The sequence below is a fragment of the Caballeronia sp. LP006 genome, from assembly GCF_031450995.1.
In the GTDB taxonomy this organism is placed as follows: Bacteria; Pseudomonadota; Gammaproteobacteria; order Burkholderiales; family Burkholderiaceae; genus Caballeronia.
In genome coordinates, this window is the sequence record NZ_JARTVW010000005.1 from 2171985 (window position 1) to 2286112 (window position 114128).

Annotated in this window: 104 protein-coding genes, 8 tRNA genes, 3 rRNA genes and 1 pseudogene (2 of these 116 cut by a window edge); 34 read left to right on the top strand and 82 right to left on the bottom strand. The window is 61.3% G+C overall.

The features are described 5' to 3' along the window. The 4 genes from rluB to P9250_RS26705 all read right to left on the bottom strand — a co-directional run. Positions 1-1412 carry the 5' portion of a 23S rRNA pseudouridine(2605) synthase RluB gene (gene rluB / locus P9250_RS26690; RefSeq protein WP_310396071.1) on the bottom strand. Its footprint begins 490 nt before the window's first position, so only the first 1412 of its 1902 coding nucleotides appear in the window; its start codon is at positions 1410-1412; its stop codon lies beyond the left edge, outside the window. Between the two features lie 129 nt (positions 1413-1541). Then, on the bottom strand, positions 1542-2525 hold the full coding sequence (gene scpB, locus P9250_RS26695; protein WP_250465046.1) for an SMC-Scp complex subunit ScpB: 984 nt from the start codon (positions 2523-2525) through the stop codon (positions 1542-1544). A gap of 372 nt (positions 2526-2897) precedes the next feature. Continuing rightward, positions 2898-4136, bottom strand: coding sequence for a pyridoxal phosphate-dependent aminotransferase (locus P9250_RS26700; RefSeq protein ID WP_310396074.1), 1239 nt, complete (start codon positions 4134-4136; stop codon positions 2898-2900). A 66-nt stretch (positions 4137-4202) separates the two neighbouring features. Further along, complete coding sequence (locus P9250_RS26705) at positions 4203-5105, bottom strand: LysR family transcriptional regulator (RefSeq protein ID WP_310396893.1); 903 nt, start codon at positions 5103-5105, stop codon at positions 4203-4205. A 423-nt stretch (positions 5106-5528) separates the two neighbouring features. On the opposite strand from P9250_RS26705, the gene P9250_RS26710 reads away from it, so the two are divergent. Beyond that, entirely contained in the window at positions 5529-5930 is a 402-nt protein-coding gene (locus P9250_RS26710; protein ID WP_050454634.1) for a transposase, read from the top strand. A gap of 308 nt (positions 5931-6238) precedes the next feature. Beyond that, positions 6239-6493: a hypothetical protein gene (locus P9250_RS26715; RefSeq protein WP_250465050.1), complete on the top strand. Its 255-nt coding sequence runs from the start codon at positions 6239-6241 to the stop codon at positions 6491-6493. 183 nt (positions 6494-6676) lie between these two features. On the opposite strand, the gene P9250_RS26720 is transcribed toward P9250_RS26715, so the two are convergent. Further along, positions 6677-6988, bottom strand: a complete 312-nt coding sequence (locus tag P9250_RS26720; protein WP_244825411.1) for a hypothetical protein — start codon at positions 6986-6988, stop codon at positions 6677-6679. A gap of 408 nt (positions 6989-7396) precedes the next feature. Here P9250_RS26720 and P9250_RS26725 point away from each other — a divergent pair, with 408 nt between their 5' ends. Together P9250_RS26725 and P9250_RS26730 are read left to right on the top strand one after the other, a co-directional pair. Continuing rightward, positions 7397-7984 (top strand): YdcF family protein, encoded by a 588-nt coding sequence (locus P9250_RS26725; protein WP_310396077.1) that lies wholly within the window; start codon positions 7397-7399, stop codon positions 7982-7984. A gap of 296 nt (positions 7985-8280) precedes the next feature. Continuing rightward, on the top strand, positions 8281-8529 hold the full coding sequence (locus P9250_RS26730) for a hypothetical protein (protein ID WP_250492492.1): 249 nt from the start codon (positions 8281-8283) through the stop codon (positions 8527-8529). A gap of 72 nt (positions 8530-8601) precedes the next feature. On the opposite strand, the gene P9250_RS26735 is transcribed toward P9250_RS26730, so the two are convergent. Continuing rightward, positions 8602-9006: a gamma-glutamylcyclotransferase gene (locus tag P9250_RS26735; protein ID WP_244825414.1), complete on the bottom strand. Its 405-nt coding sequence runs from the start codon at positions 9004-9006 to the stop codon at positions 8602-8604. Between the two features lie 103 nt (positions 9007-9109). On the opposite strand from P9250_RS26735, the gene P9250_RS26740 reads away from it, so the two are divergent. Continuing rightward, positions 9110-9952, top strand: a complete 843-nt coding sequence (locus P9250_RS26740) for a helix-turn-helix transcriptional regulator (RefSeq protein WP_309843358.1) — start codon at positions 9110-9112, stop codon at positions 9950-9952. Here the strand turns inward: P9250_RS26740 and P9250_RS26745 are convergent. The 7 genes from P9250_RS26745 to gltX all read right to left on the bottom strand — a co-directional run bounded on the left by P9250_RS26745 (position 9949) and on the right by gltX (position 12875). Next, positions 9949-10431, bottom strand: a complete 483-nt coding sequence (locus P9250_RS26745; protein ID WP_244825416.1) for a GNAT family N-acetyltransferase — start codon at positions 10429-10431, stop codon at positions 9949-9951. The genes P9250_RS26740 and P9250_RS26745 overlap by 4 nt on opposite strands. 148 nt (positions 10432-10579) lie before the next feature. Beyond that, a tRNA-Asp gene (locus P9250_RS26750) sits at positions 10580-10656 on the bottom strand. Between the two features lie 46 nt (positions 10657-10702). Beyond that, a tRNA-Glu gene (locus P9250_RS26755) sits at positions 10703-10778 on the bottom strand. A gap of 86 nt (positions 10779-10864) precedes the next feature. Continuing rightward, positions 10865-10941, bottom strand: a tRNA-Asp gene (locus P9250_RS26760). 47 nt (positions 10942-10988) lie between these two features. Beyond that, positions 10989-11064 (bottom strand) — tRNA-Glu (locus tag P9250_RS26765). Between the two features lie 177 nt (positions 11065-11241). Beyond that, positions 11242-11317, bottom strand: a tRNA-Ala gene (locus P9250_RS26770). A gap of 148 nt (positions 11318-11465) precedes the next feature. Further along, the gene (gltX, locus tag P9250_RS26775) at positions 11466-12875 is read right to left on the bottom strand and encodes a glutamate--tRNA ligase (protein WP_250492495.1); all 1410 of its coding nucleotides are present in this window, start codon (positions 12873-12875) and stop codon (positions 11466-11468) included. A 271-nt stretch (positions 12876-13146) separates the two neighbouring features. Here gltX and P9250_RS26780 point away from each other — a divergent pair, with 271 nt between their 5' ends. Next, positions 13147-14097, top strand: a complete 951-nt coding sequence (locus P9250_RS26780; protein WP_250492496.1) for a patatin-like phospholipase family protein — start codon at positions 13147-13149, stop codon at positions 14095-14097. 247 nt (positions 14098-14344) lie between these two features. Here P9250_RS26780 and P9250_RS26785 read toward each other — a convergent pair whose 3' ends face one another. The 14 genes from P9250_RS26785 to P9250_RS26850 form a co-directional block, all read right to left on the bottom strand. Further along, on the bottom strand, positions 14345-15601 hold the full coding sequence (locus P9250_RS26785) for a cytochrome c (RefSeq protein ID WP_310396082.1): 1257 nt from the start codon (positions 15599-15601) through the stop codon (positions 14345-14347). Next, positions 15598-16218, bottom strand: coding sequence for a (2Fe-2S)-binding protein (locus P9250_RS26790; RefSeq protein ID WP_409014979.1), 621 nt, complete (start codon positions 16216-16218; stop codon positions 15598-15600). The genes P9250_RS26785 and P9250_RS26790 overlap by 4 nt, the downstream gene beginning before the upstream one ends. Next, positions 16167-18998, bottom strand: coding sequence for a molybdopterin cofactor-binding domain-containing protein (locus tag P9250_RS26795; RefSeq protein ID WP_310396088.1), 2832 nt, complete (start codon positions 18996-18998; stop codon positions 16167-16169). Before P9250_RS26795 ends, P9250_RS26790 begins: the two co-directional genes overlap by 52 nt. 316 nt (positions 18999-19314) lie before the next feature. After that, on the bottom strand, positions 19315-19512 hold the full coding sequence (iscX, locus tag P9250_RS26800; protein WP_244825420.1) for a Fe-S cluster assembly protein IscX: 198 nt from the start codon (positions 19510-19512) through the stop codon (positions 19315-19317). 13 nt (positions 19513-19525) lie between these two features. Beyond that, entirely contained in the window at positions 19526-19867 is a 342-nt protein-coding gene (gene fdx / locus P9250_RS26805) for an ISC system 2Fe-2S type ferredoxin (RefSeq protein WP_244825421.1), read from the bottom strand. Positions 19868-19899: 32 nt separating this feature from the next. After that, positions 19900-21765 (bottom strand): Fe-S protein assembly chaperone HscA, encoded by a 1866-nt coding sequence (gene hscA / locus P9250_RS26810; protein ID WP_310396090.1) that lies wholly within the window; start codon positions 21763-21765, stop codon positions 19900-19902. Positions 21766-21810: 45 nt separating this feature from the next. Further along, the gene (gene hscB, locus P9250_RS26815) at positions 21811-22341 is read right to left on the bottom strand and encodes a Fe-S protein assembly co-chaperone HscB (protein ID WP_310396091.1); all 531 of its coding nucleotides are present in this window, start codon (positions 22339-22341) and stop codon (positions 21811-21813) included. A gap of 114 nt (positions 22342-22455) precedes the next feature. Further along, complete coding sequence (iscA, locus tag P9250_RS26820) at positions 22456-22779, bottom strand: iron-sulfur cluster assembly protein IscA (RefSeq protein WP_244825424.1); 324 nt, start codon at positions 22777-22779, stop codon at positions 22456-22458. Between the two features lie 106 nt (positions 22780-22885). Further along, positions 22886-23314 (bottom strand): Fe-S cluster assembly scaffold IscU, encoded by a 429-nt coding sequence (gene iscU, locus P9250_RS26825; RefSeq protein ID WP_244825425.1) that lies wholly within the window; start codon positions 23312-23314, stop codon positions 22886-22888. Between the two features lie 93 nt (positions 23315-23407). Continuing rightward, on the bottom strand, positions 23408-24631 hold the full coding sequence (locus P9250_RS26830) for an IscS subfamily cysteine desulfurase (RefSeq protein WP_244825426.1): 1224 nt from the start codon (positions 24629-24631) through the stop codon (positions 23408-23410). A gap of 78 nt (positions 24632-24709) precedes the next feature. Beyond that, a complete protein-coding gene (gene iscR, locus P9250_RS26835) occupies positions 24710-25237 on the bottom strand; it encodes a Fe-S cluster assembly transcriptional regulator IscR (RefSeq protein ID WP_244825427.1) in 528 nt (175 codons plus the stop codon). A 139-nt stretch (positions 25238-25376) separates the two neighbouring features. Continuing rightward, complete coding sequence (locus P9250_RS26840; protein WP_250465085.1) at positions 25377-25859, bottom strand: low molecular weight protein-tyrosine-phosphatase; 483 nt, start codon at positions 25857-25859, stop codon at positions 25377-25379. Positions 25860-25984: 125 nt separating this feature from the next. Then, positions 25985-27190, bottom strand: a complete 1206-nt coding sequence (locus P9250_RS26845) for a patatin-like phospholipase family protein (protein WP_310396095.1) — start codon at positions 27188-27190, stop codon at positions 25985-25987. 37 nt (positions 27191-27227) lie between these two features. Beyond that, on the bottom strand, positions 27228-28022 hold the full coding sequence (locus tag P9250_RS26850) for a 3-hydroxybutyrate dehydrogenase (RefSeq protein WP_310396098.1): 795 nt from the start codon (positions 28020-28022) through the stop codon (positions 27228-27230). Positions 28023-28301: 279 nt separating this feature from the next. Here P9250_RS26850 and P9250_RS26855 point away from each other — a divergent pair, with 279 nt between their 5' ends. After that, positions 28302-29147 (top strand): 23S rRNA (adenine(2030)-N(6))-methyltransferase RlmJ, encoded by an 846-nt coding sequence (locus tag P9250_RS26855; protein ID WP_250509127.1) that lies wholly within the window; start codon positions 28302-28304, stop codon positions 29145-29147. Between the two features lie 11 nt (positions 29148-29158). Here P9250_RS26855 and P9250_RS26860 read toward each other — a convergent pair whose 3' ends face one another. Next, on the bottom strand, positions 29159-29530 hold the full coding sequence (locus P9250_RS26860; RefSeq protein ID WP_250492504.1) for a hypothetical protein: 372 nt from the start codon (positions 29528-29530) through the stop codon (positions 29159-29161). Positions 29531-29630: 100 nt separating this feature from the next. Between P9250_RS26860 and P9250_RS26865 the strand changes: the two genes are divergently transcribed. Then, the gene (locus P9250_RS26865) at positions 29631-30029 is read left to right on the top strand and encodes a DUF305 domain-containing protein (RefSeq protein WP_310396101.1); all 399 of its coding nucleotides are present in this window, start codon (positions 29631-29633) and stop codon (positions 30027-30029) included. Between the two features lie 89 nt (positions 30030-30118). Here the strand turns inward: P9250_RS26865 and P9250_RS26870 are convergent, their stop codons facing one another. Both P9250_RS26870 and cueR read right to left on the bottom strand, forming a co-directional pair. Then, positions 30119-30265, bottom strand: a complete 147-nt coding sequence (locus P9250_RS26870) for a DUF3563 family protein (RefSeq protein ID WP_244825434.1) — start codon at positions 30263-30265, stop codon at positions 30119-30121. Positions 30266-30420: 155 nt separating this feature from the next. Further along, positions 30421-30876 carry a Cu(I)-responsive transcriptional regulator gene (cueR, locus tag P9250_RS26875; RefSeq protein ID WP_310396105.1) on the bottom strand — a complete coding sequence of 152 codons (456 nt, stop codon included), beginning with the start codon at positions 30874-30876 and terminating at the stop codon, positions 30421-30423. Between the two features lie 101 nt (positions 30877-30977). Here cueR and P9250_RS26880 point away from each other — a divergent pair, with 101 nt between their 5' ends. Beyond that, the gene (locus P9250_RS26880; protein WP_250465097.1) at positions 30978-31184 is read left to right on the top strand and encodes a heavy-metal-associated domain-containing protein; all 207 of its coding nucleotides are present in this window, start codon (positions 30978-30980) and stop codon (positions 31182-31184) included. Then, the gene (locus P9250_RS26885) at positions 31181-32116 is read left to right on the top strand and encodes an SDR family oxidoreductase (RefSeq protein WP_310396109.1); all 936 of its coding nucleotides are present in this window, start codon (positions 31181-31183) and stop codon (positions 32114-32116) included. The genes P9250_RS26880 and P9250_RS26885 overlap by 4 nt, the downstream gene beginning before the upstream one ends. On the opposite strand, the gene P9250_RS26890 is transcribed toward P9250_RS26885, so the two are convergent. The 5 genes and pseudogenes from P9250_RS26890 to tnpB all read right to left on the bottom strand — a co-directional run bounded on the left by P9250_RS26890 (position 32110) and on the right by tnpB (position 40203). Then, positions 32110-35583, bottom strand: a complete 3474-nt coding sequence (locus P9250_RS26890) for an error-prone DNA polymerase (RefSeq protein WP_310396111.1) — start codon at positions 35581-35583, stop codon at positions 32110-32112. The two genes, P9250_RS26885 and P9250_RS26890, sit on opposite strands and share 7 nt — an antisense overlap. A gap of 7 nt (positions 35584-35590) precedes the next feature. Beyond that, the gene (locus tag P9250_RS26895) at positions 35591-37243 is read right to left on the bottom strand and encodes a DNA polymerase Y family protein (RefSeq protein WP_310396114.1); all 1653 of its coding nucleotides are present in this window, start codon (positions 37241-37243) and stop codon (positions 35591-35593) included. After that, positions 37128-37991: a translesion DNA synthesis-associated protein ImuA gene (imuA, locus tag P9250_RS26900; protein ID WP_244825443.1), complete on the bottom strand. Its 864-nt coding sequence runs from the start codon at positions 37989-37991 to the stop codon at positions 37128-37130. The genes P9250_RS26895 and imuA overlap by 116 nt, the downstream gene beginning before the upstream one ends. 232 nt (positions 37992-38223) lie before the next feature. Further along, positions 38224-39754, bottom strand: a pseudogene (gene tnpC / locus P9250_RS26905) (IS66 family transposase). A 77-nt stretch (positions 39755-39831) separates the two neighbouring features. Next, entirely contained in the window at positions 39832-40203 is a 372-nt protein-coding gene (gene tnpB / locus P9250_RS26910) for an IS66 family insertion sequence element accessory protein TnpB (protein WP_232078410.1), read from the bottom strand. 180 nt (positions 40204-40383) lie between these two features. On the opposite strand from tnpB, the gene P9250_RS26915 reads away from it, so the two are divergent. Then, positions 40384-41594 (top strand): IS3 family transposase gene (locus tag P9250_RS26915; protein WP_310390710.1). Its coding sequence is split into 2 segments (ribosomal slippage): positions 40384-40702 and positions 40702-41594, totalling 1212 coding nucleotides; the frame shifts between segments, so codons are not numbered across the junction. Here the strand turns inward: P9250_RS26915 and P9250_RS26920 are convergent. From P9250_RS26920 to P9250_RS26945, 6 genes are all read right to left on the bottom strand, one after another. Then, complete coding sequence (locus tag P9250_RS26920) at positions 41580-41948, bottom strand: transposase (protein ID WP_310396118.1); 369 nt, start codon at positions 41946-41948, stop codon at positions 41580-41582. The two genes, P9250_RS26915 and P9250_RS26920, sit on opposite strands and share 15 nt — an antisense overlap. Positions 41949-42114: 166 nt before the next feature. Further along, positions 42115-42228, bottom strand: a 5S ribosomal RNA gene (gene rrf, locus P9250_RS26925). Positions 42229-42345: 117 nt separating this feature from the next. After that, positions 42346-45226, bottom strand: a 23S ribosomal RNA gene (locus tag P9250_RS26930). 305 nt (positions 45227-45531) lie between these two features. Then, positions 45532-45607 (bottom strand) — tRNA-Ala (locus tag P9250_RS26935). A 56-nt stretch (positions 45608-45663) separates the two neighbouring features. Continuing rightward, a tRNA-Ile gene (locus P9250_RS26940) sits at positions 45664-45740 on the bottom strand. Between the two features lie 64 nt (positions 45741-45804). Then, positions 45805-47337 (bottom strand): 16S ribosomal RNA (locus P9250_RS26945). Together the 16S, 23S and 5S rRNA genes with 2 tRNA genes alongside form the textbook arrangement of a ribosomal RNA operon. A gap of 647 nt (positions 47338-47984) precedes the next feature. On the opposite strand from P9250_RS26945, the gene P9250_RS26950 reads away from it, so the two are divergent. The 4 genes from P9250_RS26950 (at position 47985) to P9250_RS26965 (ending at position 51644) form a co-directional block, all read left to right on the top strand. Beyond that, on the top strand, positions 47985-49199 hold the full coding sequence (locus P9250_RS26950) for a DUF2863 family protein (RefSeq protein ID WP_244825444.1): 1215 nt from the start codon (positions 47985-47987) through the stop codon (positions 49197-49199). 194 nt (positions 49200-49393) lie between these two features. Next, positions 49394-50206: a response regulator transcription factor gene (locus tag P9250_RS26955; protein WP_250492514.1), complete on the top strand. Its 813-nt coding sequence runs from the start codon at positions 49394-49396 to the stop codon at positions 50204-50206. A 68-nt stretch (positions 50207-50274) separates the two neighbouring features. After that, positions 50275-50949 carry an energy-coupling factor ABC transporter permease gene (locus tag P9250_RS26960; protein ID WP_244825446.1) on the top strand — a complete coding sequence of 225 codons (675 nt, stop codon included), beginning with the start codon at positions 50275-50277 and terminating at the stop codon, positions 50947-50949. A gap of 116 nt (positions 50950-51065) precedes the next feature. Next, on the top strand, positions 51066-51644 hold the full coding sequence (locus tag P9250_RS26965) for a BspC domain-containing protein (protein ID WP_250465109.1): 579 nt from the start codon (positions 51066-51068) through the stop codon (positions 51642-51644). Positions 51645-51734: 90 nt separating this feature from the next. Here the strand turns inward: P9250_RS26965 and P9250_RS26970 are convergent, their stop codons facing one another. Continuing rightward, on the bottom strand, positions 51735-52895 hold the full coding sequence (locus P9250_RS26970; protein WP_310396123.1) for a M14-type cytosolic carboxypeptidase: 1161 nt from the start codon (positions 52893-52895) through the stop codon (positions 51735-51737). 24 nt (positions 52896-52919) lie between these two features. After that, positions 52920-53699: a peroxide stress protein YaaA gene (yaaA, locus tag P9250_RS26975; protein WP_244825449.1), complete on the bottom strand. Its 780-nt coding sequence runs from the start codon at positions 53697-53699 to the stop codon at positions 52920-52922. 56 nt (positions 53700-53755) lie between these two features. Between yaaA and P9250_RS26980 the strand changes: the two genes are divergently transcribed. Genes P9250_RS26980 through P9250_RS27010 form a run of 7 tightly spaced genes read left to right on the top strand, consistent with a single transcriptional unit; the run spans position 53756 to position 60967 of the window. Beyond that, entirely contained in the window at positions 53756-54286 is a 531-nt protein-coding gene (locus tag P9250_RS26980; RefSeq protein WP_310396127.1) for a putative toxin-antitoxin system toxin component, PIN family, read from the top strand. A 35-nt stretch (positions 54287-54321) separates the two neighbouring features. Continuing rightward, the gene (locus P9250_RS26985) at positions 54322-55503 is read left to right on the top strand and encodes a pyridoxal phosphate-dependent aminotransferase (RefSeq protein WP_244825453.1); all 1182 of its coding nucleotides are present in this window, start codon (positions 54322-54324) and stop codon (positions 55501-55503) included. 44 nt (positions 55504-55547) lie between these two features. After that, positions 55548-57080, top strand: a complete 1533-nt coding sequence (locus tag P9250_RS26990) for a 3-hydroxyacyl-CoA dehydrogenase (protein WP_310396131.1) — start codon at positions 55548-55550, stop codon at positions 57078-57080. Beyond that, positions 57077-57865 (top strand): oxepin-CoA hydrolase, alternative type, encoded by a 789-nt coding sequence (locus tag P9250_RS26995; RefSeq protein WP_244825456.1) that lies wholly within the window; start codon positions 57077-57079, stop codon positions 57863-57865. Before P9250_RS26990 ends, P9250_RS26995 begins: the two co-directional genes overlap by 4 nt. Before the next feature lies 1 nt (position 57866). Next, positions 57867-58592, top strand: coding sequence for a histidine phosphatase family protein (locus tag P9250_RS27000; RefSeq protein WP_310396135.1), 726 nt, complete (start codon positions 57867-57869; stop codon positions 58590-58592). 42 nt (positions 58593-58634) lie between these two features. Then, the gene (locus P9250_RS27005) at positions 58635-59717 is read left to right on the top strand and encodes a phosphotransferase (RefSeq protein ID WP_310396138.1); all 1083 of its coding nucleotides are present in this window, start codon (positions 58635-58637) and stop codon (positions 59715-59717) included. Positions 59718-59740: 23 nt separating this feature from the next. Continuing rightward, positions 59741-60967, top strand: a complete 1227-nt coding sequence (locus P9250_RS27010; protein ID WP_310396143.1) for an acyl-CoA dehydrogenase family protein — start codon at positions 59741-59743, stop codon at positions 60965-60967. Between the two features lie 27 nt (positions 60968-60994). Here the strand turns inward: P9250_RS27010 and P9250_RS27015 are convergent, their stop codons facing one another. The 27 genes from P9250_RS27015 to P9250_RS27145 form a co-directional block, all read right to left on the bottom strand. Further along, positions 60995-61456 carry a MaoC family dehydratase gene (locus tag P9250_RS27015; RefSeq protein WP_244825464.1) on the bottom strand — a complete coding sequence of 154 codons (462 nt, stop codon included), beginning with the start codon at positions 61454-61456 and terminating at the stop codon, positions 60995-60997. Continuing rightward, complete coding sequence (locus P9250_RS27020) at positions 61457-62572, bottom strand: acyl-CoA dehydrogenase (protein WP_310396145.1); 1116 nt, start codon at positions 62570-62572, stop codon at positions 61457-61459. Positions 62573-62581: 9 nt separating this feature from the next. Then, complete coding sequence (locus P9250_RS27025; protein ID WP_309843440.1) at positions 62582-63778, bottom strand: acyl-CoA dehydrogenase family protein; 1197 nt, start codon at positions 63776-63778, stop codon at positions 62582-62584. Between the two features lie 44 nt (positions 63779-63822). Then, complete coding sequence (locus P9250_RS27030; RefSeq protein ID WP_310396147.1) at positions 63823-64263, bottom strand: DUF1178 family protein; 441 nt, start codon at positions 64261-64263, stop codon at positions 63823-63825. 238 nt (positions 64264-64501) lie between these two features. Continuing rightward, positions 64502-65110 (bottom strand): NUDIX hydrolase, encoded by a 609-nt coding sequence (locus P9250_RS27035; RefSeq protein WP_310396151.1) that lies wholly within the window; start codon positions 65108-65110, stop codon positions 64502-64504. Positions 65111-65158: 48 nt separating this feature from the next. Then, positions 65159-65476, bottom strand: coding sequence for a DUF2818 family protein (locus tag P9250_RS27040; protein WP_250465130.1), 318 nt, complete (start codon positions 65474-65476; stop codon positions 65159-65161). Continuing rightward, positions 65476-66948 carry an NADH-quinone oxidoreductase subunit NuoN gene (gene nuoN, locus P9250_RS27045; protein WP_244825471.1) on the bottom strand — a complete coding sequence of 491 codons (1473 nt, stop codon included), beginning with the start codon at positions 66946-66948 and terminating at the stop codon, positions 65476-65478. Before nuoN ends, P9250_RS27040 begins: the two co-directional genes overlap by 1 nt. 25 nt (positions 66949-66973) lie before the next feature. After that, entirely contained in the window at positions 66974-68464 is a 1491-nt protein-coding gene (locus P9250_RS27050; RefSeq protein ID WP_244825472.1) for an NADH-quinone oxidoreductase subunit M, read from the bottom strand. A 13-nt stretch (positions 68465-68477) separates the two neighbouring features. After that, the gene (nuoL, locus tag P9250_RS27055; RefSeq protein ID WP_244825474.1) at positions 68478-70565 is read right to left on the bottom strand and encodes an NADH-quinone oxidoreductase subunit L; all 2088 of its coding nucleotides are present in this window, start codon (positions 70563-70565) and stop codon (positions 68478-68480) included. Positions 70566-70582: 17 nt separating this feature from the next. Further along, positions 70583-70888, bottom strand: a complete 306-nt coding sequence (gene nuoK / locus P9250_RS27060; RefSeq protein WP_031360677.1) for an NADH-quinone oxidoreductase subunit NuoK — start codon at positions 70886-70888, stop codon at positions 70583-70585. 20 nt (positions 70889-70908) lie between these two features. Continuing rightward, the gene (locus P9250_RS27065) at positions 70909-71586 is read right to left on the bottom strand and encodes an NADH-quinone oxidoreductase subunit J (RefSeq protein WP_310396155.1); all 678 of its coding nucleotides are present in this window, start codon (positions 71584-71586) and stop codon (positions 70909-70911) included. A 233-nt stretch (positions 71587-71819) separates the two neighbouring features. Continuing rightward, the gene (nuoI, locus tag P9250_RS27070; RefSeq protein ID WP_244825478.1) at positions 71820-72308 is read right to left on the bottom strand and encodes an NADH-quinone oxidoreductase subunit NuoI; all 489 of its coding nucleotides are present in this window, start codon (positions 72306-72308) and stop codon (positions 71820-71822) included. Positions 72309-72341: 33 nt separating this feature from the next. Then, on the bottom strand, positions 72342-73406 hold the full coding sequence (gene nuoH, locus P9250_RS27075) for an NADH-quinone oxidoreductase subunit NuoH (RefSeq protein WP_244825480.1): 1065 nt from the start codon (positions 73404-73406) through the stop codon (positions 72342-72344). After that, positions 73407-75743 (bottom strand): NADH-quinone oxidoreductase subunit NuoG, encoded by a 2337-nt coding sequence (gene nuoG / locus P9250_RS27080; protein ID WP_310396160.1) that lies wholly within the window; start codon positions 75741-75743, stop codon positions 73407-73409. Between the two features lie 49 nt (positions 75744-75792). Then, positions 75793-77115, bottom strand: a complete 1323-nt coding sequence (gene nuoF, locus P9250_RS27085; RefSeq protein ID WP_310396162.1) for an NADH-quinone oxidoreductase subunit NuoF — start codon at positions 77113-77115, stop codon at positions 75793-75795. Next, positions 77112-77597 carry an NADH-quinone oxidoreductase subunit NuoE gene (gene nuoE / locus P9250_RS27090; protein ID WP_244825485.1) on the bottom strand — a complete coding sequence of 162 codons (486 nt, stop codon included), beginning with the start codon at positions 77595-77597 and terminating at the stop codon, positions 77112-77114. Before nuoE ends, nuoF begins: the two co-directional genes overlap by 4 nt. Before the next feature lie 144 nt (positions 77598-77741). Then, a complete protein-coding gene (locus P9250_RS27095) occupies positions 77742-78995 on the bottom strand; it encodes an NADH-quinone oxidoreductase subunit D (RefSeq protein ID WP_310396165.1) in 1254 nt (417 codons plus the stop codon). Positions 78996-79004: 9 nt separating this feature from the next. Then, on the bottom strand, positions 79005-79604 hold the full coding sequence (locus P9250_RS27100) for an NADH-quinone oxidoreductase subunit C (protein WP_244825489.1): 600 nt from the start codon (positions 79602-79604) through the stop codon (positions 79005-79007). Between the two features lie 20 nt (positions 79605-79624). Then, positions 79625-80104 (bottom strand): NADH-quinone oxidoreductase subunit B family protein, encoded by a 480-nt coding sequence (locus tag P9250_RS27105; protein ID WP_006052903.1) that lies wholly within the window; start codon positions 80102-80104, stop codon positions 79625-79627. Between the two features lie 61 nt (positions 80105-80165). Next, positions 80166-80525, bottom strand: a complete 360-nt coding sequence (locus P9250_RS27110; RefSeq protein WP_244825491.1) for an NADH-quinone oxidoreductase subunit A — start codon at positions 80523-80525, stop codon at positions 80166-80168. Positions 80526-80734: 209 nt separating this feature from the next. Further along, positions 80735-80819, bottom strand: a tRNA-Leu gene (locus P9250_RS27115). 160 nt (positions 80820-80979) lie between these two features. Continuing rightward, entirely contained in the window at positions 80980-81375 is a 396-nt protein-coding gene (gene secG, locus P9250_RS27120; protein WP_244825493.1) for a preprotein translocase subunit SecG, read from the bottom strand. 80 nt (positions 81376-81455) lie between these two features. Further along, positions 81456-82229, bottom strand: a complete 774-nt coding sequence (gene tpiA / locus P9250_RS27125) for a triose-phosphate isomerase (RefSeq protein WP_310396167.1) — start codon at positions 82227-82229, stop codon at positions 81456-81458. 253 nt (positions 82230-82482) lie between these two features. Further along, positions 82483-83499, bottom strand: coding sequence for an NAD(P)H-quinone oxidoreductase (locus tag P9250_RS27130; protein ID WP_244825496.1), 1017 nt, complete (start codon positions 83497-83499; stop codon positions 82483-82485). A 194-nt stretch (positions 83500-83693) separates the two neighbouring features. Next, complete coding sequence (gene pnp / locus P9250_RS27135; RefSeq protein WP_244825498.1) at positions 83694-85832, bottom strand: polyribonucleotide nucleotidyltransferase; 2139 nt, start codon at positions 85830-85832, stop codon at positions 83694-83696. 388 nt (positions 85833-86220) lie between these two features. Next, a complete protein-coding gene (gene rpsO / locus P9250_RS27140; protein ID WP_244825500.1) occupies positions 86221-86490 on the bottom strand; it encodes a 30S ribosomal protein S15 in 270 nt (89 codons plus the stop codon). 174 nt (positions 86491-86664) lie between these two features. Then, entirely contained in the window at positions 86665-87897 is a 1233-nt protein-coding gene (locus P9250_RS27145; protein WP_310396897.1) for a branched-chain amino acid ABC transporter substrate-binding protein, read from the bottom strand. Between the two features lie 328 nt (positions 87898-88225). On the opposite strand from P9250_RS27145, the gene P9250_RS27150 reads away from it, so the two are divergent. Then, entirely contained in the window at positions 88226-88741 is a 516-nt protein-coding gene (locus P9250_RS27150) for a hypothetical protein (RefSeq protein ID WP_244825501.1), read from the top strand. A gap of 67 nt (positions 88742-88808) precedes the next feature. On the opposite strand, the gene P9250_RS27155 is transcribed toward P9250_RS27150, so the two are convergent. From P9250_RS27155 to P9250_RS27180, 6 genes are all read right to left on the bottom strand, one after another. Beyond that, positions 88809-90353: a 2-isopropylmalate synthase gene (locus P9250_RS27155; RefSeq protein WP_244825503.1), complete on the bottom strand. Its 1545-nt coding sequence runs from the start codon at positions 90351-90353 to the stop codon at positions 88809-88811. Positions 90354-90739: 386 nt separating this feature from the next. Beyond that, complete coding sequence (locus P9250_RS27160) at positions 90740-91414, bottom strand: C40 family peptidase (RefSeq protein WP_310396899.1); 675 nt, start codon at positions 91412-91414, stop codon at positions 90740-90742. Between the two features lie 147 nt (positions 91415-91561). Continuing rightward, positions 91562-93160: a dipeptide ABC transporter ATP-binding protein gene (locus P9250_RS27165; protein WP_310396170.1), complete on the bottom strand. Its 1599-nt coding sequence runs from the start codon at positions 93158-93160 to the stop codon at positions 91562-91564. Positions 93161-93168: 8 nt separating this feature from the next. After that, positions 93169-94281 (bottom strand): ABC transporter permease, encoded by a 1113-nt coding sequence (locus tag P9250_RS27170; RefSeq protein ID WP_310396173.1) that lies wholly within the window; start codon positions 94279-94281, stop codon positions 93169-93171. Continuing rightward, positions 94281-95318, bottom strand: a complete 1038-nt coding sequence (locus tag P9250_RS27175; RefSeq protein WP_244825509.1) for a microcin C ABC transporter permease YejB — start codon at positions 95316-95318, stop codon at positions 94281-94283. The genes P9250_RS27170 and P9250_RS27175 overlap by 1 nt, the downstream gene beginning before the upstream one ends. A gap of 14 nt (positions 95319-95332) precedes the next feature. After that, positions 95333-97156 (bottom strand): extracellular solute-binding protein, encoded by a 1824-nt coding sequence (locus P9250_RS27180; RefSeq protein WP_310396902.1) that lies wholly within the window; start codon positions 97154-97156, stop codon positions 95333-95335. Positions 97157-97392: 236 nt separating this feature from the next. Here P9250_RS27180 and fabI point away from each other — a divergent pair, with 236 nt between their 5' ends. Beyond that, positions 97393-98184, top strand: a complete 792-nt coding sequence (fabI, locus tag P9250_RS27185; protein ID WP_244825511.1) for an enoyl-ACP reductase FabI — start codon at positions 97393-97395, stop codon at positions 98182-98184. 243 nt (positions 98185-98427) lie between these two features. Here fabI and P9250_RS27190 read toward each other — a convergent pair whose 3' ends face one another. From P9250_RS27190 to P9250_RS27200, 3 genes are all read right to left on the bottom strand, one after another. Continuing rightward, on the bottom strand, positions 98428-98814 hold the full coding sequence (locus tag P9250_RS27190; RefSeq protein WP_310396175.1) for a hypothetical protein: 387 nt from the start codon (positions 98812-98814) through the stop codon (positions 98428-98430). 200 nt (positions 98815-99014) lie between these two features. Beyond that, positions 99015-99365 (bottom strand): hypothetical protein, encoded by a 351-nt coding sequence (locus tag P9250_RS27195; protein ID WP_370652022.1) that lies wholly within the window; start codon positions 99363-99365, stop codon positions 99015-99017. A 200-nt stretch (positions 99366-99565) separates the two neighbouring features. Beyond that, the gene (locus tag P9250_RS27200) at positions 99566-100882 is read right to left on the bottom strand and encodes an MFS transporter (protein WP_244825515.1); all 1317 of its coding nucleotides are present in this window, start codon (positions 100880-100882) and stop codon (positions 99566-99568) included. Positions 100883-101038: 156 nt separating this feature from the next. Here P9250_RS27200 and P9250_RS27205 point away from each other — a divergent pair, with 156 nt between their 5' ends. The 9 genes from P9250_RS27205 (at position 101039) to P9250_RS27245 (ending at position 109320) form a co-directional block, all read left to right on the top strand. Beyond that, positions 101039-101833 (top strand): GntR family transcriptional regulator, encoded by a 795-nt coding sequence (locus tag P9250_RS27205; protein ID WP_244825517.1) that lies wholly within the window; start codon positions 101039-101041, stop codon positions 101831-101833. Continuing rightward, complete coding sequence (mdcA, locus tag P9250_RS27210) at positions 101830-103524, top strand: malonate decarboxylase subunit alpha (RefSeq protein ID WP_250465146.1); 1695 nt, start codon at positions 101830-101832, stop codon at positions 103522-103524. The genes P9250_RS27205 and mdcA overlap by 4 nt, the downstream gene beginning before the upstream one ends. A 200-nt stretch (positions 103525-103724) precedes the next feature. Next, the gene (locus tag P9250_RS27215; RefSeq protein WP_310396904.1) at positions 103725-104600 is read left to right on the top strand and encodes a triphosphoribosyl-dephospho-CoA synthase; all 876 of its coding nucleotides are present in this window, start codon (positions 103725-103727) and stop codon (positions 104598-104600) included. Positions 104601-104631: 31 nt separating this feature from the next. After that, positions 104632-104931 carry a malonate decarboxylase subunit delta gene (locus P9250_RS27220; protein WP_244828068.1) on the top strand — a complete coding sequence of 100 codons (300 nt, stop codon included), beginning with the start codon at positions 104632-104634 and terminating at the stop codon, positions 104929-104931. Then, positions 104928-105773 carry a biotin-independent malonate decarboxylase subunit beta gene (locus P9250_RS27225; RefSeq protein WP_310396177.1) on the top strand — a complete coding sequence of 282 codons (846 nt, stop codon included), beginning with the start codon at positions 104928-104930 and terminating at the stop codon, positions 105771-105773. Before P9250_RS27220 ends, P9250_RS27225 begins: the two co-directional genes overlap by 4 nt. Beyond that, positions 105770-106591, top strand: a complete 822-nt coding sequence (gene mdcE, locus P9250_RS27230) for a biotin-independent malonate decarboxylase subunit gamma (RefSeq protein WP_310396179.1) — start codon at positions 105770-105772, stop codon at positions 106589-106591. Before P9250_RS27225 ends, mdcE begins: the two co-directional genes overlap by 4 nt. A gap of 221 nt (positions 106592-106812) precedes the next feature. Continuing rightward, the gene (locus P9250_RS27235) at positions 106813-107469 is read left to right on the top strand and encodes a malonate decarboxylase holo-ACP synthase (protein WP_310396181.1); all 657 of its coding nucleotides are present in this window, start codon (positions 106813-106815) and stop codon (positions 107467-107469) included. Further along, a complete protein-coding gene (gene mdcH, locus P9250_RS27240; protein WP_310396183.1) occupies positions 107466-108401 on the top strand; it encodes a malonate decarboxylase subunit epsilon in 936 nt (311 codons plus the stop codon). Before P9250_RS27235 ends, mdcH begins: the two co-directional genes overlap by 4 nt. Positions 108402-108561: 160 nt before the next feature. Further along, a complete protein-coding gene (locus tag P9250_RS27245; protein ID WP_244825525.1) occupies positions 108562-109320 on the top strand; it encodes a M48 family metallopeptidase in 759 nt (252 codons plus the stop codon). 63 nt (positions 109321-109383) lie between these two features. Here the strand turns inward: P9250_RS27245 and P9250_RS27250 are convergent, their stop codons facing one another. Then, complete coding sequence (locus tag P9250_RS27250; protein WP_310396185.1) at positions 109384-109884, bottom strand: porin family protein; 501 nt, start codon at positions 109882-109884, stop codon at positions 109384-109386. Between the two features lie 1008 nt (positions 109885-110892). Here P9250_RS27250 and P9250_RS27255 point away from each other — a divergent pair. Further along, positions 110893-112095 carry a glycosyltransferase family 4 protein gene (locus tag P9250_RS27255; protein ID WP_310396187.1) on the top strand — a complete coding sequence of 401 codons (1203 nt, stop codon included), beginning with the start codon at positions 110893-110895 and terminating at the stop codon, positions 112093-112095. A gap of 6 nt (positions 112096-112101) precedes the next feature. Here the strand turns inward: P9250_RS27255 and P9250_RS27260 are convergent, their stop codons facing one another. Then, positions 112102-113175 carry an EpsG family protein gene (locus P9250_RS27260; RefSeq protein ID WP_310396189.1) on the bottom strand — a complete coding sequence of 358 codons (1074 nt, stop codon included), beginning with the start codon at positions 113173-113175 and terminating at the stop codon, positions 112102-112104. Positions 113176-113253: 78 nt separating this feature from the next. Continuing rightward, positions 113254-114128, bottom strand: the 3' portion of a protein-coding gene (locus tag P9250_RS27265; RefSeq protein WP_310396192.1) for a right-handed parallel beta-helix repeat-containing protein. It continues 157 nt past the right edge of the window; only the last 875 of its 1032 coding nucleotides appear in the window; the start codon falls outside the window, past its right edge — the gene reads right to left on this strand; its stop codon occupies positions 113254-113256.

Consider the following 114128-nt stretch of genomic DNA (forward strand, 5'->3'; position numbering starts at 1 on the left):
CCACCCTTCTCTTCGGTCGGCAGCTTGAGACCCACCGCCGCGAGCAGGCTGCGCACCTGGTTATCTTCGAGCTCTTCCCAGCGGCCACGCTTGAGACCGCGCGGCAACGCGATCGGACCGTGACGCGTGCGGATCAGGCGGCTGACCATCAAGCCCGCGGCTTCGAACATGCGGCGCACTTCGCGATTGCGGCCTTCGGCCAGCGCGACGTGATACCAGTGATTCGTGCCTTCGCCGCCACCATCTTGAATGCGCAGGAAGTTCGCGGGACCGTCGTCGAGTTCGACGCCCTTCAAAAGCTTCTGCTTCATCCCTTCCGACAACTGGCCGACCACGCGCACCGCGTACTCTCGCTCAACGCTATAGCGCGGATGCATGAAGCGGTTCGCCAGATCGCCCGAGGTGGTAAGCAGCAGCAAGCCTTCGGTATTGAAGTCGAGGCGGCCGACTGCGAGCCACTTGGCGGTTTTCATCGACGGCAGCTTGTCGAACACGGACGCGCGGCCTTCCGGGTCGGCGTGACTGACGATTTCGCCTGTCGGCTTGTGATAGAGCAAGACGCGCGGCGGTTTGCTCGCCAGCTTGCGCTTGAGCGGCTTGCCGTTGATACGCACCTGATCGGTCGGCATGATGCGCTGGCCGATATGCGCCGGCTCGCCGTTCACCGATACACGGCCCGCGATGATCAATTCTTCCATGTCGCGCCGCGAACCCATGCCGGCATCTGCAAGAACCTTGTGCAGCTTGGGCGCGTCGTCGTCCGGTTCGAGCACGCGCTTTTGCTGGGGCGCGTTGCGGCCACGGCGGAGCATCGGCGCGCGCACGCCGCTCACGCCGTTGTCGGCGTCGAAGGCGGGGGACGTGACGTAGGCGAAAACGTCGTCGACATTGGCGGCTGCGGCGCGCTCGCCCGTTGCCGGTGCGGCTTCGGCACGCTTGCCGCGCGCTTGCTGCGGATTCTTGCGCCGGCCGCCTTCGCGCGGCGCGGCTTGAGGCGCGGCATCGGCGGCGACGGGCGCCTCGGTTGCATCGACCGGTTCGCTTGCGCCGGCTTCCGCCGATTCACGGCGCGGATTCCTGCGGCCGCCCTTTGCCGCGTTGGCGCGCGGCGCGCGGTTGCCCGCTTCCTTGCGCGGCTTTGCGACCGGTTCCGCGACGACGCCATCCGCCGTTGCCTCGGTCGCGGTGTCGGGTGAACCCGGCGCGCCTTCGGCGCCCTTGGTCTTGGCGACAGCGCGGCGCCGCGCGATCAGACTGCGTGGCCCGCGGCGCAGGCCGCGGCGCGGACGATCGTCGCCTTCGCCATTCTCGTCGCTGCGCGTGCGTTCGCCGGCGTCGGCCGGTTCATGGGCGTCCGCGGCGTGCACGGGGCGCGCGGAATCAGGCGAATCGCTGTCGTGGGAATGTGTCAAAACAACCTCAAATGTCGAATCGCGCGTCTCGTGAGGCGCGTCAAAAATTTCCGCTGATCGGTTCGGCCGGTCGTCTCGAAATGATCATTTTGGCGAGCCGAAGCGGATCAGGGGCCATGCAAAATTGCGTCAGGCGCGGCGCGCCGTAGGTTCTTCGGAGTCGTCGTCATCCGAAGCGAAGTCGTTCAATGCACGCGTGTCCCGTTCATGGCCGTCTTGCGCGCCATCGGGCGGAGCGGGAACGGCTGAATCGTCGACTTCGTGCGCTTGCGTGCCGTCGGGATGCGCGTGCAGTTCAGGCGCGGCTCTCAGTGGCTGCGCGTGAATTGCGGCGTCCGGACCGGCATCGCGGGAGTCACTCGCGTCGGCGCTTTCGGGTGTTGCTTCAGGCTGTGCCGCGGTTACGTCCGCGGGCTGCACCGGCTCGGTGAGCGCGATGACGGACTCGGACACTTCATTCGGGTTGACTGGCGCACTTGCGGGATGTTCCCCGGCGGCAGTCGATTCATCCGCAATGCTGGCTGTGGGCGGTGTATCGCCGGCAACGCGATCCGGAAACTCGATCGAATGCTGCGACAACAACGACGCTTCCAGTTGCGCCGACGGATTATCCAGCGCGGGCAATTCATCGAGCGCGGTCAGCCCGAGGTCATCCAGAAACTGCTTCGTCGTGGCGTAGAGCGCCGGACGTCCGGGCACGTCGCGATGGCCGATCACTTCGATCCAGCTCCGATCCTCAAGCTGCTTTACCACTTGCGTGTTGACGGTCACGCCGCGAATCTCTTCGATATCGCCACGCGTTACTGGCTGCCGGTAAGCAATGATCGCAAGCGTTTCAAGCACGGCGCGCGAATACTTCGGCGGCTTTTCCGGATGCAAGCGGTCGAGATAAGTCCGCATCGCCGGCTTGCTCTGAAAGCGCCAGCCCGTTGCGAGCGCGACCAATTCGACGCCGCGGCCCGACCAGTCGGCCTGAAGGCCTTCGAGCAGCGTGCGAAGGGTGTCCGCCGATACGTCGTCGGCGAACAGCTTGCGCAATTCACTCAGTCGCAGCGGTTCCTGCGCGCAAATCAATGCAGTCTCGAGGACGATCTTCGCCTCTTGAGTATTCATGCAGCTTGGGTCAACCCTAAATGGTCAATGAGTGGTCAATGAACGGCCAATGATTCGATTCAAACCGGACTTGCGCAGGTTCGAACGCCACCGAAACGGTGCGGACGATAAAGCTGGTCGCTGAGTTTCAAGACGCGCTCGCCCGATTTTGGTCGGTCATATTGACTGGGAGCACGCACCGGGGAGAGGCGATATCGGGCGTTCGATCGAGCGAAGCGCCGGGCCATCCAGCCGGACGAGGTGGCGCTTTCCTGGATGAAAGCGCGTGACTGAGCGCCATATTACGCAAAAAGAACCGGTGCGTAAAGATGAATACGGGCGAACACGCAATCGGCGCGCTCCTTACTTCGCGCGCCGCCGAGATCCTCGACCTCAGACGCGCGTCGAAAGAAAGGTGCGCAAACGCTCGACGCCCTTGTCGAGCCGCGCGGGATCGCACGCGTAGCACCAGCGCACGAAGCCTTCGCCCTCTTCACCAAACGCGCTGCCGGGCGCAAGCCCGAGACCGGCGTCGCGCACCAGCGACTTGCAAAGCTCGAGACTGCGCGACGCGCCGGGCAGCGAGAAAAACAGGTACATCGCACCGTCCGGCGCGCGCACGTCGACGCCGTCGATGGTCTGCAGCGCCTTGACCAGATGATCGCGGCTCGCGTGCAGGTCCGCGACGAGCGATTGCGTGAAACGCTCGCCCTCCTCGACTGCGACGATGCCCGCCTGCTGCACGAACGACGGCGCACACGACGTGTTGTATTCCACGAGCTTGCCGAGGTCGTCCATGAGACGCTCGGGCGCGACGATCCAGCCGAGCCGCCAGCCCGTCATGAGCCAGGCCTTCGAAAACGAATTCACGGCGATCACGCGTTCATCGCGCGATGCGAGGTCGAGGAACGACGGCGCAACCTTGCCGTTCCCGCGGTAATACAGGCGCTCGTAGACTTCATCCGCGACGATCCAGATGCCGTGGCGGCGGCAATGCTCGAGAACGGTGCGCTGCTGATCGCGCGTCATCGTCCAGCCGGTGGGGTTGTTCGGCGAGTTGATCATCAGCATGCGCGTCGACGGCGTGAGCGCGGCGAGCAGCCGGTCGAGATCGAGCGTCCAGCCGTTTTCGCCGTAACCGAGCGAAACCGTTTCGACGCTCGCGCCGAGAATCTTCGGAATCTCGACGAGATTCGGCCACAACGGCGTCACCGCGACCACGCGATCGCCCGCGCCGACGACGAGTTGCGCCGCCAGCATCAGCGCGTTCACGCCAGCGCTCGTCACCGCGACGTGCGCGGCCGACGTATCGCCATGCAAGGCCGTGACGTAGCGCGCAAGCGCCTCGCGCAAAGACGCGACGCCGAGGTTATGGGTGTAGAACGTTGCGCCATCGGCGAGTGCGCGACTCGCGGCATCGCGAATGAACGGCGGCGTCACGCGATCCGATTCGCCGAACCAGAACGGCAGCACGTCCGGCACGCCGAAACCGGCATTCGCCACTTCGCGAATTTGCGACGGACGCAACGCCCGCACGGCATCGCGTGCGTTGGGCGCATGAGGCGCACCGCTTTCGCGCGCGCCCGTCAATTCGCTCAGTTCTGCGCTCACCGCGCCTTCCGATTCACTCATTGCACGCCTCGTCGAATAAAGAACGCAGTCTAACGCTCCGGGCACATTTTCGAGACAAACGGGCCGTCAGGTCAGTTGCTCGGCGCGCGGAGGCAGCGCGGCGATCAGCGACCAGACCGACTCCGCCGCCGGAGACAGCGAGCGGTCGCGCCGTCGTACGAGTTCCACGGTGCGCTCGGCGCGCGGTTCCAGCGGCAGCGCGATCAGCAAGGAATTCGCGGGCAAAGGCAGCGCGAGCCAGGGCAACACGCTCACGCCGACACCCGCCTCGACCAGTCCGAACACCGTCGCCGGATGGCCGAGCTCTTGCACCACCTGCGCCTGAACGCCGTGCCGCTGCATGACGGCATCGATGATTGGCCGGCTTCCCGAAGCCTGATCGAGCATCACGAGCCGCTCTCCCGCGAGCGCTTCCCATGGCGCCGCAGACTCGTGCGCGAGCGGGTGATCGCGGCGTGCGACGAGACAAAACGAATCGGTCATCACGGGCTGGCCGTGAAGGGCGTCGTCGGCCAAAGGTCCGATCACGACGCCGAAATCCGCTTCGCCCGACTTGACCTGGCGGAGCACGTCGGATTGGACATCGTCTCGCAGAATCAATGTGACGAGCGGAAATTCTCGCAGACACGACGCAATCACGCGCGGCATCAGCCGGCACGCGACTGTCGGGCTCGCCGCGACGATCACCCGGCCGCGCTTTTGTTGCCCCAATTCGCGCACTTCGTGGAGCGCGGAGTCGAGGTCGGCAATCAGGCGGGACACCGTGCCGACGAGATTGACGCCGACATCCGTCAACTGCACTTCGCGCGTCGTCCGGTCGATGAGCTTCAGCCCGATTTCCCCTTCCAGCTCGCGCACGCATCGGCTGACCGCCGACTGCGTCAGGCCGACTTCATCGCCTGCGCGGCTGAAGCTACGCAACCGCGACACCTCGATAAAGACGCGCAACTGGCGCAGCGTCACGTTCAGCGATCCGTTCATTCCCGACGTTCATCAATAAGCCCGTTTCATACGGATTATAGCGGCGGCAATCACGCCGAATCCTCCGAACGTACGTTTCGCTGCGGTGCAGCATAATTGCGAAAACGCACGCTGGATGGGCTCTCTGCACAGGATTGGTGATTGTCCCGATTTCTTATCCGGCTCGTTTCGGGTCTGATACGGGCCATGCTGGCGTTGCGTCAGCCTACTGCCATGCGGGTTTCCCGGATTTTGCGACGCGCATGGCACGGTTCTCGCATTTCATTGCGCACAGAGGTCGGGCGACGAGGCATTCAGAAACAATCGTCTGCCGCACCGTTCCGACTCTCTCCTGGTAATTCGTTCATCGGATTCCGACCAGAGTGCGCGGCGCGGGGCAGCGCACCGGGGTTAGCTTCGCTGAGGTGAGATATGGTGCTGTTCGACGATTTGAGAGATAACGAGTGGGCGCTGGTTGAGGCTTTGTTCTGTTCCGAGCCAGCGCGCAGTGAGCGGCGCGGCCGTCCGCGCGTCGAAGCGCGTTCGGTGGTCAACGCCGTGCTGTGGGTGCTCTCGACGGGTGAAGGCTGGTCGAAGCTGCCCGGGCGTTATCCTTCGCCCCCTACTTGCCGCCGCCGTTTCGACGAATGGCAGGCGGACGGCACGCTTGCCGAAATCGTGAAGCGTTTGTCGAGCAATGGCCGCGAAGTCTCGCTGCGCGGACGCATTGGTTCGAGCGCAGCCAAGCCGCCCGCGCCGCCGAGCCGCGATCGTCTGCGCGGTGCATTCTGGACCAACCCGGAATCGTGGCGCGCCCCGGCCAAGATGGCCTGATCTATCTGCTCCGCTCGAAGCAGGCTGATTTCCATACATTCCCTGTTTCGGCTCAGTTTCGCTTCATTCCCTGCACGCGGGCGTTCGGCCCGCGAGGCATCACCTTCCGCCGATATTCGCCGCGCACGCCCTTCTTTGCGTGCCGGCCTTTCTCGCCGGTCATAGTATGGCTCGCCAAAAAAACTGGCGAGGCTCAGCTCAAACGGCGGAGAAACAACTCTTTACCATTGCTTACAGCGTGTTGGCTGCGCAAAGCATAGTTTGGTGAGTGGACTAACAGGCCCTGTTCGGGTTTGAGGGGACTCGCCATGAAGGTATCGATACTGCTCGCTTGCGGTGCGCTCGGCGCGCTGACGAGCGCGGCGGCATCTGGGCAAGCCCGGCCGCCGCCGGGGTCGGATTTGCATCTGAATACGAGAGCGGCCATGAGCGCGCCGCAGGATATCGCCCGGACGCGCGATGTGACGCCGCCCGCTCCGCGTGGCGATCTGCGCGGCGATATCGCGAGCAATGTGCGCGCGCGTCCCGATTCCGAAAGGGAGAGCCAGGGACGGCATCATTGACGGACGCGCGTTTGCGTAACAAAGTGCTGGACCATTCCCGTGCGAAACGGGATTTTTTTCGTCCGCGCCGGTGTGAAGCCACGGAAAAGACCAGATGCCCGGAAAGATGCCCGGCGGACAAGACTGACGACGACGATCCCTCGGCTCGTCAGCCGATCAGTCTCAGCTCCAAGCACTCGCCGTTCAGGCTCTCGCCTCGACTACGACTTCCTGGCCGCCGAACGAATAAGGTTCGCTGCGTCTCAAGTCCCAGTCGATCGAACGTTCGTCGCGGCAAAGCCGGTTGAATTCGTTTTTCCCGCGCTCGGTCACAACAGCGATATCCACGGGTGCATGAAAACCCGGCGCTGGCGCAACGGTGCGCTGTCTCGTGAGTTCGAGCAGCCCGAGGGCGCGCAGAAGGTCGAAACCTTTGGGACGTTTTGCCCAGGGAACCTGACGATACTGCGCTCGGCGAAGTGCTTCGAGTACGGCTTCGTTAGAATACGTGGTCATCTCGTTCTGTCTTCCTGTGCAGCCATGACGACGCTCGTGACGGTCGCAAGACGGTCCGCGACGTCGACTAAACGCGGCGCGCCGAATTTCGCGTTGCCAAGCATGATCAGCTTGCTGGCGAATGTTTGGCCGCCGCTTGCGTTAGGTGCTGCTTTCTATTACAAGCCCCCGTTGAGAGCGCGCTAATCACGCGCTTTACTGCGACACCCGCCGATGCGTTCCCGAAGTCCGCGATGACGGAACGAATTGCCCTCAAACCAATACGTTACCCCAATCAAATTGGTTCTATTTACTTTATTGCTGCTTTTTTTTGCATTATTTGCGCTTTGGCGACGCCGCCGCGTCCAGATTGCCGTTCTCACCGTCATTTTGGCGTGGGCGTGCGGTAGCGGATGGTTCGCCGGGCCTTTGCTCAATCTCGCGCAACAGGGCTTTGATCAGACGATCACGCCGGACTTCGCACCCAAGACCGACATCGTTCTGATGGGCGGCGGAACGGACAGGGAAGGCACGGGGCTCATCCCGAAAGCGGATTCGATCCCGCGCATTGCGGCGGCGGCGAAGTTGTACCGGGAGTGCCGTGCGTCCGGTGCGTCGTGTCGATTGATCCTGAGCGGCGGCGACCCGCAAAACCACGGTCAGGCCGAAGCGGACAACTACGCGCCTTACGTGCTTGCGCAGGGCGTCGCGCCGGGCGATCTCATCCGCGAAAATCAAAGCCTCAACACTTATCAGAACGCGCGTAATGTCGCCGCCATTCTGGGTGATGCACATGACAGCGAATTGATCGTCATTACGTCGGCGTATCACATGCGACGCTCGCTGGCCGCGTTCGACGCATTCGGTTATCGTCCGCAGGCCTACGTTTCAGATGTGCGACACAACTCCGTCACACTTCTGCCCCGCTTCCGCAGCTTCGAGAACAGCGAGCTTGCGGCGCACGAACTCGTGGGCATGGCGCGCTTCGAGGTGTATCGCTGGCTGCGTCTTTATTGAAGGCGCTGGGCCGCATGCGTGAATCGATTGCGCGAGGTTTAGTCAGGACTAGCTAGCAACGAGCCGCGCCTGTAAGATCGCGCACCGGCTTTTCGAGGGCCGGCCAGGAATCGTGGTTCGACACGTCGTTGCCCGAATCGGGGTCTACGATAAGTACGGTCCGAAGCGCATTGACGAAGACGTTCGGGTAGCGAAGCACCTCCGTGCGATGCGGGACTGGATTTTGCTCTGAACTATGCGGCAATACCCGGATCGGACAGGCGATTCCCGGATTCAACTGTCACCAGGAGGTTAAAATGAAGAAAGTGTCCGTGGCTGTTCTGTTGTCGTTGAGCGCGCTTGCATCGGTGGCCTATGCTCAAAGCGAGCAAGGCGTGACGATGAGCACCGATCCCGCGAAGATCGCGGACGTCGAATCGCGCGCACAAGCTCTGCAATCGTCGCAGCAAGACAGTATGCAAGGCATGCATTCGCAGCCTATGCATAAGTCGGGTAGTCATCACAAGAAGTCGCACGGCAAGTCGACGACCGGTTCGAGCCAGTAAGTTCGCTTCCAGCCGCACGGCTAGTTCTGCCGCGCTGCGCTCTGGTGCGTGAGCACTTCGGGCGCAGCGTAATCAGCGAACGAGCCAATCGCCGCTTGATATCTTCGGTAGTCCTGCAACAGATTGCGCCGAGACGGGGTACATCAGGCAATCGATGCGCGTTCTCGTGCCATCCAGTTCCACTTCGACATGCATCCGGTGCGAGCGAAACAGTCCTTCCACACCGGGATACACCTCTTCGATTTCATCGAGCACAGGCACAAGCGATTCTTCGATTCGATAGATATCGCCACGAATCGGCGCACCGGTATCGCCATCGAGCACTAGTCCGGGGTAAGCGCCGAAATCGAAAAGATGACCGCGCACGTGCGCCGCGCCCAGATACTCCGGTGTCGCCAGATCATGGCGCTCTGCCGCGCGATTGATATCATTGGCTTCGCCCGCGCGCAGGGTGCCGTACACAAAGACGTATTGCATCGGAGAATGCCGCTCCATTCGTGGCGTTGAACGATCCGCGCATTATGCCCCGCGAAAATACGCTGCCGGCGGGCCGTCCAAGCTTCCGCCCGAAAGGCGATCCATGACTACGTTCGTCGACACGAATCCATCCAGCGAGAATGTCGAGCACCTCGACATTCCAGTCGAACATTCGCCGACCCGCGATCATCCGATCCGCGTGCGCTCGCGGCCCGTGCCGTATGGCGTGCGAATCGCGCTGCATACACATCCGTGGGCGCAGGTTGCGTACACGTCACGCGGCGTGCTGCGCGTGGCAACCGCCGATTCGACGTGGATGGTGCCGCCTTCCCGTGCGATCTGGGTGCCGCCGAACGTGACGCATGAAGTCGTGATCGTCGAGGACGCGTATCTACGCACCCTTTACGTCGACGCCAGCGTCGTGCCGCCCGGCCTCGGCGCGTGCCGCGTGGTGGAAGTGTCGCCCCTGCTGCGCGAGGTGATCGCCGCACTCGACGAAGACGCGATTTCCCGTCAGCGTGAGCGGCTGCTCGGCACGCTCGCGCTCGATGAAATCATCCGCTCGCAGCCACTTCCGCTTTCCGTGCCGATGCCCAATGACAAGCGCCTGCGCGCGCTCTGCGACGCCGTGCTGAGCGACCCGTCGCATTCGGATCTCGAACGATGGTCGTCGGAAGCCGGGGCGAGCACGCGCACCATCGCGCGGCTCTTCAGGCGCGAGCTCGGCGTGAGCTTTTCGCAATGGCGCCAGCAGGCCGTGCTCGCACGCGCCATTCCGCTTCTGAGCCAGGGACGACCGCTAGCGCAAGTCGCACGGGAATTGGGTTATCAAAGTCAGAGCGCGTTTTCGGCGATGTTTCGCCGCGCTTTCGGGCAAAGTCCTCGCGCGTTTTTTTCGCGTGATGCGGGAACGGGCCACGACGAACGCCCGATGGACGACGCCTAAACGCGGCGCACCATGTGCCGGATCGAACCGAGCAAGGCGAGTCGCGGTCCCGCCGGACGATAGCCCAGACGCACGTACAGGCGCGCGGCAGGGTTGTCGACGAATACGCGCAACTGGCACTCGGCGAGCCCTCGCGCACGCGCCCAGCGATGCGCCGTGTTCAGCAGGAAGGTGCCTGCGCCGCGTCCGCGAAAGCCCTGCGCGATCTGCACGTCACGAATATGCAGCGAGTCGTCTTCCTCGGTCACGCGCATGACGCCAATAGGCACGCCGTCCGCCTGCAGGATGAAGTTCTCCGACTCGCGCCAGCTCGACAGAAACAGGTCGCCCCGCCACACGAGATTGTGACGACGATAGTAGCCGACCATGTTGTCGTGCGTGAGCGCTTCGGCGAAAGCGAAATCCGCCATCGACGCCTGGCGCAACTGGAACAGAGAGAGGTCTTCGGTCGGGTCGAGCATCGCACGCGGGACGGGCACGAGGAGGTGCCCTAAACACTATGACAGTGCGCGCCTGCTGGCAATCGACAAATCGATGTTTGCGCAGGATTCGATGCGCGGGACCTGACGCAAGCGAAAAAACGAGCCAAAAAAAATCCAGCCCGAAGGCTGGATTTTCTCAACTAGCTGGCGGAGCGGACGGGACTCGAACCCGCGACCCCCGGCGTGACAGGCCGGTATTCTAACCAACTGAACTACCGCTCCAACTCGTTCACCGATTGCAGCGCTTTTACAGCAGCCGCCGATGTTCTGGCGTCCCCTAGGGGATTCGAACCCCTGTACTCACCGTGAAAGGGTGATGTCCTAGGCCTCTAGACGAAGGGGACTTCAACCTACTAAAACTAAACTATCGACACAGCGTAGCGAAAAAAAATCCGGCTTATCAGCCGGAGTCTTCCTGCTTGCAATGCGTTGGCGGAGCGGACGGGACTCGAACCCGCGACCCCCGGCGTGACAGGCCGGTATTCTAACCAACTGAACTACCGCTCCAGCGCTTACTTCCAGGCAGCGCTCCTTACTAGCAGCCGCCGATGTGCTGGCGTCCCCTAGGGGATTCGAACCCCTGTACTCACCGTGAAAGGGTGATGTCCTAGGCCTCTAGACGAAGGGGACAGAAACTTGTGTATCTGTCTTTGCTACTCGATCATTCGCTCTGGGCTTAACAACTTGCCGCAAGCAGCGAAGACCGAAATTCTATACAACCTGATGTTACTTGTGAAGTATTTTTTGCGACTTTCCGAAACGCTGGAACCCATACAAACAATACCACCTGCCCTGCAAAACCATTCTTGGTGGAGGTAAGCGGGATCGAACCGCTGACCTCTTGCATGCCATGCAAGCGCTCTCCCAGCTGAGCTATACCCCCTTGCAGAACAGAAACGAGATTCTATAGGCCATTTTTGAAGTTGTAAATACCCTTTGACGCTCGTAGCGAAATTTTTTACCTCTCTTCATGCATTTGCGCGCAATGCATGCATCGCTGGCATTCATCGCGCGCGGCTTTGCGTCTTCAGTCAGCTTGCGGCCAGTTCCAGCCGACGCAAAACGGCTTCGCGGCCGAAGAGAGCAAGCACGGCGTCGAGGGACGGCGTGTGCGTCGTGCCTGCAACCAGCAAGCGAACCGGCATCGCGAGTTGCGGCATCTTGAGCTTGTGCGCGGCAAGCGTAGCCTTCACGGCCGCGGCGATCGCTTCCTTGCTCCACTCCGCTTCGGCGAGCGCCGCGCGCAAATCGGCGATGGCCGGCCGCACTGCATCGGTGACGTGCTGCTTGCGCGCTTCGGGATCGATCGTGGGCTCGCGATAGAACATCACGGCGTTATCGGCGATTTCCTTCACCGTCGATGCGCGGTCCTTCAAAAGCCCGATCGCCAGCTCCAGCGGCGCGCCGTTCTCGATCGCGCTCGCTTCGATACCCGCCTCGCGCAAGAACGGCCGCGTGAGTTCCGCGAGGCGACCGTTGTCCGCTTCCTTGATGTAATGCGCATTGAGCCAGTTGAGCTTGTCGTGGTCGTATTGCGCCGGCGACTTGCCCAGATGCTCTAGGTCGAACCATTCGACGAACTGTTCGCGCGAGAAGATTTCTGCATCGCCATGCGACCAGCCGAGGCGTGCGAGATAGTTCACGACCGCCTCGGGCAGATACCCGTTGTCGCGATAACCGGTCACGGCCATGGCGCCATGACGCTTGCTCATCTTCTCGCCCTGCTCGTTCAGCACCGTCGGCAAATGCGCGTAAACCGGCACTTCACCGCCGAGCGCGCGCAGGATGTTGATCTGACGCGGCGTGTTGTTCACGTGATCGTCGCCGCGAATGACGTGCGTGATCTGCATGTCGAGGTCGTCGACGACCACGCAGAAGTTGTAGGTCGGCGTACCGTCGGGACGCGCGATGACGAGATCGTCGAGTTCTTCGTTCGAGATCTCGACCGTGCCCTTCACGGCGTCGTCCCACGCGACCACGCCCGTCAGCGGATTGCGAAAGCGCACCACCGGTTCCACGCCTTCGGGAACCGGCGGCAACTCCTTGCCCGGCTCGGGACGCCACGTGCCGTCGTAACGCGGCTTTTCGCCCGCAGCGCGCTGACGCTCGCGCAGGGCATCGAGCTCCTCGGTCGACATATAGCAGTGGTACGCGAGCCCCTTCTCCAGCATCTGCGCGACCACTTCGCGATAACGCTCCATGCGCTGCATCTGATAAAACGGACCTTCGTCGAAATCGAGGCCGAGCCAGGCCATGCCTTCGAGAATCGCATCGACCGAGGCTTCGGTGGAGCGCTCGACATCGGTGTCCTCGATGCGCAGCACGAAGGTGCCCTTCATCTTGCGCGCGAACGCCCAGGGATAGAGCGCGGAGCGGATGTTGCCGAGATGGATGAAACCGGTCGGGCTCGGTGCGAAGCGGGTACGGACTTGGGTGGTCATTGCGGTTTTACTCGATGGATGGCGTCTGTCTCGCTCGAAGCCGATGCGCGCTCTACGCGCCTCAAAGCAGACGAGAAGTGTCCAATGACGGCTGATTCGGAAGCGTTCGTGCGGCTGGATCACGCGGCCGGCGCTTCGTCAAAGTGAACCGGAATTATACTCGCGGCCTGCTTTGTGCCGGTCCGTGCGCCTTTGTTTTATGATGTCCGCGCCTTTTTGCCGATACCGGCCAAGGCACGTTCAAAGCAGCAAGGCGCGCCCGGAGTTCAACTTGAAGCCATCGTCATCCCGTCTTTCGCTTTCGCGTCGCGCGTTTTCGCTCGCGGCGCTGTCATCCGTCGTGACCGCGTGCACGACCGCCACGGGCGGCAACGCCACGTCGACCACGACCACGAGCACGCCGCCGCCCAAAACGGATATCCAGCGGCAAGCGCCCGTTCGCATCGGGCTTGCGCTCGGTGGCGGCGCGGCGCGCGGCTTCGCGCATATCGGCGTGATCAAGGCGCTCGAAGCGCGCAACGTGCCGGTCGATCTCGTGGCGGGCACGAGCGCGGGCTCGGTCATCGCGGCACTGTATGCGTCGGGCATGAACGGCATCGCCATCAACAAGCTCGCGCTCACCATGGACGAAGCCTCGATCAGCGACTGGGCCATGCCCTTTCGCACGCGCGGCATCTTGCAAGGCGTGGCGCTGCAGAACTACCTCAACAAGACGCTCGACAATCGTCCGATCGAGAAGATGGCGAAGCCGCTTGGCATCGTCGCGACCGACCTTCGGAATGGCCAGCCGATCCTCTTTCAGCGCGGCAACACGGGCATCGCGGTGCGCGCGTCGTGCAGCGTGCCGTCGATCTTCGAGCCGGTGAAGATCGGCGACCACGAATATGTCGATGGCGGGCTGGTGAGTCCCGTCCCCGCCGCATTCGCGCACAAGATGGGCGCGGACTTCGTGATCGCCGTGGATATTTCGGCGCGTCCCGAAAGCGGCCTCACGCAAAGCTCGTTCGACGTGCTCATGCAGACCTTCACGATCATGGGCCAGACCATCAAGGCTTATGAACTCGACAAGTACGCGGACGCGGTCATCCGGCCGAATCTCAATGCCATGAGCAGCAGCGACTTCAGCCAGCGCAACGCATCGATTTTGGCGGGCGAGGAAGCGGTCGCGAAGATGTGGCCAGCGTTGCAGCGGCAGCTCGTCGAACGCGGCGTGCGCGTTTGAGAAGTCTTCTGCCTGCGTAATGCAGCGCGGAGCATGAGCGCGCCGGCGCTCGGAATACCACGGCGGCTCCTGTGCTCGGGTGCGCGGCGAGCGTTTGAAACCCAACGTGAAGAATCGATCGAGCGACGCACTGTCGCCCAACGACGTCACGACGACTTGGGTGCTCGAATGCGCGGCAAACCCCAAGCAAAAGAGGCCACGCTCGCCGAGCCGCGGCCTCTTTCGTTCGCGCTGCGGAAAACCGCGACTACCTCAGCGACTTCACCTTGTCTGCCGTGATCTCGGCAGGCTGTCCGCCCCACGTTGCGCGAAGATAATTCGCCAGTTCGGCGATCTGCTCGTCGCTATACGTGCCCGCGAATCCAGGCATGTCCTGCATGGCCTCGCCGTGCGGGAACGGCTGCGCCTTTATGCCATCGAGCATCGACACGATCAGGTTGCGCGGATCGGCCAGACGCAAGGTCGAGTTGCCGTTCATCGCTACCGTGACGTGCGGCTTGCCCTCGCCCTCGTGCCCGTGACAACCCGCGCAAGAATCCAGATAGAGCGAGCGTCCCGCAGCGAGCCGCGTGGCGTCGCCCGACTGAATGGCGGCGAGCGGCGCGGCTGCCTGCGGCTTGTCGCCGAGCAGATACGTGGCGAGCGCGCGCAGATCGTTGGAATCCAGATGCTGCGTGCTCAGATAGATCACCGGATGCATCTCGCCATACGCCGAGCCTTGCCGCGCGACGCCCGTCGCGAAGAAAGTCTGCAGATCGGCGGCCTTCCAGCCACGCGCGGCAAGCGCTTGCGGCGTGATGTCGGGCGCGCCGACACGGCCGAGGGCTTCGCCCTGCAGCGTCTTCGCATCCTGCAACTGGCCGAAGGCACCACGCGGCGTGTGGCACTCGGCGCAATGGCCGAGCGCGTTGGCTAGATAGCGCCCGCGCGTCCAGTCCGCCGATTGTCCCTGCGACGCATCCGGCAAGGTGTCGTTCAAGAACAGCATGTCCCAGAAACGCACGGCGAAGCGCACGTTGTAGGGAAACGAGAGGACCGGCTTGACACTCGGCACGGCTGCCGGCTTTTGCGCCATCAGATACGCGTAAAGGGCGTCACTGTCCTCGCGCGTGATCTGTCGATACGACGTATAAGGCATCGCCGGATACAGCTTGCCATTCGGCGACTTGCCTTCATGCAGCACGGCGTAGAAGTCGTCGGCGCTATAAGAGCCGATGCCGTACTTCGTATCGGGCGTGATGTTGGTACCGTAGAACGTGCCGAACTGCGATTGCAGCTCCACGCCGCCCGCGAACGGCGCGCCGCCGTTCGCCGTGTGGCATGCGGCGCAATCCGCCGCATGCGCGAGATAGCGTCCACGCGCGATCTGCTCGGGCGAGCTCGTGTTGTGAACGGGCGCGTCCCGACGGTCGCCGCACGCGCTCAACGCGAACGCGGCAAGCGCGAGTGGAATCAGCCGCACGACGCAGCGCGACACGAAGCGAGTCACATTCAGTCTCGTCATGCTGCGTCCTTCACCAGGCCGGGCGTCGTGAGCACCAGTTCCTTCACGGCTTCGTAGTAGCGCACGTAACCTGTGCAACGGCAGATGTGGCTGTCGAGCGCCGACATGATGGTCGCTTCGATCTGATCCTTCGCGATGGGATTGCGCTTCAGGTTGTCGAGCAGGACCATCGTCGCGTTGACGAAACCCGGCGTGCAATAGCCGCACTGGAAGCTGAAATGTTCCAGGAACTTCTGCTGCACGGGCGCCAGTTCGACGACTTCGCCCTGCTCGTTGCGCTTCGCGTGTCCCTCGACGGTCCGCACGTTCTTGCCGTCGAAGAAATGCGCGCCGTTGATGCACGAACGCACTTCCTCGCTCGTGCCATCGGCCCGGTCGACGATCACGACGCACGCGTGGCAGATGCCCTGCCCGCAGCCGAGACGCGAGCCGGTCAGGCCGAGATACTCGTGCAGGAAATCGATCATCGGCAAGCCGGATGGCACCTGCATCGGGCCGACCCTATTGCCGTTGATCGTCATGGAGAGCGAGCGCGATTCGACGCCCGCGGCGGATGGGATGGCCGTCATGCGAGCACCTCCTGAATGTTTTGCGGGCTCACCGGCAGATCGGTGAATCGATGTCCGATCGCATGCGCGATCGCGTTGACGATGGCTCCGACCACCGGAATCATCACCACTTCGGCGATGCCTTTAGGCGGATCGGTTTCGGAAAGCGGCGGCAACACTTCGCTGGTTTGCTTCCACACTGCGACATCGCTTGCGAGCGGCAAGTGATAGCGGTTGAAGTTCCACGTGCCGTTGCCGGGACCGTCTTCGTAAAGCGGCAGATACTCGTGCAGCGCGTGACCGATGCCCATCGCGAGGCCGCCTTGCAACTGCCCGGAGACGAGTTGCGGCGCGATCTGATTGCCGCATTCCATGATCGAATGATGCGAGAGCAGATCGACCTTGCCGCTGGCCGAGTCGATAGCAAGTTCGACGAGCGTGCCGACCGCGCTGTAATACGTGACCGCGGCGTTGTTGCGCTGCACGGGCGGGATGAACACGCGTTTGCGATCGAGCACGGTATAGCCGTTGGCCGTGGCCTTGCCGCGTTGCTTGCCGTTGGCGGCATCGGCGCTGCCGAAGCGCACCGAGAGTCCGTCGAGCGGTACTTGATCGACGGTGCCCGCGATATCGAACTGCGCCTCGCTCCACTGCCAGCGATTGAAGGTATGCACCGCAGCGCCCGTGACGAGCCCGAGTTCATGCGCCTTCTTCGCGAGCACGTCGAAGGCAAGCGGCTCCATGCCGTCGGCCGCCAGCTTGCCGTCGACCCAGCGCGCATCTTCCACACGCACGACGTACGAGGTCGCCTGACCGCCGCCGATACCCTGCCCCCAGAGCGCGAGCGCGGCGGGCCAGATGCCGTGACGGAACACGACGCGCGCCGCTTCATGCGTGGCGTGCGTGAAGTAGAAGGCGGAATTCGTCGCGCTGGCCGGCGACATGTACGCGGGCGACCAGCGCGGATTCGCGCTCAAGCGATCCTGCTCGGCTTGCGACATGATGTACGGATCGCCGCTCGTCACGACTGGCAAATCCGTCCAGTCGATGATCGCCATATGCACATCGACGGCGGGCTTGCCGAGCCACTTCGCGACCGCGAGGGCCTGCGAGGTCGACGTGCCGGTGCCGATCTCCGCGCCCGAGTGACTCAACGCGATGCGCCCGTCGGCCGTGAACTCCACCTTCGCGAAGGCGCTTTCCGCGCCCGTACCGAAGTCCTTCTGCGTACACGCGAACCCGATGCCATAGCGCATTCCCGGATGCGCCGCCTCGAAATCGCTCTTGCGCCGCATGCGTTCGGTCCACAGCGGCAGTTCCTTCGCGCGACGCAGCACTTCCTCGGCGCGCAACGCGCCGGCGGGAATGGCGCCTTGCGTGTTCTTCATGCCGGTGCGGAACACGTTCTTCAGGCGAAAATCGATCGGGTCGATATCGAGCTTCTGCGCGATCTCGTCGATCATCATCTCGGTCGCGGCCATGCTTTGCAGCGTGCCGTAACCGCGCGCCGAACCGGCATCGACCGCGCGCGAGGCAATCGCGATCGCGGTCAGATCGCTCTGCGGAATGTAGTAGATCGACTGCGCCGCGGTGGCGCCGACCATCGCGACCGATGGCGAGAAGTTGCAGCGTCCGCCGCCGTTCGCTTCGAAGTCGCCCTTGAAGGCTTGAATGAGGCCGGTGTTCTTGTCGATCGCCATGCGATAGCGCATGTCGAACGCGTGACGCTTGAGCGAGCTCTGGAACTGTTCGAAGCGGTCGAAAGCCAGGCGCACGGGACGGCCCTCGCCATACATGGCCGCGACGAGACCGTAGAACGGCACGTTGAAGTGATCCTTCGAACCGTAGCCCACCGTGTAGCACGGATGCAAGAACAGGTTCTTCACCGGAAAATGCGACTTGGCCGCCATCTCCACGGCACTTTCCGCGACTTCGTGCGGACCTTGCGTCGGGACGACCATGTGCAGCGACTGAGTCGCCGCGTCGTACCAGCAATTCGCGTTGTCGGGCTCGAGCGCGGCCGTATCGACCGATTGCGTCTTGTATTCGCGATCCACGACGAGCCAGTCCGCCGGCGGATGATCGAGCTGGTCGGCAATACTTTGCGCGTGGAACATGCCCTGCTCGTCGAGCTTGCCGTGTTCATGAGCGTCGGCCCAGACGGGCGCGCGCTTCTTCATCATGTGCGGAAAGAGCGGCGTGTTCTTCAGGCTCGAAAACGTGTCTTCGTCGAAAGGCGTCTTGCCGCCGACGCGCACGAAGCGAAACGACGCCCACGGATCGCGTTCGAGCGGCCCCGTCGTTGCGCCGTAACGGATCACGCCATCGCGGAACTGGAGCTTTTCCTTCGCGAAACGGAAGCGCGCGAAGTCGTGATAGATCAGCATCGCGACGGCCTGGCCGAGATACGCGGGCGTCTTCCCGGCGGGCAGGAACATGTCGTCGCCATAGAACGCGGGGAAGGCGAGCTTGTCGCGCGCGAGATCTTCCGCGGTGACGACGCGATCGGGCTTCAGCGCATCGCCGAGCACCGACAGATCGAAGCCTTCGTACAGACAGTCGGCCCGCGTCACGCGCAGGATCAGCGCGTGCGATTGTTGCTGCGGCCAATGCGGCATGTCGGCCGCGCGGATGTCGCGCGCGAAGACCTTCGCGCCCGTTACCTTGGCCATGCCGTCGATACGAAACTTTGCGCTTCCGTTCGTGGCATCCCATTGAACGGGCGTGAGTATCTTCTCTTCGAACAACGCGGCGAACGCACGGCTGCCTAAGGGCGCGACGAATACCGAAACGCCCGCGAGCGCAGCCGCCTTCAGAAAACCACGACGCGACAGGTCGAGTTTCCCCATGTACTTCTCCTCAAGTGATCGCCACAGGCCGTCCAGCATGGGGACGGCCACACGCCGCCTTCACGCGGGCATGTAAAATTTGTTTGCAATACGAAACGTCGCTGGGCGATGAATCGAATCCGGCATTGACTAACAGAAGGCAGTGGGCGCGATTTTAAGTGCGGGAAAGACCGTCAACAACGCGCACAACGTCAAGTTCTGTCAAGATTAAAGCGGCAAGGGAATGAGGAAAATCAATATGGTGAAATGCCGCGCGCTCAAAATAAAACGGCGACCTCTTTCGAGAGTCGCCGTCTTTTAGACGATACCAACGCGATCAATAATCCGCGTCTTCGATCCACGCAGCCTGAATGGCTTCGAGAATCTTTTCATTGGAGCTCTGCGGATCGTCGTCGAAACCAACCAGCTCCGTCACCCAGCGATGCAAGTCCGTGAAACGCACATACTGGGGATCGATATCTTGATGCGCATCGGTCAAGGCCATTGCGATCTCTTGAGTATCTGTCCACTTCATGAGCGAGCCTCCGTCAGTGATTTTCTTTGGCGTGGTTAATGGTGTAGCGCGGGATCTCGACCACCAGATCCTCGTCGGCCGGCACCATTGCCTGACATGATAACCGCGATGTCGGTTCGAGGCCCCACGCCTTGTCGAGGAGATCGTCCTCGTCTTCCTCCGACGGTTCGAGCGCGTTGAAGCCCTCGCGGATTATGACGTGGCAGGTCGTGCACGCGCACGACTTCTCGCAGGCGTGCTCGATCTCGATACCGTGTTCCAGCAGATTGTCGCAGATGCTCTTGCCGATATCGGCGTCGATGACCGCGCCGTCCGGGCAAAGCTCCACGTGAGGAAGCACAACGATTTGAGGCATGGACTTAAGTTTTCCGTGAATTTCCGAATGGATCAGACATCGTCGAGCTTGCGGCCGGCGAGTGCGCGGCGAATGCTCTTGTTCATGCGGCGCGCGGCGAATTCGTCGGTTGCAACGGAAAGCGCCTTGGTCGCGTCTTCGATACGTTGCGCCGAATCGCCCTTCGCGATGGTCGCGAGTTCTTCCGCCAGCGTTTCGATCTGCGCGCGTTCGCTCTCGTCGAGCAACTCGGCGTCTGCCGCGAGCGCCGCGTGCGTGGCTTCGACCAGCCGTTCTGCATCGACCTGCGCCTCGCGCAGCGCGCGGGCCTGCATGTCGGTCTCGGCGGTCTTGAAACTTTCCTCGAGCATGCGCGCGACGTCGTCATCGGCGAGACCGTAGGACGGCTTCACCACCACCGACGCTTCCACGCCCGAAATCTGCTCGCGCGCGAAAACGGACAGCAAGCCGTCGGCATCGACCTGATACGTCACGCGAATGCGCGCGGCGCCCGCCGCCATCGGCGGAATGCCACGCAATTCGAAACGCGCGAGCGAGCGGCAGTCGGACACGAGTTCGCGTTCGCCCTGGACCACGTGGATCGCCATTGCCGTCTGGCCGTCCTTGAACGTGGTGAAGTCTTGCGCGCGCGCGGTCGGGATCGTCGAGTTGCGCGGAATGATTTTTTCGGTGAGACCGCCCATGGTTTCGACGCCGAGCGACAGCGGAATCACGTCGAGCAAGAGCCAGTCGTCTCCTTCGTCGCGACGGTTGCCGGCGAGCAGATCGGCCTGAATCGCGGCGCCGAGCGCCACGACCTGATCCGGGTCGAGATTGACGAGCGGCGGCTGGCCGAAATACGTCTGCACCGCGCGGCGGATCACCGGCATGCGCGTCGCGCCGCCGACCAGCACCACGCCCTTGATCTCGGCGGGCGCGACCTTGGCGTCGCGCAGCGCCTTTCTCGTGGGTCCGAGCGTGCGCGCGACGAGCGCTTCGGTGAGCGTGTCGAACTGCGCTTCGGTCACGGCGACATCGATCACGCGGCCGTCCGAAAGCGTCGCCTGGACGCGCGTTTCATCGGCCGACGAAAGCGCTTCCTTCGCGACTCGCACATGGTCCAGCAAGAGCCGCACGTCTTCGGGCGAAGTGACTTCGACGCCCGCCTGCGCAATCACATGCCGATACAGCACGTGGTCGAAATCGTCGCCGCCGAGCGCGGAATCGCCGCCGGCCGCGAGTACTTCGAAGACACCCTTGGTGAGCTTGAGAATGGACAGATCGAAGGTACCGCCGCCGAGATCGTAGACCGCGTACAGACCTTCCGATGCGTTGTCGAGACCGTAAGCGATGGCCGCCGCGGTCGGTTCGTTCAGCAGTCGAAGCACGTTGAGTCCGGCGAGCTTCGCGGCGTCCTTGGTGGCCTGGCGCTGGGCTTCATCGAAATAAGCGGGCACGGTGATGACCGCGCCGACCAGATCTTCGCCGAGCGAATCTTCCGCGCGATAACGCAGCGTGGCGAGAATCTCGGCCGACACCTCGACCGGGCTCTTCACGCCGTCGATCGTACGAATCTGCACCATGCCGGGCGCGTCGATGAAATCGTACGGCGCGTTCTCCGCGCCCTCCACCTCACTCTTGCCTCGGCCCATGAAGCGCTTGACGGACACGATCGTATTGCGCGGATCGATGGCCGCTTCTTCCTTCGCGACGCGGCCGATGCGCCGTCCGCCCTTCTCCAGATAGCGCACCACCGAAGGCAGCAGCACATGGCCGTCCTCGTCGGGAAGCGCTTCGGGCACGCTGTTGCGCACGGCCGCCACGAGCGAGTTCGTCGTGCCGAGATCGATACCGACCGCCACGCGCCGCTGATGCGGTGCGGGCGCCATGCCGGGTTCTGAGATTTGCAGTAAAGCCATCGTTGATCTTATGGGGTTGTGTGCGGCGCCTGAGGCTCTTGTACGTCAGGCGGTTTCGAGCCGCTCGATCTGCGTGCCGATTTCATGCGCCACGCGTTCGATGAACATCAGTTGCCGCACCGCCTCGCTTGCCGCCTGATCCGACTTGCTGTCGATCAGCGCTTCGAGCTTGGTGAAGCGCACGCGTTCTTCATCGCGCAATTCGTCGAGCAAGTATTCGAGCGCGCCGATATTCTTCGCGCCGGCCGCATCCTCGATATTCTCGCGCCATTCCATTTGCTGCATGAGGAACGCGGGTTCCATCGCCGTATTGTTTTCCGCGCCGACGTCGATACCGCGCAGCGACAGCATGTAGCGCGCGCGCTTCAACGGATCGCGCAGCGTTTGGTAAGCCTCGTTGGCGCGCGTCGCCCATTGCATCGCGATACGGCGTTGCGCGTCGCCCGCCGAGGCGAAGCGGTCCGGATGCACTTGCGCCTGCACGGTGCGATATGCGTCGTCGAGCGCTTGCTGATCGACCGCGAAGACCGGCGGCAAGTCGAAGAGATCGAAGTGACTGTCGTTGAGCGATGCCATTGAGGATTACCGGTTACTCGGAAGATATCTCGAAGGATGCAGCAAAGTCGAAGCGCGAATGAAAAAGGCGGCACGCGCCGCCTCTTTTGCCGATACCGCCGGCGTCATGCCCGGTTATACGCGGAACGACTCGCCGCAGCCGCACTCGTCCTTCGCGTTCGGGTTGTTGAAGCGAAAGCCTTCGTTCAGCCCTTCACGCGCGAAATCCAGTTCGGTGCCGTCGAGATAAGCGAGGCTTTTCGGATCGATCACGACCTTCACGCCCGCCGACTCGAACACCATGTCTTCCGGTGCGAGTTCATCGACATATTCGAGCTTGTACGCGAGACCCGAACAGCCCGTCGTACGCACGCCCAGGCGCAGGCCGACGCCCTTGCCGCGTCGCGCCAGATACTTATGCACGTGCTGTGCTGCCTTCTCCGTCAACGTGATTGCCATAGTCTTTGCGTCGCGCTCTTTACTTGCTGCGTTACTTCGAAATCCGAGGCGCCGATCTTGCCGGCGCCATTCCAGGGTCGTTGCCTACGCCACCTTCATGCCGCATTCAGGCCGCGTGTTGCTTGGCTTCCGTCTGCTCGGCCTGAGGAGCCGCCACGCCGTGACGTTCCTTGTAGTCGGCGACCGCTGCCTTGATTGCGTCTTCGGCGAGAATCGAGCAGTGAATCTTCACGGGCGGCAGTGCGAGTTCCTCGGCGATCTGCGTGTTCTTGATCGTCAGCGCCTGATCCAGCGTCTTGCCCTTCACCCATTCGGTCACGAGCGAGCTCGACGCGATGGCCGAGCCGCAGCCGTACGTCTTGAACTTCGCGTCTTCGATCACGCCGTCCGCGCCCACGCGGATCTGCAGTTTCATCACGTCGCCGCAAGCCGGTGCGCCGACCATGCCGGTGCCGACCGTGTCGTCGTCCTTCGAGAAGGAGCCGACGTTGCGCGGGTTTTCGTAGTGGTCCAGAACCTTGTCGCTATAAGCCATGATTCGAATTCTCCGGTGATCTATCTCCGCGAGAGGCGGAGCAACATTCTCTCGACCGACACGCGGCCAGTCGCCAAACCATTCGTGATGCGCTCAGTGCGCCGCCCACTGGATGCTCGAGATATCGATGCCATCCTTGTGCATTTCCCACAGCGGCGACAGATCGCGCAGCTTTGCAATCTTGTTCTTCAGCAGGTTGATGACGTAATCGACATCCTGCTCGGTCGTAAAGCGGCCGACCGTGAAGCGGATCGAGCTATGCGCCAGCTCGTCGTTGCGGCCGAGCGCACGCAGCACATACGACGGTTCCAGCGACGCCGACGTGCACGCCGAACCCGACGACACCGCGACATCCTTGACCGCCATGATGAGCGATTCGCCTTCGACGAAATTGAAGCTGATGTTGAGGTTGTGCGGCACGCGGCGTTCCATGTCGCCGTTCACGTACACCTCTTCCATGTCTTGCAGGCCCTTGAGCAGACGGTCGCGCAGCATGCGGATACGCTCGTTCTCGGTGGCCATTTCCTCACGCGCGATACGGAAAGCCTCGCCCATGCCGACGATCTGATGCGTTGCGAGCGTGCCCGAACGCATGCCGCGCTCGTGACCGCCGCCGTGCATCTGCGCCTCGATACGCACGCGCGGCTTGCGACGCACGTACAGCGCGCCGATGCCCTTCGGCCCATACGTCTTGTGCGCCGAGAACGACATCAGATCGACCTTCAGCTTCTGCAGATCGATCGCGATCTTGCCGGTGGCTTGCGCTGCATCGACGTGAAAAATGATGCCCTTTTCACGCGTGATCTCGCCGATCGCCTCGATGTCCTGAATCACGCCGATCTCGTTGTTCACGCTCATCACCGATACGAGGATCGTGTCGGGACGAATGGCGGCCTTGAACTTGTCCAGGTCGATGAGACCGTCGTCCTTGACATCCAGATACGTGACTTCGAAGCCTTCGCGCTCGAGATCGCGCGTGGTGTCGAGCACGGCCTTGTGCTCGGTTTTCACCGTGATGATGTGCTTGCCCTTGCTCTTGTAGAAGTGCGCGGCGCCCTTGATCGCGAGGTTGTCCGACTCCGTCGCGCCCGACGTCCAGATGATTTCGCGCGGATCGGCATTGACGAGCGCCGCGACGTTTTCGCGCGCTTCCTCGACCGCCCGCTCCGCGTCCCAGCCGTACTGATGGCTGCGCGAAGCCGGATTGCCGAACTGCTCGCGAAGATACGGAATCATCTTGTCCACCACGCGCGGATCGACGGGGGTCGTCGCGCTGTAATCCATATAAATGGGCAGGTGGGGAATGTCGTTATTCATCTGTCGCTCCGGGAAAATCGTTCAGTACACGTGGCCGGGATGCTCGCACTCGCGCTTCATGAGACGCGCCGCGCGGCTTCAACCAGCCAGGTTGAAAATGGAATTCGGCCCCTTGGGCACCACACGCGCGGCTTCGACGCCCGCCGGTTCGGCGCGGCGGTCGCGCAACACCGACGACGAACCTTCGCGAGCGCGCTGCTGATCGACCAGATCTTTCAACGAGACGGAATCGAGATACTCGACCATCTTCTGATTGAGCGTCGCCCACAGTTCGTGCGTCATGCAGTGGCCGTCGTGCTGCTTGGTGCCTTCGCACGTGCCCTTGCCGCCGCATTGCGTGGCGTCGATCGGTTCATCGACCGCGATGATGATGTCGGCCACCGTGACGTTCTCGGCGCGGCGCGCGAGGTTGTACCCGCCGCCCGGCCCGCGTACGGACTCGACGATCTCGTGGCGACGCAGCTTGCCGAACAACTGTTCGAGATAGGAAAGCGAGATGCGCTGGCGCTGGCTGATGCCTGCCAACGTCACCGGGCCCTGCTCCTGGCGCAATGCCAGGTCGATCATCGCCGTGACGGCGAAACGGCCTTTCGTGGTGAGTCTCATAATTGGGGGCTACCGCTAATACTCGATGATTTCTGTCAAGTATAAATATCCCACAGTTTTAGTCAAGTATCCGGGACCAGATAAGTAGCTGTTTAATTCTATTTCTTGCCGCGCGCAAGGCCGCCGCGTCGTGCCCAATTCAACTGACGAGTTGTGTCCGCAAGGCCGCCAATAGCCCCTCACAGGCGTCTTCGCATTGATCGAGCACGCGCTCGAAACCGTCGTCACCGCCGAAATAGGGGTCGATGACCACGCGGCTGTCGTCACGCGTCGCGAACTCCATCAACAGGCGAATCTTGTCGCGATGCTCCGGCGGACAGACCGCCGTAAGCGCCGCGACGTTCTTGTCGTCCATCACGATCAACAGGTCGAAGCGAGCGAAGTCTTCGGCCGTGATCTGCCTCCCGCGCAACGGTGAGAGGTCGTAGCCGCGCTTCTTTGCGGCACGTTGAGCGCGCTCGTCGGGCGGATGTCCGATATGCCAGTCGCCCGTTCCCGCCGAGTCGATAATGATCCGTTCCGAAAGCTTCGCCTCCTCGACGAGATCGCGCATCACCGCTTCGGCGCTAGGCGACCGGCAGATGTTGCCGAGACAGACGAAGCAGACGGCGATGGAATTCATCTCAAGCTTGGAGGGACGGTTATCGGCTGCCACCATCGGCAACGCGTGTTCGATAGGCCCGAATTATACAAAGGGTCACAAAAACGCGCGCGCACGAGTCACTCAAGCAAATCCGCCGAGCACGATCAGCTCCCGTCGCGATGAATGTCATGCGTGATGAAGCCGGAGTCGCCGTTCGGCATCTTCAGCCAGTCGCGATGCGCGAGCGTGCGGCGAATGTCGTCGAGCCCGCTACTCCAATGCTCGCGCATGGTCGAAAGGCCGAATTGATAGTCTTTGTAATGCCCTTCGTATTCCTTGTGGCGGTAAATCAGGTGGATCACGTTGTAGCGCTTCGAGCACGCGAGTTCGGCCGCGCGCCGGCACCATTCGTCGTTGTTGCGCAGTTCCTCGGGCACGAGATCCAGCACATGCTGCAATACGTTGCGATACCGCTGTGAGCGCTGCATTTGATCCGTCACGAGACGCGTGCGGCTGGAATATTGAACGTCCTTCACGCGACCCATGACGTCGACGATGCTGTCCGGCACCGGCCCGCGCGCGCTCCAGAGATCGACCTGAAATGCGAGTGTGTCGCGACGCGGCGTGGCCTGCGCAATCTCGTAGAGCGGCGTGTTGGACATGAGGCCGCCGTCCCAGTAGAACTGGCCGTCGACCTCGACTGCCGCAAAGCCCGGCGGCAGCGCGCCCGACGCAATGAAATGCTCGGCGCGCAGCTTGATCTTCGTATTGTCGAAGTAAGCGAAGTTACCGGTTGCCACGTTGACCGCACCGACCGACACGCGCTTTTCGCCCGAGTTAATGCGATCGAAGTCGCACAGGCCTTCCAGCGTGGCCCGAAGCGGCGTCGTGTCGTAATAACTTGCGGTCTGCGGCGAGCCGGCCGCGAGCGGCGAAGGGGGCGGAAAGCGCGGCACGAAAAAGCCCTTTTGCCCTTCCACGATCGCGCCGAACGCCTGCCACGCGGTGAACGCCTTGCGAATCTCGTCGGGCGATTCGAACAGCGCATGCTCAATGAACGCCGGCAATGGAAACCCAAATGCCGGCTGACAAATGGTTTCCCAGAACTGGAGCAGACGCGGCACGCGATCCTTAGGCGCATTGCCCGCGATGATCGCCGTATTCAGCGCGCCGATGGAGATGCCGGCGATCCAGTTCGGCTCGATGCCCGCTTCGTAGAGCCCCTGATAGACGCCCGCCTGATACGCGCCGAGCGCACCGCCGCCCTGCAGCATGAGCGCGATGGTCTCGTAAGGCGGCAAGTCAATGCGCTTGTCGCCTTCGTTCTGAGTCTCCGGTTGCAGCGCTTCGCTGTCGTCGATTTCCGCCATGCCGATGCCTCCGCTTTCTCGCGTGCGTGTCTTTCGCTTATTGCATGAACCAGCCGTGGCTCACCACGAACGATTGCCCCGTGAGCGCCGCTGTCTCGAACTCGGACAGGAACCGCACCATCTGCGCGACGTCTTCCACCGTGGTGAACACGCCGTCGACCGTGCCGCCCAGCATCACGCGTTTCACGACTTCTTCCTCGCCGATGCCGAGTTCCTTCGCTTGTTCGGGAATCTGCTTGTCGACGAGCGGCGTGCGCACGAAGCCCGGACACACCACGTGCGAGCGCACGTTATGTTTTGCGCCTTCCTTTGCCAGGACGCGCGCAAGCCCGAGCAAACCGTGCTTGGCGGTCACATAAGCGGACTTGAGCGGCGACGCTTCATGCGAATGCACCGAGCCCATGTAGATGACGACGCCGCCGCGATCGTCCTTGTACATGTGCTTCAACGCGGCTTTGGTCGTGAGGAAGGCGCCATCGACGTGAATGGCCATCATCTTCTTCCAGTCCGAGTAGGCGTAGTTTTCGATGGGATTGACGATCTGAATGCCCGCGTTCGACACGAGGATATCCACCGATCCCAATTCCGCCGCGACCCGGTCGATACCCTGATTGACCGCGTTCTCGTCCGTCACGTCCATCGCGATGCCGATAGCCTTGCCACCCTTTTCGCGAATCTCGGCGGCGACGGTATCCGCGCCTGACTGATTTAGGTCCGCGATAGCGACTGCCGCGCCCGCCTGTGCAAGCGTGATTGCGATTGCGCGGCCAATGCCGCTCGCCGCGCCCGTGACGACCGCGGTTTTACCATCGAGCTTGCCGTTCTGTGACATGCGAACCTCCTCTCTGACAGTTGAATGACAACATGCGACGCCATTGGCCGCAATATGGCCGTTCGGCATAGGACGAGTCACGCCGCGCATGAGAACACCTAGACCGTTCGGCCGACTAGTCATGGACGACCGGAAGCGGCTATTGTGCATGAACGGCGTGTCGCACTGCAGCGAACACGAAGCGACGCTCGGCTACAATGAGTGCCCTTCGCGCATGCCGGACGTGCTGCGCCGTTTGCCCTGAACTCGTTTTCTGTTGCCCTCCGCGGGCCTTTCGCCATGCTCAGTTACCGCCACGCCTTCCATGCGGGAAATCACGCCGACGTGCTGAAGCACGCACTCGTCGTCCGGATGCTTCGCCATCTCGCCCAGAAAGACAAATCGTATTGGTATATCGACACGCATGCGGGCGCCGGCGTCTACTCGCTGACGGAGGGCTTCGCCGCGAAGAATGCCGAGTATGAAAACGGCATCGCGCGGCTGTGGGAGCGCACGGATTTGCCGCCGCTCATCGCCGATTATGTCGATGAAGTCACGGCCCTGAACGCCGATGGTGAATTGCGCTTCTATCCTGGCTCGCCGTATCTCGCGTGGCGGCTCATGCGCGAACAGGACCGCATGCGTTTGTACGAGTTGCACAGCACGGAAATCGACGTGCTGCGTCATAACTTCCGCGATGCAGGCCGCCGCGCGATGATCTACGAAGGCGATGGCTTCGACGGCATCAAGGCCATTCTGCCGCCGCCGCCGCGCCGCGCGCTCGTGCTGATCGACCCGTCATACGAAGACAAGCGCGACTATGCGCGCACGCTTGCTTGTCTTGAGGAATCGCTCAAGCGGTTCGCGACGGGCACTTACGCGGTGTGGTATCCGATCGTCGCGCGACCGGAGTCGCAACGCTTCGCGGAGCAATTGAAGGCCATTCAACCCAATGCCTGGCTGCATGCGGCATTGACCGTGAGGCAGCCGCCCGAAGACGGCTTCGGGCTCTACGGCAGCGGCATGTTTATTTTGAATCCGCCCTATACGCTCGCCGCCGAACTCAAGCAAGTGCTGCCATATCTCGTCGATACGCTCGGCGAAGACAAGAACGCATCGTTCAAGCTGGAGCACCGCGCGGCCTGAACCTGCTCGACTCAGGGATAAGGCGTGCGGGAATTGCCGTGCCGCCTGCCGTTGGATTGCGCAGGCGCAGTCGCTTGCCCCGACGAATAGTCGATGTACGGAGAAACGACGATAGGCGGCTGTTCCTGCTGCGGCGGTCCGGGCAGCGTGGCCATGGGCACCATGCCGGGCCCGCCGAGCGGCCCCGTCTGAAGCACGGTCCCCGGCACGCCGCTGTGGATGCCCGTTTGCGTGTCCAGCACCAGCGGCTCGCCGCCCGGCGTGCCGAACGCCAGTGGCGCAATGACGCAGAGGCATGCGCCGAGTGCCGCGCGAGCGCGTCGTGCCGTATTGCTTCGCGTGCTTCGGAAAGCCTTCGTCGCGTCGTGGATATGGCTGCGCATCGCTCGCTCTTTTATGTAGACGAAACCGCTTTACCTTACCCCGGTGGCAAGCTTTAGGCTAGGTGTTTTGCCTCACAACCGGCCCTTCTCAGGAGATACGATGCAATCGACCAGAACGCTGCTTGCCCTTCTCATCTCGCTTTGCAGCGCCTCCGCCATGGCGCAGACGGCCGCGCCCGCTCACGACTCCATGCACGGCATGCATATGTCCGAAGCCACGCCGAACGCGGCGGGATCGTCATCGACAGCGGACTTTCAGGCCGCCGACAAGTCGATGATGTCGGGCATGTCCGACATACAGTACAGCGGCGACGCCGACCGCGATTTCGTCGCGCACATGATCCCGCATCACGAAGGCGCGGTGGAAATGGCGAAAGTCGAGCTGAAGTACGGCAAGGACGCGAAGCTGCGCAAGCTGGCGAAGGACATCGTTGCGGCGCAGGAAAAGGAAATCCGCTTCATGAAGCAGTGGCTCGCGGCGCATCCGCAAACGAAGTAAGCAGAACGAGCATCGCGCCAAAAACGACAAAGCCCCGCGTTGCGGGGCTTTTTGCATGGCCGTGGCGCCCTGTGCGGCGCTACTGCGCCTTAAGCGTTGTAGCCGTTCGATTCGAGCGAGCGGATGCGCATTTCGAGCTGAACGATATCCGCGGATTGCGCCAGATACTCTTCACGGCGACGTTGTTCGGCGGTTTCAAACCAGATGCTGAGTTTTTCGAGCAGGACTGCAAACATGATCTTTCTCCAAGGATTTCAACGATCCCTAGCATTTCGGGTCAGGGATTACCCGTATAAGGGATAACCCGGATTATAGCGCTTGAATCTCAAAAAGTGTAGCTATATGCATGAACACTGTGCATTTCGTCACGCAGTGGTGCGTCTTTTTTGTCTTACTCAACCGACTGATTTAAAGCAGCTTTTTCTACAGCGGCCGTGAGCGAAAGCACATTGTTGGTGCATGACTCCGCCAGCTGATCCAGAATGGGGCAATCAGGACGCTCGTCGCCATGACAGTGGTTCGCAAGATGAACGAGCGTATCGCGCATGCTCGTCAGTTCATCGATCCGACGGTCCAGTTCGGCGACGTGCTCCGTTGCAATCGCCTTCACTTCGGCGCTTGCACGCGAGCGGTCTTGCCATAGCGCCAGTAATTTGCGTATGTCTTCCACCAGGAAACCAAGCCGGCGCGCCTGCCGGACGAACCGCAATGCATGAACCTCCTGCGCTCCATACACGCGATAACCCGACGACGTTCGTCCCACCGGATTGAGCAAGCCGACGCTCTCGTAGTAGCGGATCATCTTCGCCGTCACGCCCGAGGCCTTAGCCGCTTCACCTATGTTCATTTCTCGCTCCGCATAAAATCTTGAAATCGACTCTACACCTTCCCATCATGGCAAGGTATACGATGTTGTCATCGATCCAATTTTCAAGCGAGGAAACCGGAATGACCGAGTTCGAAGTTCAGGGCATGAGTTGCCAGCATTGCGTCGCCGCCGTGACGCGCTCGATTCATGAAATCGATCCGCAAGCGCAAGTGCGCGTCGATCTCGAACATGGCCGCGTGACAGTCGAGTCATCGCAGACGAATGAGGCGTTGATCGACGCAATCGACGACGCCGGCTACACCGTCAAAGGCGCCGCGTCCGCATGAGCGCCAGCGAACGCTTTACCGTTGCGCTCATCGGCGCGTCGGGTTTGCTGGGGCGGGCGGTCGGCGCCGAGCTGAAAAACGCGGTCGAGGCGCATGACTGGCGCGTCGTGCGCACGACGCATCGGCATGGCGATGCGGGCAGCGTGTCGCTCGATATTCGCGATCACGACGCCGTGCGCGCCTTTCTGCGGAGCGAGAAGCCGAATGCCGTCGTGGTCGCCGCGGCCGAGCGCCGTCCGGATGTGTGCGAGAACGATCCCGCTCTCGCCCGCGCGCTCAACGTCGATGCCTTGCAGACAATCGCGACCGAAGCCCGCGCGCTCGGCGCCTGGGTATTGTCGATCTCGACCGACTACGTGTTCGACGGCACCTCGCCGCCCTACTTTCCCGACGACGCGCCCGCGCCGCTCAACGCCTACGGCCATAGCAAGCTGGATGGCGAGCGCGCGCTACTCGCGTGCGATCCGGCTTCATGCGTGCTGCGGCTGCCGTTGCTCTACGGTCCGGTTGTCGACTGGAGTGAATCGGCGGTGACGAGCCTCACGCCCGCCATCGTCCGATCGGCCGATGCCGCGAACGCGCCCGCACCAATGGACGCCTGGGCGACCCGCTATCCGACCTACACGCCCGATGTCGCCGTGGTAATCCGCGGCATGCTCGAACAGCACGCGCAAGGCGAGACGATCTCGGGCATCGCGCAATGGTCCGGCGACGAGCCGATGACCAAGTTCGATATCGCCGAGCGCATCGCGGGAGTACTGCAACTCGACGCGAAGCTCGTCGCGCAAACCACGCCCATGGACGCGACACCGCGCCCGCGCGACTGTCATCTCGATTCGGGGCGGCTCGAAGCGCTCGGCATTGGACGGCGCACGCCTTTCGATACCGCGATCGCGCATCTGCTCGCTCGATATCCCGAGCAAGCTCAGTGAAAGTCGCGGCTCGGCGCGGCGAGCCGGCCAAGCAGCGCGCTATGGTCTTCGAGCCGCTGCGCCACCAGATGCCGCACATCGCCTTCTTTTTGCCAGACGCCTTGCACGCCGAGCAGCGACGCGCCCAGCAACACCTTGCGCTGTTTCTCGACGAGCCCCGGCCAGACGATCACGTTGATCGAGCCGGTTTCGTCTTCGAGCGACAGGAAGATCGTGCCGTTCGCCGTGCCCGGCCGCTGCCGCACCGTGACGATGCCGCACGCCCGCACGAAGCGGCCGTTGCGAGTCTCGCCGAGTTCAGCGGCGCTTTTGAAACGCTGGCGCGCGAGCCGCTCGCGCAGCAAGGCGAGCGGATGACGATTGAGCGTGAGCCCGAGACTCGCGTAGTCGTCGACGATCTCGCGGCCTTCCGATGCTTCCGGCAACGCGAGCGGCGCTTCGGTCATCGGCGCATCGCGCAGCAATTCCGGCGCGCGCTGCTGCGCGGTCACCGCCCACCAAGCCTGACGCCGATGCCCCGCGATGCTTTGCAGCGCATTGCCCGCCGCGAGCGCTTCGAGTTCGCGACGCGACAGGGCCGCGCGACGCGTGAGATCGTCGACATCGACGAATGGTGCTTGAGCGCGCGCCGCCATGATCCGCTCGGCCGCCGCTTGTGAAAAACCCTTGATCAGTTGCAGCCCGATGCGCACGCCCGGACCGCCCGCGCCGTACGCCTGGGCACCGAGCCTGACGCGCTTTTTGAGCTTGCGCGCGCCGCGTCGCATGGTCTTGCGAAAAACCTGATCCGGGCAAGGTGTGCCGTAGAACTGCTGACGCCGCCGCTGCTTTTCGGCATCCTGCAAGACGCGCACGCCATCGCCAGGCGGCATTTCCAGCACCGATTCCCAGTCGCTCAGCGACACATCCGGCGCGAACACCTGCACGCCATGACGCCGCGCGTCCTGCACGAGCTGCGATGGCGAATAAAAGCCGAGCGGCTGGCTATTCAGCAAGCCGGCCAGAAACGCCGCCGGTTCGTAGCGCTTGATCCACGCGCTGACATAGACGAGCAGCGCGAAACTCGCCGAATGACTCTCGGGAAAACCGTATTCGCCGAAACCCTCGATCTGCTTGCACACGCGCGCCGCGAACTCTTCCTCGTAGCCGCGCGCGAGCATCTTCGTCATCAGATCGGCCTGATACTTTTCCAGATGACCGCCGCGTCGCCATGCGGCCATTGCGCGGCGTAGCTGATCGGCCTGTTCCGCGCTATAGCCTGCGGCGACCATCGCGAGCTTCATCACCTGTTCCTGGAAAATCGGCACGCCGAGTGTACGTTCGAGCACCGGCCGCAGTTCTTCCTTCGGATACTCCGCTTCCTCGAGCCCTTGCTTGCGGCGCAGATATGGATGCACCATGCCGCCCTGAATTGGACCGGGCCGCACGATCGCCACTTCGATCACGAGGTCGTAGTACTTGTTGGGCCGAAGACGCGGCAGCATGCTCTGCTGCGCGCGCGATTCGATCTGGAACACGCCGACCGTGTCCGCGCGGCAGCACATCTCGTAGACGGCCTTGTCCTCGCGACGCACATGCGTCATGCCGAAATCCGGCACGCCACGCCGCAGCGCGATGAATTCGAGCGCGCGCCGGATCGCGGAGAGCATGCCGAGCGCGAGCACATCGACCTTCAGCAGCTTGAGCTGATCGATGTCGTCCTTGTCCCACTGAATCACGCAGCGATCCTTCATTGCGGCGTTTTCAATCGGCACGAGGCGCGACAAGCGTTCGCGCGCGATCACGAAACCGCCGACGTGCTGGGACAAGTGACGCGGAAAGCCGCGCAACTCGCGCGTAAGCCGGATCAGATGCTTCGTCACGTGCGAGTCTTCGTTGAAACCCGCTTCTTTCAGATAACCGGCCACCGCGGACGGACCATCCCACCACTGCTGCGACTTGCCGATCCGTTCGATGAGCGACGCATCCAGTCCCAGCGCCTTGCCGACATCCTTGAGCGCACTCCTCGTGTGATACGTGGTGAGCGACGCCGCGAGCGACGCGCGATGCCGCCCGTACTTCTGATAGATGTACTGGATGACTTCCTCGCGCCGCTGATGTTCGAAATCGACATCGATATCCGGCGGTTCGTTACGCGCGCGCGAAATGAAGCGCTCGACCAGCATGCTCATCTCGACCGGATTGATCTCCGTGATGTAGAGGCAATAACAGATGATCGAATTGGCCGCCGAGCCGCGCCCCTGACACAAGATTTTCCGGCTGCGCGCGAACGCGACGATGTCGTAGACCGTCAGAAAATACTTCTCGTACTTCAGGTCCGCGACGAGTTCCAGCTCCTTTTCGATCTGCCCGATGGTTTCCACGCTCAATCCGTTCGGCCAGCGTTTGAGCGCGCCCGCGATCACGTTTTTGCGCAGATAACTGCCTGGCGTTTCGCCGGGCGGCACGAGTTCCTCGGGATATTCGTAGCGCAATTCATCGAGCTCGAAGGTGCAGCGCTTCGCGACCTTCAAGGTCTCGGCAATCGCTTCTTTCGGATACAACGCGCCGATGCGCAAGCGTGTACGCAGATGCCGCTCCGCGTTCGCTTCGAGCGCGTAACCGCATTCGGCCAGCGGACGATTGAGGCGGATTGCCGTCAACGTGTCCTGCAAGGGCTTGCGCGAACGCGCGTGCATCAGCGCGCCGCTTGCCGCAACGAGAGGCAAACCGCTCGCCTTCGAAATCACGCGGCACGAAGCGAGACGTTCATCGTCGCTGCCGTCCTGCCACAACTCCAGCGCAAGCCACGCGCGGCCAGCGGCGAAACTTCCGAGCCAATGAGCGCGATCGAGCGTATCGGCAAGCGTGGCCGAGCGTTGCGGAACCAGAATCAAGAGACAGTGCGGCAGATGCTTCAGATGCGCGATATCGCCGCGTAAATCGGTGGCATCGAACGAGTCGGACGAAGTGGCGGCGGGATTCGTGAAATCTTCCGGACCGATCCGATACGTTCCCTTCGGCGAACGCGAGCGCGCAAGCGAAATCAGCTCCGACAAATTGCCGTATCCCTCGCGATTGGTCGCCAGCGCAATGAGCGTGCAAAACGGCTCGCCGTTGGCATCGGTGAGATGCAATTCACTGCCGATTATCAGCTTCAACGTTGCCTGCTTGGGCGACGGCTCGCCGGCGTTTCGCGCCGCGTCGGCTGCGGCTTGCGCCCGCGTCTCGATTTCCTTGATCGCGCCGTACGCGCGCACGACGCCCGCAAGCGAACATTCGTCCGTGATTGCTAGCGCGGTATAGCCGTGTTCGAGCGCGGCGGCCGCCAGTTCCTGCGGATGCGAAGCGCCGCGCAGGAACGAGAAGTTGCTCAGGCAATGCAGTTCCGCGTAGCCGGGCAAGAACGCCGACGCGGACATCGCGCCGGAGAACTTGCCTTTGCCGTCGCCACCGCCCAGGCCGATGAGGTCGCTCAAATCTTCCATGGCGGCGTCATCCGAAAAAACCGTGGAGAAACCAGTCGCCCGTCAGACGCTCGCGATACACCCAGAACATGCGGCCGCGATCGTCGGAGGCGACGTAGTAATCGCGTTGAACGCCGTTGCCGTCCCACCAGCCCGCTTCGATACGCTCGGTCCGGCTGATGAGCTTCAACGCGCGACGATAGAACGGCCGCTCGTTGCGCAACATCAGCTTTTGCGGCGTTTCGAGAATCCACGATGGCCGCGGCTGCGAAGGCACGGCTTGGTCGGGAAGCTCGAACGATTCCGCGCTTTCTTCTTCCGTGTCGTCTGGCGTCGGCGCTTCGACGCCCTCTTTCGCGCGCGACTTTTTTCCGCGCTTGGGCTTGGCCTTACGTTCAGGCTGATACGTTTCGACCGTCACCGCCGCTTCCGGCCGATGATCCTCCCGCTCGCTCAATTGCACGACATTTTCCGCGCCGAGTCGCGCGCTCAGACGCTCCAGCAACTGCGCCATCGAGTCGGCATCGGAACCCGGCATGGGGAAAAGCGTATCGGCGGGCGGCTCGTGCTCGCTGACCTTGTCGGCCAAAAGCTTCATCTCGATCACCGGCGCGATCAAGGTTGCCTGATTCAGCTTTTCGCGCAGCAGCCAGAGAATGTGCTCGGCATCGCGCGTCGGCACAGCCCATGCAATCTTGAGCGTCGATGTCTTGGGTGCGTTGCGCGCCGCCAATTCATGTTCGAGCAAAAGCGAAAACTCGCTGACAGCCGAGTGATGCGCGTTCAGCCAACCGGCGAGTTGCAACACGAGCCGGCGTGCCGCAAACAACAGCGCATCGGCGTTTTCGACGCGCGCCTGCAACTCGAGTTTCGCCTCGAACGATGCCGGCGCGCAAAACGCTTCGCGTGGATCGGGCGCCTGCCCGTAAGCTTGCGCGAGCCATTGCAGAATGCCCTGCCCGAAACGCCGCGCCACGCCTTTGCGCGGCAAGCGACGCAAGTCGGCGAGCGTCACGCAACCAATCTGCTCGAACGCATTGCCATGCGATGCCGCCGACGGCACGAGAGACACCGGCAAGGCATCGAGCGCGCGCACGAGTGTTGCCTCTTTCACAATACGAACGCGTTTCGCCACTCGTCGCGTGCGCGCGTGCGCAAGGAGCCACGCGCCCCACGCGGTCGGCGCACAGCCCATCCGGGACGTGAAGCCACAATCTTTCACCGTGGAGCGCACCTTTGCAAAGAGGCTGCGCAAGCCGCCGAAAAGCCGCATGCTCGCGCCGACTTCCAGCAACACAGTATTCGCATGTGCAAGCACGACCTTCGGCGTGAACGCGAGCAAGGACAACGCCACTGCTTCGAGCGCGCGCTGCTCTTCGCTGATATCGACGGCAAGCAAAGTGAGCCGCGGCGCGAGCGCGAACGCATGCGAGCGCGTGCTGCCCGGGCGCACGCCGAGGCGGAACGCGACGAGATCGGGCAGCAGAATGCGCGCGTGATCCGCGAGCGCAAAACATGGCTGACCGGAATCGTCCGCGTTCGCAACCGAATTGCCGACGGGCGCTTTACCGGGCGTCGAGTCCATTCCAGGCGAGGTCGAATTCGTCGAGATCGACGGCATCGATGGCGGCCTGACTGCTTCGAGCGATAAAAGCGGCAATGTCACCGCTATCCACAACATGATTGACCTCTCGTGCTCTCCTGGCTTGATCCGCGCGACGAATGTGCTCAGGCAATGCCGGCATTTGCAGCGGCAAACGCAACTGCAGCGGTTTTTCCAGCAACGGACCACGCCGCTTGATGATGTCGATTTCGAGCATGACCACCTGCATCCATTCGCGACGATTCATTGTCTGCGCGTGCGCAGGCAGCACCGGTTTGCAGACGATGCGCAATGGTGCCGCGGAGGATTGCTTCGCGGCATCGAGCGGGCGGAACAGAAACACCAGCGACTGCGATTCCTGAGCGGCCACTTGCAAACGACGCAGCGCATCGGGCCGCGCCTTGGGCAGCCAGATCAAGACCGCGCCGCTGCCATCCTGTTTGAGCGATTGCTCGGCCGCCCATAGCACCTGATCCTCGGGCGCTTTGACCCAGACCAGCTTGCCCGGCGCGATGTTCATCGACCGGAACGCTGCTGGATTGGGCATCCAGGGAGGCGCTACGAAGATGACGGTGCGGCCTCTTTTCGTCACCAACTCACGAAGCGAACGCGCGAGCAGCCTGACCTCGCCAACCCCGCATTCTTCGATAAGCAATTCAGTGACGGCGCCGGCCATCCAGCCGGTATTTGGCAAGACCAGATCGAGCGCCCGATAGCCACTCGAAACGACACCCGCGTCCGACACGCCGACCTGCTCGCCTTGCCAAAGCTGCTGCTGCAGGCGCGATGTCAGCCCGATATCGAGCAGTGAAAGTGCTGCACCCATGAGTCTTCCCTGTCCACCCGAATGCAAGAGCCTGCTCATGCCCAGAGCATTCGGCAACCCTTTTGTACTGTATATTTATACAGTATTTCGAGGCGACGAGGTAAACGGTCGATGTAAGTTTAGACGGGCTTGAGACGGACGACTGGAGGGGATTTGAATGTTTCTGGATGGAGATTTGGTGCTTGCGTCGTAAGCGCGGCACCAGCAACGTCTTGACTGGCGATTGTGATTCTCAGACTGCGGTGCGGAGCTGATTGGCAACGACCCACGGTGTGAGTTCGTTGATGCGGTTAATCGCATGGTCGGCGATGCGTGCGAGCACGAAGCGTAGATATGCCTCAGGATCGAGGCTGTTCAGTTTTGCGGTGCCAATGAGGCTATAGATTGCGGCGGCACGTTCACCGCCAGAATCTGCGCCTGCGAACAGGTAGTTACGTCGCCCTATGGCCACCCCGCGTAGCGCGCGCTCGACTGGAAGGTTGTCGATCATCGCAATAGCGTGTGAACGCTTCCCACCGGTTCAGCGCATAAAGGATCGCCCGACTCGTGTCCGACTTGCGCGAGAGCGTTGCCAGCATCGTTCTGAGCCACGCATGGAACTCATCGAGTAGTGGCCGCGCATGCGCCTGACGATACACACGGCGTTCGTCGGGCGGTTTGCCCCTGATTGTCTCCTCAATCCTGTATAGCGCGCCGATGCGCTCAAGCGCTTCAGTGTTTAACGCATTGGGACGCGCTGCGTGTAATTCATAGAACTGACGTCGCGCGTGCGCCCAGCAAGCCGCCTCGGTGACGCGCCCGCTTTCGTAGATGGCCTGGTAGCCCCCGTATGCGTCGGCTTGCAGCGTACCGCTGAATGACTCGAGATGCTGTTGCGGATGGATGCCCTTGCGATCCGGCGTGTAGGCGAACCACACCGCCGGTGGCGTCATGTCAGCTGACGCACGATCATCGCGAACGTAAACCCACAAGCGACCGGTCTTCGTCCTGCCGTTGCCCGGTGCCAGCACTGGAACTGGCGTGTCGTCCGCGTGCAGTTTCGTCGCCGACATCACGTGAGCACGCAGTGTTTCTACAAGCGGCTGCAGCAATGTTGCCGCGTGACCGACCCACTTCGCAAGCAGCGAGCGATCCAGCGCGACGCCTTCCCGGGCGTAGATGACCGACTGCCGATAAAGCGGCACGTGGTCTGCGAACTTCGAGACCAGCACGTGTGCCAGCAGCCCTGCGCCGGCGAGACCGCGTTCGATGGGACGACTCGGTGCAGGCGCCTGAGCGATGTGATCGCAACACACGCACGCAAACTTCGGGCGCACATGACGAATGACCCTGAAGCTTGCCGGTACGTACTCAAGTTGCTCGGCGACGTCTTCGCCCAGCGACTTCATCTCGCCACCGCATTCCGAACACTTCCCGGCAGATTCGGGCAAGTGCGTCCGGATCTCGCGCGGCAGATGCTCAGGCAGTGGCTTGCGCGGTGCCTGTTCCACAACCGCGCGCGGCGTCTTTGGGATTTCGACCGGCGCCGCGCCTTCGTCGGCCTCAAGCTCCTCGAGGCGCAACTCGAGTTGCTCGATCTGATGGTCCAGCTTCTCCGACTTGCGACCGAACTGCATACGGCGCAGCTTGGCAATGAGCAGCTTCAGGTGTTCGACTTCGGCTGCGCGCGATGCCAACACGACTTGTTGCGACTTAACCGTTTCCTGCAGTTTGAGCATCTGCGCGTCGCGCTCACGCAGCGCCGCCTCCTGGCTGAGCAGCATCGCCTTCAGCGTTTGGACATCGTCGGGAAGTGGGCTCACGCGCGTCATGCCGCCAGTTTACGCGTGGGCAACGACGTTTACAACGCTGAGGTCGGTCGTGCCGTTCTCGTCGGCTGCCGCCAGTCGATGCCTTCCAGCAGCATCGATAGTTGCGCCGGGCTCAGACAAATAACGCCGCCGTCGGCCTGAGGCCATACGAAGCGCCCTTTCTCGAGTCGCTTCATCAGCAGGCACATGCCATCGCCGCTCCACCACAGCACTTTGAGCAGGTCGCCGCGTTTGCCGCGAAACACGAAGACGTGCCCGCAGAACGGGTCCTGTTCGAGCACGGTCTGCACCTTGGCAGCGAGACTGTTAAATCCGGCCCGCATGTCGGTGACTCCTGCGGCCAGCCACACCCGTGATCCGGACGGCAGGCCAACGGCAGACGGCAGCATCAGCAGGCTCATCGAGCAAGGCCCCGCACGATCTTGATCAGAGTTGCGACAGGCGTGTCGGCGCTCAGGCGTAGCCGGACCTCGCCACATTCGACCTCTGGAACAGCCCCGTGAAAGACCGGACACAGTCTCCCACTTACAATAGCGGGTAGGCATAAGACTGTGTATATGACTAACAACAAGAACGAAGTAATGGAAGTGTTGACGGGACCTGAGCGCCGACGGCGCTGGTCGGCTGATGAGAAGCTGGCGATGGTTCGGGAGACGTTCGAGCCCGGCAAGACAGTTTCGATGGTGGCTCGGCTGCACGGCATCAATCCGAATCAGCTGTTTCAGTGGCGCAAGCTGCATCAGGACGGCAGCCTGTCGGCAGTGAGCGCTGGAGAAGAAGTTGTGCCGGCGTCCGAGTTGAGCGACGCGCTGAAGCAGATCAAGGAGCTCCAGCGCCTGCTGGGCAAGAAGACCATGGAGAACGAGATTTTCCGGGAAGCCGTGGAGGTGATGAAGTCGCGAAAATGGATTGCGCGCTCACCCTCATTACCGGGGGACGGCCAGTGAAGCAGGTCTGTGACGTTCTCGGTGTAGCGCGCTCAAATGTGTCGGTAAAGCTCGCCCGGACTGCTGACTGGCAGGATAGCCGGCGCGCACGCAAAACGGATGATGCTGGCATTGTCGACGAAATCCGTTTGCTCGTTGCTGACTTGCCCAGCTACGGCTATCGACGCGTCTGGGGCCTGCTGCGAAGCGAGCGGGAATTGCGGTGTGAGGTTCCAGTGAATGCGAAACGTGTTTATCGCGTGATGCGCCAGCACGATTTGTTGCTTCACAGGAGGCCTGCGAGGCCGAGCATCGAGCGTCGGCATGAAGGTACGGTGGCGGTGCCCAGAAGCAATCAGCGATGGTGCTCTGACGGCTTCGAGTTTCGTTGCGACAACGGCGCGCCGCTGCGCGTGACGTTCGCACTCGATTGCTGTGACCGCGAAGCGATCAGCTGGGCAGCGACGACAGGCGGTCATAGCGGCGACGTTGTGCGCGATGTCATGCTGGCGGCTGTCGAACATCGTTTCGGGAACGTTCGCAAAACGCCCGAGCAAATCGAATGGCTCAGCGACAACGGTTCGGGTTACATTGCCGAAAAGACCCGCGCGTTCGCTTCAGATATTGGTCTCAAGCCGTTGACCACGCCCGTATGCAGCCCGCAGAGCAATGGCATGGCAGAAAGCTTCGTCAAGACGATGAAGCGCGATTACGTTGCGTTCATGCCGAAGCCGGACGCGGCGACCGCCGTGCGCAATCTGGCCGTCGCATTCGAACACTACAACGACAAACACCCGCATAGCGCGCTGAAATACCGCTCGCCGCGCGAGTTCCGACGTAAAGCCGATTCATCAACCTTGGTGTGAGATGGTGTCCGGAACTACGGGGGCAAATCCAACCTCGTACATGCTGGCGCTGCCCGATGATGGGCACGTCGGTACTTCCGGTGAAGGCTCAGCCACGGCCACTGGTAGCCAGTTGAGTGCAGTCGCCTCCGGCAGCGCGACATCGGGTATACCGAAATCGCCGGACAGATAATGACGACGCCATTTGAACAGCAGGTTGGCGTTGATGTCGTGCTCGCGAGCGATGAGCGCAGCCGACGCGCCCGGTTTGAGCGTCGCCTCGACGATCTGCCGCTTGAACTCGACAGAAAAAAATTGGGTCGCTTGGACCGTTTGGATTGAGGAGAGCTGTCCACTGTTGCGTCCACCATTCATTTGGTGGGCACCAAAGTAGCCAAACTCAACGACGAAATCTAGACGGTATTGAGGACGCGCTTACCTTGCGTCCGTGATGTAAGCAAGACTCTTTCTCGCGCCAAATGCCGCAGAAACGCAAAAACCCCACCTGTTTGGGGGTGGGGTTTTTGTTGCTGCATGAGGAGCCTGACGATTACCTACTTTCACACGGGAGATCCGCACTATCATCGGCGTGGAGTCGTTTCACGGTCCTGTTCGGGATGGGAAGGGGTGGTACCAACTCGCTGTGGTCATCAGGCATGACTTGTTGTCGTGCGCCGGGTGGGCACACAACCAATCCGGGAAGAAGCAGTAAATGTTGGGTGGCGATTGTCGCACACGCATAACTCGCCAGTGGTTCAAACACACTGGTTATAGGATCAAGCCTTACGGGCAATTAGTATCAGTTAGCTCAATGCATTACTGCACTTACACACCTGACCTATCAACGTCCTGGTCTGGAACGACCCTTCAAGGGGCTCGAAGCCCCGGGGATATCTCATCTTAAGGCGAGTTTCCCGCTTAGATGCTTTCAGCGGTTATCTCTTCCGAACATAGCTACCCGGCGATGCCACTGGCGTGACAACCGGTACACCAGAGGTTCGTCCACTCCGGTCCTCTCGTACTAGGAGCAGCCCCCTTCAAATATCCAACGCCCACGGCAGATAGGGACCAAACTGTCTCACGACGTTTTAAACCCAGCTCACGTACCTCTTTAAATGGCGAACAGCCATACCCTTGGGACCGGCTACAGCCCCAGGATGAGATGAGCCGACATCGAGGTGCCAAACACCGCCGTCGATATGAACTCTTGGGCGGTATCAGCCTGTTATCCCCAGAGTACCTTTTATCCGTTGAGCGATGGCCCTTCCATACAGAACCACCGGATCACTATGACCTGCTTTCGCACCTGCTCGACTTGTCGGTCTCGCAGTTAAGCACGCTTATGCCATTGCACTATCAGCACGATTTCCGACCGTACCTAGCGTACCTTCGTACTCCTCCGTTACACTTTGGGAGGAGACCGCCCCAGTCAAACTGCCTACCATGCACTGTCCCCGATCCAGATCATGGACCAAGGTTAGAACCTCAAACAAACCAGGGTGGTATTTCAAGGACGGCTCCACCGAAACTAGCGTTCCGGTTTCATAGCCTCCCACCTATCCTACACAGATCGGTTCAAAGTCCAATGCAAAGCTACAGTAAAGGTTCATGGGGTCTTTCCGTCTAGCCGCGGGGAGATTGCATCATCACAAACACTTCAACTTCGCTGAGTCTCGGGAGGAGACAGTGTGGCCATCGTTACGCCATTCGTGCAGGTCGGAACTTACCCGACAAGGAATTTCGCTACCTTAGGACCGTTATAGTTACGGCCGCCGTTTACCGGGACTTCAATCAAGAGCTTGCACCCCATCATTTAATCTTCCGGCACCGGGCAGGCGTCACACCCTATACGTCCACTTTCGTGTTTGCAGAGTGCTGTGTTTTTATTAAACAGTCGCAGCCACCAGTTTATTGCAACCTCTTCACCCTTCCAGCGCAGGCTGGTTAAGCTACAGAGGCGTACCTTATCCCGAAGTTACGGTACCAATTTGCCGAGTTCCTTCTCCCGAGTTCTCTCAAGCGCCTTAGAATACTCATCTCGCCCACCTGTGTCGGTTTGCGGTACGGTCACTATTAGACTGAAGCTTAGAGGCTTTTCTTGGAACCACTTCCAATTGCTTCGCTTCCGAGGAAGCTCGCGCCACACCCTTGAATTATGTGCCCGGATTTGCCTGAGCACCTTCTCCAATGCAGCGACCGGGACGTCCAACACCCGGACAACCTTCCGCGATCCGTCCCCCCATCGCATCTAACAATGGTGCAGGAATATTGACCTGCTTCCCATCAGCTACGCATTTCTGCCTCGCCTTAGGGGCCGACTCACCCTACGCCGATGAACGTTGCGTAGGAAACCTTGGGCTTACGGCGAGGGGGCTTTTCACCCCCTTTATCGCTACTCATGTCAGCATTCGCACTTCCGATACCTCCAGCACGCTTTTCAACGCACCTTCGCAGGCTTACGGAACGCTCTCCTACCATGCATATAAATATGCATCCGCAGCTTCGGTGACTGGCTTGAGCCCCGTTACATCTTCCGCGCAGGACGACTCGATCAGTGAGCTATTACGCTTTCTTTAAAGGGTGGCTGCTTCTAAGCCAACCTCCTGACTGTTTTTGCCTTCCCACTTCGTTTCCCACTTAGCCAATCTTTGGGACCTTAGCTGGCGGTCTGGGTTGTTTCCCTCTTGACACCGGACGTTAGCACCCGATGTCTGTCTCCCGTGATTGCACTCTTCGGTATTCGGAGTTTGCTATGGCGTAGTAATCCGCAATGGACCCCACAACCATGACAGTGCTCTACCCCCGAAGGTGATACACGAGGCACTACCTAAATAGTTTTCGGAGAGAACCAGCTATTTCCAAGTTTGTTTAGCCTTTCACCCCTATCCACAGCTCATCCCCTAACTTTTCAACGTTAGTGGGTTCGGTCCTCCAGTACGTGTTACCGCACCTTCAACCTGGCCATGGATAGATCACTTGGTTTCGGGTCTACGCCCAGCAACTGATCGCCCTATTCGGACTCGCTTTCGCTACGCCTGCCTTAATCAGTTAAGCTCGCTACTGAACGTAAGTCGCTGACCCATTATACAAAAGGTACGCCGTCACCCCTTGCGAGGCTCCGACTGTTTGTATGCATGCGGTTTCAGGATCTATTTCACTCCCCTCCCGGGGTTCTTTTCGCCTTTCCCTCACGGTACTGGTTCACTATCGGTCGATCACGAGTATTTAGCCTTGGAGGATGGTCCCCCCATCTTCAGACAGGATTTCACGTGTCCCGCCCTACTTGTCGTACCCCTAGTTCTTCCACGCTGTTTTCGCTTACAGGGCTATCACCTGCTATGGCCGCACTTTCCAGAGCGTTCAGCTAACAACACAGATAAAGAGTACAGGCTGATCCCATTTCGCTCGCCACTACTCTGGGAATCTCGGTTGATTTCTTTTCCTGCGGTTACTTAGATGTTTCAGTTCACCGCGTTCGCTTCACTAAGCCTATGGATTCAGCTTAGGATGACCCATTCGGGCCGGGTTTCCCCATTCGGATATCGGTGGATCAAAGCTCGTTTGCCAGCTCCCCACCGCTTTTCGCAGGCTACCGCGTCCTTCATCGCCTGTGATCGCCAAGGCATCCACCACATGCACTTGTTCGCTTGACCCTATAACGAGTGTGTCTGCCAGCATTGCTGCCTTTAAGCCCACCGTCATAGGTTGAGTATTCGCGTTGTGCCGTATTCCAAAGCAATCTTTCGATCACCTTTTCATACTTGATACAATCACAACCCTGATTACCCTACTCACACCCATCTCTAAGTGCTTTCGAATAATCTCTTTACTACTTCTTCCAGATTGTTAAAGAACGACAGCCGATAGCATGATCAAATTCGATCACCTACCCGCGCTGACTGGCTCAATCGCCAATGCGCAACGTTGAACCCCGCGTTCAGCGCTGTGCATTGAGGATTGGTGGAGGATGACGGGATCGAACCGACGACCCCCTGCTTGCAAAGCAGGTGCTCTCCCAGCTGAGCTAATCCCCCCGTGTGTGCCTGACTCAGTCTGCTCGCTTGGTCGTTTTAAGCACCGCTTGCCCGGGTGGTGGGTCTGGTTGGATTCGAACCAACGACCCCCGCCTTATCAAGACGGTGCTCTAACCGACTGAGCTACAGACCCTTAGCCTGTCTTTCTGACAGCCGATAAGCGTGAACACTTGAGTGGGCGAGCGTTTAAGCTCGAGAAAGGAGGTGATCCAGCCGCACCTTCCGATACGGCTACCTTGTTACGACTTCACCCCAGTCATGAATCCTACCGTGGTGACCGTCCTCCTTGCGGTTAGACTAGCCACTTCTGGTAAAACCCACTCCCATGGTGTGACGGGCGGTGTGTACAAGACCCGGGAACGTATTCACCGCGGCATGCTGATCCGCGATTACTAGCGATTCCAGCTTCACGCAGTCGAGTTGCAGACTGCGATCCGGACTACGATCGGTTTTCTGGGATTGGCTCCACCTCGCGGCTTGGCAACCCTCTGTTCCGACCATTGTATGACGTGTGAAGCCCTACCCATAAGGGCCATGAGGACTTGACGTCATCCCCACCTTCCTCCGGTTTGTCACCGGCAGTCTCCCTAGAGTGCTCTTGCGTAGCAACTAAGGACAAGGGTTGCGCTCGTTGCGGGACTTAACCCAACATCTCACGACACGAGCTGACGACAGCCATGCAGCACCTGTGCGACGATTCTCTTTCGAGCACCCCAAGCTCTCACCCGGGTTTCGTCCATGTCAAGGGTAGGTAAGGTTTTTCGCGTTGCATCGAATTAATCCACATCATCCACCGCTTGTGCGGGTCCCCGTCAATTCCTTTGAGTTTTAATCTTGCGACCGTACTCCCCAGGCGGTCAACTTCACGCGTTAGCTACGTTACTAAGGAAATGAATCCCCAACAACTAGTTGACATCGTTTAGGGCGTGGACTACCAGGGTATCTAATCCTGTTTGCTCCCCACGCTTTCGTGCATGAGCGTCAGTATTGGCCCAGGGGGCTGCCTTCGCCATCGGTATTCCTCCACATCTCTACGCATTTCACTGCTACACGTGGAATTCTACCCCCCTCTGCCATACTCTAGCCTGCCAGTCACCAATGCAGTTCCCAGGTTAAGCCCGGGGATTTCACATCGGTCTTAACAGACCGCCTGCGCACGCTTTACGCCCAGTAATTCCGATTAACGCTCGCACCCTACGTATTACCGCGGCTGCTGGCACGTAGTTAGCCGGTGCTTATTCTTCCGGTACCGTCATCCCCACCCGGTATTAACAGGTAGGTTTTCTTTCCGGACAAAAGTGCTTTACAACCCGAAGGCCTTCTTCACACACGCGGCATTGCTGGATCAGGGTTGCCCCCATTGTCCAAAATTCCCCACTGCTGCCTCCCGTAGGAGTCTGGGCCGTGTCTCAGTCCCAGTGTGGCTGGTCGTCCTCTCAGACCAGCTACAGATCGTCGCCTTGGTAGGCCTTTACCCCACCAACTAGCTAATCTGCCATCGGCCGCCCCTATAGCGCGAGGTCCCGAAGGATCCCCCGCTTTCTTCCGTAGATCGTATGCGGTATTAATCCGGCTTTCGCCGGGCTATCCCCCACTACAGGACACGTTCCGATGTATTACTCACCCGTTCGCCACTCGCCACCAGGGTTGCCCCCGTGCTGCCGTTCGACTTGCATGTGTAAGGCATGCCGCCAGCGTTCAATCTGAGCCAGGATCAAACTCTTCAGTTCAATGCCTGTTACTGTTTTCGGTTGTTTTACCAACCGGTCGCTCACTCAACGTACTGACGATGATCAATCCGTCTCTCGACAGATAAACCTTCCTCTAATACTGTGTGAGACTTGATAACTTTCGCTAAACGTCCCAACCCCGAAAGGTCAGAACCGCTCGCGCCATCAAGTGCCCACACTTATCGGCTGTTAGTTTTTAAAGAGCACATTCGCCAAGACTTCCTGCCAAGTGCACCAAGCATTTTTGCTCAGCACCGCTTCGTCTTGCGTCGCTGCATCTGCAGCAGAGAAACGAGATTATGTACGTCGTTTCAGTTACTGTCAACAAGAATTTGAAGCTTTCTTTTCTTGCCCACCGCGCTTCGGAGCGAATACCACCTTTGTCCGCCTCGCCTACTGAAACCACCTCCCGCTTCCTTCGCGTTCATCGAATCGCGAAGGAACGGAATTTTAGTTGCGCGGCGTGCAATCCGCAAGTAGCCGAAACGAAAAAATTGACGGGCGAAGATCCACCGCCCAAACGATCCACTTCAAAGCCCGTGTTCAACGTTTCGAACGTCACTCTAGCTACCATTCAGATGAGCAGTAACGGCGCCACCTAAGCGACTACAATTAAAGGTTTTCTGCCCCAACTAACTCGTATCCCTATGCGCTCGCGAATTGCAAAACGTATTCCTCCGGACGCTGACAAGCTCGTCAGTCTCTCGCTCGCGCTATTCGCGTCGGGCAGCCGCGTCGAAGACCGCTTCTGGGAAGCGCGTCTCGATGCCCTTATCGCCAAACTCGTGCGCAACGGCAATCAAACAACGCTCGACGCTGCCTTAGATCATCTCCAGCAGAATCATCCCGATGCCTACGGTGCGCTTGCCGATATGGCCGAGACGCATAGCGAGTCTTTTGCCATCGACATCGACGGCGTCGCGCACGAAGCGCTCCTGATTGCCGCGCCGGTGCTCGCCTGGACGCGCTATTCCATCCCGTCGGGTGCGCTCAAGTCCGAGACGATCGACGCCATGCGTACGCAGCTGCAGGCGCACGTGCTCGCGGCGGGTGCGCGGGTTGCATTCGCGCCGTATCTGTACAGCATCGATCAATTGCCGCGTCATCACGTGGATACGGCTCGGCTAGCCCAGCAATTGACGCAGACCGCCTTGGGCGCGGCGGCAGTCCGGCTGAATCTAGCTGATCTGCCGGAGACCTCGCCAATTCTCGCCGACCCGCGCTTCCTGTTGGCCATCGCGATCGTTCCTGCAGGCGCGGCTTTCTTCCGCTGGCAAGAAGACGAAACGGGCGGTCGTACCGAACGCGGTCAGTGCCTGGAGCAATGGATGGCGCAAGGTGGGCCAAACTTCGCTGCCATCCTGCCGGGTTGTGAGATCGAATGCCTGCTTCCAGACGCCTATTACTCAGCCTGCCGCGATGCAGACGAGCAAGTCCGCCCTCACACGGTGCGCACGGCGGTGCGTTATCTGTTCGATACGCTCGGCACCGCGCCGCAGGAATTGCGCGCAGTCATCGCGGGCTTTGGCGAGCGCCGAATCGACGAGTATCGAGTCGGCTTCACGCGTCGCGGCAGTAACGATGTGATCTACGGTGTCGTATGGCCGTTATACGGCCGCGAGAACGGCGAGCTGGACATGGAAGAGGACATCGTCGAACTGGAAGGCGCAAACGGTCCGGTTGAAGAAATCGTCGAGCTATTGAAGAAAGCTGGAGTGTCCGATGTGCGCCGCCACGCAGGCCGCTTCGAACCCGAATTTTGCGACGACTGCGGCGTGCCGCTTTACGCAGATCCGCTCGGTGAAATCGTACATGCCGAGATGCCTGAAGACGCCGAGCCTGCGCAACCTCACTTTCATTGACTGGCGTCATAAGACTAAGTGCCTAAGGCAATTAAAAAACCCCGCTTTTGCGGGGTTTTTTGTGCAATTCTGCCTATGCCGTTTGGCTAGGGGGAAAAATCGGCCGAAGTTTGTCAATATGGACCCGTGCCGACGCGCTTGTCGGCAGCAAGTCCCGACGCGCAGGCGTCGGCGTATTGATTCGAGGTATAAGCATGAAAATTACGATCATGGGTGCTGACGGCGAACGTCGTGCAGGCCTTAAAACATTGCTGCGCCGTATCGCGCGTCACGCGCAGTTCAACGAAGTAATCGACTGGCGACAGGCCGGGGTGGCCTTGAGACAAGCCAGATCCAGCCTGATTGTCGTCGACTGGGAGCCTCATCTGCGAGCGGGCGATCTGCAGACGCTGCTCGAAGAGGCACGAGGCATTCCCACCGCCGTAGTAGTCGACCGACCCACGGTCGCTCAGGTTTATATGCTGATGGGCATCGGCGCGATGGGCGTCATTCCACGCACGCTCGATCCCGTTCTCATCGTCAGGGCGCTCGACATGGTGCTCATCGGCGGTCATTACGTGCCGCCCGATGTGATCGATCCGGCGCTGAGTCAGGAGTCGCTCATCATTCGTACGCCGCTCAGCGCGGCCATTCGGCGGCGGCTGCGTCATCTGCCTGCCCTGTCGCCGCGGCAGCAGCAGATCATGCGTTGCGTGCACATGGGCAGCACCAACAAGATGATCGCGAAGACGCTGGGTATCAGCGAAGGCACTGTCAAGATCCACCTTGCGAGCATCTTTCAGCAGCTAGGCGCCACGAACCGTGCCGCTGCCGTTGCCATCTATAACGGCGTGCAAACCGCGCATCTCGAGATTCTTCGCAGCAGCGAATGCGAAGCGCCGGAGCGCGCAGTGCCGGGACAAGCGAACGTGGTGCCATTGCGCCGAAGACGCGCGCTGTATCCGTCACTCACGGAAAGCGACGCGTCGTCGCTGCCAATGGCCGCCCAGCCCGAGGCGACGTTCTAGCAACAAAGGACGCGTTTGGGTTCGTCGTTTGCACGCACGAATCACGCGCAACGAGTAATATGCAAGGCATGGGGTTCTTTTACACACCGCTCCCGCTTTGGCTTACCGTCGGCGGCTGGATAGTCGCCGCGGGATTGCTCGCGCTCGTACTGTTGCAGCGTCCTTTCAGCAGATTGCAGGACGCCACGCTACAGCACGTGTGGCTTGGCATCATCGTCGCGGTGACGGTGTTGTGGGCGTGCAATGCATGGTTCGACGACGGACCCGTCATCCACTTGCTGGGCGCGACCTTGATGGTCACCTTGTTCGACTGGCGGCTGGCGCTCATCGGCACGGCTGCCACCACCGGGCTCGCGGCCGTCGTGCTCGACGCATCCTGGCTCTCGGTCGCGGTCACCTATATGTTGTTCGGCGCGCTGCCTGTTGCAGTATCAACGTTCCTGCAACGGCTATCCAATGCGTGGCTGCCGCGCAATCTGTTTACGTTCATCATCGGGCACGGCTTCGTGAGTTCCGCGGCAGCGGTTGCCGCGGCATGCGGCGCGACGGTGCTCTTCGAGATGGCGCTCACCGGCGGACCGGTCACCGTGCCCGCTGCATTCATGCGCGGCTCGCTATTACTGGTTGTCGGCGAAGCGCTCTTTACCGGCCTGCTCACCATTTTAATCTCGGTGTATAAGCCAGCCTGGATCACCACTTACGACGTGCGCCGCTATCGCCTTGATCGCGGACCTCGCGTCTGAGGCATTCCGCAAGCCGAATTGCACGCGAGCAAAAACGCAATCAAAGTGCGATAAGATGGAACTCCTTCCCCGCACGCGGCATCTTACTTGCCCGTGTCTTCTTAGCACCAGACTTGATGGAAAGTAACCACGCACCGCGCCGGCTTTTGCGGCTCGTCGGCCGGTTGGCGGTATGCGCATCGATTGCATGCGCGGCAGTATCCGCCTTAGCCGACTCGCTCGACGAGCGCAACGAATTGATTCACCACTTCGTCACCGACTTCCACGCCAATCCGCTCGTCGCGGATTGCGCGGCACACGGCAACTTCATCGCCAGCACTTCGGCGGCGTTCGATCACGTAGAGTTTCCGCCTGCTGTCTTCGACCCATCGCGCTCGACCATCGAACCGTGGAACGATTCGTTCGACGAGAAGAAGCAGCGTATCAAGGTGGACAACGTCGTGACAGTCGAGGGCGAAGGCGTCTCGAAGAGCGGTGAGAGCGATGTCACGCCGCTCAAGTTTCGTTGTGGCTACGTAGGCAGTCAAATGCTCGCCTTCGGCTGGAACGATCCGGTTCCGCCACTACGCCCCCGCGCCGAACCGTCGTCCGCACGCGGCACGAAGGGCAAGCATGGCGCGAAAACAAAAGGTGCGTCTGCGGGCAAAAGCAAGAGCTCGGGCAAGTCGACGAAGAAGTCGGCCAAGAAGCACTAGCTAGCCAGCCAGGAAGCACGGCAAACAAAAAAGGCGCGGCACCTGAAGGTGTCGCGCCTTTTTGCGTCATCGGAAACGCTCTGGGATAGATCAGGCCGGATACGTCTGCAACTGCCAAAGAATCGCCTGCAACATCGCCGCACCAAGCGCCGAACTCCGCTCGCCACTCCAGCCCACACGCTCATCCGGCAAATTCGCGTTGTCCTTGAACGGCATCTCCAGCGTCAGCGAGAGACACTTGTACTCGTTGCCGATGTACTTCGACGCGAGCTTGAGCGCATCCGTCTGATACTTGCTCGACTCGTAGCCGTGCACGTCCTGAAAGTCCGGGCTTGCCTGCTTGAAGAATTCGATGAACGCCTTCTGCTCTTTGGCCTGCTTGCCGGTGAAGCCCGGCAGCATCTCCGAGCCCGCGACGAACACGTAAGGAATGGCTTCGTCGCCATGGATGTCGAAGAACATGTCGCAGCCGATATCGCGGATGGCATCACGCACCACGAGCACCTCGGGACTGCGCGCGGCATCCGGCTCCATCCATTCGCGGTTCAGGTTCGCGCCGGCTGCGTTGGTGCGCAGATTGCCGAGCACGCTGCCATCCGGATTCATGTTCGGGACGATATGAAACACCGCGCGATCCAGTACCGCGCGCGCGGTAGGGTCACCCGCCCAGTCGCCCCAGCCCGCGAGCCGCTTGACGAGGCCCTCGACGAACCATTCCGCCATCGTTTCGCCCGGATGCTGGCGCGCGATGACCCACACGTTCTTCTTGGGCTTGGCACTCATGCCATCGGCGAGACCGAGCGAAAGCAAGGACATTGGTCGGCCTTGCACCGTGCTGCCAAGTTCGGTCAACGTGGCGTGCGGCATCTGCTGCACGGCGCCGAGGAATTCCGCGTGACGCTCGTCGCTATACGGCTCGAAATACGCGTAATGGATGCGATCGAAATCGGGCGTATGGTCGATCTTCAACACGCCGCCCACGTACTCCGTCGCCACGCGAAACCAGTTCACGCGATCGTAGCTCGCCACCGCCTGATAGTCGCGCCAGCCTTCCGGAAACGCGCATTGCGCCGCATTCTCGAAGCTCATCACGAGACGCTCGCCGCGCGCGCCCGAGACGCGGAAATAGAACCACTGCGCGAAATCGGCGTGAGAATCCGGACGCACGCGCAAACGAATATCGGACGGGTTGGTGGCGTCGACGACTTCGATTGCGCCCGCATCGAAATGACTTGAAATTGAAATGCTCATGATGAATTCCTTGATGCAGACACTTTAATCCGCGACGCGGCGGCGAAAAACATAAGTCGTATCGTTCGATGCCTTCGCGTCGAACGCATACCCGTCACTGTCGAAGTCCTTGAGCCCTTCCGGCTCGTCGATGCGGTTCTTCACCGCATAGCGCGCCATCAAACCGCGCGCGCGTTTCGCATGAAAACTGATGATCTTGTAGCGTCCGCCCTTCCAGTCCTCGAACACGGGCGCGACCACCGGCACGTCGAGAAGCCGCGGCTTCACCGACTTGAAGTATTCCCCCGACGCACAATTCACGAGCACGCGCGCGCCGCGCTGTTTCCGGAATTGCTCGTTGAGCGCGGCCGTGATGCGCTCGCCCCAGAACGCGTAAAGATCCTTGCCGCGTGCGTTCGGAAACTTGGTGCCCATCTCAAGGCGATACGGCTGCAATAGGTCGAGTGGTCGCAAGAGCCCATAAAGCCCGGACAAAACACGCACATGATTCTGCGCGTAGTCGAGATCGGCCGAAGACAGCGTCTTCGCGGCGAAGCCTTCGTAGACATCGCCATTGAAGGCGAGCACGGCCTGCTTCGAATTGGTCTCGTCGAAACGCTTCGACCATTCGGCATAACGCTGGAAGTTGAGCGTCGCGAGCTGGTCCGAGATGCCCATCATTCCGCCGATCTGTTGCGGCGAAAGATGACGCAGACCCTTGATGAGCTCGGCGGCGTCATCGACGAACTCGGGCAGCGTGTGCTTGCGGATATGCGGCGGCGTCTCGTAGTCGAGCGATTTGGCAGGCGATAGAACGATTATCATGGAGGCTCGCCGTCAAACGAGCGGCGATCATAGGCATAAACCCCCAATTGTATCGAATGGAAAATTCCGCCGCGCTGCCCGTGCAAGCGCCCACGCCCGCCTCCGCCTTACGCGTGGTGCTCGATTCCAACGTGTGGATCGACATCCTCGTATTCGACGATCCCGCCACGCGCCCGATTCGCGCCGCGCTCGAAGCAGGCACGCTCGAAGCGCTGATCGATCCGCGGTGTCTCACCGAACTCACGCGCGTGCTCGACTATCCGCAGTTCGTGCGCTTGAACGTCGACAAGGAAGCGGCGCTTGCCATCGTCGCGCGGCTTTCGACCTTGATCGCGCCGCGCACGCAGGAGGCCGAACGGCCGCTGCCCAAGTGCCGCGACCGCGACGACCAGAAGTTCCTCGAACTCGCGCAGGCTTCTCGCGCGGACTGGCTCGTCTCGAAGGATCGCGCGGTGCTGAAGCTCGCGAAGCGCATCGCGCGGGATTTTGCGTTTCGTATCGGCGAACCCAAACCTTTCGTCACCGCATTCGAGGCACGATCCGAGGCACCGCAGGCCACGTCCGCGCACATTGCAAGCGCTGTTTAGAATAGCAACCCTACCCGTCAGCACACGTCCACGCCATGAACGCCACGCACGAACTGCCACAGACCCCGCCCGAGCTGTCCTTTCCGTCGCGTCTGCCCAATGTCGGCACGACCATCTTCACCGTGATGAGCGCGCTCGCCGCACAGAAGGGCGCGGTGAATCTCGGTCAGGGTTTCCCCGATTTCAACTGCGACCCGCGCGTCGTGGATGCCGTCGCCAACGCCATGCGCGACGGCCACAACCAATATCCGCCGATGGCGGGCGCCGCGCCCTTGCGTCAGGCCATCGCGCGCAAGATCGACGCGCTCTACGGCCGCGCCTACGACGCCGACCGCGAGATCACCGTGACCGCCGGCGCGACGCAGGCCCTGCTCACGGCGGTGCTGTGCTGCGTGCATCCGGGCGATGAAGTCATCGTCATCGAGCCGACGTACGACAGCTACGTGCCGTCCATCGAGCTCGCGGGCGGCAAGCCCGTGTTCGTCGCGCTCGAAGCGCCCGACTACGCGCTGCCCTTCGACAAGATCGCCGCCGCGATCACGCCGAAGACGCGCCTTCTGATGATCAACACGCCGCACAATCCGACCGGGCGCGTCTGGCGCGCGGCGGACATGAAAAAGCTCGAAGAGATCGTGCGCGATACCAACGTGCTGATCCTCTCCGACGAAGTCTACGAACACATGGTCTACGACGGCGCGCCGCACGAAAGCGTCTCGCGCTACCCGGAACTGGCCAAGCGCAGCTTCGTCGTGTCGAGCTTCGGCAAGACCTTCCATGTGACAGGCTGGAAAGTGGGCTACGTCGCCGCGCCCGCCGCGTTGACCGCCGAATTCCGCAAGGTGCACCAGTTCAACGTGTTCACGGTGAACACACCCATGCAGGTCGGCCTCGCGCATTATCTCGAAGACCCGAAGCCGTATCTCGAACTGCCCGCGTTCTATCAGAAGAAGCGCGACTTTTTCCGCGCGGGTCTCGCCGATACCCGCTTCAAGCTCCTGCCTTGCGACGGCACCTATTTTCAGTGCGTCGATTATTCGGCGATCAGCGACATGCCCGAAGCCGACTTCTCGCAATGGCTCACGAGCGAGATCGGCGTCGCGGCCATTCCGGTGTCGGCGTTTTATCACGAGAGTCACGAATCCGGCGTCGTGCGGTTCTGCTTCGCCAAGAAGGAAGAAACGCTGGCGCTCGCCTTGCAAAGGCTCTCGAAACTCTGAGCGGGGCGCGGCGAATTCAATCACGTAGAGGAGACATCCGCATCATGAGTTCGCAGGAATACGCAATCGGAACGCTTGGAATCGTCGGCAGCGGCGCGATGGGTCGCGGTATCGCGCAGATCGCGGCGCTCGCCGGACTCACCGTGCGTCTCTTCGATGCCAATCCCGTCGCGCTTGCCGCCGCGCGCGAGTATCTGTCCGAAACGCTATCGAAGCTCGCCGCCAAGGGCAAGATCAGAGAAGCCGATGCGCACGCCGCGCTCGCCAACGTGCACGACGCACAGGACGCGAGCGAACTCGCGGATTGCGACGTCATCGTGGAAGCGATCGTCGAAAATCTCGACATCAAGCGCGAACTGTTCCGTGAACTCGAAGCCGTGGTGAGCGAGCGCTGCATTCTCGCGTCGAACACTTCGTCACTGTCGATCACCGCAATCGCGGCGGGCTGCTCGAAACCGGAACGCGTCGCGGGCTTCCACTTTTTCAATCCCGTGCCGTTGATGCGCGTGGTCGAAGTCATCGACGGACTGCGTGGCGATCCGCGCGCGGGCGATTCACTCATGGAACTCGCGCGCCGCATGGGTCACACGCCGGTGCGCGCGAAGGACATGCCGGGCTTCATCGTGAATCACGCGGGACGCGGCATGAACACCGAAGGCCTGCGCGTGGCGAGCGAAGGCGTGGCGAGTTTCGCGGACATCGACCGCATCATGCGCGAGCAGGCGGGCTTTCGCCTCGGGCCATTCGAATTGCTCGATCTCACCGCGCTGGATGTCTCGCATCCGGTGATGGAGTCGATCTATCACCAGTTCTATGAAGAGCCGCGCTTCAGGCCTTCGCCGATCACGGGCACGCGGCTCGCGGGCGGGCTGATCGGGCGCAAGACGGGCGAAGGTTTCTATCGATATGCCGATGGCAAACACATCGCGCCGCTCGAAGCCGAAGCGCCTACCCGCTTGCCCAAGCGCGTGTGGGTGAGTCGGGCGTCGCAAAGCGCTTATGAAGCGGTGCGCGCGTTGCTTCCCGCATCGGTCGAACTCGATACCGACGCAACGCCCGCTTCGGATTCCTTGATCGTGGTCACGCCGCTCGGCTTCGATGCGACCACCGCCGCCGTCGCCGAAAAGCTCGACGCCACGCGCGTCGTCGCCATCGACACACTCTTTCCCTTCGATACCGCCGCGCGCCGCACCATCATGACGACGCCCGCGACCACGCCCGCCATGCGCGACGCGGCGCACGCGCTCTTCGCCGCCGATGGCGTGCCCGTCAGCGTCATCCGCGACTCGACCGGCTTCGTCGCGCAACGCGTGGTGGCAACCATCGTGAACATTGGCTGCGATATCGCGCAGCAAGGCATTGCGACGCCGTCCGACATCGATCTCGCCGTCATGCTCGGCCTCGGCTATCCGCGCGGACCGCTCGCACTCGGCGACGCGCTCGGCGCCGCGACCATCCTCACGATCTTGCAGAACATCCACGGCGTGCTCGGCGACCCACGCTACCGGCCTTCGCCCTGGCTCGCACGCCGCGCGAGGCTCGGACTTTCTCTTACCCATATCGAGGAGCTCAGATGAGCGCCGAACTGCTGACCTACCGCCCTGCCGGGAGCGACACCACGCTCGTGCTCAAGCTGTCGAATCCGGGCGCGCGCAACGCCCTGCATCCGGATATGTATGCGGCCGGCATCGAGGCGCTCAGCACGGCCGAGCGCGACACGTCGGTGCGCACCATCGTGCTGACGGGCGCGGACAACTTCTTCTGCTCGGGCGGCAACCTGAACAGGCTGCTCGAAAATCGCGCGAAGGATGAATCGGTGCAGGCCGAGAGCATCGACTTGCTGGGCGAATGGATCAGCGCGTTGCGGGCATCGACCAAGCCGATCATCGCGGCCGTGGAGGGTGCCGCGGCCGGCGCGGGATTTTCGCTTGCGCTCGCGTGCGATCTGATCGTCTCCGCCGACGACGCGCGCTTCGTCATGTCGTATGCGCGCGTCGGCCTCACGCCCGATGGCGGCGCTTCGTGGTTCCTCGCGCGCGCCTTGCCGCGCACGCTCGCCAGCGAAGTCCTGCTCGAAGCGAAGCCGATCGGCGCGGCGCGTCTGTATGAAGTGGGCGTGGTCAACCGGCTGACGAAGAAAGGCATTGCGCTCGATGCCGCCATCGCCTGGGCCGACGATCTCGGCAGCGTGTCGCCGAAAGCGCTCGCACGCATCAAGTCGCTCATCAACGCGGCGGACGTGCAGCCGCTCGCCGCGCATCTCGACATGGAACGCGACAGTTTCGTCGACGCCCTGCATCACGGTGACGCGCTCGAAGGCATTACCGCGTTCCTCGAAAAGCGTCAGCCGACTTACCGCTGAGATGGCTCAATACAAGTTGCCCAAACGCCGCCGCATCTATCTGATGCGCCATGGCGACGTCACGTATTTCGACGACAGCGGCCGCGCAATCGACCCGGAAAGCGTGCCGCTCAACGAACGCGGCCGCGAGGAAGCAAGCGCGGCTGGACGCGTGTTTGCCGCGCAGAACATTCGCTTCGACCGCGTGATCGTGAGCGGCTTGCCGCGCACGCGCGAAACGGCGCAGCGCGTGCTCGCCGAAACGCATCAGCCAATCGAGCCGGAAGTTTGGCCGGAGTGGCAGGAGATACGCGGCGGGCGGCTCGCGAGTCTCACGACGCAGGATATCGAGCGCGCTTTTCTTTCCGTGTTCGATGGCGTGGTGCCCGAAGAGACGCGCTTTCTGGGCGGCGAAAGCATTGGCGAGCTGCTCGATCGCGCGCTGCCCGCCATGACGAAGCTGCGCGGCGATGCCTCATGGGACACGGTGCTGCTCGTGCTGCACGGCGGCGTGAATCGCGCGTTGCTGTCGCATGCGATCACGGCCGGCGGGCGCGCGTTCTTCGGACATCTGTCGCAGGCGACGGGCTGCATCAACGCGCTCGATGTCGGCGACAAACCCGGCGACTGGGTCGTGCATGCAATCAATCATTCGCCGCCCTCGCCGCTTCATGCCGACGTGCGTCACACGACGATGGAACTGCTGTACGCGCAGTTTCTGCGCTTCAAGGCCGACGAGATGGACTGAAGCGCGACGTCCTGGCGCACCACAAAAATATGGGAGGAGACGATGCCAGACAACGAAACCGATTTCGCAGCGTTCGAAGGAACGCGTCCGGTGCACGAGAGCCAGCGCTTCGATAGCGACGCGCTCGCCGCGTGGCTTGCCGCGCACGTCGAAGGATTCAGCGGCCCGCTCAAGCTGGAGCAGTTCGCGGGCGGCCAGTCGAACCCGACCTTCAAACTCGTCACGCCCACGCGCGCTTATGTCATGCGCTCGAAGCCCGGGCCGGCCGCGAAGCTCTTGCCATCGGCGCATGCAATCGAGCGTGAATATCGCGTGATGCATGCACTCGCCGCCACGGATGTCCCCGTTGCGCGCATGCTCGCGCTGTGCGAGGACGAGAGCGTGATCGGCCGCGCGTTCTATGTCATGGATTTTGTGGAAGGCCGCGTCTTGTGGGACCCGTCGCTGCCCGGCATGTCGGCCGACGAACGCGCCGCGATTTATGGCGAAACCAATCGCGTGATCGCCGCGCTTCATACCGTCGATGTAGCAGCGGTCGGACTCGCCACCTACGGCAAGCCTGGCAACTACTTCGAGCGGCAAATCGGACGCTGGAGCAAGCAGTACGTCGCGTCGCAAACCGAATCCATCGACGCAATGGACCGCCTGATCGAATGGTTGCCGCGGCATATCCCGCAAGTCGAGGCACGCGTGAGCATCGTGCATGGCGACTTCCGGCTCGACAACCTGATCTTTCATCCGAACGAGCCGCGCGTGCTTGCCGTGCTCGACTGGGAACTCTCCACGCTCGGCGATCCGCTCGCCGACTTCGCGTATCACTGCATGGCTTGGCATGTCGATCCATCGCAGTTTCGCGGTATCGCGGGACTCGACTGGACCGCGCTCGGCATTCCCGACGAAGCCGCCTACGTCGCACGCTATTGCGAACGCACGGGCTTTGCGATCGAAGGCGACTGGAACTTTTACCTTGCCTACAACATGTTCCGCATCGCCGCGATTCTGCAAGGCATCATGAAGCGTGTGGTCGATGGCACCGCCGCGAGCGCGCAAGCCGCCGATGCGGGCCGGCGCGCGCGGCCGATGGCCGAACTTGCCTTGCACTACGCCCAGAAAGTCGGCCACTGAAGACAGAAAAGAGGAGACGAGCGATGAATTTCGACTACACGGAGAAGGTGCACGCGCTGCGCGAGAAGTTGCTTGCCTTCTTCGACGCGCATATCTATCCGAACGAACACGCCTTCGCCGAGGAGATCGCAGCCAATCGCGCGGCGGGCAACGCATGGGTGCCGACGCGGCTGATCGAAAACCTCAAGGACCACGCACGTCGCGAAGGACTGTGGAATCTGTTTCTGCCGGCATCGGCGCGTGGCGCGGGTCTCACGAATCTCGAATACGCGCCGCTCTGCGAAATCATGGGCCGCGTACCGTGGGCGCCCGAAGTCTTCAACTGCAATGCGCCCGATACCGGCAACATGGAGACCATCGAACGCTATGGCACCGACGCGCAAAAGGCGCAGTGGCTCGAACCGCTTCTGCGCGGCGAGATTCGTTCGGCGTTTCTGATGACCGAGCCGGAAGTGGCGTCGTCGGATGCGACCAACATCCGTTGCAGCATCATGCGCAATGGCGACGATTACGTCGTCGATGGCCACAAGTGGTGGTCATCCGGTGCGGGCGATCCGCGCTGCAAGGTGTATATCGTGATGGGCAAGACCGATCCCGATGCGCCACGCCACGCGCAACAATCGATGATCCTCGTGCCTGCCGATGCAGCGGGCATCACGGTGCATCGGCCGCTCAATGTTTTCGGCTACGACGACGCGCCGCACGGCCACATGGAGATTACGCTCGAGCAAGTGCGCGTGCCGGCCGCCAACCTATTGCTCGGCGCCGGACGCGGCTTCGAGATTGCGCAAGGGCGGCTCGGGCCGGGGCGCATTCATCATTGCATGCGGCTCATCGGTCTCGCCGAACGCGCGCTCGAACTGATGACGAAGCGCACGCTGTCGCGCGTGGCGTTCGGCAAGCCGATTGCGCGACAAGGCGTGACGCGGGAGCGCATCGCCGAGGCGCGCATCATGATCGAACAGGCGCGTCTGCTCACGCTCAAAGCTGCCTACATGATGGACACCGTCGGCAACAAGGGCGCGCGCGGCGAGATCGCGATGATCAAGGTCGTGGCGCCGAACATCGCGTGTCAGGTCATCGACTGGGCGATACAGGCGCACGGCGCGGCCGGCATCTGCGACGACTTTCCGCTCGCTTATGCGTATGCTTCGGCGCGCACGCTGCGGCTCGCGGATGGGCCGGACGAAGTGCATCGCAATGCCATCGCGAAGCTCGAATTCGGGCGGTATTCGGAAGCGCGCGACTGAGCGAGGAAGACGGCCTCGCCGCGCGCCTTAGCTCGCTTGCGAACCCGCGTCGCGCAACCCGAACAGCGCCGCCGAATCCACCGTCAGCACCAGTTCGCCATCCTGGTTATGCGCTTCCCAGCGCGTGGCGACGATACCGCGATCCGGCTTGCTCTTCGACACGCGCTTGTCCAGCACGCGCACCGTAAGCCGCACCGAATCGTCGACGCGCACCGGCTTGATCCAGCGGATATTGTCGAGACCGGGCGAACCCATCGAGGTCGAATCGGCGAGCATGTCGCGCACGAGAATGCCCATCATCGCGGAACAGGTGTTCCAGCCGCTCGCAACGAGACCGCCGAAATGCGACGCCTTGCCCGCTTCCTCCGACAGATGGAACGGCTGCGGATCGTAACGCTTCGCGAACTCGATGATCTCATCGCGCGTGAACGTGTGGGCGGAGAGCGTCACCGCATCACCGACTTCGAAATCTTCATAGGCGTAGGTCATTCAAGCTCCTTCCAGGTCATGAAACGCGGGCTGCGACGCAAAACGCGCGAGGTGGTAGTCCACGTCGCCGAGCGTCGTCTCGATGATCGACAGCCGTTTGAACCAGTGCGCGGCGGGCATCTCGTTGGTCACGCCCATGCCGCCGTGCAACTGCACCGCCTGTTGCCCGACGAAGCGCGCCGCCTGACCGACACGCGCCTTCGCAGCGGAAATGGCCTGCGTGCGCGTGGCCGCGTCGCCGCTGGCGTAACGCGCAGCGGCAAGATACGTGATGGAGCGTGCCTGCTCGGTGTGGATCAGCATGTCCACCATGCGATGCTGCAGCACTTGAAACCGCGCGATGGGCGCGCCGAACTGCTTGCGCTCCTTCGTGTAGTCGACGGTCGCGCGATCGAGCGCATCGAGCGCGCCGAGGGCTTCGGCGCAAAGCAAAAGCGTGGCGTAATCGGCGATCTTCGCGAACGTGGCCGCACCGCCGTTCAAACGCGTGGCTTGCGTGTTCCTGAAGACGAGCGTCGCGGCGCGCTGACCGTCGATCGTGCGGTAGTCGGTGACATCGACGTTGGCGGCATCGCGCGGCACCAGAAAGAGCGCGACTTCATCGGCGAGACGCGCGGGCACGATCCAGTAATCGGCCTGCGCGCCGTGCTGCACGACCGACTTCCTGCCGTCGAGCGTATGGCGTTCGCCTTGCACGCTCGCCGTAGTGCGAAGATCGAAGAGATCGTAGCGCGCGTGCGGCTCGTTGAACGCCACCGCCATCCTGAGTTCGCCACGTCCGGCGCGCTCGAGCAATTCGCCCTGTTCCGCCGATGCCGCGAGCCGCAACGCTTCGATGCCGACCGCCGTCGCCCAATAAGGCTCGACGACGAGCGCGCGCCCGAGCTCTTGCATCACGACGAGCATATCGACGGGCCCACCATCGAAACCGCCTTGCGCTTCGGGAACGGGCAGCGCCAGCAAGCCGAGTTCGGCGAACGCGTTCCAGTGCCGTGCATCGACGCCCGCTTGCGACATGACGATCTTCTGCCGCGCGTCGAACGAATATTCGCGGTCGAGATAGCGGCGCAGTGCATCGCGAAACTGCTGCTGTTCATCGGTGAAATCGAAGTCCATGCGCGCTCCTCAAAGGCCCAGAATCATCTGCGCGATGATGTTCTTTTGAATCTCGTTCGAGCCGCCATAGATCGACGTCTTGCGAAAGTTGAAGTAGTACGCGGCAAGCGGCGCGGCATCGTCGTCGCCGGTCTGGCTCGCGTCGCGCTCGCCTTCGAGGTACGCGGAATCGAAGCCGGCCGCTTGCGGTCCGGCCGCTTCGAACATGAGTTCGGTCAGCGCCTGCTGCACTTCCGTGCCTTTGATCTTCAGCATCGATGCTTCGGGCCCCGGACCTTTTGCATCCGACTCGCTTGCGATCACGCGCTGCACCGTCGCTTCGAGGGCCATCAGTTCTATCTCGAGCGCGGCGACTTTCGCGGCGAACAAGGGATCGTGCAAAAGCGGCTGGCCGCGGCTCGTGCGTTCGAGTGCAAGCCGCTTGAGAAAGCGCAGTTCACGCTTCGATTGCCCCACGCGCGCAATGCCCGTTCGCTCGTGCCCCAGCAAATACTTCGCATACGTCCAGCCGCGATTTTCCTCGCCGACGAGATTGGCGGCCGGCACCTTCACGTCGTCGAAAAAGACTTCGTTGACTTCGTGATCTTCGTCGAGCGTGATGATCGGCCGCACGGTGATGCCCGGCGTTTTCATATCTATCAGAAGGAACGAAATGCCCTCCTGTTTCTTGGCCTCGGGATCGGTACGCACGAGGCAGAACATCATGTCGGCATGTTGCGCGAGCGTGGTCCACGTTTTCTGACCATTGACGATGTAGTGATCGCCCTGTCGCTCGGCGCGCGTGCGCAACGAAGCGAGATCGGAACCGGAGCCGGGCTCGGAATAGCCCTGACACCACCAGTCGGAGCCATCGAGAATGCGCGGCAGATAGCGAGCCTTTTGCGCGTCGCTGCCATATTTCATGAGTACGGGAGCGACCATCGATACGCCGAATGGCAGGACCATCGGTGCGCCCGCGCGCGCGGATTCTTCGTCCCAGATATGACGCTGCGTGGCGTTCCAGCCGGGACCGCCATACTGCTTCGGCCACGCGACCGCCGACCAGCCGCGCTCGCCGAGCAGCTTGTGCCAGTTCACGAAGTCTTCGCGAGTCAGACGCTTGTGATTGAGAACCTTGTCGCGCAATGCGCGCGGCAGGCTGGCTTCTAGCCAGTTACGGATGTCGGCGCGAAAGGCTTCGTCCGCAGGGGAATGATCGAGATTCATACGCTGTGTCTCCTGTGTAGCCGACCACACGAGACACCGCTGATTTACTGCAGCGGCTCTTTCAGTGCGGCCGGAACGGGCAACGGCAATACGTCGATCCCTTCTTCCAGCAAGGCATGCGTTTCTTCGGGCGTCGTCACGCCGCGGATATTGCGCGCGGGCGCTTCATCGTAATGAATGCGCCGTGCTTCCTCGGCAAAACGATCGCCCACGTTCTCGGTCTTCTCGATCAACTCGCGCATGAACTGAAGCGCGCGCGCCTGAACGCCCGCCGCATCCGGCGATGCTTCCGCCGGTACCGCGCGGTCGTTGCGCGCCGTCGAAAGATTCAGACGCGGCGCCGATGGCATGCGGCTCACATCCGTCTCCGAACAGACCGGACACGCAACCAGCTTGCGCAACAGTTGCGATTCGAACTCTTCGGTAGAAGCGAACCAGCCTTCAAACCGATGTTCATGCGAGCACTTTAAATCGAGGACCTTCATGCTGATGGGGACTTCCGGGAAGTTTATCTCAAAACTATCGATTGTGAACGGTCGTTCGTAAAGACTGATCTTTTGATTGCTCGACCGGTGATCGATTCTAGCGGTTCGAGGGTACGGGCGCTTGGCTCACCCATAACGCGAAATGTGGCAGTCTGGCACTGCGCCGAAAACGAACAAGCCCCAAGATCGAATGATCTTGGGGCAAGCGATACATCTTCAGCGGTTCGACGGATGACGACTACGCCTTCGATTCTCCCAACGCCCACTCTCCCGAGCGCACCTTTTCCAGCCAGAACGCGCCGATGATCGTCTTAACATCGCTGATCGTGCCGTCCTTCACCCACTGCATGAGTTGCGCCGGCTCCGCGATAAACGTCTCGAGAAATTCGCCTTCATCGAGCCGGGCATCGCCAGCAGTGAGACCGCGCGCGAGATAGAGATCGATGAATTCGGTCGAATAGGAGATCACCGGGTGGATACGCGTCAGAAAAATCCACTCGCTCGCGGTATAGCCCGTCTCTTCCAGCAGTTCACGCTTCGCGCATGTCAGCTCGTCTTCGTTGGGATCGAGCTTGCCGGCCGGGAATTCGAGCAGCACCTTTCCCACCGGATACCGATACTGCCGTTCCAGCAAGACCCGACCATCGTCGAATTCCGGCAGGATCATCACCGCGCCCGGATGCTCGACGAATTCGCGCGTGGCGTGCTTGCCGTCGGGCAATTCCACGGTATCGCGCTTGAGCGTCAGAAATTTGCCTTCGTGAAGCGTGACGCTTTCGACCTTCTTCTCGATTAGGCCGTCGTCGTTACCGAAGTTCGCGGTGGAAGAAGCGTTGTGATCTGCCATCTTGAGCCCTATGCCAAATGGCCAAAAGCCGCCGACAGCAACCAGCCGTCAGCGGCGTTTGACAAGATACTGATACGTGAAGCCCGGAAACGCGAACACCACGAAGAGACTGAAGGTAATGGCATAAAACTGCCATTCCTGATCGAAGCGGTTGCCGGCGCGCGCTTCGAGCATGAAGCCGAGAGCGCCAACCGCGAAGTAAAGAACGAGCAACTCGCCGATTCGAATCCAAACGCCCTTCTTCGCCGTCTTGCTCCCATCCGCATGAAGCTTGAGCGGCATGACGGCAAAAAGGCGCTGATTCAGGAACGGCAAGTTGGCGCCGACGAGCGCCAACAGCACGATAAACCATCCCGCTGCCGACATTACAGCGGCAGCGTATGCGTGATCGCTTGCAGGCAAGCCGTCATCAGCGGGCCGGGCACGAGACCGAGCACGAGCACGGCCAGACCGTTGAACGCCAGTAAGGAGCGATTGAGGCTGCCGGCAACGATCGGCGACGCATCTTGCGGCGCGTCGAAATACATCAGCTTCACGATACGCAGGTAGTAGAACGCACCGACCAGCGATGTCAGGACGGCCAGCACGGCGAGCCACGTCAGACCGGCGTTCATCGTCGCTTCGAGCACGGCGAGCTTCGCATAGAAACCGACCGTCGGCGGAATGCCCGCAAGCGAGAACATCATGATCATCATGACGAACGCGAACACCGGGCTGCGCTGATTCAAACCCTTGAAGTCGTCGATCATCTCGGCTTCGAAGTCGCGGCGCGCAAGCAGCATGACCACGCCGAAGGTGCCAAGCGTCGTGACGAGGTAGATGATGCTGTAGAACATTGCCGAGCTGTAGGCGCCCGCCGCGCCCGTTACCTTGCCGTCCACCACGCCAGCCAGCAGGCCGAGAAGCACGAAGCCCATGTTGGAGATGGCCGAGTACGCGAGCATCCGCTTGATGTTCTTCTGCACGATACCGGTGACATTGCCGACGATCAGCGACAGCGCGGCGAGAATCACGAGCATTTCTTGCCAGTCGACCGCGAAAGGCAGCAGACCCATCACCAAGAAGCGCAAGCCCCACGCGAAGGCCGCGACCTTCGGGCCGCCGCCGGTGAGCAAGGTCATTGCGGTCGGTGCGCCTTGATAGACGTCCGGCACCCACATATGGAACGGCACCGCGCCCATCTTGAACGCCACGCCCGCCACGACGAAGATGATGCCGAACAACAGCACCGCGTCGTTGATGCGGCCCGAAGCCACCGCCTTGAAGACTTCACCCAGTTCCAGCGAGCCGGTCGCGCCATAAAGCATAGATATGCCGTAGAGCAGGAAGCCGGAAGCGAGCGCGCCGAGGACGTAATACTTCATCGCCGATTCGTTCGCCTGCGGCGAATCCTTGCGCAGCGCGATGACCGCATACAGCGACAGCGACATCAGTTCGAGGCCGAGGTACAGCGTGAGGAAGTTGTTGCCCGAAATCATCACGCACTGGCCGAGCAGCGAAAAGAGGCCAAGCAGGAAGAAGTCGCCGCGAAACAGACCGCGGTCTTCCAGATAGCGCCGCGAATAGATGACCGACACCGCGTAGCCCAGACACACCACCGCTTTCATGGCGCTCGCGAACGGATCGACGACATACATGCGCGTGAAGAAGTAATGCGGCGTCGGGTCGAGTGCCGTGAACGCAAACCACACGCCGACCACGAGGGTCGACACGAGCGCGATCAGATACGTGACACGACGGCTTGGCACGCCGAAGATCGTGTCGTTCAACCAGGCGATGACGACTGCGGCCATCAGGACCGCGTCGGGCAACAGCACACTCATAGGGGCGTTTTGCATGATCTTTTAATTCCTCCGCACGGCGTTACTGATCCAGCGGCAGCTTGGACTGCGCGACGTGGGAGAGCAGGTTTGCCACCGATTCGTGCATGACGTCGGTGAAGGGCTTCGGATGCAGGCCCATGTACAGCGTGAACGCTGCGAGCACCACCAGCATGAACATTTCGCGCTTGTTGATGTCCTTCAGCTTCGCGACATGGTCGTTCGCCACGGCGCCGAAGTACACGCGCTTGTACATCCACAGCGTATAGGCCGCGCCGAGAATCAGCGTGAACGTGGCCAGGAAACCGATCCAGAAGTTGAACTTTACGGCGGCCAGAATCACCATGAACTCGCCGACGAAACCCGAGGTGCCCGGCAGGCCGCAGTTGGCCATGGCGAACAACATGGAGAACGCCGCGAACTTCGGCATGGTATTGACGACACCGCCGTAATCCGCGATCTGGCGCGAGTGGACGCGGTCGTACAGCACGCCGATGGAAAGGAACATCGCGCCCGAGACGAAGCCGTGCGAGATCATCTGAATGATCGCGCCTTCCACGCCAAGCTGGCTGAAGATGAAGAAGCCAAGCGTGACGAAGCCCATGTGCGCAATCGACGAATACGCCACCAGCTTCTTCATGTCCGCCTGAACGAGCGCGACGAGACCGATGTAGATCACCGCGATCAGCGACAGCGTGATGACCACGGGCGCGAGAAAGTGGCTTGCGTCCGGCGCGATGGGCAGCGAAAAGCGCAGGAAACCGTACGCGCCGAGCTTCAGCATGATCGCGGCAAGCACGACCGAGCCGCCCGTCGGTGCTTCCACGTGAGCGTCCGGCAGCCAGGTGTGGACGGGCCACATCGGCACCTTGACGGCGAACGCGAGGAAGAACGCTATGAACAGCAGCACCTGCGGCGTCATGCCGATCTTCGCGGCTTGCCACGTGGCGAGGTCGAACGTATGCGTCTGCGTGTACAGGTACAGCAGCGCGATCAGCATCAGAAGCGAGCCGGCCAGCGTGTACAGGAAGAACTTGAACGCCGCATACACACGGTTCGGACCGCCCCACACGCCGATGATGATGTACATCGGGATGAGCGTGGCCTCGAAGAACACGTAGAACAACAGGCCGTCGGCGGTCGAGAACACGCCGATCATGATGCCCGAGAGAATCAGGAACGCGGCCAGGTACTGCGAGACGCGCTCGGTGATCACTTCCCATGCGGCGATCACCACGATCACCGTGATGAGCGCTGTCAGCACGACAAACCACATCGAGATGCCGTCCACGCCCAGGTGATACGTGATGTTGAAGCGTTCGATCCAGCTCGCCTGCTCGACGAACTGCAACGCGGCCGTCGACGTATCGAAGCCGGTGATGAGGGGGATCGTCACGATCAGCCCGAGCACCGAGCCGATCAATGCGACCCAGCGCGCGGGCGCCGGGTTGTGGTCGTTACCTATAGCCAGGACCAGGACGCCGAATACGATCGGCAGCCAGATCGCGACACTGAGAATCGGAAAAGAGTGCATAGGGTCCCTCGCCTTATTTGCCGCCGAGCGTTACAAACAGGGTCAAGAGCCCCAACATGCCGATAATCATGGCGAACGCGTAGTGATAGATGTAACCGGATTGAAGGAAGCGGATCACACCGGCGAACCAGCCGACGAACCGCGCACTGCCGTTGACGATGCCGTCGATGACGACCACATCGCCCTCTTTCCACAGCCCCCGGCCAATGGCGACCGCGCCCTTGGCGAAGACCACTTCGTTGATCTTGTCGAAGTAGTACTTGTTGTCGAGGAGCGTATAGATCGGGCCGGACGCCTTCTTGATGACAGCGGGCAGATCCGGACGCTTGATATACAGGAACCACGCGACGATCACGCCGAAAGCCGCGATCCACACCGGTCCCGGCGTGATGATGCCGTGCAGCGCCATGGCCATCCAGCCGTGGAATTCCGTGGCCATTTCCTTCAGGCCTTCGTGGTTTTCGGCGATGTAGATCACCTTGTCGAAGATCACGCCGTGCGAGAAGAAGTCGCCGTAGACCATCGGACCGATACCGATCGCGCCGATGATGATCGACGGAATAGCCAGCAGCACGAGCGGCAGCCACACCACCCACGGGGTTTCGTGCGGCACGTGCGCGTGGCCGTGGTCATCATGGCCGTGCCCGTGGTCGTCGTGACCATGGCCGTGCGAATCGTGACCGTGGCCATGTGCTTCAGCTTGACCCATCGGCGAATCGGGATGCTTCGGACCGCGGAAACGCTCCGGACCGTGGAACACCATGAAGTACATGCGGAACGAGTAAAGCGACGTGACGAACACGCTTGCGACCACCGCGAAGTACGCAAAGCCGGAGCCCGCCAGGTGCGAGGCCTTGGCCGCTTCGATGATCGAATCTTTCGAGTAGAAGCCGGAGAAGAACGGCGTGCCGATCAGCGCGAGCGAACCGATCAGCGACGTGATCCAGGTGATCGGCATGTACTTGCGCAGACCGCCCATGTTGCGCATGTCCTGGTCGTGGTGCATGCCGATGATTACCGAACCCGCGCCGAGGAACAGCAACGCCTTGAAGAACGCGTGCGTGGCAAGGTGGAACACGGCGACCGGATAAGCCGACACGCCGAGCGCGACCGTCATGTAACCGAGCTGCGATAGCGTGGAGTAAGCCACCACGCGCTTGATGTCGTTCTGCACGACGCCGAGAAAGCCCATGAACAACGCGGTGATCGCACCGATGACCGTAACGAACGACAGCGCCGCATCCGAATGCTCGAAGAGCGGCGACATGCGCGTCACCATGAAGATACCGGCCGTTACCATGGTTGCCGCGTGGATCAGCGCGGAGATCGGCGTCGGGCCTTCCATCGAGTCGGGCAGCCACACATGCAGCGGAAACTGCGCGGACTTACCCATCGCGCCGATGAAGAGGCAAATGCACGATACCGTCAGCAAGCCCCATTGCGTGCCGGGGAAGGTCATGGTCGCGAGCTTGTCGCTTTGCGCGAAAACGTCGCCGTAGTTCAGCGAGCCGCCGAACGCCAGCAACAGGCCGATGCCCAGCAGAAAACCGAAGTCGCCCACGCGGTTCACGATAAACGCCTTCATGTTGGCGTAGATCGCGGTTTCACGCGTGAAGTAGAAGCCGATCAGCAAGTACGACACGAGACCCACGGCTTCCCAGCCGAAGAACAGCTGCAGGAAGTTGTTCGCCATGACGAGCATCAGCATGGAAAACGTGAAGAGCGAGATGTATGAGAAGAACCGCTCGTAACCGACTTCTTCATCCGCCATGTAGCCGATGGTGTAGATGTGCACCATCAGCGAGACGAAGGTCACGATGACCATCATCATCGCGGTGAGCGAGTCGACCAGGAAGCCGACTTCCATCTTAAGCGAACCGACCGTCATCCATTCGTAGACGGTGGCGTTGTAGCTCGCGCCGTTCAGCACGTCGAAGAAGACCATCGCGGACAGCACGAAGGAGATCGCGACGCCGAGAATCGTCACGCTGTGCGCGCCCTTGCGCCCTATCGTCTTTCCCAGCAGCCCCGCGATCAGCGAACCGGCAAGCGGCGCCAGCGGAACCGCAAGCAGGACGTTTTCATTGAGTGTCATGGACATAACAGCCTAGCCTGAAATTAACCTTTGAGCTGATCGAGGTCCTCGACGTTGATCGTGTCGAGGCTGCGGAACAGGGTCACGAGAATCGCGAGACCGATTGCCGCTTCAGCAGCAGCCACGGTCAGCACGAAGAACACGAAGATCTGGCCGTGTATGTCGCCCAGATAATGCGAGAACGCGACGAAATTGGTGTTCACCGCGAGCAGCATCAGCTCGATGGCCATCAAAATGATGATGACGTTGCGGCGGTTCAGGAAGATGCCGACGATGCTGATCGCAAAGAGGATCGCACCGAGCACGAGGTAATGGGCAAGACTCAACATTTCGATATTCTCCTTCGCGCTCAGCCCTTGTTGTCGACCGTTCCCGCACCGATGTTGCCAGTCACGGGCGGTTCCGTCGCGGCGTCGGGCGCCTCTGTCTCGGACTTCATCTTGACGATACGCACGCGGTCCTGGGCGCGCACCTTGACCTGCTGGCTGACGGTCTGCGTCTTCTTGTCCTTCTTGTCGCGAATGGTGAGCGAGATCGCCGCGATGATGGCGACCAGCAGCACGAGACCGGCGATTTCGAACGCGAAGATGTAGTCCGTGTAGATGATCTTGCCGATGAGCTGCGTGTTCGGCATCATCGCCGCGCCGCTGACAGCCGCGCCGACGACCGGCGTGGTCGTCGCGCCGAAACCGTGCCACAGGATCAGCGCCGTTTCCACCACGATGATCGCGCCCACGATGCTCGCGAGCGGCACGAAGCGTCTGAAGTCGCGTCGCAGTACGTCGATGTTGATGTCGAGCATCATCACGACGAAGAGGAACAGCACCATCACGGCGCCCACGTAGACGAGAACCAGCAGGATCGCGAGGAATTCGGCCTGCAGCAGCATCCAGATCGCGGCCGCGTTGAAGAACGCGAGCACGAGAAAGAGCGCGGATGACACCGGGTTGCGCGAAGTGATCACCTTCAGCGCCGACACGGTCAGGAGCAGCGCGAAGATATAGAACAGTACGGTTGTGAATTCCATGATTACCGGTTCATCGTTAGGCCATCAAGAGGCATGGTGTATCGGCGCTTCGGCTCGCTCTCTCCGTGCGACGGACAAAGCGCGGCCGGGGAAGATCAGCCACGAAGCACGGTCACTAAGCGCGCCGCATTGTGCCAGACAGCAACAACAAAAACGCAACGACATGTCGAGGACCGGAGCGCGCGAACGTGGTTTCTGTTTCTCTCGCGCGGCGCTCCAGGCTCGGCTTCGCATCAACGATAAGGCGCGTCTGCCGCCTTCGATGCGGCGATTTCCGTCTCGTAACGATCGCCCACCGCAAGCAGCATGTCCTTCGTGAAGTACAGGTCGCCGCGCTTCTCGCCGTGATATTCGAGGATGTGCGTCTCGACGATCGAGTCGACCGGGCAGCTTTCTTCGCAGAAGCCGCAGAAGATGCACTTGGTCAGGTCGATGTCATAACGCGTCGTGCGGCGGGTATTGTCAGCACGCGTTTCCGATTCGATCGTAATGGCGAGCGCCGGGCATACTGCCTCGCACAGCTTGCAGGCAATGCAGCGCTCTTCACCGTTTTCATAGCGGCGCAGTGCATGCAGGCCACGAAAACGCGGAGAAATAGGCGTCTTCTCTTCCGGGAACTGCACCGTGATCTTGCGCTGGAACGTGTAGCGTCCCGTCAGCGCCAGACCCTTGAGCAGCTCGGTCAGGAAGAAGGTCTTAAAAAAGCTCTGTATTGCGTTCATGATATTTGTCCGCTCTTGTCTCTTTGCGCGCCGTTACTTCCAGATGTTGAGCGGCGACATGATCCAGAAGCCGACCACGACGACCCACACCACCGACACCGGCAGGAACACTTTCCAGCCAAGACGCATGATCTGGTCGTAGCGGTAACGCGGGAAAGTCGCGCGCGCCCAGATGAAGACCGACAGCAGGAGGAAAACCTTGAAAACGAACCAGAACACGCCCGGGATGAACGACAGGAAGCCGAACGGTGCGTCCCAGCCGCCGAGGAACAACGTCGTGGCGATCGCCGAGATCACGATCATGTTGATGTACTCGGCGAGGAAGAACAGCGCGAACGCCATGCCGGAGTAATCGATCATGTGACCGGCGACGATTTCCGATTCGCCTTCCACCACGTCGAACGGATGGCGGTTCGTTTCGGCGATGCCCGAGATGAAGTACACGACGAACATTGGCAGAAGCGGCAGCCAGTTCCACGACAGGAAGTTGACGCCGAAGCCCGCGAAAATGCCGCGTTGCTGCGACGTGACGATATCCGACATGTTCAACGTGCCCGCGACCATCAGCACGACGACCAACGCGAAGCCCATCGAGATTTCGTAGGACACCATCTGCGCCGCCGCGCGCATGGCGCCGAGGAACGCGTACTTCGAGTTCGACGCCCAGCCCGCGAGAATCACGCCGTACACGCCGATGGACGAGATCGCCATGACATACAGCAGACCGGCGTTGATGTCGCCGAGCACAGCCTTGGCCTGGAACGGAATGACCGCCCACACGGCGAACGCCGGGACCACCGTCATGATCGGCGCGATCACGTAGATCCACTTGCTTGCTTGCGTCGGCTGAATGACTTCCTTGAGCAACAGCTTCAGCACGTCCGCAATTGGCTGCAAGAGACCTGCCGGGCCGACGCGGTTCGGGCCGAGACGCACGTGCATCCAGCCGATGAGCTTGCGTTCCCAGAGAATCAGGTACGCGACGCACAGCAGGATCACTACCGCGACCACGACAATGCGCACCAGCGCCCACACCGTTGGCCATGCGACGCCCAGAATCTGCGTGCCGCCCGCGTTGATCGTATCGAACAAGCCCATTTACGCCTTCTCCACTACCAGTTCGCCGAACAGGCCGCCAAGCGCGGCGCCGGCTGACGTGCCCGCCGATACGCGGACCACCGATTCCGCCAGATTCGCATCGCGAACCGCGGGCAGCACCACCGACAGATTGCCTTGCTTGACGCGCACTGCTTCGCCGTCTTTCAGGCCGAGCTGGTCGAAAAGCGCGGTCGGCAGACCCGCCATGTTCGCGTCGCGGGCCGCGGCCGTCAGATGCAGCGACGGGGCGCGGCGCACCAGTGCGTCGGCGTGATAGATCGGCACGTCGGCAAGACGCTGGAAGCCGCCGTTCGCCGTGACATTCGACGCCGCGCGCTTGGCCGCGACCGTCGTCTCGTTCGACAAACGCGCGCTCAACTGACCCGTGCCGAGTGCGGCGATACGCACTTCTTCGGCCGTGTCGTAATCGAAGCCCGACAGACCGAGCAACGTGCCGAGCACCCGCAGAACCTTCCAGCCCGGACGCGTGTCGCCCAGCGCGCGCACGACGCCGTTGAACGACTGAGCCGTGCCTTCCGCGTTGACGAAGGTGCCCGACGTTTCCGTGAACGGCGCGATGGGCAGCAACACGTCCGCGTAGTCGAGGCCGTGCTTGAACGACGACATCACCACGACCATTTCCGCCTGCTTCAATGCGGCGATGGCTTGTGCGGGGTTGGCCGTATCGAATTCCGGTTCTGCATTGAGCAGCACGTAGCCCTTGCGCGGCTGTTCGAACACTTCGCGCGCGTTGAGACCGCCTTCGCCCGGCAGGACGTCGACCAGATGCGCGCCCACTGAATTTGCGCCTTCGGTCAGGAAGCCAAGCGTGGCGCCCGTGCTGTTCGCGATCCATTGCGCCGCCGCGTGAATCTGCGCGAAATCGGGATGCTGAACCGCGAGGTTGCCGAGCAGCACGACGCGCTTGTCGCCCGCCGAGAGCGATGCCGCGACATCTTTCGCCGCCGCCGATACTTCGCGTCCGGCAAACGCTTCAGGCAGTTCCGAGCCACGCGCTTCGGCCACCGCGGCTGCGATGCCCGCGAGCTGGTCGAGCCAAGCCGACGGCGCCGCCACCAGGCGATGCGCGGTCGGGATCAGCGAGTCGTCGTTGCTTGCGTTGAGAAGCGTGAGCATGGCGCCATTCTTCGCCGCCTGACGCAGACGCGCGGCCAGCAACGGATGATCGCGACGCAAGAACGAACCGATGACGAACGCGGTATCGACATTCGACAGATCCGCGATAGGCACGCCGAGCCAGGGTGCGCCGACGCCCACGGGCGCCGAGAAGTCGTTCTGACGCAGACGGAAATCGACGTTGGGCGTACCCACGCCTTCCGCGAATTGCTTCAGCAGGAAAAGTTCTTCGACCGTTGCATGCGGCGTGGCCAGCGCAGCGATGGCGTTCGCGCCGTGGTCCGCCTTGATACCCTTGATGCCCTTCGCCACGTATTCGAGCGCGGTCTGCCAGTCGGTCTCGATCCAGTTGCCGCCTTGCTTGAGCATGGGCGTGCTCAGGCGCTCGTCGCCGTTCAGGCCTTCGTAGGAGAAGCGATCCTTGTCTGAAATCCAGCATTCGTTGATGGCTTCGTTTTCCATCGGCAGAACGCGCATGACGCGATTGTTCTTCACCTGGACGACGAGGTTCGCGCCAACGGAATCGTGCGGGCTCACCGACTTGCGGCGCGACAGTTCCCACGTACGCGCGCTATAGCGGAACGGCTTGCTCGTGAGCGCGCCGACCGGGCACAGATCGATCATGTTGCCGGACAGTTCGGAGTCGACCGTCTTGCCGACGAACGAGGTGATTTCCGAATGCTCGCCGCGGCCCAGCATGCCGAGCTCCATCACACCGGCCACTTCCTGGCCAAAGCGCACGCAGCGTGTGCAGTGGATGCAGCGCGTCATCTCTTCCATGGAGATGAGCGGGCCGACGTTCTTGTGGAACACCACGCGCTTTTCTTCGCTATAGCGCGATTGCGACTTGCCGTAACCGACGGCCAGATCCTGCAACTGGCACTCGCCGCCCTGATCGCAAATAGGGCAATCCAGCGGGTGGTTGATCAGCAGGAACTCCATCACCGACTGCTGCGCCTTCACGGCCTTGTCGGAGGTGGTACGCACGATCATGCCGTTGGATACGGGCGTGGCGCACGCGGGAACGGCCTTCGGCATCTTTTCGACTTCGACGAGGCACATCCGGCAGTTCGCCGCGATCGACAGCTTCTTGTGATAGCAGAAGTGAGGAATGTACGTATCGACCTTATGCGCAGCCTGGATCACCATGCTGCCTTCAGGAACCTCGACCGTCTTGCCGTCAATTTCTAGTTCAACCATGATGGATAAAGATCCTCAACCTCTGTCGCGCATCTGATTGCGCGTCTGATTACGCGGTAAGCGCTTCGGACGCCGCATGATGCGCGTGCCCGCCGACGAGACAATGCTTGTGCTCGACGTGATATTCGAATTCGTTCCAGAAGTGCTTGAGCATGCCGCGCACGGGCATGGCCGCCGCATCGCCGAGCGCGCAAATCGTGCGGCCCATGATGTTTTCGGCAACCGAGTTCAAGAGATCCAGATCTTCCTTGCGGCCAAGTCCGTGCTCGATACGATGCACCACGCGATACAGCCAGCCCGTGCCTTCGCGGCAAGGCGTGCACTGACCGCACGACTCTTCGTAATAGAAGTACGACAGACGCAGCAGCGAACGCACCATGCAACGCGTTTCGTTCATGACGATGACCGCGCCCGAGCCGAGCATGGAGCCCGCCTTGGCGATGGAATCGTAGTCCATGTCCGTTGCGAGCATCATCTCGCCCGGCACGACCGGCGCCGACGAACCGCCTGGAATGACCGCCTTGATCGACTCGCCGCGTACACCGCCGGCCAGTTCCATCAGCGTGGCGAACGGCGTGCCGAGCGGAACTTCATAGTTGCCAGGACGATTCACGTCACCCGACACCGAGAAGATCTTCGTGCCGCCGTTATTCGGCTTGCCGATCTCGAGGTAATTCTGCGGGCCGATTTCCAGCAGGAACGGCACGGCCGCGAACGTCTCGGTGTTGTTGATGGTGGTCGGCTTGCCGTACACGCCGAAGCTTGCCGGGAACGGCGGCTTGAAGCGCGGCTGGCCTTTCTTGCCTTCCAGCGATTCCAGCAGCGCGGTTTCCTCACCGCAGATATACGCGCCATAGCCATGATGCGCGTACAACTCGAACGAAAAGCCCGTGCCCAGGATGTTCGCGCCGAGATAACCGGCCGCGCGCGCCTCTTCGAGCGCCGCTTCGAACACGCGATAGACCTCGAAGATCTCGCCGTGAATGTAGTTGTAGCCCACGGTGATGCCCATTGCGTACGCGCCGATGGCCATGCCTTCGATCAGCGAATGCGGGTTCCAGCGCAGGATGTCGCGATCCTTGAACGTGCCCGGTTCGCCTTCGTCCGAATTGCAGACGAGATACTTTTGCCCCGGGAACTGACGCGGCATGAAGCTCCACTTGAGGCCGGTCGGAAAACCCGCGCCGCCGCGGCCGCGCAGACCCGACGCCTTGACGTCGGCGATCACTTGCTCGGGCGGAATCTTCTCTTCGAGAATACGCCGCAACTGCTTGTAGCCGCCGCGCGCAACGTAATCTTTCAGATGCCAGTTCTCGCCGTTGAGGCCAGCGAGGATCAGCGGCTTGATGTGACGATCGTGGAGTGACGTCATTTCGAAAGTTCCTCGATCAACTGGTCGATCTTCTCGTGGCTCAGGAAGCTGCACATGCGGTGATTGTTCACCAGCACGACGGGTGCGTCGCCGCACGCGCCGAAGCATTCGCCTTCTTTCAGCGTGAACTTGCCGTCCGGCGTGGTTTCGCCGAAGTCGATGCCAAGCTTCTGCTTGAGGTACTGAGCAGCACTATCCGAGCCACCGTCCGGGCCAAGCTGGCAAGGCAGGTTCGTGCAAAGCGTGATCTTGTGCTTGCCGACCGGCGCGAGGTTATACATGGTGTAGAACGTCGCGACTTCCTGCACGGCGACCGGCGGCATGCTGAGATAGCTCGCCACGAACTGCATGAGTTCCGGCGAGAGCCACCCGTGCTCTTCCTGAGCGACAGCCAGCGCTGCCATCACCGCGGATTGCTTTTGCTCCGCGGGATATTTCGCGACCGCGCGATCGATTTCTTTCAGGCCTTCAGCTGAGATCATTTTCAGACACGACTCTTTCAATTCCTACCGAACGAAAACCTGCCGCGCCCTTCTTGTTGCGGCAGACCTGGCGTCCTGCGGTTTGCTGTTATTGCTGCTGCGCTGTTCGCTTGGGCGTCGAGCGAGAACCAATACGAACGGCTATCAGCGATCGATTTCGCCGAACACGATGTCTTGCGTGCCGATGATCGTCACGGCATCCGCGATCATGTGGCCGCGTGCCATTTCGTCGAGCGACGCGAGATGCGCGTAGCCCGGAGCGCGAATCTTGAGGCGATAAGGCTTGTTCGCGCCGTCCGAAATCAGATAGATGCCGAACTCGCCCTTCGGATGCTCGACGGCGGCATACGTCTCGCCTTCGGGCACGTGGAAGCCTTCGGTGAAGAGCTTGAAGTGGTGAATCAGCTCTTCCATGTTGCTCTTCATGCCGACGCGCGAAGGCGGCGCAACCTTGTGATTATCGACCATCACCGGGCCCGGATTCTTGCGCAGCCAGGCAATGCACTGTTTGGCGATACGCACGGACTGACGCATTTCCTCGACGCGCACCAGATAGCGGTCGTAGCAGTCGCCGTTCACGCCAACCGGAATGTCGAAGTCGAGTTGGTCATAGACTTCGTACGGCTGCTTCTTGCGCAGATCCCATTCGATGCCCGAGCCACGCAGCATTGCTCCGGAAAGACCCATCTGCAACGCGCGCTCAGGACTTACCACGCCGATGCCGACAAGCCGCTGCTTCCAGATACGATTGTCGGTGAGCAGCGTTTCGTACTCGTCGACACAGTACGGGAAGCGATTGAAGAAGTCTTCGATGAAGTCGAGCAGCGAGCCTTGACGGTTCTCGTTCATCCGGTCGAGCGCCTTCGCATTGCGAATTTTGGACGCCTTGTATTGCGGCATTGCGTCAGGCAGATCGCGATAAACGCCGCCCGGACGATAGTAAGCCGCGTGCATGCGCGCGCCCGACACCGCCTCGTAGACGTCCATCAGATCTTCGCGCTCGCGAAACGCATAGAGGAACACCGCCATGGCGCCGACGTCGAGCGCGTGCGATCCGATCCACATCAGGTGGTTCAGCACGCGCGTGATTTCGTCGAACAGCACGCGGATGTACTTCGCGCGGATCGGCACGTCGATACCGAGCAGCTTTTCGATGGCGAGCACATAGCCGTGCTCGTTGACCATCATCGACACGTAGTCCAGGCGGTCCATGTACGGAACCGACTGAATGAAGGTCTTGGTTTCCGCCAACTTTTCGGTCGCGCGATGCAAGAGGCCGATGTGTGGATCGGCGCGCTGGATGACTTCGCCGTCGAGTTCCAGCACGAGACGCAGCACACCGTGCGCTGCAGGGTGTTGCGGGCCGAAGTTCAGCGTGTAGTTCTTGATCTCTGCCATGGCGTTCTCTTAATGTTTCAGACCGCCGTAGCGATCTTCGCGAATCACGCGCGGCGTGATCTCGCGCGGTTCGATCGTCACTGGCTGATACACGACGCGCTTCTCTTCCGGGTCGTAGCGCATTTCCACGTAGCCGGAGATCGGGAAGTCCTTGCGGAACGGATGGCCGATGAAGCCATAGTCCGTGAGAATGCGGCGCAGGTCGGGATGGCCTTCGAACACGATGCCGTACAGGTCGAACGCTTCGCGCTCGTACCAATTTGTCGACGACCAGATGTCGACCACCGACGGCACGATGGGCACTTCGTCGTCCGGTGCGAACACGCGCACGCGCACGCGCCAGTTGTTCGCGATGGACAGAAGATGCAGCACCGCGGCAAAACGCGGGCCGTCGTAGACGCCGTCGCCGAAGGTCGAATAGTCGACGCCGCACAGGTCCATGCACTGCTCGAAGCCGAGCGAGCGATCGTCACGCAGCCGGGTCGCGACTTCGATGTAGTCGGCCGCTTTCACGACCACCGTTACCTGACCCAGCGACTCGGTGACTTGGAGACGGTCGCCAAACGCCGCCTCGAGGTTCGCTTTGAGGGTCTCGAGTTTGCTTGCCATAATTGGGGAGGCTCAGGCCTTTATTGACGCGCGATGGTGTTGGTCCGGCGAATCTTCGCCTGCAACTGGATCACGCCGTAGACCAGCGCTTCGGCGGTCGGAGGACAGCCGGGCACGTAGACGTCGACCGGAACGATACGGTCGCAGCCGCGCACGACGGAATACGAATAGTGATAGTACCCGCCGCCGTTCGCGCACGAACCCATGGAGATGACCCAGCGCGGCTCGGCCATCTGGTCGTACACCTTACGAAGCGCGGGCGCCATCTTGTTGCACAGCGTGCCTGCCACGATCATGACGTCGGACTGACGCGGGCTCGGGCGAAACACCACGCCGAAGCGATCCAGGTCGTAGCGTGCCGCGCCCGCATGCATCATCTCGACCGCACAGCAGGCGAGACCGAACGTCATCGGCCAAAGAGAGCCGGTGCGCGTCCAATTGATCAGCTTGTCAGCCGTGGTGGTGACAAAGCCTTCCTTCAAGACCCCTTCGATACTCATTTGTTTTCCACTCCAGATGAGCTGCCAGCCATAGCCGCCCATGAATCCGGTGATCTAACTTTCATTCCCAGTCGAGTCCGCCCTTTCTCCAGATGTAGGCGAAGCCGAGCAAAAATTCGAGCAGAAAAATCATCATGGCCATGAAGCCCGGCCACCCGATATCGCGCAGGGCAACACCCCACGGAAACAGGAACGCCGTCTCAAGGTCGAAGATGATGAAAAGAATCGCGACGAGATAGTAACGCACATCGAACTTCATACGCGCGTCTTCGAAGGCTTCGAAGCCGCATTCGTACGGTGCGTTCTTTTCGGTGTCGGGTCTGTTGGGACCGAGAACTTTGCCGATGCTGACCAACGCTATACCCAGACCGAGGCCGACTACGATAAACAAGAAGACGGGGTAATAGGGTGCGAGGTTCAAGGCTATCCTCAGATCGGTAGATGTGGTCTGTGACTGTCTGGGTGCTGCTGCCGGCGCAAATGCACGGCGGAGAATTCACTTCGGACCGCTTGGTAACTCTTCGGCACCACGCTTATCACAACGATAAGTCAATGTGAAACCGTAAGGGTACTCCAGAAGTGACAATGCCAGCCGAAGCGATGCATGCGGCTGGCATTTGGATAACTTTTTGGTGCCGACGGCGAGACTCGAACTCGCACAGCTTTCGCCACTACCCCCTCAAGATAGCGTGTCTACCAATTTCACCACGTCGGCACTGTACTGCAATCCGGGAAAACAACTTCTTAATTGCCGCGAATCGCTACAAGACTTGAATTATAACTAGGTCTCACGAATTGTTCAACGCACAAAACACGAATAACGCGAAAATTTGTTCTGGGCGTTTCTTAGACAACCCGGCCGAGGATTCGGCAATTTACTTCGGCACGTCGGAACCCGGCGCGCTCGACGCAGGCGCGGCGGATGCTGGCGCAGTCGCAGCGGCAGGCGCCGAACCCGACTTTGCCGCAGCGGGCGCGGAAGCCGTGGGCGCAGGCATTGCACCGCCTAGAACGCCCGCGGAAACCTGCGGCTTGTAGCTGCCGATGTAGGTCAGCGCCAGCGTCGTCACGAAGAAGACTGCGGCAAGCACGGCGGTCGTGCGTGATAGGAAGTTAGCGGAACCGGTCGCGCCAAACAGACTGCCCGATGCCCCACTTCCAAACGCCGCACCCATGTCCGCACCCTTGCCATGCTGCAACAGCACAAGCCCGATCACGCCAAGCGCCGACAACAACTGGACGACGATAATCAAAGTCTTCAAATACAGCATTTCAACTCACCTGGATCTTGATGTTTCCGTGACACTCATGTGCCGCGATTGCTTCTTCGTCTGCCTGACGCTTCGGCCGTTTACTGAACCTCGGCCAACGCCGCCTGGCAAATCGCAAGAAAATCTTCCGACTTCAAGGACGCGCCGCCAATCAGCCCGCCGTCGATGTCCTGTTGCCCGAACAATTCATGCGCGTTCTCGGGCTTCACGCTGCCGCCATACAACAGCGGCACGTTCGCCACCGACGCACCCTTCTCCGCCAGCTTCGCACGCACGAACGCGTGAACATCCTGCGCTTGCTGCGCCGTGGCGCTCTTGCCCGTGCCGATGGCCCACACCGGCTCGTACGCCACCACGATGCTCGCTGCCTGTTCCTCGGTCAACGCGAGCAACACGGCTTCGAGCTGCGTGCCGACGACTTCTTCAGTCGAGCCTGCTTCGCGCTGTTCGAGCGTCTCGCCGACGCACACAATGGGCGTCAGGCCTGCGTCGATTGCACGCAGCGCCTTGGCGGCCACGAGTTCCGGACTTTCGCGATGATACGCGCGCCGCTCGGAATGTCCGACGATCGCATATGTCACACCGAAATCGGCGGCCATTTCCGCCGCGACTTCTCCGGTGAACGCGCCCTTCTCATGCGCGGACACATCCTGAACGCCCCAGCGCACGACCGAGCCGCTCAAAAGCGCCTGCGATTGCGCGAGGTACGGACATGGAACGCATACGCCCACACCCACGCTCTTCTGCAAGGCCGACGCCCCAACGGCGACCTCGCTCAGCAAAGCCGCGTTCTCTTTGATGCGGCCATGCATCTTCCAGTTGCCCACCACCAGTTTCGCTCGTTGTCTGGACATTGTCTCGTCACTCGACGGCGGTGGAATGACACCGCCATGCGTGGCGGCCTTTGAAGATCACCGGGGCGAACCCGATCGTTCATCAATCGTTCACCCGGAGGTTCAAAGACCACTCTGTTATAGGAATGTTTGAACCCTCTGCGCGTATTTCGAAAAAGCGAACTGCCAACTGCTTGCAAAACAGGCGATTTTACTGTGATACGGCGAAACCGGTCAAACCGCCAGAACCGCAACGCGCAACAATCAAGGGCAATCAGGCGTCCTCGCGCCAGTCGAGCATGATTTTGCCGACGTGCGTGCTGCTTTCCATCAACGTGTGTGCGGCTGCGGCTTCGCTTGCCGGGAACACCTGATGAATCACCGGCTTGATACGCCCCGCCTCGATCTCCGGCCAGACTTGCTCTTTCAGCTTAGCGGCAATCTTCGCCTTGAACGCCACCGGACGCGGCCGCAGGGTCGATCCGGTGATGACCAGCCGACGCCGCAGCACGTCATTGAGATTGATCTCCGCTTTTGCGCCGCCAAGCAGCGCGATCACGCAGATACGCCCGCCATCCGCAAGCGACTTCAGTTCGCGCGGCAGGTAATCGCCCGCGACCATGTCGAGAATGACGTCGACTCCACGATCGTTCGTGAGCGAACGCACCACTTCGACGAAATCTTCCGTCTTGTAGTTGATCGCGCGCTCCGCGCCGAGTGCTTCGCAGGCGCGGCACTTTTCGTCGCTGCCGGCCGTGGCGAACACGCGAAAGCCGAGCGCCTTAGCAATCTGTATGGCCGTCACGCCGATACCGCTCGATCCGCCCTGCACGAGCAGCGTCTCCTCGTCGCCGTTTTCGCCCGAACCGAGATGCGCGCGCTCGAAGACATTGCTCCACACGGTGAAGAACGTTTCCGGCAGCGAAGCCGCTTCGATGTCCGTCAATCCAGCCGGAACCGGCAAACATTGTTCGAGCGGCGCAACCGCGTATTCCGCGTAACCGCCGCCCGCGAGCAGCGCGCAGACGCGATCGCCCTTCTTGAGGCCAAACGGATTATGTTTAGGATCGAAGTCGCCATCGACGATCTCGCCCGCCACTTCGAGCCCCGGCAAATCCGACGCGCCCGGCGGCGGCGCATACGCGCCCTTGCGCTGAAAAACATCGGGCCGGTTGACGCCGGAAGCGCTCACCTTGATGAGCACTTCGCACTTGCCCGGCTCGGGCTTCGGGCGCTCGCCCAGCTTCAGCACTTCGGGTGCACCAAACTCAGTGATTTCGATGGCCTTCATTGCTTCTCCCAGACAGTCAGTCGTGTGGCAAGCGCGTTGACTTGGCGAACCCGATGGCACTGTGTCGCGCGGGCAACACGCGCTCCACAGTGCCATCGGGTCCGGCGATGCATCGGACAAAGCGTCGCCCGCTGCACCTCATACAAGAAAACGGCCGGCTCGCAGAAGCGGCCGGCCGTCGACACATTACCGCATTACTGCTGCGGCTGCGTCGGTTCGGCTTGTTGCGCGGCTTCGTTCAGAAGCGCCTTGGCCGACAGACGCACGCGACCCTTCTCGTCCGTCTGGATGACCTTGACCTTCACGATCTGGCCTTCCTTCAGGTAGTCGTTGATGTCCTTCACACGCTCGTTGACGATTTCCGAGATGTGCAGGAGACCATCCTTGCCCGGCAGGATATTCACGATCGCGCCGAAGTCCAGCAGCTTGAGCACCGGACCTTCGTACACTTGGCCCACTTCCACTTCGGCCGTGATGTTCTCGATACGCTTCTTCGCCTCGGCCATGCCTTCCGAGCTCGTGCTCGCAATCGTCACGACGCCGTCGTCGGAAATGTCGATGGTCGTGCCGGTCTCTTCCGTCAGCGCGCGGATCACCGAACCGCCCTTGCCGATCACGTCGCGAATCTTCTCCGGATTGATCTTGATGGTGATCATGCGCGGCGCGTAGTCCGACAGCTCCGTGTTCGTGGTCGGCACCGCGGCGGTCATCTTGCCGAGGATATGCATGCGGCCTTCCTTCGCCTGCGCGAGCGCGACCTGCATGATTTCCTTGGTGATGCCCTGAATCTTGATGTCCATTTGCAGCGCCGTCACGCCTTGCGCGGTGCCGGCCACCTTGAAGTCCATGTCGCCGAGGTGATCTTCGTCGCCGAGGATGTCGGTCAGAACCGCGAACTTGTTGTCTTCGAGGATCAGGCCCATGGCAATGCCGGCCACGTGCGCCTTCATCGGCACGCCGGCGTCCATCAGCGCGAGGCAACCGCCGCAGACCGAAGCCATCGACGAAGAGCCGTTCGATTCCGTGATTTCCGACACGACGCGGATGGAATAGCCGAATTCGTCGGCGTTCGGCAGGCACGCGACCAGCGCGCGCTTGGCGAGACGGCCGTGACCGATTTCACGGCGTTTCGGCGAACCGACGCGGCCCGTTTCGCCCGTCGCGAACGGCGGCATGTTGTAGTGAAGCATGAAGCGCTCGCGGTATTCGCCTTCGAGCGCGTCGATGTTCTGCTCGTCGCCCTTCGTGCCGAGCGTGGCGACGACCAGCGCCTGCGTCTCGCCGCGCGTGAAGAGCGCCGAGCCGTGGGTGCGCGGCAGAACGCCGGTGCGGATTTCGATCGGACGCACGGTGCGCGTGTCGCGACCGTCGATACGCGGTTCGCCGTTCAAAATCTGCGAACGGACGATCTTCGCTTCGATGTCGAACAACACGTTGCCGATGGTCGCCGCATCGGCCGCTGCCGTGCCCGAAGCAGCCGCGTCCGCTGCGAGCTTCGCCGAGGTCGCCGCGAAAACTTCCTTCAGCTTGGCCGAACGCGCTTGCTTGTTGCGCAGTTGATAAGCCGCTTCCAGTTCCGGCTTCGCGATTTCCGTGACGCGCGAGATGAGCGCTTCGTTCTTCGGGGCCGGCTGCCAGTCCCATTCCGGCTTGCCGCCGTCGCGCACCAGTTCATGGATTGCGTCGATGGCGATTTGCATCTGCTCGTGGCCGAACACGACCGCGCCGAGCATGACTTCCTCGGACAACTGCTGCGCTTCCGATTCCACCATCAGCACCGCGCGTTCCGTACCGGCGACCACGAGGTCGAGCGCCGATTCCTTCATTTGCGGACGCGTCGGGTTCAGCACGTATTCGTTGTTGATGTAGGCGACGCGCGCGGCGCCGACCGGGCCGTTGAACGGCAGACCGGACACGGCGAGCGCTGCCGACGCGCCGATCAGCGCGGGAATGTCGGCGGGAACGTCCGGGTTCAGCGACAGGACGTGGATCACGACCTGCACTTCGTTATAGAAGCCTTCCGGGAAGAGCGGGCGCAGCGGACGGTCGATCAGGCGCGAGATGAGCGTTTCGCCTTCGGACGGACGGCCTTCGCGGCGGAAGAAGCCACCCGGGATCTTGCCGGCGGCGTAGGTCTTTTCGAGGTAATCGACGGTCAGCGGGAAGAAATCCTGACCCGGCTTGGCGGTCTTTGCGCCGACGACAGTGGCGAGCACGACGGTATCTTCGACATCGACGATCACCGCGCCGCTTGCCTGACGAGCGATTTCACCCGTTTCCAAGCGGACGTTATGCTGTCCCCACTTGAATTCCTTGACGATCTTATTGAACATTGCGACTCCTTCTACGTTGCGCCACGCCGGATCGGTGGACGTTTGCCCACCGGACGGCGCTGGCTAGGCGGTACCGAGCCGCGCTTGAGAGGTGTGTTATGCCATTCCAGCGCGACGCGCGCATTGAGTGTTCGTACCGCGCTGGAATGACACAAAGCTCCGCCGCGAGGCTGCACCGAGTGTCTGTCCGGATGAAGCATCCGGGGTAAAGCATGTGAACTACTTGCCAATTATCAGCATTCGACGAACCCAATGATGAGAGATCGACCGAGCGCTGACCGGGCAAATGATCAGGCGAGCGGATCGCGCAAAAACAAAATGCCTGTATCAGCGAACTGACACAGGCACTTCGTTAGAACGCTGGCCGCAAAGCCACGTTTGGGCGCAATTACTTACGCAGACCCAGTTTTTCGATCAGCGAGCGGTAACGGTCCGCGTCCTTGCCCTTCAGGTAGTCGAGCAACTTGCGGCGACGGCTCACCATGCGCAGCAGACCGCGGCGGCTGTGGTGGTCCTTCGTGTGGGCCTTGAAGTGGACGGTCAGTTCGTTGATGCGGCTCGTGAGCAGTGCGACTTGCACTTCGGGGGAGCCAGTGTCGTTGGCGCCGCGCGCGTATTCGGCGACGACGTCGGACTTCTTGATTTCTGCTGCGGACATTTGCTTTTCCTTTAAAACAGACAAGCGGTCACGGAAGAAAGGCCGTGCCGTGGTTTGTTCACGATGGTTTCGCTTCTTCCAGACTCTTGGTTTCAGACTGTTTTCGACAGCCGGATCGAGTCAAAAAAGCGAAGCGCAGAGTATAGCATAGGGCGAAGTCCGAAAGACGGGCGACTAGCGCGCCGGACGCGCCATCTGGCATGTCGACGGCTGGACGGTCTTTTCCGCCGGCACCGCGAGCAGCGTCCGAAAGCCATAGTCCAAGCCTTCGTTATCGAACCAGATGCCTGCCGTGCCCGCCTTGTCCATCTCCATGACATACAGGGGCTGGATCAATTGATGATCTTCCGCGCGCATGGTCGATGCGTGGAATCCTTCGCCATCGAACTTCATGCCTTCGAGCGCGCGGGCCACGGCGTAAGGATCCGCGCTGCCGGCGCGCGTCATCGCGGCGGCGAGCATCTCGATCATCAGCGGCATGCGCAGCACGAGGTAATCGTCCGATGCCGCCGGATAGCGCGCGCGGAAATCGCGGTAATACGCGTCCGATAACGCGCCGCCCGCATTCGGATGCCAGTCGGCGACCGCGATCACGCGCTTTACGCCGGCGTCACCCAGCGCGGCCGGTGCGCCGAGACTGTTGCCGTAGAACGTGTAGAACTTCGTGTCGAGCCCCTGCTCGCGCGCCGCCTTGACGAGCAACGTGAGATCGTTGCCCCAATTTCCGGTGATGACCGCGTCGGCCCCGCTCGCGCGAATCTTCGCGATATACGGCGCGAAATCCTTCACGCGGCCGATCGGATGAAACTCGTCGCCCGCAATCGCGATATCCGGCCTGCGTTCCTTTAGCGCACGCTGCGCTTCGCGGCTGACGTCGTGGCCGAAGCTGTAATCCTGATTCAGCAGATAGACCTTTTTGACCGCGCGATCGTTCTTCAGCGCGTCCGCGAGCGCGTCCATGCGCATGCCGGCGTGGGCATCGAAGCGAAAATGCCAGAAACTACACGCGGCGTTGGTCAGGGCGGGATCGTCGGCGGAGTAGTTGAGGAACACCACGCGATGCTCGGGCTCGCGCCGGTTCTGCTTGTCGATGGCCGTCACCAGCGCGGCCGCCACCGCCGAACTGTTGCCCTGCATGACGAAGCCTATCCTGTCGTCGATCGCCGCGCGCAACTGTACGAGGCTCGCCTCGCTGCTGCCTTTACCATCGAGCACGACGAGTCGCAGCGGGTGCATGCCGTCGGCGAGCTTCACGCCGCCCTTCGCATTCACGCGCTCCACGCCGAAGCGCAAGTTGCGCTCGACCGCCGCGCCTGCGTTGGCGAAAGGTCCGGACATGCCCTCGATCATCGCGAGCTCGATGGGCGGCAAGTCAGTGGCGCTTACGTGCGCCATGAAAGACGACATCGCGCAGGCCAGCGCGGCCCGTTGCAGCCATCGCGCGGCTCGTTTGCTTGCGGATTCGCTCACCGTCAGCCCTTCCAGTCGAAGAAAGGGCGGATCATAGGACGGCTATGGCTCGCGGTGCAAGTGCGGCGATTCCGCGAGCGCCCTCTTCGCGCCGATGAGAGGCATCGCGCTTTTGTCCCGATGGCGTGTCAAAATCGAACGCGAACGATCCAGGCTTTGGCGACGATCGTCGAAACGATGAATGCGACAACGCGCGGCGCGCTGGAATCATCGAGGCGCCAAGAACGTTAACACTGTCGCGACACAAGAATGTGTGGAGGCCTTCATGCTGAACTCTTTCAACCGGCTGCGCGGCACGCTCGCTTGCGTGGGTGCCGCGCTCATGCTCACGGCTTGCGCGCAGCCCTGGCAAAACTTTCAGACGGGCGCGGATTCATCCACCCTCACCGCGCGCTTGGGCCCGCCACGCGAAGTCTACGATTTGCCCAACGGCGGCAAGCGCCTGATGTGGCCGACTCAACCGCTCGGTGAAGTCACGACCGCCGCCGATGTCGATGCTTCCGGCAAGATCGTCAGCGTGCGGCAAGTGCTCGATGAGAACGAGTTCTACAAGGCGCAGATCGGCACATGGACCAAGACGGACGTGCTCGTGAATTTCGGCCGTCCGGTGGAGACGTCGTACTTCCCGCTGATGAAGCGCGAAGTCTGGACGTATCGCTACATGGAGGCGAACGTCTGGTACATGATGTACAACTTCTATTTCGATGAACAGGGCATCGTGCGTCTCACGCAAAAAACGCCAGATCCGCTGCACGATCCCGACCGCCGCAACGCCTTTTGAAGTATTCAAAATGACGAAGGCCTCGCTAATCGCGAGGCCTTTCGTTTCGAGCTACATCAAGCCGCGATCAAAGCTGCGGGTTGAGCTTTTCGACCTTCGAATGCAGCTTGTTCAACGCGGCGATATAAGCCTTCGCCGACGCCGCGATGATGTCCGGGTCCGTGCCCACGCCATTCACGATCCGCCCGCTCTTCGAAAGACGCACCGTGACTTCGCCCTGTGCCTGCGTGCCGGTCGTGATTGCGTTGACCGAATACAGCACTAGTTCCGCGCCGCTATCCACCTTCGATTCGATCGCGTGCAACGTCGCATCGACCGGACCGTTGCCGCGCGCTTCGCCCGTCACTTCCGCGCCTTCGACCGCGAACACCACTTGTGCTTGCGGTTGCTCGCCGGTCTCCGAATGCTGCTTCATCGACACGAAGCGGAAGTGTTCCTTCGCCTGCGCTTCCGCCGATTCCTCCGAAACGATCTGCATGATGTCTTCGTCGAAAATTTCGGCCTTGCGGTCGGCGAGTTCCTTGAAGCGCGCGAACGCGGCGTTCACGTCGGCCTCGGATTCGAGTTGCACGCCGAGTTCTTCCAGACGCTGCTTGAACGCGTTACGGCCTGACAACTTGCCGAGCACGATCTTGTTCGCCGCCCAGCCCACGTCTTCCGCGCGCATGATTTCGTACGTGTCGCGCGCCTTCAGGACGCCGTCCTGGTGGATGCCCGACGCGTGTGCAAACGCGTTTGCGCCGACCACTGCCTTGTTCGGCTGCACGACGAAGCCGGTGATCTGCGAAACGAGCTTCGACGTGGGCACGATCTGCGTCGTATCGATGCCGACGTCGAGCCCGAAGTAGTCCTTGCGCGTCTTGATCGCCATCACGATTTCTTCGAGCGACGTATTGCCCGCGCGTTCGCCGAGTCCGTTCATCGTGCACTCGACCTGACGCGCGCCGCCGATCTGCACGCCCGCCAGCGAATTGGCGACGGCCATGCCGAGGTCATCGTGACAATGCACGGAGAAGACCGCCTTGTCCGAATTCGGGATGCGCTCGCGCAGCGTCTTCACGAGATTGCCGTACAACTCGGGCACGCCGTAACCGACCGTATCCGCGATATTGATGGTGCGCGCGCCTTCGTCGATCACCGCTTCGAGCACGCGGCAAAGAAAGTCGATGTCAGAACGGCTGCCGTCTTCCGGCGAGAACTCGACGTCGTCCGTGAACTTGCGCGCAAAACGCACCGCAAGACGCGACTGCTCGTACACCTGTTCCGGCGTCATGCGCAGCTTCTTTTCCATATGCAGCGCGGACGTTGCGATGAACGTATGGATGCGAAACTGGCTCGCGGGTTTCAAGGCGTCGGCGGCGCGCTGGATGTCCTTGTCGTTCGCGCGGGCGAGGGAGCAGACCGTGCTGTCCTTGATCATCGAGGCGATTGTGTGGATGGCGTCGAAGTCTCCGTTCGAGCTGGCCGCGAAGCCCGCTTCGATCACATCGACCTTCATGCGCTCCAGTTGCCGCGCGATACGGATTTTTTCTTCCTTCGTCATGGACGCGCCGGGGGACTGCTCGCCATCGCGCAAGGTCGTATCGAAGATGATCAACTTGTCTGCTGCCATATTGGACTCCAGTGGGGAGAATTATCGACTGTTGGAATTATCGCGTTGAAGTGAAAGACAAAAGGGAATTCGGGTGTTCGCGCCACCGCTGGCGTCGAAAACCTTGAACGAGCAGACGGGAGGCGAGAAGAATCAGCGCGGTAGGCGCGCTAGTAGCGATAGTGCGCGTAGCGACGCACCAGCCGAATAAAGCGAGGGGGAGAACGAGAAAAAGTTCATTCGAAAACTATAACGGCTTTTAGGAACGCGTGCAATCGGGCTTTCCGATCGAACCGATTGACTTTTACCTGCCGCTTGTCATGCAAAACAGCGCGTAGGAAAACAAAAAGCCTGCATTCCGTTGGGAAGCAGGCTTTCGTAGATTCAGACGGCTTACAACTTACGGCTTAGTAACCGCCGATACTCGCGCTCACGCGCTGACGCAATTCGCTACCGTCGGTCAACTGCACGTTGTCGATGCGGCGCGCGCCCTGGAAGCGCTGCTCCCAGTAACCGCTTTCCATGTCGTCAACGCGGATCGTGCTGCCGGTGGACGGCGAATGCACGAACTTGTTGTCGCCAATATAGATGCCGACATGCGAAAACGAACGGCGCATGGTGTTAAAGAACACGAGATCGCCTGGCTTGAGATCCGACACGCGGACCTTCTCGCCGACACGGCTCATTTCCTCGGCGCGGCGCGGCAAGGTCATGCCGAGCGTGTCCTGAAAGACGTATCGCACGAAGCCGCTGCAATCGAGGCCGGAATCCGGTGTATTGCCACCCCAGCGATAACGCACGCCAATCATATTGAGTGCGCCGACGACCACATCGCCCGCCTTGCTGGCAACGCCAGAAAGAAACGAGCGTGCGCCGCCAGGAGCGCTGGCGGTGTCTGCCGTGGCGGCGACTGGACTGATCTGGGAGGAGTTTGAAGCGTTGCCGTTGTTGGCAACTTGGCTACTTTGGCTATTACTGCTGACTTCGTCGGCGAACGCGCCGGAAGTTGTTGTCATCAGAAGGCCGATCAACATGCCTGCGGCTGCCCGCGCGCATGTCTGAGTCAATGTCAATGGCTGCATCGGTCGGTAGGTTTTACAATTAAAGACTGAAAAATCAGGGAGATACGAGAAAGTTTGGAAGGATACTAGCCACAAATTATTTAACTGTCAAAAGAAATAGGAAAATACAATTGAGACGAGCACCCAATTGATGAAAAAGAAAGATTTTTAGGATTCCAGCGCTGCCCTCAGTAGCTTTCGTGTGTATTCCTCTGAAGGGTTCGAAAAAATCTTCTCTACTTCTCCCGCTTCCACGACAATTCCGTTTCTCATCACGGCCACGCGATGCGCCATTGCGCCGATCACTTCGAGGTCGTGGCTAATGAAAACATAACCGAGATTGTGCTTCTTCTGAATATCGGCGAGCAGCGTCAGAACTTGCTGCTGAATCGAAACGTCTAGTGCACTCGTCGGTTCGTCGAGAATCAGAATGCTGGGTTCGAGCACCAATGCCCGCGCAATTGCGATGCGTTGCCGTTGTCCGCCGGAAAACTCGTGCGGATAACGCGTAAGCGCCGTCCGATCCATCCCCACCTCACGCAGCACGGCAATGACCTTGTCGCGCCGCGCCGGCGCCTTCAGTTCCGGCCGATGCAACGCAAGCCCCTCCCCGACGATTCGTTCCACCGTCTGACGAGGCGAAAGCGAGCTGAACGGGTCCTGAAACACCACTTGCAGATTCGACCGCAGCACGGTTTTTTCGCGTCCGCGAAAATCGCCGAGCGCGCGCCCCTGGAACTGCACCGCGCCGTTCGATACGCGCTGCAAGCCGAGCAACGCCATGGCCAGCGTGGATTTGCCCGATCCCGATTCCCCGACGATGCCAAGCGTCTCGCCTTGCCGCACGGAAACGCTCACGTCGTCGACGGCTTTGAAGCGGCCACGCCTGAACCAGCCGTTGATGCCTGGCAGTTTCGTCGCATAGTCGACCGAGAGGTTTTTCGCGTCGAGCAAGACCGGCGCGATGGGCAGCACGGGCAGGACGTGGCGCTTCGGTTTGCTTTCGAGCAATCGCTGCGTGTACGAGTGCTGCGGCGAGGTGAAAATCTGCTCCACCGGCCCGCTTTCCACCAGAAGACCCTTCTCCATCACCGCGACGCGCTCCGCGAAGCGCCGCACGAGATTCAGATCGTGGGTGATCAGCAGCACGGCCATGCCGCGCTTCTCGGCTTCGTCACGCTGCAGTTCCAGCAGGAGATCGACGATCTGCGCGCGGATGGTCACGTCGAGCGCGGTGGTCGGCTCATCCGCGAGCAGAAGGCGCGGCCGGCACGCGAGCGCCATCGCGATCATCACGCGCTGACGCTGCCCGCCCGACAACTGATGCGGGTAGCTGTCCACACGCCGCTCGGGCTCGGTGATGCCGGTACGCGCCAGCAACGCGATGGCACGCTGACGCGCCTCGCGCGGCGGCGCGCCGTCGTGCAACTGAATGGTCTCGCCGATCTGGTCGCCGACCGTGTAGAGCGGATTGAGCGCGGTCATCGGCTCCTGGAAGATCATCGCGATGTCGGAGCCGCGCAGGCCGCGCATCGCGTGCTCGCTCTTCGACAGCAACTCCTCGCCGTTGAAGCGAATGGAGCCGCTGAGTTCGGCATCGCGCACGAGGCGCAGGATTGACAGTGCCGTCACGCTCTTGCCCGATCCCGATTCGCCGACGAGCGCCACGCGTTCGCCCGCGCGAATGTCGAGACTCACGCCGTCGACCGCGACGGTATCGCCGAAACGCACGCGCAGGTCGTCGATCGCCAATAACGGTTCGCTCATGCTCGCGCTCACTTCGCGCCTCCGGCCTTCACCGCATCCGCAATCCGCGTGTCGAGCGCGTTGCGCAAGGCGTCGCCCATGAAAGTCAGAAGCAACAGGGTCGCCACCAGCACGCCGAAGGTGGACAGCGAAATCCACCACGCATCGAGATTGGCCTTGCCTTGCGCGAGCAATTCACCAAGCGACGGCGTCGGCGACGGCACGCCCAGCCCGAGAAAATCGAGACTCGTGAGCGCGAGAATCGCTCCGCTCATGCGAAATGGCAGGAATGTGATGACGGGCGTCAGGCTATTGGGCAGCACGTGCCGCCAGATGATCTGCCAGTTGGACAAACCCATCGCGCGCGCGGCGCGTACGTAGTCTTGCGTGCGGTTGCGCAGAAACTCCGCGCGCACGTAGTCCGACAGCCCGATCCAGCCGAACAGCGACAGCAGGATGACCAGCAAAACGAGGCTCGGCTCGAAGATCGACGCGAAGATGATCAGCAGATAAAGCTCCGGCAACGCGCTCCAGATTTCGATCAGCCGCTGCCCGGCGATGTCGGTCCGGCCGCCGAAGTAGCCCTGCACCGCGCCCGCCACCACGCCGAGCACCGTGCCGATGGCCGTCAGCACGAGCGCGAACAGCACCGATACGCGAAAGCCGTAGACGAGCCGTGCGAACACATCGCGCCCGCGGTCGTCGGTGCCGAGCCAGTTCTCGCGCGACGGCGGCGCGGGATTCGAGCCCTTCGAGAAGTAATTGAGCGTGTCGTAGTAATAGTGATTCGGCGGATAAACCGCGAAATTGCCCGGCGCGCTGAAGCGGTCGCGCACGAACGGGTCGAGATAATCGGCGGGCGTCGGATAGTCGCCGCCGAACGTCGTTTCCGCGTAGGTCTGCACGATCGGAAAATACAAGTGTCCCTGGTAGCGCACGACGAGCGGCTTGTCGTTCGACCAAAGCGGGCCGGCTAGGCTGATCGCGAACGCCACGACGAACACGATCAGACTCCAGTAGCCGAGCTTGTGCTGCCTGAAACGCATCCACACCCGCCGCAGAGGCGATGGCGAAACCGGCTCGCGCAAGGGCTGCGCATCGGCGGCGCCGCGTGAGGATCGTGAAGAAGCGGCTCGGTTCATCAGCGCTCCAGTTGCTCGAATTGAATGCGCGGATCGACCCAGACGTAGCAGAGGTCGGAAATGAGCTTGGTCGCAAGCCCGATCAGCGTGAAGAGATAGAGCGTGCCTAGCACGACGGGATAGTCGCGCCGCACCACGGATTCGTACGAGAGCAGCCCGAGTCCGTCGAGCGAGAACAGCGTTTCGATCAGCAGACTGCCCGTGAAGAATGCGCCGATAAACGCTGCGGGAAAGCCGACGATCAGCGGCAAGAGCGCATTGCGGAACACGTGCTTCCAAAGCACGCGTCTTTCGGAAAGGCCCTTCGCGCGCGCGGTGAGCACGTATTGCTTGCGGATTTCGTCGAGAAACGCGTTCTTGGTCAGCATGGTGACGATGGCGAAGCTGCCGACCACCGACGCCACCACCGGCAAGGTGATGTGCCAAAGATAATCGACGATCTTGCCGCCGAGCGAGAGCGTGGCCCAGTTATCCGAAGTGAGATTGCGCAACGGGAAAAGCTGCCAGAACGAGCCGCCGCCGAACAGCACGAGCAGCAGCACGCCGAGCACGAAGCCGGGAATCGCGAAACCGATCAGCACGATGAGACTCGTCGCCACGTCGAAGCGCGAGCCGTTTCTCACCGCCTTCGCTATCCCGAGCGGCACCGATATCAGATAAGTGATGAAAAACGTCCATACGCCGATGCTGATCGACACCGGCAGTTTCGACACGATCAGCGACCAGACGCTCTGATGCCGGAAGTAACTGTCGCCGAGATCGAAGCGCGCGAACTTGCCGAGCATCAGCCAGTAACGCTGCAAAGGCGGCTTGTCGAAGCCGTAGAGCGCCTTGAGTTGCGCGACCTGCTGGGCATCCACGCCAGTATGCGTGCGCAGCCCGAAGCCGCCGCCTTCCGCGTTGCCGCGCCGCAGATCGTGCACCGCCTGCTCGACAGGCCCGCCCGGCACGAACTGAATCACGACGAAGGTCAGCGTGAGCACGCCGATGAGCGTCGGGATCATCAACAGAATGCGTTTGAGTATGTAGCTCCACATGGCGCGCGGTCCTGTTATTTCGACGCGGCGGCTTTCGCCCACCACGCCGACACTACCCACTCTTCCGCCGTGTAGTAGAGCGGCAAGGTCGCGGGGTACTGAAGCGTATTGCGATACGCCACCCGATGCGTCGCCGAATACCAATGCGGCACCACGTAATAGCCATTCATCAGCACGCGATCGAGCGCGTGAGTGGCATCGACGAGCTGTTCGCGCGTCTGTGCGCCCACCACTTTCTGCAGAATCGCGTCGACCGCCTTCGACTTCACGCCGGCGAGATTGTCGGAGCCTTGCTCGTCGGCGGACCTGCTGCCGAAGCGCGAGACTTGCTCCGTGCCGGGAATCTGCACGTCGGGCATGCGCACGCTCGTGACGTCGAAATCGAACGCGTCGAGCCGTTTTTGGATCAGCGCGTAGTCGACGGTGCGAAAGTTCATCGTGATGCCGAGCTTTTGCAGATTGCGGCCGAACGCGGCGGCGACCGGTTCCATGGAGGCGCCGCCGCCCGTATCGTCGAGAATCTCGAACACGAAGGGCTCGCCCTTCGCATTGCGCAGCGCGCCATCGCGATACGTCCAGCCCGCCTCGGCGAGCAATCCGCGCGCCTTGATGAGGTTGGCGCGCAGCGATCCGGGCGGATCGGTGTCGGGCTGACGCGGCATCTCGCCGAACACGGACGCATCGAGGTCCTTTTTGAGCGGATCGAGAATGGCGAGTTCGCCGTCGCTCGGCTTGCCCTTCGCCTGCAAGTCCGTATTGACGAAGAAGCTGTCGATGCGCCTGTACTGATTGAAGAACAGTTGCCGGTTGAGCCACTCGAAGTCGAGCGCGAGATCGAGCGCCTGACGCACGCGCACGTCCTTGAAGAGCGGCCGGCGCGTGTTCATGAAAAAGCCCTGCATGCCGGTGCCGTTATGCTGCGGGAATTCGCGCTTGATGAGTTCGCCGCTGTCGAAGCGCTTGCCGATATCGCGCCGCACCCAGCTTCGCGCAACGTATTCGACGAGCACGTCGTACTCGCCCGCCTTGAAGGCTTCGAGCCGCGCGACCGGGTCCGAATACAGCTTGTAGTGAATCTGCGCGAAATTGAACAAGCCCACGCGCACCGGCAACGCCGCGCCCCAGTAGTTCGGGTTGCGCTTGTACGAGATGGTGCGGCCGTTGTCGTATTGGTCGATCAAATACGCGCCGCTGCCGATCGGCTTCTGAAACGCGAGTTGATCGAACGGAATACGCGTGCCGTCGGGCTTCACTCCCCATTTGCGCGAAAACACGGGGATGCCGCCCGCGAGCAACGGCATCTCGCGCGTCGCGGTCTTGAATTCGAAGCGAATGGTCGATGCATCCACCACGACCGCGCGCGCGATCTGCCCGAAGTACACGGAGAACTGCGGCGCGGCGAGCGGGCTTTTCAGCGTCTCGAACGAGAACTTGACGTCCTCGGCGGTAACGGGATCGCCATTCGAGAAATGCGCTTTCGGGTTGATGTGGAACGTGGTGGACAGGCCATCGGGCGCGACGGCGATGTCGTCGGCAAGCAAGCCATAACCGGTCGATACTTCATCGAGACTGCCGGTGGTCAGGCTTTCGAACATCAGCGAGAGCCCCGGCGCGGGATTACCGCGCAAGGTGAACGGATTGAATTTGTCGAAGCTCGTCAGGCGGTTCGGATTGGCGAGTACGAGCGTGCCGTCGCGCGGCGCGTCGGGATTGACGTAATCGAAGTGACTGAAGCCGGCCGGATATTTCGGCTCGCCGTACTGTGCGTAGGCGTGCGCCGCCTCGGCCTGGTTCGCGCCCGAGACGATCGATCCGGCCAGCGCGAGCGCAATGGCCATGCGCCATGCGCGGGTTGGGCGGATCGTCGTGCGAGTCGTCATAAGCTCCTTGGGCGCCGGGTATCGCGCAATCGACGTTCGGGTCGGGCAGGCCATTGCGATGTGAGAGAATTCTACCCAAATCAAAAGCCGTGCGACCGTGGGTCAATTGCGCCGCACGCGCTTGAGGCTCACGCGGCGCGGGCAGATGCGGCTCGTTCGCCACCGTGCGCGACATTGACTTCAAAGGAGCATTCATGGGCTTTCTCGCTGGAAAACGAATTCTGCTGACGGGCTTGCTGTCGAACCGTTCGATTGCCTACGGCATCGCACAGGCCTGCAAGCGCGAAGGCGCGGAGCTGGCGTTCACCTATGTCGGCGAGCGTTTCAAGGATCGCATCACCGAATTCGCAACCGAATTCGAAAGCGATCTGATCTTTCCGTGCGATGTCGCGAACGACGCCGACATCGACGCACTCTTCGCGTCGCTCAAGGAACGCTGGGATTCGCTCGACGGTCTCGTGCATTCCATCGGCTTCGCGCCGCGTGAAGCGATCGCGGGCGACTTCCTCGACGGCATGACGCGCGAAAACTTCCGTATCGCGCACGACATTTCGGCGTACAGCTTTCCGGCGCTCGCCAAGGCCGCCAAGTCGATGCTGTCGGACAGTTCGTCGCTGCTCACGTTGAGCTACCTCGGCGCCGAGCGCGCGATTCCCAACTACAACACAATGGGTCTTGCCAAGGCATCGCTCGAAGCAAGCGTGCGCTATCTCGCGGCTTCGATGGGCAACAACGGCGTGCGCGTGAACGGCATCTCGGCCGGTCCCATCAAGACGCTCGCGGCCAGCGGCATCAAGGGCTTCGGCAAGATTCTCGATTTCGTCGAAAACAACGCGCCGCTCAAGCGCAACGTGACGATCGAACAGGTGGGTAACGTGGCGGCGTTCTTGCTGTCGGATCTCGCGGCCGGCGTGAGCGCGGAAATCGTGCACGTCGATGCGGGATTCAATGCGGTGGTCGGCGGCATGGCGGGCGTGACCGAATAACGCCTGCGGCGCTCGATCATGTGCAGAGGGCTGCTCTCTTGCGAGAGCGGCCCTTTTGCTTTTGTGTTCGGGTTTTTGCAAGTGCTGGCGTCGTGACAGCCGCTTACACAGCGCCATGCATGCGGGCGTGATCTTCGTGAACCTCGCCTTCGGGAACGTTGGCTTTGTGAAGAACGCCTTTGGTAGCGTCGTCTAAAGGCCCGCTATATCTGCCGACTCGGCAGCCACACTGGACCAGCGCGTTCAATGCCTGCCACCATGTCCGTTGCCATGACCATTGCCGTGTCCGTACCCGTTACCGTGTCCGTGTTGCGGCCCGCGATTGTAGCCATGCCCGTAACCGTGGCCGTGATAACGGTTCCAGTCGTTCCGGTTCCAGTAACGGCGCCCATCCCAATACCGGTTTCCGTACCAGCCGATGACCACGGGCGGACGCGCATAAACCGGAGCCGGCTGGTAAATCACAGGCGGCGGAGGCGGCGCGTACACAGGCGCGGGCGCAACGTACACCGGCGCGGGGATGCCGACGTTCACGCCTACGTGTACATCGGCGTGCGCGGTGCCACTTATCGCTGACGCGGTCACGATCAACATGCCGCCCAGCACTCGCCCCATGACATTCACTTTCATCGCGTGGTCCTCGTTTTGTTTTGATTGGCTTGCGACAAAATATAACGGACGCCTTTCAGCGCAATATTTCAGCTTTGTAAGTTCTTCCCATGACGTGGCTCTCGTCAGGAGAAACCTTACCTTTTGTTACACGCTGCCGCGCGGCGACAAATAAAAAGCCACCCTTCGACCGGGTGGCTTTCTCTTAGCGCGACGTTCACTCAATGGTCGTGATGACCGTGATCGTGATGATCGTAGTCGCGGCCGCCGTATCCGTGACCGCCGTGACCGTGGTTCCACTCGTCGCGGTTCCAGTAGCGATGGCCATCCCAGTACTGGTCGCCATGCCATCCGATCACGATAGCCGGTTGCGCATAAACCGGCGGAGGCGGCGGCGCATAGACCACGGGCGGAGGCGGAGGCGCATAGACCGGCGCCGGCGCAACGTACACGGGCGCGGGCACGCCGAGATTGATGCCGACGGAAACGCCCGCCATGGCCGCGCCGGACAGCGTCATACCACCGATGACGAACGCTCCTGCGAGCGCGGATGTCCTCAATACCTTGTTCATGTGAAGCCCACCTCGATGGGATGTTTGTTGTGTTGAGTGGACTATATCGAACGAACGCCTTTGCTTGTGTGCCACTTGGTAACGTCCCATTACCAATGCCTACCAGGCAAATGATTACGGAGAGTAAGGATCATGCACGCCGCGCGCCAATGAGAAACGGCGGCTCGTGAAAGCCGCCGTCAGGGACCGTGCAACGGGCACTAATTGGGCAGTTCCTGTCCGCGCGTTTCAGGCGCGAGCGGAATCACCGCGAGGCCGATGAGAAACGCGATACCCGTGAGCGCGATCGGCACGCCGAGCGTCTTCATATGCAGCACCATCGCGCCGATGCCGAAGTTCACGATCGCGCCGAAGAAGCGTCCCACCGACGTGCAGAATGCGAACGCCGTCGCCCGGACGCGCGTTTCGAACTGTTCCGGCAGCCACAGGCTGAAGAGCGCGAAGTTGCCGCCGAAGAAGCCGAGCACGACGAGCAGCGCAATGAACGGCACGAGCCCGTTCGGTAGATAGAACGCCCAGCCGAACGACAGCGCAATGGAAGCCGCCATGCCGACGAAATATACCGCGAGCGTCTTGCGCCGGCCGATGCGCTCTGCCATCGGCGGCAAGGCGAGACAGCCGATGATCGTGCCGATGGACAGCAAGCCCGTCGCGATCGACGCCATGCGCGCGGCTTCGGGCTTGCTCATGCCGGCCTTCGTTGCAAGCTGAATGACTGCCGACGGTTCATACACCGCGCCGGCCCACAGACCGATGATCGCCACGGTCAGCAGCACCGCCGCGACGATCGTGCGCTTGCGATACTGCGGCGAGAAGATCGTGCGCAACGAACCGTGCTGCTTGACGGCAGGCGCGCTCGTCGCTTCGGCACGCTGCCACTTGTCGGTTTCCTTCACGCGCAAGAGCACAAGAATCGATACGACGACCGGGAACAGTCCAACTAGAAACATCGCGCGCCAGCCGAATGCCGCGCCGATCGTGTAGTTGAGCGCGGCCGCCAGAAAGAAGCCCGCGTAATAGCCGGTTTGCAGATAACCCGCGCCCATCTTGCGACGATCTTCCGGCCATGCCTCGGCGACGTAGGTTCCGGCAAGCGCCCACTCCCCGCCTATGCCGACGCCCGCAAAGAAGCGATAAATGCCCAACTCCCAAACCGAATGCGATGTCGCGGCCAGCCCCGTGAAAATCGCGAACGTGAAGATGGTCGCGGCGAGCACCTTGGTGCGCCCGAAGCGATCGGCGAGCGGTCCCCAGATGAACGACAGTCCCCATCCGACTAGAAAGAGCGCGAAGAGTATGGAGCCTGCAAGACCGACGTTCGCGGGCGTGGCCGCGTAGCCCGAACGCGGCAGCAGTTCGGTGAGCGCGGGCGCAAGCACGAGCGCGTAGATGAAAGAATCCATTCCGTCGAGCGTCCAGCCGGCCCACGCACCCCAGAAGCCGGTGATCTGCGAGCGGTTGAGCGGGGTTTTGATCGGGCGCGAGGCGCGTAACTCTCGGTCCACCGTGGTTGGCATGGCCATGTCTCCGGAAAAGAATGATCGATACACGCGCGCTCTCGATTCTTGTCAGCCGCTCCCAGCTTAGGGAAAGCACCTTCTGTGAAGTCGCGCATCGTTTTATATATAATATTTGAACATTGACACGCGGCAAGTCCGCACTTACACCTAGCCATGCCGACAGATCTCTCCACTTCCGATGCAGCGCAGCCACTTGCATCGTTTCGTCACGCACAGTTCGAACCGCGCCAGAGCACGTCGCGCTTCATCGCGGATGCGTTGCGCACGGCTATCGTCGAAGGTGCGTTGTTGCCGGGCGAACCGCTGCGCCAGGACGCCATCGCACGGCAGTTTTCGGTGAGCGCGATTCCGGTGCGCGAAGCGTTCCGGCAGCTCGAAAGCGAAGGCTGGGTGACCATCGAGCCGAATCGTGGCGCGGCCGTCAGCCTGCAATCGGCCGACGAGGCGCGCGAGATCTACGAGATACGCGCGTCGCTCGAAAGCTTGGCGATCGGCATCGCGCTCGAACATCACACGGCGCAAACGCTCGCCGAATCGCAACGTCTGCTCGAAGCGGCGGAAAGCGAGCCGGACCCGGCGCTCTACGTCGTGCGCAACGAGCAGTTCCATATGAGCCTTTACGCGCCCGCGGACCGGCCGCGTCTGATGGAGCTGATCGGCCAGATGCATCGGCGCGGCGAACGTTATTTGCGGCTGAAGCTCGGCTTGCCGATTCACAAGGATTCGTCGGATGCGGAGCATCGCGCGATTCTTGCCGCGCTCGTCGCCCGCGATATCGAACAGGCGCAAACGCTCGTCGCGCGTCATCTGCTTGCGACAGGCGATTTGATCCACCGCTTTCTCGCCGATGCGCAAGCGCTTGCCGCGGCGAGCCATGTCAAGAAGAAGCGCCGCCCGCGCGCCGCGCCCGCAACGGCTTCTGCAACCTCTTTGAAGGAGGATCGATGAACTCGTCCCCGACGCCTGCCACGTCGCCCGCGCGCGACACGAGCCCGCAAACCCGGCAGTGGAACACGCGCGCGCAGGAAAAAGCGCGCCGCCTCAAGCTGATCGAACCGTGGCTCGACGGCTCGGTGCTCGCGACCGACCGTATCGTCGATGCCTTGCACGCGCTGATCGTCACGGGCGACCGCGTGGCGCTCGAAGGCAACAACCAGAAACAGGCCGACTTCCTCTCGCGCGCCTTCGCCAGACTCGATCCCGAACGCGTGCACGACGTTCATCTGCTGATTTCGAGCATCAGCCGCCCGGACCATCTCGCGCTGTTCGAACAGGGCATCGCGCGCAAGGTCGATTTCGCGTTCGCCGGTCCGCAAAGTCTGCGCGTCGCGCAACTGCTCGAAGACGGACAACTCGAGATCGGCGCGATCTATACGTATATCGAACTGTATGCGCGCATGTTCATCGACCTCACGCCGCAGGTGGCGCTCGTGTGCGCGGTGCAGGCAGACCGGCACGGCAATCTCTACACGGGCGCGAACACCGAAGACACGCCTACCATCGTCGAGGCCACCGCGTTCAGACATGGCATCGTGATCGCGCAGGTCAACGAGATCGTCGATGAACTGCCGCGCGTCGATATCCCCGGTTCGTGGATCGATGTCGTCGTGAAGGCAGACCGCCCGTTCGCCGTCGAGCCGCTCTTCACGCGCGATCCGCGGCATATCGGCGAGTTGCAGATTCTCATGGCGATGATGACCATCCGCGGCATCTACGACCGCTACGGCGTGACGTCGCTGAATCACGGCATCGGTTTCGATACGGCGGCCATCGAACTTCTGCTGCCGACATATGGCGAATCGCTCGGGCTGAAGGGAAAGATCTGCACGCACTGGGCGCTCAATCCGCATCCGACCTTGATCCCCGCGATCGAAAGCGGCTGGGTGCAGAGCGTGCACTGCTTCGGCAGCGAGGTCGGCATGGAGGACTACATCACGGCGCGGCCGGACGTGTTCTTCACCGGCCGCGATGGCAGCCTGCGTTCTAACCGCGTGTTCTGCCAGTTGGCAGGGCAATACGGCGTCGATCTCTTCATCGGTTCGACCCTGCAGATGGACGCCGACGCCAACTCGTCCACCGTCACGCTCGGGCGGCTGGCGGGCTTCGGCGGCGCGCCCAACATGGGCCACGATCCACGCGGGCGCCGTCATTCGAGCGAGGCGTGGCTCAAGCTGCTGAAAAACGACGGCCCGAACCCGGCCATCGCGCGTGGTCACAAGCTCGTCGTGCAGACCGCCGAGACGTACAAGAAAGGCGGCGAGCCGACCATCGTCGATGCATTGGATGCCATCGCCGTCGGTGAAAAAAGCAACATGCCGATCGCACCCGTCATGATCTACGGCGACGATGTCACGCATGTCGTGACGGAAGAAGGCATCGCGTATCTGCATGCGGCCGAAGGTGTCGATGAGCGCCGCGCCGCGCTTGCCGCCGTGGCGGGCGTCACGCCCATCGGCATGCGCGCGGATGCGAAGAAGACGGCGGAGTTGAGAAGGCGCGGCATCGTCGCGTTGCCGGAAGACCTCGGCGTGCGGCGCGGCGAAGCAAAGCGTTCGCTGCTCGCGGCACGCAGTATCGACGACCTGGTGGCGTGGTCGGGCGGTCTGTATGCGCCGCCTGCGCGCTTCAGAAGCTGGTGAGCGCGATGGGTTCGTGTATGTCTGACCGTGAAGACAAAGCGTCGAGCCTTTGCGTGGTTGCCGACATTCCCGCTGGCGTGTGTTCGTGGAACGCAGAGGCGCGGCTCGATGACGCCACGCATGCGAACCCGTCGAATTCGCGTGCCGTCGCAACGCACGCCAATACCGGAGCCGCTGCCCGCCCGAGCATGGGCCATGCGATGCAAACGGCGCTAGCGTCGCGCGAAGCCACTCGGTTCGCCCACTTGCAGCCGATCGCGCCCGATGCCATCGCGACCCGCGCCGTGGCCGCGCTCATCGACGAAGCGTGTCTCACACCGAAACCCGCATTGGTAGACCGGCGCGGCAGCGGCGCGCATCGCGATTTGTCGCTCGACATCATGTTGCGCTCGGCAAAAGCGTTGCACCCCACGTTTGTCGCCATCGCTCGCGCGTCGGCCGATCTCGAACCGTCGCAGACGTTACGCGAACAGCTTGCACGCATTGGCCGCGAAGGCGAGATTGCGATGATGCGCGCGACCGCCGGCAGCAACGCGCATCGCGGTGCGATCTGGATCGTCGGCTTGCTGTGCGCCGGCGCGGCGATGCATGCGCCCGACGACAGCGCGGCGATCTGCGCAAGCGCGGCACGCATCGCGCGCTTCGAGGATCGTTACGCGCCCGCGTCGGCACAAACGAGTCACGGCGCGCGCGTGTCGGCGCGATACCGTGTGGCGGGCGCGCGCGGCGAAGCGTGCGATGGCTTTCCGCATGCGCTCGAAATTGGGCTGCCCGCGCTCGATGCAGCCCGTCGCCGCAATCTCGATGAAAACGACGCGCGCCTCGAAGCGCTCGTCGCGATCATGGCGTCGCTCGACGATACCTGTCTCCTGCATCGCGGCGGCATGACGGCGCTGCGGGTCGCGCAACACGGCGCGCGTCGTGTGCTCGACGCAGGCGGCGTTGCATCGGCGAGCGGCAAGACAGCGCTTCACGAACTCGACCGCGAACTGCTCGCGCTCGATGCATCGCCTGGCGGCGCCGCCGACTTGCTTGCGGCGACGCTCTTTCTCGACAGTCTCAGGCGCTTGCATTGATTCGCAACGCGCGCATCGAAGAGGAACGATGATGGAAAACATCCGATACGAATACCCCGCCACCCGCCCCGTGCCGCGTCGCGCGCACGTCGGCGTGGTCGGCTCGGGCGATCTCGAAGTGCTGCTCTCGCCATCGGCGACAGCGAATGCGGAAGTGGTGATCCGCACGAGCGTCGACGGCTACGAGCATGTCTGGAAGAGTGTGCTCGACCGTTTTTTTCAGCGATACGACGGCGCCGCGAAACTGGAGCTCAACGACTTCGGCGCGACGCCCGGCGTGGTCATGCTGCGCCTGAATGAAGCCGTCGAAGCCAGCGAGGGCACGCCATGAACGCTCACGACACCTTTCTCGCGCGTCACAGCTTCATCGAGATGACCGCGCGCGAACGCGCCCGCGCCCTGCTCGATGCCGGCACCTTTCGCGAACTGCTCGGCCCCTTCGACCGGCTCGAATCGCCGTGGCTTGCCATGCAGAACGTCGTCTGCCAGTCCGACGACGGCGCGGTGATCGCGCGCGGCATGCTCGATGGCGAACCCGCCGTGATCGCGGCGATCGAACCCGCGTTTCAGGGCGGCAGCATCGGCGAAGTCTCGGGCGCGAAGATCGCGGCCGCGCTCGAAATGGCGCTCGGCGAATTCGAAGCGGGCCGCGCGATCCGTCCCGTCGTGCTGTTCGAAACGGGCGGCGTGCGTCTGCAGGAGGCGAACCTCGGGCTTGCGGCCATCGCCGAGATTCAGGCGGCGATCGTCGCATTGCGGCGGCACGTGCCGGTCGTCGGCGTGATCGGCGGCATGGTCGGCTGCTTCGGCGGCATGTCGCTCGCGGCGGCGCTCTGCACCGAACTCGTGATGACGCGGCAGGCGCGCCTTGGCATGAACGGGCCGGAAGTGATCGAACAGGAAGCGGGCATCGAGGAGCTCGATTCGAGCGACCGGCGCCTCATCTGGTCGATGATTGGCGGAGAAGAACGCGCGGCGGTCGGCCTCGTCGATGCGCTCGTCGAAGACGATACCGCGCAAGTACGCGACGCGGTGCTGGCGGCGTTCGCGCGCGGCGTGCCGACGCGTCATCGCACCGAGGACGTGGACGGTTTCATCGAGCGTCTGGCGCGCGTGAACCCGGACGCCATCGATCCCGAAACGCTGCGCACGCTCTGGAGTGCATCACGATGAACACGACAACTCTCTCGCGCGGCGAACGCTGGATCGACGCGCTGACTTCGCCTGCGTCCGGCGCGCAAGCCGGTCCGATTCGCGCGCGTGGCGGGCTTTTGAACGGCGAGCACGCGCATTTTCTCGCCGTCGTGCCCGATCCGGACAACCGCTTTCCACGCGCTCGCGACAACGTCGTCGGCCTCGAACAGGGATGGCTGCTGGCGCGCGCGGTGCGCGAGGTCATCGACGCGGATCGCGAGCGTGACGTGAAGCGTCCGATCGTCGCCGTCGTCGATGTCAAAAGTCAGGCTTACGGCCGGCGCGAGGAACTGCTCGGCGTGCATCTTGCCTGCGCCGCTGCCGTCGATGTTTATGCGAGCGCGCGTCTTGCGGGTCATCCGGTGATTGCGTTGATCGTCGGGCCGGCCATGTCGGGCGCATATCTGGCGCACGGTTATCAGGCGAACCGGATCGTCGCGCTCGATTCACCCGGCACCGCCGTGCACGCAATGGGTCGCGAAGCAGCCGCGCGCGTCACGCGGCGCAGCGTGGAAAGTCTGGATGCGCTCGGCGACACCGTCTTGCCGATGTCGTACAAGATGAGCGCTTATGCAAAGCTCGGGTTGCTGCATGAACTGATCGAAGGCGTCGATGCGGATGCGCCCTCGGCGGCCGAGATCGAGCGCGTGAAGGCTTCGCTTGCGGCGGCCGTGAACGATGCGCGCGGTGCTTTGCGTGATCTGTCGAGCCGGCTTGGTTCTGCCGATGCGAAGCGCACGCGGGCTGCGTCGGTGGAGGTGCGCAAGCGGATGCGTGAGCAATGGGATGAAGCTTGAGTCGGGGCGGTGCTCCATGCGGCTTGGCGCATCGAGAATGGCTTGTCACGCACCAATGAAGCAGCTGTCACCGACGATAAGCTCCGCTTCGACGCAACATGCAGGAGGCCTTTGTGCGGCCCGTTTGCCGCGCATCGTTCAATACGGTCGCGCGATTCGTGACTGCGCGTGCCCAGCGAGCGTCACCGACGAGAACAATGATGAACGCAAGGCAGTATGAGATGCGGCCACATGACCTGCTGAAGATCGACACGCTGTCGTCATCGGCCGGAGGCGGCGCGGATGTCGCGGCCTCGCTTCTCTTCGCGCCCAACGTGCCGTCCTGGGTCGCCACCTCGCTCGCGCGCTCACCTTTCGTCGTCGTCCGCCGTGCGCCGCGCCTGGGCGACGCAATTCCCATCGGCGTACGCGGTTCGACGCGCGGCGAGCGCTTCGGCGCGTGGATCGATCAACGGTCGATCGCGTCTGCGTTGTCTCCCGAAGCCTTGCTCGAACGCACGCCCGATTCGGACCGCGCACACTTGCCCGCGTTCGCGCTTCTGCGGGCAATCTCGTCTTCGATCCAGGCAACGGGACTCGCCTGGGGCCCCGCCGGCAGCACAGGCTTCGAACTCGCGAGCGGTACACCCACGGTCACACCCGAAAGCGATCTCGACATCGTGATTCGCGCGCCCTCGCCGCTTTCGCGCGATGCAGCCGCCGCGCTTCTCGACACACTGTCGCGAACCGCGCGGGAGATCGGCACGCGCATCGACGTGCAGATCGAAACGCCGGAAGCCGCCTTCTCGCTCGCGGAATTCGCGCGCGCGAATCTACGCGTGATGCTGCGTCACGCCGACGGGCCGCGACTCGTCGCCGATCCGTGGGCAGCCGCATGATCGCGTATCTCTTTCCGGGACAGGGTGCGCAGACGCCGGGCTTTTTGCATCGGCTGGGCGGCGAGCAACCGCATCCGGTCATCGGGCAGACGCTCGCCGAAGCATCCGACATCCTCGGCGAAAACATCCTGCAACTCGATGACGCCACCGCGCTTGAGTCGACCGTCGCGGTGCAAGTCACGTTACTGGCGGCAGGCGTGGCGGCGGCGCGCGCGCTCGCGGCCGAAGGTATCGAGCCGGAAGCCGTCGCGGGTTTGTCGGTCGGCGCGTATGGCGCGGCGGTGACGAGCGGCGCCGTTGCGTTCGACGATGCCCTGCGCCTCGTTCGCCTGCGCGCGACGCTCATGCAGAACGCGTATCCGCACGGCTACGGCATGCTGGCGGTGCTCGGCCTGAACGAACGAGAGATTGCACGCGTGATCGCCGACGGTCACGCCGATGCCTATGTCGGCAATCTGAACGCGCCGCGTCAAATCGTCGTATCCGGCAGCGATGATGCGCTCGAAGCCGTGAGCCGCCTCGCGCTCGAACGCGGCGCGCGCAAGGCCGAACGGTTAGCGGTGAGCGTGCCTTCGCATTGCGTGCTGCTCGAAGACGCGGCCACGCAATTGATCGAAGCTGCCGCGAAAGTCCGCTTCGATGCACCACGCGTTCCATATGTCGGCAATCGCGGCGCACGCGTGCTGCGTCGCGCCGATGCCGTGCGCGACGACCTCGCGACCAACTTGCGCTATCCGGTGCGCTGGCACGAATCGACCATCGCGCTGTTCGAACTCGGCGCAAATGTCTTCGTCGAAATGCCGCCCGGCCACACGCTGACGCAACTCGCAAGCGACGCCCTGCCCGATGCGCAGGCGCTATCCATGGACGCCGCGTCCACTCATCCGACCGCCGCTCGCGTACGCGCGGCAAACCAGCGCGCCGCAGATTAATCCGCTTTTTCCGCACTTTTCCGACAGCGAATTGTCAACGACCGTAAGCAAAATCAGAATGTTCCGCTAGCTTTTTGTTCGACGGACATCGACGATGCCGCTCCGTGCGCGAAGCATCGCGTCACGGACGCCCCAAAAACAATTCTAGGAAGACCGAAACATGAAATTCATCCGCTTGGCGCTCGCGGCGCCCGCTCTGTGCGCGCTCATCTCCTGCAGCAGCATGAATGCACTTAATCCCGACACGTTGTTGCAGTCTGGCCAACTCGCATCGCAAGCCTTCACGCTGAGTGACGCCGATGTGCGCACGCTCTCCGACAAATCGTGCGCGGACCTGGACAAGGAAAACAAGATTGCGCCGGCGTCGAGTCAATACACGCAGCGTCTGAACCGCATCTCGAAGCAACTGGGCGACAACATCAATGGCGTGCCGGTCAACTACAAGGTCTACGTCACGAAGGATGTCAACGCCTGGGCGATGGCCAACGGTTGCGTGCGCGTGTACAGCGGCCTCATGGACGCAATGAACGACGACGAAGTGCGCGGCGTGGTGGGCCACGAAATGGGTCACGTGGCGCTCGGCCACACCAAGAAGGCGATGCAGCTCGCCTATGCGACCTCTGCCGTGCGCTCGGCGGCGGCATCGACGGGCGGCGCGGTGGCGAATCTGTCGGCATCGCAACTGGGCGACTTGTCCGAGAAGTTCGTCCAGGCGCAATTCTCGCAATCGCAAGAAAGCGCCGCCGACGATTACTCGTTCGACATGCAGAAAAAGAAGGGATACAGCCCGGCTGGCCTCGTGACGGCGTTTCAGAAGCTCGCGACGATCGACGGCGGCAAGTCGAGCATGATGGATTCGCACCCGTCGTCGCCTTCGCGCGCGAAGCACATTCAGGATCGGATTGCGTCGGGCAAGTAAGGACGGGGCAAAAAAAAAGCGCGAGCAGCGGTTGCTCGCGCTTTCGACTCCAATTCGTGACGATCAGAAGTAGTAATGCACGCCGACGGTCAGGCTGTCGTTACGACGATGGCCGCCGTCGAAGTGCGCCGTGTCGGCCGTGTATTCGCCAGCGACACTCCATTGCTTCGCGAACTTATACTCGACGCCCGCGCCATAGTGCAAGCGCGTGTCCGGCCAGGTGCCAGTGAAGCCCACGCGCGCGTAGGGCATGATGTTGCCGTCGATAGGCATGCCGACTTTTACGTCGATGCCGCCGTCCTTCTTGGTCGTCGAACCGGCGTGAAGATCAGCGAATCCTTCGACGCCGACTACGAACTGGTTGACATCGACGTTATAACCTGCCGTCAGGCCCGGAAAGAACGTCGTGTGCGTCGATTCCTCGAAATCGTGTCCGGTTGCATCGGAGAAATTCAAGCCGAGCTTCGCGCCGACGAAGGGGCCGGAGAATTCGCTAGCGTGCGCGCTAGCGATACCGAGCAGCGAGACGAAAAGCGGCGCCGCTACCTTTTTGATACTTACCATGAGTGAGCCAACCGTGAGAAAGGCGTCGCCAGAACACGCAAATCGAATTCAGGCAAGAAAATAATCGAGACAGCGCAGGCTGTCTTGCAATTGACTGCTTCCAAACAATCAACGCGCAAGATTAGTTTCCGATTGTTAACTCGGATAGCGGACTTGTCTTAAAGGTTGGGCTCGGCGGCGTAGGGCGTGACATGCGTCACGTGTTGCCTGGCCGATGACGCCGTTGAGACCGGCACGCCTCATGGGAAAGTGGCGGCGATTGATGGTAGTACCGGCGGATGAGTGAACTTGCCGCCTACTTCCCGCGCAAAATGTCCCAAATTGCGATACTTCCCAAAAGCAAAACGACGATCAGCGCCGCCGTTCCAAGCACGTTAAAAATCACATTCACGATCAACTTCGTCGCCTCCAGACACTGCCTGTTTTTTTGAATGGTTCGAGTAAGTATTCGCTATTTTTGCACGCCAGCCGTTTGAACGATCGAAGATGGGAACTGACTCTCGTACATGATCGTGCGTCGCTCGTTCTTTATTGCGTGTGGAAGACCTCGACCGGGCAGAGGTTTTCTCCTGAACCATCCTGATATTGCAATCTGCCATTCGGTCGGTGTGTGACGCGTGGCACGTCCGAGACATGGCTGGCGTGCTCCGCAAAGTTTCTAAGCTCGGACCCTGAGCACGCCATCTCCACAAAGTTGCATTCCAAAAGACATCGATAGACTCGCTCCGATGATAAGATCGTTAGTCTTCTTTAGCTTTCGAACGCGTCGTTTTCGTCAGAGCCGATTTTCTTCAACTTGGCTCGCTCGTGTCGTTCATCGTGCGAAACCATCCGCCATTACGCGAACGCGATTACATAGCCCACAAGCGTGACTTCAGACTGCATACCTATGCGATCGTCTTGATGTCCCGTGGTCAAACTCGCAGCGTCCTTAAAGACTCGTAACTTCTCTGATCATCAACAGTGCGACATCCCCTCGTTAGCTCATCCAATTGGAGCATCACTTAAATGAAAATCACGCTATTGGTGAGTTCCATGGGAAGCGGCGGCGCGGAACGGGTCGCGGCTACGCTCGTGAATGCCTGGAGTGAGCGCGGTGACGATGTCACGCTAGTCGCTACATATAGCGGTAAGGGTGATTGCTTTTACAAGATTTCCGAGAACGTTCGCTTCATCTATCTGACTGACCGTGCAGGGAGTCAAGGCGGCAAGTTATCAAGCTTCGTTCAGCGGCAGCGGGCTTTGCGCTCGCTCATCCGGGAGAACCGGCCCGACGTTGTGATTTCCTTTTTAACCAATGTCAACGTAGCCGCAATTCTTGCAACATTAGGCTTGGGCATTCCGGTTATCGCTTGCGAACATAACGATCCATCTCGCGACGGACGATCCGCGTTATGGAAACTGCTTACTCGTCTGACTTACCCACATGCCAGCGCGATAACGGTGCTCACCGAAAATGTCGTCGCACCGTTCAAGACAATGGTGCCCGGCATGCGACATATTGCTGTCGTCCCAAATCCGCTGCCTGACGAATTATTCCAGCAGTCGGCGCCGTCTATCGAAACCGGCGCGCGCATGCGCCTCGTTTCGCTCGGACGATTGCATCCGCAAAAGAACTATCGCCTTTTGATCGACGCATTCTCGTCCATTGCGAATGCATGCCCGAAATGGGATCTGTGGATATGGGGTGAAGGTGCCGAACGCGCATCGCTCGAAGCGGAGATCGAAAGGCGAGGTGTGACCCAGCGCATCTTTCTTCCGGGTGTCACCGAAAATCCATGGACGGAGATTCTGCGCTCGCAGGCATTCGTCATGTCATCCCGCTTCGAAGGATTCGGCCTCGCGCTCGCCGAGAGTATGGCTTTAGGCGTTCCCGCCATAGCTGTCGATTGTCTCAGTGGTCCGCGCTACATCACGCGCGACGGGCAGGACGCGCTGCTTGTGCCAGTCGCCAATCCGCAAGCGTTAGCCGCTGCAATTCAAAGGATGCTCACCGATGACACGCTGCGTGCCGAACTGAGTCGCAAAGGCGCAAAGTCCGTTCGCGAGCGATATTCAACGAATACGATTCTTCGCGTGTGGGACGAGTTGTTCACGCGCGTTGGCGTGGACACCGACGATGCCGCGGCGCGCCGACCCATCCATGAAAACGACATGACAGATTACGACTCACACGAATCGCAAGGCGCCTACGACTCGACGCGCCGTTGATATCGCCTAATGAAGAAAATAGCTGTAGACATCAGCCTGATAATTCTTGAGGGCATCTGCCGACAGGGCTAGAAGAATCAGCGCAGTCCACCATATCACGAACGCGTTCCTGAATCGAATTTGCGAAATCACGTACGGCAGCAGTAACGCTATGCAATACCACACGCGTCCCTTCCCGAACGGAAACAGCACATACGCAAAGACCAAATAAGCCATGAGCGCAACGTGCATCGTGCATAGCTCCGTCCATACCTTGTCCTTCGCTGTGCCCTTCTCTTTCCATTGCGTATAAAGCACAATGACAGAAGCCGTTGCATAGACGATCAACAGGATGAGCAGCCGGATAGTGAAATCGTCCTGGTAGTCCGCATATTCCTCGACTCGCCTGCCGCCGAAATTATTGAAAAGATAGCCCGCCGCGGCGGCGAGTACGAACGCCGTCAAACTCGAAACAATCAACGCTCGCCATTTTCGATCTCCGCACGCTCGAATGGAGAGCAATAGCAACGCGGGTATCGCGAAGGTCGTATGAACGAAGCTCGCGAGCACCCATCCGAGGACGGGCCGCTGATAGCGCAGCGTGATAAGCATCGCTATGCCGAATGCCAAACCTTGACGGATTTGAAACAGTCCGACCGTAGCCAAGGCTACCGGAACGACCGCCCAAAGAAGCAGCCCTAGTAGCGGTCGCCGGACTTCTAAAAGCGCCGCAATGATAAGTGCGTTCGCCAATACGACGGTCACTCTTACACCAATATCGGGTGTTACGCCGAACGCATTCAATACGATCAACCAGGTACGCCAGCCGAATTCCTCCGTCACCGTGCTGATGACAAAACTGAGCGTTGAAGTGCGTGTCTGATAAAGATTGACGAACCAGTCCCACGTTGTCTGGCTGAAGTACTCCAGGTAATTGTCCTGATCTAGCAGCATCGTACGATCGCCTACCGCAACCACCACCAGCAACAGAATCGCTATCAGGATGAATAGGCAGCCGCCAGGAGTAGTCAGGTAGGCTCGCGCCTGAGTTGTGCGACGGGGAACTGGTGGACTCGGCGCTTGAGTCATTCTGGCTTTCATCGAAATTTTTTTAGGTCGGATAATGCGCTCGGCGCCGGCTTGCTGCCTTGCGAGGTTGTCGTCGGCGAAGTGCGCCGATTATCGAATAGTCTTCAAGTCCGTTACTACGATCTGCGGTCCGCGCTTGTCGTAATCGTGGCTTTCGACGGAAAGAAGCTTTGGCTTGATCCAGGTCGCCGATCGATTGACGATTCGTCCTTTCACAATTGAACCTTTGGTATCGAGACCTGAAACGCTAAAGGCGGCGATCTTCGCGGATTCATCGCGCTGACCGCTGATATCGATCTGCACGTCCTTGGACTCGACACCGGCAATCTTCAAGAGATAGACGAGGATGCCGATCTTGCAGTTTCGCGTGACAGGGTTGACGATCCTGATGTTTTCCAGCACGTCCCGATTCGAATTGGGCTCGATATCCAGACCCGCCGACGGCGCCGTTCCACCGATGTTCTCCCACAGACCGCCTTCAATGAAAACGTTCCTTCCGCTAATGATGGAGATTCCCTGTCGACGACAGTTGTTCGCGTGATGGTCAATCACGTGAATATACTGAGGCGGCATGCTGGTCGGCTGATAACTGTTCGCCAGGTAGATACCGTCGCCCCAGCAACCCACCGTGGTTGCCGATTTGATCGTGATTTTTGAACTACCTGCTATCGAAATGCCCATGCCGTAGCCTTCCGAATGCGTTTTGGGCTGCGCCGAGTTCAACTCACGACTGCCGTCTAGCGTCGCGTTCTCCAGCACAACGTCGCTCACGTCCCACATGCGCAACATTTGATACGAAGGCGTGTCATGCGCAAGCAACTTGATCGAGGCGCCCGGTTCGAAGCGAACGCGCGAGCCGCTTCGCAGACTCAGTCCTTGCGTGTCGATGCGGCATTGTCCGCCAATGAGTAACGTCTTGCCAACTGAGCGATCGATCGCATCCTGAAGACGCGACGTGTCATTGC

Bases quoted from the DNA above. Each gene is read 5' to 3' on its own strand.
- scpB (WP_250465046.1), bottom strand. From the start codon at position 2,525: ATGAATACTCAAGAGGCGAAGATCGTCCTCGAGACTGCATTGATTTGC.
- P9250_RS26700 (WP_310396074.1), bottom strand. From the start codon at position 4,136: ATGAGTGAATCGGAAGGCGCGGTGAGCGCAGAACTGAGCGAATTGACG.
- P9250_RS26710 (WP_050454634.1), top strand. From the start codon at position 5,529: ATGGTGCTGTTCGACGATTTGAGAGATAACGAGTGGGCGCTGGTTGAG.
- P9250_RS26715 (WP_250465050.1), top strand. From the start codon at position 6,239: ATGAAGGTATCGATACTGCTCGCTTGCGGTGCGCTCGGCGCGCTGACG.
- P9250_RS26720 (WP_244825411.1), bottom strand. From the start codon at position 6,988: ATGACCACGTATTCTAACGAAGCCGTACTCGAAGCACTTCGCCGAGCG.
- P9250_RS26730 (WP_250492492.1), top strand. From the start codon at position 8,281: ATGAAGAAAGTGTCCGTGGCTGTTCTGTTGTCGTTGAGCGCGCTTGCA.
- P9250_RS26735 (WP_244825414.1), bottom strand. From the start codon at position 9,006: ATGCAATACGTCTTTGTGTACGGCACCCTGCGCGCGGGCGAAGCCAAT.
- P9250_RS26740 (WP_309843358.1), top strand. From the start codon at position 9,110: ATGACTACGTTCGTCGACACGAATCCATCCAGCGAGAATGTCGAGCAC.
- gltX (WP_250492495.1), bottom strand. From the start codon at position 12,875: ATGACCACCCAAGTCCGTACCCGCTTCGCACCGAGCCCGACCGGTTTC.
- P9250_RS26785 (WP_310396082.1), bottom strand. From the start codon at position 15,601: ATGACGAGACTGAATGTGACTCGCTTCGTGTCGCGCTGCGTCGTGCGG.
- P9250_RS26795 (WP_310396088.1), bottom strand. From the start codon at position 18,998: ATGGGGAAACTCGACCTGTCGCGTCGTGGTTTTCTGAAGGCGGCTGCG.
- iscX (WP_244825420.1), bottom strand. From the start codon at position 19,512: ATGAAGTGGACAGATACTCAAGAGATCGCAATGGCCTTGACCGATGCG.
- fdx (WP_244825421.1), bottom strand. From the start codon at position 19,867: ATGCCTCAAATCGTTGTGCTTCCTCACGTGGAGCTTTGCCCGGACGGC.
- hscA (WP_310396090.1), bottom strand. From the start codon at position 21,765: ATGGCTTTACTGCAAATCTCAGAACCCGGCATGGCGCCCGCACCGCAT.
- hscB (WP_310396091.1), bottom strand. From the start codon at position 22,341: ATGGCATCGCTCAACGACAGTCACTTCGATCTCTTCGACTTGCCGCCG.
- iscA (WP_244825424.1), bottom strand. From the start codon at position 22,779: ATGGCAATCACGTTGACGGAGAAGGCAGCACAGCACGTGCATAAGTAT.
- iscU (WP_244825425.1), bottom strand. From the start codon at position 23,314: ATGGCTTATAGCGACAAGGTTCTGGACCACTACGAAAACCCGCGCAAC.
- P9250_RS26830 (WP_244825426.1), bottom strand. From the start codon at position 24,631: ATGAATAACGACATTCCCCACCTGCCCATTTATATGGATTACAGCGCG.
- iscR (WP_244825427.1), bottom strand. From the start codon at position 25,237: ATGAGACTCACCACGAAAGGCCGTTTCGCCGTCACGGCGATGATCGAC.
- P9250_RS26840 (WP_250465085.1), bottom strand. From the start codon at position 25,859: ATGAATTCCATCGCCGTCTGCTTCGTCTGTCTCGGCAACATCTGCCGG.
- P9250_RS26845 (WP_310396095.1), bottom strand. From the start codon at position 27,190: ATGGCGGAAATCGACGACAGCGAAGCGCTGCAACCGGAGACTCAGAAC.
- P9250_RS26850 (WP_310396098.1), bottom strand. From the start codon at position 28,022: ATGTCACAGAACGGCAAGCTCGATGGTAAAACCGCGGTCGTCACGGGC.
- P9250_RS26855 (WP_250509127.1), top strand. From the start codon at position 28,302: ATGCTCAGTTACCGCCACGCCTTCCATGCGGGAAATCACGCCGACGTG.
- P9250_RS26860 (WP_250492504.1), bottom strand. From the start codon at position 29,530: ATGCGCAGCCATATCCACGACGCGACGAAGGCTTTCCGAAGCACGCGA.
- P9250_RS26865 (WP_310396101.1), top strand. From the start codon at position 29,631: ATGCAATCGACCAGAACGCTGCTTGCCCTTCTCATCTCGCTTTGCAGC.
- P9250_RS26870 (WP_244825434.1), bottom strand. From the start codon at position 30,265: ATGTTTGCAGTCCTGCTCGAAAAACTCAGCATCTGGTTTGAAACCGCC.
- cueR (WP_310396105.1), bottom strand. From the start codon at position 30,876: ATGAACATAGGTGAAGCGGCTAAGGCCTCGGGCGTGACGGCGAAGATG.
- P9250_RS26880 (WP_250465097.1), top strand. From the start codon at position 30,978: ATGACCGAGTTCGAAGTTCAGGGCATGAGTTGCCAGCATTGCGTCGCC.
- P9250_RS26885 (WP_310396109.1), top strand. From the start codon at position 31,181: ATGAGCGCCAGCGAACGCTTTACCGTTGCGCTCATCGGCGCGTCGGGT.
- P9250_RS26890 (WP_310396111.1), bottom strand. From the start codon at position 35,583: ATGGAAGATTTGAGCGACCTCATCGGCCTGGGCGGTGGCGACGGCAAA.
- P9250_RS26895 (WP_310396114.1), bottom strand. From the start codon at position 37,243: ATGTTGTGGATAGCGGTGACATTGCCGCTTTTATCGCTCGAAGCAGTC.
- imuA (WP_244825443.1), bottom strand. From the start codon at position 37,991: ATGGGTGCAGCACTTTCACTGCTCGATATCGGGCTGACATCGCGCCTG.
- tnpB (WP_232078410.1), bottom strand. From the start codon at position 40,203: ATGAGCCTGCTGATGCTGCCGTCTGCCGTTGGCCTGCCGTCCGGATCA.
- P9250_RS26920 (WP_310396118.1), bottom strand. From the start codon at position 41,948: ATGAATGGTGGACGCAACAGTGGACAGCTCTCCTCAATCCAAACGGTC.
- P9250_RS26950 (WP_244825444.1), top strand. From the start codon at position 47,985: ATGCGCTCGCGAATTGCAAAACGTATTCCTCCGGACGCTGACAAGCTC.
- P9250_RS26955 (WP_250492514.1), top strand. From the start codon at position 49,394: ATGAAAATTACGATCATGGGTGCTGACGGCGAACGTCGTGCAGGCCTT.
- P9250_RS26960 (WP_244825446.1), top strand. From the start codon at position 50,275: ATGGGGTTCTTTTACACACCGCTCCCGCTTTGGCTTACCGTCGGCGGC.
- P9250_RS26965 (WP_250465109.1), top strand. From the start codon at position 51,066: ATGGAAAGTAACCACGCACCGCGCCGGCTTTTGCGGCTCGTCGGCCGG.
- P9250_RS26970 (WP_310396123.1), bottom strand. From the start codon at position 52,895: ATGAGCATTTCAATTTCAAGTCATTTCGATGCGGGCGCAATCGAAGTC.
- yaaA (WP_244825449.1), bottom strand. From the start codon at position 53,699: ATGATAATCGTTCTATCGCCTGCCAAATCGCTCGACTACGAGACGCCG.
- P9250_RS26980 (WP_310396127.1), top strand. From the start codon at position 53,756: ATGGAAAATTCCGCCGCGCTGCCCGTGCAAGCGCCCACGCCCGCCTCC.
- P9250_RS26985 (WP_244825453.1), top strand. From the start codon at position 54,322: ATGAACGCCACGCACGAACTGCCACAGACCCCGCCCGAGCTGTCCTTT.
- P9250_RS26990 (WP_310396131.1), top strand. From the start codon at position 55,548: ATGAGTTCGCAGGAATACGCAATCGGAACGCTTGGAATCGTCGGCAGC.
- P9250_RS26995 (WP_244825456.1), top strand. From the start codon at position 57,077: ATGAGCGCCGAACTGCTGACCTACCGCCCTGCCGGGAGCGACACCACG.
- P9250_RS27000 (WP_310396135.1), top strand. From the start codon at position 57,867: ATGGCTCAATACAAGTTGCCCAAACGCCGCCGCATCTATCTGATGCGC.
- P9250_RS27005 (WP_310396138.1), top strand. From the start codon at position 58,635: ATGCCAGACAACGAAACCGATTTCGCAGCGTTCGAAGGAACGCGTCCG.
- P9250_RS27010 (WP_310396143.1), top strand. From the start codon at position 59,741: ATGAATTTCGACTACACGGAGAAGGTGCACGCGCTGCGCGAGAAGTTG.
- P9250_RS27015 (WP_244825464.1), bottom strand. From the start codon at position 61,456: ATGACCTACGCCTATGAAGATTTCGAAGTCGGTGATGCGGTGACGCTC.
- P9250_RS27020 (WP_310396145.1), bottom strand. From the start codon at position 62,572: ATGGACTTCGATTTCACCGATGAACAGCAGCAGTTTCGCGATGCACTG.
- P9250_RS27025 (WP_309843440.1), bottom strand. From the start codon at position 63,778: ATGAATCTCGATCATTCCCCTGCGGACGAAGCCTTTCGCGCCGACATC.
- P9250_RS27030 (WP_310396147.1), bottom strand. From the start codon at position 64,263: ATGAAGGTCCTCGATTTAAAGTGCTCGCATGAACATCGGTTTGAAGGC.
- P9250_RS27035 (WP_310396151.1), bottom strand. From the start codon at position 65,110: ATGGCAGATCACAACGCTTCTTCCACCGCGAACTTCGGTAACGACGAC.
- P9250_RS27040 (WP_250465130.1), bottom strand. From the start codon at position 65,476: ATGTCGGCAGCGGGATGGTTTATCGTGCTGTTGGCGCTCGTCGGCGCC.
- nuoN (WP_244825471.1), bottom strand. From the start codon at position 66,948: ATGCAAAACGCCCCTATGAGTGTGCTGTTGCCCGACGCGGTCCTGATG.
- P9250_RS27050 (WP_244825472.1), bottom strand. From the start codon at position 68,464: ATGCACTCTTTTCCGATTCTCAGTGTCGCGATCTGGCTGCCGATCGTA.
- nuoL (WP_244825474.1), bottom strand. From the start codon at position 70,565: ATGTCCATGACACTCAATGAAAACGTCCTGCTTGCGGTTCCGCTGGCG.
- nuoK (WP_031360677.1), bottom strand. From the start codon at position 70,888: ATGTTGAGTCTTGCCCATTACCTCGTGCTCGGTGCGATCCTCTTTGCG.
- P9250_RS27065 (WP_310396155.1), bottom strand. From the start codon at position 71,586: ATGGAATTCACAACCGTACTGTTCTATATCTTCGCGCTGCTCCTGACC.
- nuoI (WP_244825478.1), bottom strand. From the start codon at position 72,308: ATGAACGCAATACAGAGCTTTTTTAAGACCTTCTTCCTGACCGAGCTG.
- nuoH (WP_244825480.1), bottom strand. From the start codon at position 73,406: ATGGGCTTGTTCGATACGATCAACGCGGGCGGCACGCAGATTCTGGGC.
- nuoG (WP_310396160.1), bottom strand. From the start codon at position 75,743: ATGGTTGAACTAGAAATTGACGGCAAGACGGTCGAGGTTCCTGAAGGC.
- nuoF (WP_310396162.1), bottom strand. From the start codon at position 77,115: ATGACGTCACTCCACGATCGTCACATCAAGCCGCTGATCCTCGCTGGC.
- nuoE (WP_244825485.1), bottom strand. From the start codon at position 77,597: ATGATCTCAGCTGAAGGCCTGAAAGAAATCGATCGCGCGGTCGCGAAA.
- P9250_RS27095 (WP_310396165.1), bottom strand. From the start codon at position 78,995: ATGGCAGAGATCAAGAACTACACGCTGAACTTCGGCCCGCAACACCCT.
- P9250_RS27100 (WP_244825489.1), bottom strand. From the start codon at position 79,604: ATGGCAAGCAAACTCGAGACCCTCAAAGCGAACCTCGAGGCGGCGTTT.
- P9250_RS27105 (WP_006052903.1), bottom strand. From the start codon at position 80,104: ATGAGTATCGAAGGGGTCTTGAAGGAAGGCTTTGTCACCACCACGGCT.
- secG (WP_244825493.1), bottom strand. From the start codon at position 81,375: ATGCTGTATTTGAAGACTTTGATTATCGTCGTCCAGTTGTTGTCGGCG.
- tpiA (WP_310396167.1), bottom strand. From the start codon at position 82,229: ATGTCCAGACAACGAGCGAAACTGGTGGTGGGCAACTGGAAGATGCAT.
- P9250_RS27130 (WP_244825496.1), bottom strand. From the start codon at position 83,499: ATGAAGGCCATCGAAATCACTGAGTTTGGTGCACCCGAAGTGCTGAAG.
- pnp (WP_244825498.1), bottom strand. From the start codon at position 85,832: ATGTTCAATAAGATCGTCAAGGAATTCAAGTGGGGACAGCATAACGTC.
- rpsO (WP_244825500.1), bottom strand. From the start codon at position 86,490: ATGTCCGCAGCAGAAATCAAGAAGTCCGACGTCGTCGCCGAATACGCG.
- P9250_RS27145 (WP_310396897.1), bottom strand. From the start codon at position 87,897: ATGTCGTCTTTCATGGCGCACGTAAGCGCCACTGACTTGCCGCCCATC.
- P9250_RS27150 (WP_244825501.1), top strand. From the start codon at position 88,226: ATGCTGAACTCTTTCAACCGGCTGCGCGGCACGCTCGCTTGCGTGGGT.
- P9250_RS27155 (WP_244825503.1), bottom strand. From the start codon at position 90,353: ATGGCAGCAGACAAGTTGATCATCTTCGATACGACCTTGCGCGATGGC.
- P9250_RS27160 (WP_310396899.1), bottom strand. From the start codon at position 91,414: ATGCAGCCATTGACATTGACTCAGACATGCGCGCGGGCAGCCGCAGGC.
- P9250_RS27165 (WP_310396170.1), bottom strand. From the start codon at position 93,160: ATGAGCGAACCGTTATTGGCGATCGACGACCTGCGCGTGCGTTTCGGC.
- P9250_RS27170 (WP_310396173.1), bottom strand. From the start codon at position 94,281: ATGAACCGAGCCGCTTCTTCACGATCCTCACGCGGCGCCGCCGATGCG.
- P9250_RS27175 (WP_244825509.1), bottom strand. From the start codon at position 95,318: ATGTGGAGCTACATACTCAAACGCATTCTGTTGATGATCCCGACGCTC.
- P9250_RS27180 (WP_310396902.1), bottom strand. From the start codon at position 97,156: ATGGCCATTGCGCTCGCGCTGGCCGGATCGATCGTCTCGGGCGCGAAC.
- fabI (WP_244825511.1), top strand. From the start codon at position 97,393: ATGGGCTTTCTCGCTGGAAAACGAATTCTGCTGACGGGCTTGCTGTCG.
- P9250_RS27190 (WP_310396175.1), bottom strand. From the start codon at position 98,814: ATGAAAGTGAATGTCATGGGGCGAGTGCTGGGCGGCATGTTGATCGTG.
- P9250_RS27195 (WP_370652022.1), bottom strand. From the start codon at position 99,365: ATGAACAAGGTATTGAGGACATCCGCGCTCGCAGGAGCGTTCGTCATC.
- P9250_RS27200 (WP_244825515.1), bottom strand. From the start codon at position 100,882: ATGCCAACCACGGTGGACCGAGAGTTACGCGCCTCGCGCCCGATCAAA.
- P9250_RS27205 (WP_244825517.1), top strand. From the start codon at position 101,039: ATGCCGACAGATCTCTCCACTTCCGATGCAGCGCAGCCACTTGCATCG.
- mdcA (WP_250465146.1), top strand. From the start codon at position 101,830: ATGAACTCGTCCCCGACGCCTGCCACGTCGCCCGCGCGCGACACGAGC.
- P9250_RS27215 (WP_310396904.1), top strand. From the start codon at position 103,725: ATGCAAACGGCGCTAGCGTCGCGCGAAGCCACTCGGTTCGCCCACTTG.
- P9250_RS27220 (WP_244828068.1), top strand. From the start codon at position 104,632: ATGGAAAACATCCGATACGAATACCCCGCCACCCGCCCCGTGCCGCGT.
- P9250_RS27225 (WP_310396177.1), top strand. From the start codon at position 104,928: ATGAACGCTCACGACACCTTTCTCGCGCGTCACAGCTTCATCGAGATG.
- mdcE (WP_310396179.1), top strand. From the start codon at position 105,770: ATGAACACGACAACTCTCTCGCGCGGCGAACGCTGGATCGACGCGCTG.
- P9250_RS27235 (WP_310396181.1), top strand. From the start codon at position 106,813: ATGCGGCCACATGACCTGCTGAAGATCGACACGCTGTCGTCATCGGCC.
- mdcH (WP_310396183.1), top strand. From the start codon at position 107,466: ATGATCGCGTATCTCTTTCCGGGACAGGGTGCGCAGACGCCGGGCTTT.
- P9250_RS27245 (WP_244825525.1), top strand. From the start codon at position 108,562: ATGAAATTCATCCGCTTGGCGCTCGCGGCGCCCGCTCTGTGCGCGCTC.
- P9250_RS27250 (WP_310396185.1), bottom strand. From the start codon at position 109,884: ATGGTAAGTATCAAAAAGGTAGCGGCGCCGCTTTTCGTCTCGCTGCTC.
- P9250_RS27255 (WP_310396187.1), top strand. From the start codon at position 110,893: ATGAAAATCACGCTATTGGTGAGTTCCATGGGAAGCGGCGGCGCGGAA.
- P9250_RS27260 (WP_310396189.1), bottom strand. From the start codon at position 113,175: ATGAAAGCCAGAATGACTCAAGCGCCGAGTCCACCAGTTCCCCGTCGC.